This window comes from Mycobacterium shunyiense (assembly GCF_058270035.1).
This window is the reverse complement of record NZ_JBZDPT010000012.1, coordinates 1-87,350: the sequence shown is the minus strand read 5'-3', so window position 1 is coordinate 87,350 and position 87,350 is coordinate 1. Positions and strand designations below refer to the sequence as shown.

At 63.1% G+C, this 87,350-nt stretch carries 88 protein-coding genes and 3 pseudogenes; 61 read left to right on the top strand and 30 right to left on the bottom strand.

All coding sequences use genetic code 11. The features are described 5' to 3' along the window. Together AC4ELS_RS10470 and AC4ELS_RS10465 are read left to right on the top strand one after the other, a co-directional pair. Positions 1-578: pseudogene (locus tag AC4ELS_RS10470) on the top strand (integrase); the annotation flags it as partial. Beyond that, entirely contained in the window at positions 545-1,648 is a 1,104-nt protein-coding gene (locus tag AC4ELS_RS10465) for a TniB family NTP-binding protein (protein ID WP_499047220.1), read from the top strand. The pseudogene AC4ELS_RS10470 and the gene AC4ELS_RS10465, both read left to right, overlap by 34 nt. On the opposite strand, the gene AC4ELS_RS10460 is transcribed toward AC4ELS_RS10465, so the two are convergent. Both AC4ELS_RS10460 and AC4ELS_RS10455 read right to left on the bottom strand, forming a co-directional pair. After that, on the bottom strand, positions 1,643-3,331 hold the full coding sequence (locus AC4ELS_RS10460; RefSeq protein WP_499047218.1) for a TniQ family protein: 1,689 nt from the start codon (positions 3,329-3,331) through the stop codon (positions 1,643-1,645). The genes AC4ELS_RS10465 and AC4ELS_RS10460 overlap by 6 nt on opposite strands. 446 nt (positions 3,332-3,777) lie before the next feature. Next, positions 3,778-4,035 carry a helix-turn-helix domain-containing protein gene (locus AC4ELS_RS10455; RefSeq protein ID WP_499047217.1) on the bottom strand — a complete coding sequence of 86 codons (258 nt, stop codon included), beginning with the start codon at positions 4,033-4,035 and terminating at the stop codon, positions 3,778-3,780. A 437-nt stretch (positions 4,036-4,472) separates the two neighbouring features. Between AC4ELS_RS10455 and AC4ELS_RS10450 the strand changes: the two genes are divergently transcribed. Further along, a complete protein-coding gene (locus AC4ELS_RS10450; RefSeq protein ID WP_499047214.1) occupies positions 4,473-4,748 on the top strand; it encodes a type II toxin-antitoxin system Phd/YefM family antitoxin in 276 nt (91 codons plus the stop codon). 311 nt (positions 4,749-5,059) lie between these two features. Here AC4ELS_RS10450 and AC4ELS_RS10445 read toward each other — a convergent pair whose 3' ends face one another. The 3 genes from AC4ELS_RS10445 to AC4ELS_RS10435 form a co-directional block, all read right to left on the bottom strand. Further along, positions 5,060-5,641: a MarR family winged helix-turn-helix transcriptional regulator gene (locus tag AC4ELS_RS10445; RefSeq protein ID WP_499047211.1), complete on the bottom strand. Its 582-nt coding sequence runs from the start codon at positions 5,639-5,641 to the stop codon at positions 5,060-5,062. A 499-nt stretch (positions 5,642-6,140) separates the two neighbouring features. Next, positions 6,141-7,034: an acyl-CoA thioesterase gene (locus tag AC4ELS_RS10440; protein ID WP_499047209.1), complete on the bottom strand. Its 894-nt coding sequence runs from the start codon at positions 7,032-7,034 to the stop codon at positions 6,141-6,143. Then, positions 7,034-8,122 (bottom strand): Gfo/Idh/MocA family protein, encoded by a 1,089-nt coding sequence (locus AC4ELS_RS10435; protein ID WP_499047206.1) that lies wholly within the window; start codon positions 8,120-8,122, stop codon positions 7,034-7,036. Before AC4ELS_RS10435 ends, AC4ELS_RS10440 begins: the two co-directional genes overlap by 1 nt. 57 nt (positions 8,123-8,179) lie before the next feature. On the opposite strand from AC4ELS_RS10435, the gene AC4ELS_RS10430 reads away from it, so the two are divergent. Further along, the gene (locus AC4ELS_RS10430; RefSeq protein ID WP_499047203.1) at positions 8,180-8,728 is read left to right on the top strand and encodes a nuclear transport factor 2 family protein; all 549 of its coding nucleotides are present in this window, start codon (positions 8,180-8,182) and stop codon (positions 8,726-8,728) included. A gap of 42 nt (positions 8,729-8,770) precedes the next feature. Here AC4ELS_RS10430 and AC4ELS_RS10425 read toward each other — a convergent pair whose 3' ends face one another. The 4 genes from AC4ELS_RS10425 to AC4ELS_RS10410 form a co-directional block, all read right to left on the bottom strand. Further along, positions 8,771-9,643: a TIGR03619 family F420-dependent LLM class oxidoreductase gene (locus tag AC4ELS_RS10425; protein ID WP_499047201.1), complete on the bottom strand. Its 873-nt coding sequence runs from the start codon at positions 9,641-9,643 to the stop codon at positions 8,771-8,773. A gap of 82 nt (positions 9,644-9,725) precedes the next feature. Then, positions 9,726-10,574 carry an SDR family NAD(P)-dependent oxidoreductase gene (locus AC4ELS_RS10420; protein WP_499047200.1) on the bottom strand — a complete coding sequence of 283 codons (849 nt, stop codon included), beginning with the start codon at positions 10,572-10,574 and terminating at the stop codon, positions 9,726-9,728. Next, the gene (locus AC4ELS_RS10415) at positions 10,574-11,368 is read right to left on the bottom strand and encodes a tyrosine-protein phosphatase (RefSeq protein WP_499047197.1); all 795 of its coding nucleotides are present in this window, start codon (positions 11,366-11,368) and stop codon (positions 10,574-10,576) included. The genes AC4ELS_RS10420 and AC4ELS_RS10415 overlap by 1 nt, the downstream gene beginning before the upstream one ends. Positions 11,369-11,449: 81 nt before the next feature. Continuing rightward, on the bottom strand, positions 11,450-11,962 hold the full coding sequence (locus AC4ELS_RS10410) for a MarR family transcriptional regulator (protein WP_499047195.1): 513 nt from the start codon (positions 11,960-11,962) through the stop codon (positions 11,450-11,452). 197 nt (positions 11,963-12,159) lie between these two features. Here AC4ELS_RS10410 and AC4ELS_RS10405 point away from each other — a divergent pair, with 197 nt between their 5' ends. The 3 genes from AC4ELS_RS10405 to AC4ELS_RS10395 all read left to right on the top strand — a co-directional run bounded on the left by AC4ELS_RS10405 (position 12,160) and on the right by AC4ELS_RS10395 (position 15,607). Then, positions 12,160-13,137 carry a hypothetical protein gene (locus AC4ELS_RS10405; RefSeq protein ID WP_499047192.1) on the top strand — a complete coding sequence of 326 codons (978 nt, stop codon included), beginning with the start codon at positions 12,160-12,162 and terminating at the stop codon, positions 13,135-13,137. A gap of 84 nt (positions 13,138-13,221) precedes the next feature. Next, positions 13,222-14,853, top strand: a complete 1,632-nt coding sequence (locus tag AC4ELS_RS10400; RefSeq protein ID WP_499047230.1) for a PEP-utilizing enzyme — start codon at positions 13,222-13,224, stop codon at positions 14,851-14,853. Between the two features lie 19 nt (positions 14,854-14,872). Beyond that, the gene (locus AC4ELS_RS10395) at positions 14,873-15,607 is read left to right on the top strand and encodes a hypothetical protein (RefSeq protein WP_499047190.1); all 735 of its coding nucleotides are present in this window, start codon (positions 14,873-14,875) and stop codon (positions 15,605-15,607) included. A gap of 89 nt (positions 15,608-15,696) precedes the next feature. Here the strand turns inward: AC4ELS_RS10395 and AC4ELS_RS10390 are convergent, their stop codons facing one another. Genes AC4ELS_RS10390 through AC4ELS_RS10375 form a run of 4 tightly spaced genes read right to left on the bottom strand, consistent with a single transcriptional unit; the run spans position 15,697 to position 20,050 of the window. Next, on the bottom strand, positions 15,697-16,458 hold the full coding sequence (locus tag AC4ELS_RS10390) for an SDR family NAD(P)-dependent oxidoreductase (protein WP_499047187.1): 762 nt from the start codon (positions 16,456-16,458) through the stop codon (positions 15,697-15,699). Next, positions 16,458-17,999, bottom strand: a complete 1,542-nt coding sequence (locus tag AC4ELS_RS10385; RefSeq protein WP_499047184.1) for an AMP-binding protein — start codon at positions 17,997-17,999, stop codon at positions 16,458-16,460. Before AC4ELS_RS10385 ends, AC4ELS_RS10390 begins: the two co-directional genes overlap by 1 nt. Further along, positions 17,996-19,429: a pyruvate, phosphate dikinase gene (locus AC4ELS_RS10380; RefSeq protein ID WP_499047181.1), complete on the bottom strand. Its 1,434-nt coding sequence runs from the start codon at positions 19,427-19,429 to the stop codon at positions 17,996-17,998. The genes AC4ELS_RS10385 and AC4ELS_RS10380 overlap by 4 nt, the downstream gene beginning before the upstream one ends. Positions 19,430-19,441: 12 nt before the next feature. Then, positions 19,442-20,050 (bottom strand): MarR family transcriptional regulator, encoded by a 609-nt coding sequence (locus AC4ELS_RS10375; protein ID WP_499047178.1) that lies wholly within the window; start codon positions 20,048-20,050, stop codon positions 19,442-19,444. Positions 20,051-20,349: 299 nt separating this feature from the next. Between AC4ELS_RS10375 and AC4ELS_RS10370 the strand changes: the two genes are divergently transcribed. The 8 genes from AC4ELS_RS10370 (at position 20,350) to AC4ELS_RS10335 (ending at position 27,632) form a co-directional block, all read left to right on the top strand. Then, positions 20,350-21,795 (top strand): FAD-dependent oxidoreductase, encoded by a 1,446-nt coding sequence (locus AC4ELS_RS10370; protein WP_499047175.1) that lies wholly within the window; start codon positions 20,350-20,352, stop codon positions 21,793-21,795. Continuing rightward, a complete protein-coding gene (locus tag AC4ELS_RS10365) occupies positions 21,792-22,826 on the top strand; it encodes a thiamine pyrophosphate-dependent dehydrogenase E1 component subunit alpha (protein ID WP_499047173.1) in 1,035 nt (344 codons plus the stop codon). The genes AC4ELS_RS10370 and AC4ELS_RS10365 overlap by 4 nt, the downstream gene beginning before the upstream one ends. Continuing rightward, the gene (locus AC4ELS_RS10360; protein ID WP_499047171.1) at positions 22,819-23,829 is read left to right on the top strand and encodes an alpha-ketoacid dehydrogenase subunit beta; all 1,011 of its coding nucleotides are present in this window, start codon (positions 22,819-22,821) and stop codon (positions 23,827-23,829) included. Before AC4ELS_RS10365 ends, AC4ELS_RS10360 begins: the two co-directional genes overlap by 8 nt. Positions 23,830-23,869: 40 nt before the next feature. Beyond that, positions 23,870-25,219, top strand: a complete 1,350-nt coding sequence (locus AC4ELS_RS10355) for an aromatic ring-hydroxylating oxygenase subunit alpha (RefSeq protein ID WP_499047168.1) — start codon at positions 23,870-23,872, stop codon at positions 25,217-25,219. Further along, positions 25,216-25,431 carry a hypothetical protein gene (locus tag AC4ELS_RS10350; protein ID WP_499047165.1) on the top strand — a complete coding sequence of 72 codons (216 nt, stop codon included), beginning with the start codon at positions 25,216-25,218 and terminating at the stop codon, positions 25,429-25,431. The genes AC4ELS_RS10355 and AC4ELS_RS10350 overlap by 4 nt, the downstream gene beginning before the upstream one ends. Positions 25,432-25,655: 224 nt before the next feature. Beyond that, positions 25,656-25,982 carry an EthD domain-containing protein gene (locus tag AC4ELS_RS10345; protein WP_499047163.1) on the top strand — a complete coding sequence of 109 codons (327 nt, stop codon included), beginning with the start codon at positions 25,656-25,658 and terminating at the stop codon, positions 25,980-25,982. A gap of 8 nt (positions 25,983-25,990) precedes the next feature. Next, positions 25,991-26,590 carry a histidine phosphatase family protein gene (locus tag AC4ELS_RS10340; RefSeq protein ID WP_499047161.1) on the top strand — a complete coding sequence of 200 codons (600 nt, stop codon included), beginning with the start codon at positions 25,991-25,993 and terminating at the stop codon, positions 26,588-26,590. 70 nt (positions 26,591-26,660) lie between these two features. After that, the gene (locus AC4ELS_RS10335) at positions 26,661-27,632 is read left to right on the top strand and encodes an NAD(P)H-dependent flavin oxidoreductase (RefSeq protein ID WP_499047158.1); all 972 of its coding nucleotides are present in this window, start codon (positions 26,661-26,663) and stop codon (positions 27,630-27,632) included. A gap of 59 nt (positions 27,633-27,691) precedes the next feature. On the opposite strand, the gene AC4ELS_RS10330 is transcribed toward AC4ELS_RS10335, so the two are convergent. From AC4ELS_RS10330 to AC4ELS_RS10310, 5 genes are all read right to left on the bottom strand, one after another. After that, positions 27,692-27,904 (bottom strand): hypothetical protein, encoded by a 213-nt coding sequence (locus AC4ELS_RS10330; RefSeq protein ID WP_499047156.1) that lies wholly within the window; start codon positions 27,902-27,904, stop codon positions 27,692-27,694. 349 nt (positions 27,905-28,253) lie between these two features. Continuing rightward, entirely contained in the window at positions 28,254-28,592 is a 339-nt protein-coding gene (locus tag AC4ELS_RS10325; protein ID WP_499047226.1) for a DUF732 domain-containing protein, read from the bottom strand. Between the two features lie 144 nt (positions 28,593-28,736). Continuing rightward, complete coding sequence (locus AC4ELS_RS10320) at positions 28,737-29,132, bottom strand: nuclear transport factor 2 family protein (RefSeq protein WP_499047153.1); 396 nt, start codon at positions 29,130-29,132, stop codon at positions 28,737-28,739. Beyond that, positions 29,129-29,713, bottom strand: a complete 585-nt coding sequence (locus tag AC4ELS_RS10315; protein WP_499047151.1) for a nuclear transport factor 2 family protein — start codon at positions 29,711-29,713, stop codon at positions 29,129-29,131. The genes AC4ELS_RS10320 and AC4ELS_RS10315 overlap by 4 nt, the downstream gene beginning before the upstream one ends. A gap of 8 nt (positions 29,714-29,721) precedes the next feature. Then, on the bottom strand, positions 29,722-30,558 hold the full coding sequence (locus AC4ELS_RS10310; protein ID WP_499047149.1) for a MaoC/PaaZ C-terminal domain-containing protein: 837 nt from the start codon (positions 30,556-30,558) through the stop codon (positions 29,722-29,724). Positions 30,559-30,683: 125 nt separating this feature from the next. On the opposite strand from AC4ELS_RS10310, the gene AC4ELS_RS10305 reads away from it, so the two are divergent. The 16 genes from AC4ELS_RS10305 (at position 30,684) to AC4ELS_RS10230 (ending at position 47,276) form a co-directional block, all read left to right on the top strand. Further along, complete coding sequence (locus AC4ELS_RS10305) at positions 30,684-31,076, top strand: Zn-ribbon domain-containing OB-fold protein (RefSeq protein WP_499047146.1); 393 nt, start codon at positions 30,684-30,686, stop codon at positions 31,074-31,076. 1 nt (position 31,077) lies between these two features. Beyond that, positions 31,078-32,280 carry a thiolase family protein gene (locus tag AC4ELS_RS10300; protein WP_499047144.1) on the top strand — a complete coding sequence of 401 codons (1,203 nt, stop codon included), beginning with the start codon at positions 31,078-31,080 and terminating at the stop codon, positions 32,278-32,280. Continuing rightward, positions 32,244-33,428 (top strand): CaiB/BaiF CoA transferase family protein, encoded by a 1,185-nt coding sequence (locus tag AC4ELS_RS10295; protein WP_499047142.1) that lies wholly within the window; start codon positions 32,244-32,246, stop codon positions 33,426-33,428. Before AC4ELS_RS10300 ends, AC4ELS_RS10295 begins: the two co-directional genes overlap by 37 nt. Further along, positions 33,425-34,579 carry an acyl-CoA dehydrogenase family protein gene (locus AC4ELS_RS10290; protein ID WP_499047140.1) on the top strand — a complete coding sequence of 385 codons (1,155 nt, stop codon included), beginning with the start codon at positions 33,425-33,427 and terminating at the stop codon, positions 34,577-34,579. The genes AC4ELS_RS10295 and AC4ELS_RS10290 overlap by 4 nt, the downstream gene beginning before the upstream one ends. Positions 34,580-34,608: 29 nt before the next feature. Next, positions 34,609-35,565, top strand: a complete 957-nt coding sequence (locus tag AC4ELS_RS10285) for an acyl-CoA dehydrogenase family protein (protein ID WP_499047138.1) — start codon at positions 34,609-34,611, stop codon at positions 35,563-35,565. Positions 35,566-35,631: 66 nt separating this feature from the next. After that, positions 35,632-36,846 carry an acetyl-CoA C-acetyltransferase gene (locus tag AC4ELS_RS10280; protein ID WP_499047135.1) on the top strand — a complete coding sequence of 405 codons (1,215 nt, stop codon included), beginning with the start codon at positions 35,632-35,634 and terminating at the stop codon, positions 36,844-36,846. Between the two features lie 26 nt (positions 36,847-36,872). Next, on the top strand, positions 36,873-37,661 hold the full coding sequence (locus tag AC4ELS_RS10275) for an enoyl-CoA hydratase/isomerase family protein (protein WP_499047133.1): 789 nt from the start codon (positions 36,873-36,875) through the stop codon (positions 37,659-37,661). Further along, complete coding sequence (locus AC4ELS_RS10270; protein WP_499047131.1) at positions 37,646-39,250, top strand: class I adenylate-forming enzyme family protein; 1,605 nt, start codon at positions 37,646-37,648, stop codon at positions 39,248-39,250. Before AC4ELS_RS10275 ends, AC4ELS_RS10270 begins: the two co-directional genes overlap by 16 nt. Then, positions 39,247-40,383, top strand: a complete 1,137-nt coding sequence (locus tag AC4ELS_RS10265; protein WP_499047128.1) for an Rv3169 family protein — start codon at positions 39,247-39,249, stop codon at positions 40,381-40,383. The genes AC4ELS_RS10270 and AC4ELS_RS10265 overlap by 4 nt, the downstream gene beginning before the upstream one ends. Further along, a complete protein-coding gene (locus AC4ELS_RS10260; protein ID WP_499047126.1) occupies positions 40,380-41,393 on the top strand; it encodes a phosphotransferase family protein in 1,014 nt (337 codons plus the stop codon). The genes AC4ELS_RS10265 and AC4ELS_RS10260 overlap by 4 nt, the downstream gene beginning before the upstream one ends. Next, a complete protein-coding gene (locus AC4ELS_RS10255) occupies positions 41,390-41,776 on the top strand; it encodes a hypothetical protein (protein ID WP_499047124.1) in 387 nt (128 codons plus the stop codon). The genes AC4ELS_RS10260 and AC4ELS_RS10255 overlap by 4 nt, the downstream gene beginning before the upstream one ends. Before the next feature lie 207 nt (positions 41,777-41,983). Continuing rightward, positions 41,984-43,195, top strand: coding sequence for an acyl-CoA dehydrogenase family protein (locus AC4ELS_RS10250; protein ID WP_499047121.1), 1,212 nt, complete (start codon positions 41,984-41,986; stop codon positions 43,193-43,195). A gap of 44 nt (positions 43,196-43,239) precedes the next feature. Next, positions 43,240-44,160 (top strand): SDR family oxidoreductase, encoded by a 921-nt coding sequence (locus AC4ELS_RS10245; RefSeq protein WP_499047118.1) that lies wholly within the window; start codon positions 43,240-43,242, stop codon positions 44,158-44,160. Continuing rightward, positions 44,157-45,374: an FAS1-like dehydratase domain-containing protein gene (locus AC4ELS_RS10240; protein WP_499047116.1), complete on the top strand. Its 1,218-nt coding sequence runs from the start codon at positions 44,157-44,159 to the stop codon at positions 45,372-45,374. Before AC4ELS_RS10245 ends, AC4ELS_RS10240 begins: the two co-directional genes overlap by 4 nt. Before the next feature lie 14 nt (positions 45,375-45,388). Next, on the top strand, positions 45,389-46,516 hold the full coding sequence (locus AC4ELS_RS10235) for an acyl-CoA dehydrogenase family protein (protein WP_499047114.1): 1,128 nt from the start codon (positions 45,389-45,391) through the stop codon (positions 46,514-46,516). Continuing rightward, positions 46,509-47,276, top strand: coding sequence for an enoyl-CoA hydratase/isomerase family protein (locus AC4ELS_RS10230; RefSeq protein ID WP_499047111.1), 768 nt, complete (start codon positions 46,509-46,511; stop codon positions 47,274-47,276). The genes AC4ELS_RS10235 and AC4ELS_RS10230 overlap by 8 nt, the downstream gene beginning before the upstream one ends. 67 nt (positions 47,277-47,343) lie before the next feature. Here AC4ELS_RS10230 and sucB read toward each other — a convergent pair. Continuing rightward, positions 47,344-48,657, bottom strand: a pseudogene (gene sucB / locus AC4ELS_RS10225) (2-oxoglutarate dehydrogenase, E2 component, dihydrolipoamide succinyltransferase); the annotation flags it as partial. 90 nt (positions 48,658-48,747) lie between these two features. Beyond that, the gene (locus tag AC4ELS_RS10220) at positions 48,748-50,061 is read right to left on the bottom strand and encodes a cytochrome P450 (RefSeq protein ID WP_499047108.1); all 1,314 of its coding nucleotides are present in this window, start codon (positions 50,059-50,061) and stop codon (positions 48,748-48,750) included. A 93-nt stretch (positions 50,062-50,154) separates the two neighbouring features. Between AC4ELS_RS10220 and AC4ELS_RS10215 the strand changes: the two genes are divergently transcribed. Next, positions 50,155-51,324 (top strand): Rv3169 family protein, encoded by a 1,170-nt coding sequence (locus AC4ELS_RS10215; protein WP_499047105.1) that lies wholly within the window; start codon positions 50,155-50,157, stop codon positions 51,322-51,324. 13 nt (positions 51,325-51,337) lie between these two features. Here the strand turns inward: AC4ELS_RS10215 and AC4ELS_RS10210 are convergent, their stop codons facing one another. The 3 genes from AC4ELS_RS10210 to AC4ELS_RS10200 are packed head-to-tail and all read right to left on the bottom strand — an operon-like array spanning position 51,338 to position 53,672. Beyond that, positions 51,338-52,240, bottom strand: coding sequence for a PDR/VanB family oxidoreductase (locus AC4ELS_RS10210; protein WP_499047102.1), 903 nt, complete (start codon positions 52,238-52,240; stop codon positions 51,338-51,340). Positions 52,241-52,284: 44 nt separating this feature from the next. Next, entirely contained in the window at positions 52,285-53,205 is a 921-nt protein-coding gene (locus tag AC4ELS_RS10205) for a TIGR03619 family F420-dependent LLM class oxidoreductase (RefSeq protein WP_499047099.1), read from the bottom strand. Next, complete coding sequence (locus AC4ELS_RS10200) at positions 53,202-53,672, bottom strand: nuclear transport factor 2 family protein (protein ID WP_499047096.1); 471 nt, start codon at positions 53,670-53,672, stop codon at positions 53,202-53,204. The genes AC4ELS_RS10205 and AC4ELS_RS10200 overlap by 4 nt, the downstream gene beginning before the upstream one ends. A 304-nt stretch (positions 53,673-53,976) precedes the next feature. Here AC4ELS_RS10200 and AC4ELS_RS10195 point away from each other — a divergent pair, with 304 nt between their 5' ends. Continuing rightward, positions 53,977-55,485 carry an AMP-binding protein gene (locus AC4ELS_RS10195; RefSeq protein ID WP_499047095.1) on the top strand — a complete coding sequence of 503 codons (1,509 nt, stop codon included), beginning with the start codon at positions 53,977-53,979 and terminating at the stop codon, positions 55,483-55,485. 139 nt (positions 55,486-55,624) lie between these two features. Here the strand turns inward: AC4ELS_RS10195 and AC4ELS_RS10190 are convergent, their stop codons facing one another. Further along, positions 55,625-56,269: a TetR/AcrR family transcriptional regulator gene (locus AC4ELS_RS10190; protein ID WP_499047092.1), complete on the bottom strand. Its 645-nt coding sequence runs from the start codon at positions 56,267-56,269 to the stop codon at positions 55,625-55,627. 466 nt (positions 56,270-56,735) lie between these two features. Between AC4ELS_RS10190 and AC4ELS_RS10185 the strand changes: the two genes are divergently transcribed. The 16 genes from AC4ELS_RS10185 to AC4ELS_RS10110 all read left to right on the top strand — a co-directional run bounded on the left by AC4ELS_RS10185 (position 56,736) and on the right by AC4ELS_RS10110 (position 69,969). Then, entirely contained in the window at positions 56,736-57,551 is an 816-nt protein-coding gene (locus AC4ELS_RS10185; RefSeq protein WP_499047224.1) for an ABC transporter permease, read from the top strand. Positions 57,552-57,598: 47 nt separating this feature from the next. Then, entirely contained in the window at positions 57,599-58,399 is an 801-nt protein-coding gene (locus tag AC4ELS_RS10180) for an MlaE family ABC transporter permease (protein ID WP_499047090.1), read from the top strand. 11 nt (positions 58,400-58,410) lie between these two features. Then, positions 58,411-59,523 (top strand): MlaD family protein, encoded by a 1,113-nt coding sequence (locus tag AC4ELS_RS10175; protein WP_499047087.1) that lies wholly within the window; start codon positions 58,411-58,413, stop codon positions 59,521-59,523. After that, complete coding sequence (locus tag AC4ELS_RS10170; protein ID WP_499047084.1) at positions 59,520-60,524, top strand: MlaD family protein; 1,005 nt, start codon at positions 59,520-59,522, stop codon at positions 60,522-60,524. The genes AC4ELS_RS10175 and AC4ELS_RS10170 overlap by 4 nt, the downstream gene beginning before the upstream one ends. Next, positions 60,512-61,495, top strand: a complete 984-nt coding sequence (locus AC4ELS_RS10165; RefSeq protein WP_499047082.1) for an MlaD family protein — start codon at positions 60,512-60,514, stop codon at positions 61,493-61,495. Before AC4ELS_RS10170 ends, AC4ELS_RS10165 begins: the two co-directional genes overlap by 13 nt. Continuing rightward, positions 61,495-62,589 carry an MlaD family protein gene (locus AC4ELS_RS10160; RefSeq protein WP_499047079.1) on the top strand — a complete coding sequence of 365 codons (1,095 nt, stop codon included), beginning with the start codon at positions 61,495-61,497 and terminating at the stop codon, positions 62,587-62,589. The genes AC4ELS_RS10165 and AC4ELS_RS10160 overlap by 1 nt, the downstream gene beginning before the upstream one ends. Then, positions 62,586-63,590 carry an MlaD family protein gene (locus tag AC4ELS_RS10155; protein ID WP_499047077.1) on the top strand — a complete coding sequence of 335 codons (1,005 nt, stop codon included), beginning with the start codon at positions 62,586-62,588 and terminating at the stop codon, positions 63,588-63,590. The genes AC4ELS_RS10160 and AC4ELS_RS10155 overlap by 4 nt, the downstream gene beginning before the upstream one ends. After that, positions 63,587-64,540, top strand: coding sequence for an MlaD family protein (locus AC4ELS_RS10150; protein ID WP_499047074.1), 954 nt, complete (start codon positions 63,587-63,589; stop codon positions 64,538-64,540). The genes AC4ELS_RS10155 and AC4ELS_RS10150 overlap by 4 nt, the downstream gene beginning before the upstream one ends. A gap of 55 nt (positions 64,541-64,595) precedes the next feature. After that, entirely contained in the window at positions 64,596-65,276 is a 681-nt protein-coding gene (locus tag AC4ELS_RS10145) for a hypothetical protein (protein WP_499047072.1), read from the top strand. Between the two features lie 30 nt (positions 65,277-65,306). Further along, a complete protein-coding gene (locus AC4ELS_RS10140) occupies positions 65,307-65,999 on the top strand; it encodes a hypothetical protein (RefSeq protein WP_499047069.1) in 693 nt (230 codons plus the stop codon). A 125-nt stretch (positions 66,000-66,124) separates the two neighbouring features. Further along, entirely contained in the window at positions 66,125-66,499 is a 375-nt protein-coding gene (locus AC4ELS_RS10135; RefSeq protein ID WP_499047068.1) for a hypothetical protein, read from the top strand. Positions 66,500-66,557: 58 nt separating this feature from the next. Then, positions 66,558-66,995: a hypothetical protein gene (locus tag AC4ELS_RS10130; protein ID WP_499047065.1), complete on the top strand. Its 438-nt coding sequence runs from the start codon at positions 66,558-66,560 to the stop codon at positions 66,993-66,995. Then, positions 66,992-67,519 (top strand): hypothetical protein, encoded by a 528-nt coding sequence (locus AC4ELS_RS10125; RefSeq protein ID WP_499047063.1) that lies wholly within the window; start codon positions 66,992-66,994, stop codon positions 67,517-67,519. Before AC4ELS_RS10130 ends, AC4ELS_RS10125 begins: the two co-directional genes overlap by 4 nt. Before the next feature lie 43 nt (positions 67,520-67,562). Further along, on the top strand, positions 67,563-67,865 hold the full coding sequence (locus AC4ELS_RS10120) for a hypothetical protein (protein WP_499047061.1): 303 nt from the start codon (positions 67,563-67,565) through the stop codon (positions 67,863-67,865). A 30-nt stretch (positions 67,866-67,895) separates the two neighbouring features. Then, a complete protein-coding gene (locus AC4ELS_RS10115; protein ID WP_499047058.1) occupies positions 67,896-68,210 on the top strand; it encodes a DUF732 domain-containing protein in 315 nt (104 codons plus the stop codon). Between the two features lie 19 nt (positions 68,211-68,229). After that, positions 68,230-69,969, top strand: a complete 1,740-nt coding sequence (locus AC4ELS_RS10110; protein WP_499047055.1) for a PEP-utilizing enzyme — start codon at positions 68,230-68,232, stop codon at positions 69,967-69,969. Positions 69,970-70,152: 183 nt separating this feature from the next. Here AC4ELS_RS10110 and AC4ELS_RS10105 read toward each other — a convergent pair whose 3' ends face one another. Continuing rightward, positions 70,153-70,593: a limonene-1,2-epoxide hydrolase family protein gene (locus tag AC4ELS_RS10105; RefSeq protein WP_499047053.1), complete on the bottom strand. Its 441-nt coding sequence runs from the start codon at positions 70,591-70,593 to the stop codon at positions 70,153-70,155. A gap of 235 nt (positions 70,594-70,828) precedes the next feature. Here AC4ELS_RS10105 and AC4ELS_RS10100 point away from each other — a divergent pair, with 235 nt between their 5' ends. The 3 genes from AC4ELS_RS10100 to AC4ELS_RS10090 all read left to right on the top strand — a co-directional run bounded on the left by AC4ELS_RS10100 (position 70,829) and on the right by AC4ELS_RS10090 (position 72,457). Then, on the top strand, positions 70,829-71,896 hold the full coding sequence (locus AC4ELS_RS10100; RefSeq protein WP_499047050.1) for a hypothetical protein: 1,068 nt from the start codon (positions 70,829-70,831) through the stop codon (positions 71,894-71,896). Between the two features lie 97 nt (positions 71,897-71,993). Then, positions 71,994-72,251: a helix-turn-helix domain-containing protein gene (locus AC4ELS_RS10095; RefSeq protein ID WP_499047048.1), complete on the top strand. Its 258-nt coding sequence runs from the start codon at positions 71,994-71,996 to the stop codon at positions 72,249-72,251. After that, complete coding sequence (locus AC4ELS_RS10090) at positions 72,251-72,457, top strand: hypothetical protein (RefSeq protein WP_499047046.1); 207 nt, start codon at positions 72,251-72,253, stop codon at positions 72,455-72,457. The genes AC4ELS_RS10095 and AC4ELS_RS10090 overlap by 1 nt, the downstream gene beginning before the upstream one ends. A 158-nt stretch (positions 72,458-72,615) precedes the next feature. On the opposite strand, the gene AC4ELS_RS10085 is transcribed toward AC4ELS_RS10090, so the two are convergent. Beyond that, entirely contained in the window at positions 72,616-73,248 is a 633-nt protein-coding gene (locus tag AC4ELS_RS10085; protein WP_499047043.1) for a TetR/AcrR family transcriptional regulator, read from the bottom strand. Between the two features lie 214 nt (positions 73,249-73,462). On the opposite strand from AC4ELS_RS10085, the gene AC4ELS_RS10080 reads away from it, so the two are divergent. Genes AC4ELS_RS10080 through AC4ELS_RS10070 form a run of 3 tightly spaced genes read left to right on the top strand, consistent with a single transcriptional unit; the run spans position 73,463 to position 76,653 of the window. Further along, positions 73,463-74,674, top strand: a complete 1,212-nt coding sequence (locus AC4ELS_RS10080; RefSeq protein WP_499047042.1) for a sulfotransferase family protein — start codon at positions 73,463-73,465, stop codon at positions 74,672-74,674. Next, positions 74,674-75,882 (top strand): hypothetical protein, encoded by a 1,209-nt coding sequence (locus AC4ELS_RS10075; protein ID WP_499047040.1) that lies wholly within the window; start codon positions 74,674-74,676, stop codon positions 75,880-75,882. Before AC4ELS_RS10080 ends, AC4ELS_RS10075 begins: the two co-directional genes overlap by 1 nt. 6 nt (positions 75,883-75,888) lie before the next feature. Further along, a complete protein-coding gene (locus AC4ELS_RS10070) occupies positions 75,889-76,653 on the top strand; it encodes a hypothetical protein (protein WP_499047038.1) in 765 nt (254 codons plus the stop codon). Between the two features lie 113 nt (positions 76,654-76,766). Here the strand turns inward: AC4ELS_RS10070 and AC4ELS_RS10065 are convergent, their stop codons facing one another. Further along, on the bottom strand, positions 76,767-77,198 hold the full coding sequence (locus AC4ELS_RS10065; RefSeq protein ID WP_499047035.1) for a limonene-1,2-epoxide hydrolase family protein: 432 nt from the start codon (positions 77,196-77,198) through the stop codon (positions 76,767-76,769). Positions 77,199-77,302: 104 nt separating this feature from the next. Here AC4ELS_RS10065 and AC4ELS_RS10060 point away from each other — a divergent pair, with 104 nt between their 5' ends. The 4 genes from AC4ELS_RS10060 to AC4ELS_RS10045 all read left to right on the top strand — a co-directional run bounded on the left by AC4ELS_RS10060 (position 77,303) and on the right by AC4ELS_RS10045 (position 81,389). Further along, positions 77,303-78,661 carry an FAD-dependent oxidoreductase gene (locus AC4ELS_RS10060; RefSeq protein ID WP_499047032.1) on the top strand — a complete coding sequence of 453 codons (1,359 nt, stop codon included), beginning with the start codon at positions 77,303-77,305 and terminating at the stop codon, positions 78,659-78,661. Between the two features lie 69 nt (positions 78,662-78,730). Then, positions 78,731-79,810, top strand: coding sequence for an ABC transporter ATP-binding protein (locus AC4ELS_RS10055; RefSeq protein ID WP_499047030.1), 1,080 nt, complete (start codon positions 78,731-78,733; stop codon positions 79,808-79,810). 27 nt (positions 79,811-79,837) lie between these two features. Then, positions 79,838-80,191: a hypothetical protein gene (locus tag AC4ELS_RS10050; RefSeq protein WP_499047027.1), complete on the top strand. Its 354-nt coding sequence runs from the start codon at positions 79,838-79,840 to the stop codon at positions 80,189-80,191. 19 nt (positions 80,192-80,210) lie between these two features. Continuing rightward, positions 80,211-81,389 carry a thiolase family protein gene (locus AC4ELS_RS10045; protein WP_499047024.1) on the top strand — a complete coding sequence of 393 codons (1,179 nt, stop codon included), beginning with the start codon at positions 80,211-80,213 and terminating at the stop codon, positions 81,387-81,389. 78 nt (positions 81,390-81,467) lie between these two features. Here the strand turns inward: AC4ELS_RS10045 and AC4ELS_RS10040 are convergent, their stop codons facing one another. Both AC4ELS_RS10040 and AC4ELS_RS10035 read right to left on the bottom strand, forming a co-directional pair. Continuing rightward, complete coding sequence (locus AC4ELS_RS10040) at positions 81,468-82,364, bottom strand: DUF7064 domain-containing protein (protein WP_499047022.1); 897 nt, start codon at positions 82,362-82,364, stop codon at positions 81,468-81,470. After that, the gene (locus tag AC4ELS_RS10035; protein ID WP_499047019.1) at positions 82,364-84,979 is read right to left on the bottom strand and encodes a PEP/pyruvate-binding domain-containing protein; all 2,616 of its coding nucleotides are present in this window, start codon (positions 84,977-84,979) and stop codon (positions 82,364-82,366) included. The genes AC4ELS_RS10040 and AC4ELS_RS10035 overlap by 1 nt, the downstream gene beginning before the upstream one ends. A 96-nt stretch (positions 84,980-85,075) precedes the next feature. Here AC4ELS_RS10035 and AC4ELS_RS10030 point away from each other — a divergent pair, with 96 nt between their 5' ends. Both AC4ELS_RS10030 and AC4ELS_RS10025 read left to right on the top strand, forming a co-directional pair. Continuing rightward, the gene (locus AC4ELS_RS10030; RefSeq protein WP_499047016.1) at positions 85,076-85,744 is read left to right on the top strand and encodes a TetR/AcrR family transcriptional regulator; all 669 of its coding nucleotides are present in this window, start codon (positions 85,076-85,078) and stop codon (positions 85,742-85,744) included. Positions 85,745-85,957: 213 nt separating this feature from the next. Next, the gene (locus AC4ELS_RS10025) at positions 85,958-86,734 is read left to right on the top strand and encodes a hypothetical protein (RefSeq protein WP_499047015.1); all 777 of its coding nucleotides are present in this window, start codon (positions 85,958-85,960) and stop codon (positions 86,732-86,734) included. Positions 86,735-86,901: 167 nt separating this feature from the next. On the opposite strand, the pseudogene AC4ELS_RS10020 reads toward AC4ELS_RS10025, so the two are convergent. Further along, positions 86,902-87,350: pseudogene (locus tag AC4ELS_RS10020) on the bottom strand (hypothetical protein); the annotation flags it as partial.

Genomic DNA, 87,350 nt, shown 5'->3' with positions numbered 1-87,350 from the left:
GACACCAGCAGCATCGAGGGAGGCCCGCCCTTCTCGGCGGAGCCACACGGGTGGGGATTTTCAATGAGCGTCAGTGGGGAATTTCAGTGAGCGCGGTCACGGTGTTGGAGGACTATCGCGCCGTGCCGACGGGCTACTTCCGCCCAGGCGACAAAGCCGCACCGTTCTTCGTTGATCCACATGACCTCTCTCGTATCTGGTTCCCAGATCCGCAGACCAAGCGTGTTGAGCCGGTGGAGTGGCGCGGTGCTCAACGTACGTTGGCGCCGATGACCGACGTGATTGTTGGCGCCGTGCGTCGACGGATCATAGATCGCGGCGGCAATGCTGTATTGAAACGAGGCTCTGCCACAAGCCAAATCCTCAATGAACTCACCGAACTCACAACCGCACCCACTGATCGCAAACTGAAGGCCCAGCTCGCGGCCGCGGGTCGCCGCGTCGAACAATCCCGCATCGACCACGACGAAGCGCAACGAGCCCAAGACGTCGCACAGGCTCGGCAGCTGTCCGGCCCTGCACCTGCAGATTCGATGCGCCGGCGGTGGCCGAACCTGCTTGGAGACGAGGACACCTGACTATGGACGCACGGATGTGGCACAACTACTGCGTGCTGAAGCCTCCCGAGAAGCCGTCACCACTCACGCTGCGGGTGGCGAAGAGCATGTCAGACGCGGAGCGCGCGGTGTACATCGATCAACTCCAGCATTGGCTCGAGCACCTCTACCTGTTCACCCCCGAGCTCGAAGTGATTGGTGCGGCGATGACAAACCTTGTGCGGTCCAACGCTCGGAAACCCCCAGGCACGAAAGACGTCATCGTACTGACAGGACCCAATGTGGTCGGCAAGAGCACCCTGATGATGCGATGGGGTCGTGACCGCTACCTCGAATGGACACGTTCCGCCGCTCACGACAACTACGGGTACCCCATCATCCAATTGACCGAGGACAGCGAAGCTGACCTGTCCCCGCTTGCGTGGATGAATCTTCCGGCAGATGCCGTCAAGGGAGCCTTTGACCGTGAGTTTCTCGGGTGCTTCGGACTTTCGGGTGACGGCAGGGTTGACCAGCTAACCCAGCGAGCAGTCAGAGCCGCGGGGCGCCATCAGACCCGCGCGCTGATCGTCGACGACGCCCACCTGTTGAAGACGGACTGGAAAGGGGGCCGCGCAGTCCTTGACCACCTCAAGCACATCAACACTGAACTGGGGATGATCGGGGCCACACTCATTCTCGTGGGAGCCAACCTCGAAGGTGGCGACATCGTGTGCGATCCCCAAATCGCCGGCCGACTCAAGCTCTTCAAGTTTCCGTCCTACAGCAAAGACAACGTCGAGGAGATGCGTCGCTGGCAAGCTGTCGTCCGCCAGCTCGAAAAGCAGATTCTCCCATATCTGCCCGCTGGTAAGCCCGGCATGTTGTTCACCCAGCTCGTCGGCGAACTGTTGTACCGCACCGACGGTTACCTCGGAGATCTCACAGAGCTCGTCGCCGCCGCAACTCTCGCTGCGCTCCAGGACGGTACGAACCGGATTCTTTTGCGGCACCTCAACGCTGTGACGTTGTCTGAGCGTGCTGAGAACATCCGAAATACACCCCGCCCGAAGGCGGGAGCTGTAGCACAGTCGACGTCTCGTCGCTCATGAGTCGGCGAGCGCGAGTGCCCGCAGAGCGTGTAGTGCCGCAGGCGCGAGCGATTTCCGAAACGCATCATAGGAATCCCGATGCCGGGTGGTCATGGATTCTGTCCATCCAGGGCTGGTCTGGATCGGTGCTTGGACCACCTCACACCACATCCAGGTGATGGCGTACGGCAACGATGTGGGTCGTCGCGACGGCGACATGGACGTGCGCCAACATTCCCACCACGCATCAGGATCCCGTGCTAGCGCACGGACGCGAGATTCGCGGCGTCGAAAATCGCGACCAGGGAAGAGAAGATATGTCACTCGGATGACCGCAGCGGCGAATACCTCGGGAGACACACGCATACGTGTAGTTGCTGTACGAGCAGTGCGCACCCCGACATCGGGCTCCACGCCGATCACCGCAGCGGCCGCCGACCAACTCGTCACCGGCGCAATGGCTCTCACAATGCACAACGACGCATACATCCGCCCTGTTCGCTCATATCCGCCCAGCATTGGGGCGAAAACGTCACGAAAAATGCGGGCGTCCAGCATTTGCGGAATTGAAGATGGGGTGAGCGCTCGGCTGCCGCGGATTACCGTGAGCCGTCGTCCCACGTGATGCTTACTGGCAACTACAGCGCGGATGAGCCTTTCCATGGTCACCGTGCGAGTGCTCCTGTTCAACAGCCACGTGCCCGGCCCGTCGGGTAGATCCGCAATACAGTCAAGCCACGGAAGAAAGTATGTGACCGCATCATCGAGGGTGGTCTGTCTGAGAATGGCATGTGCTTCGGCCAGTGCGTGCCCCCGCACTACTGCGCTCTGCGGCGGGCTAAAGCCCCACCTCGGACCACCAATTGTGGCGCCACGTTGGGCCGCTTCGGTGTGGACACTCTCGGCCCACGCGGCGAAATGCAGTCCGCGGGGCTGGGCGAGTAGATGGATCAAAAGCGATGCGAGATGGCGAATCTCGGCCAAGTACGTACGAGGATCGGTGAGAGTGCCGAACATCGGTACCGATGGCCCTGAAAGCGCCGTGCCGATGACCTGTATCGAGTCAAACACGTGTGGCGGGCACACTTGGGGCTTGTGACAGAGCACCGAATGCTCACAACGACCCCCGAACTCAATTGGATTGCCGCAAGGCTGCTCTTGGCTCACGACGGGCCGCAGTGGAGTGCGCCGGTGCGTGCGGAATCGACCACCACACGCGATGCATTCGGTGACCATGAACACCTGATGTTCGCGACACACTGCGATGATCGGCAGCCGCCAGGACAGCTCCCAGACCCCACTAGCTTCAAGACACATCGGACATACCTGCGAGCCCAACCCAGGAAACCAACCCTGACTCACAACTTGGCGAAATGTATGCCGCTGTCGGGGGTCAAGTCTGTCCAACCAGTAGGGCAAGCCGGCGCCGAAACGCAGCAGAGACGCACGCCGAACCGGCTCTTCATCCACGCCGCTGAGCTCGGCGATCCTGCCCACGATGAGTGGGTCCGGTTTGACCATCAAAAAGGCTGCAGTCGGTGTGCCTGACTTGTCCGGCGCCGTGAGAAGCCGCAGGAGTTCCGTTGGGAGAAGGCCGTTGACGGTGGCCAGGCGTTCCAGAAAGCTGTCCAATGCTTCGCCATCCCTGAGCCATACCCGGGCGGGTAACCTGCGGGTCCCGCGCAGACAGTCGGGGGCTGTCACTATCGGTCCCGTACTTGTGGCGCCGCGAAGGTTGCGCGCCGAGGCATGTGCACGCCTTTTGCCCGCTGTGGATTGTGAGGCGGGAGTCGTGCGGTGAGCTGATTCCCGTCAGCTTGCGCCATGTCGGGAAGTTCAGAGGCATGGTGGAACCGTCCGCCCCCTAAGGAGGAAACACACTCCCTAATGTATCACTAGTGATACATTAGGGAGGCGGGTCCGGGAGTGGCTGATCTGAAGAGTTGGAGTGCGAGGTGAAATCCGGCCGCGCAAGACGCGCCTACGGGTGCTGCAGGACGCCCTCGAGTGCCCTCCCGGATCCGCCCCGAAAACTAGAGATTCGGGGCGGCGGTCGCGACTTTGTCGAACGGCAAACCCCGATCGCTGGCGAAGCATCCCGGCGATGGACGTCGATCGGGTCCCTGGCGTGCGAACCTTTTGCGCAACGGCTAGAGGTTCTCGAACAGCGCACTGACGGGCACGCCCAATGCATCGGCAATGTCGAAGAGTCGTTCGTAGAGAAGACCGCGCTGGCCGTTTTCAACCCACACCAGCATGGGCCGGCCAAGGTTGGCTGCATGCGCCAGCTCTTCTTGTGTCAGCCCCCGTTCTGTGCGCAATGCGCGGATTCGTGCGCCCACCGCCAGGCGCGTTGTTGCCCATGCTGCGGCGCGGTCCGGGTCGTCTTGGCTGGGACGTGTAGGCACGCACCCCAGTCACGCCGCGTCAGCTTAAAAAGTCTGTATCACTAGTAGTACATTGCCAATGTGTAGGCGACTTCACGTGTGTTCGGTCACCCCGATGGGGTCCCAGTTCCCGCGACCTCTGTATCGAGACCGACGACGGAAACGGCGGAAGCATCAGCGACTCCTGAGGTGAAACTACCGGCCCCAGCGCGAGGGAGGGTCGTGTCTACCGCGGACGTTTGTGCGAGCCGTTGGGTGTCCGTAACGGGTGCCGCTCGCGCTAGCGGGCTTCGTGGAGCACCGTTTCGATTTCGGATCCGCCATTGGATGGCAATAGTGGTCGGTCAGAGTGGTGGAAGCGGGCTACTCGAGTGCAGTGGCACGAGGCGTTCGGCCGGAGCCACGGCTATGACGTTAAGAACGTAGGCGTAGCACGTGGCCGTAGTACATTGCGTGGGGTGGGTGAAGTGTCGATTCGCGTTCGCAATCAGGAGACGTCGAACGTGCTAGCGCGGGTGAACCAGGGGGAGGAAATCACCCTGACCGACCGTGGCGTGGTTGTTGCGCGCATTGTTCCGGCGGAGCCTGGTCCACTGGATGGATTGATTAGCTCGGGCAGGGTGGTGTCGGCGCGATCGCGAGGGCCTGCGTCGCGTCCAGCGGTCTCGGTGCGTGATGGCGATGAAGAGGCTGGCGCGCTGCTGGCGCGGTTGCGGAGCGAGGAACGCCAATAGCAGTCGACGCCAGTTGTGAACTCTTCACCACTTCGCCCTCGACCGTCGTTGCCATGCGAGTCGAGATCTCAGGTATGAGCTTTGCGATCGTCGTTATAGTTGGCCACCCACAAATCCTGTGCTTCTTGAGCGGTTGCTGGATCGACGAAACTAGTTGTACTCCAGGGGAATTCATCCTGCATCCGCTTTTCGGGGCGTGCGATGTCTCGCATGTCTGCGGGACGTTGACAATGAATCAGGCGGTGATCGATTGGGTCGATGCGGGATTCACTGCACGGTAGTAAGAGCTCCTGAGGGCAACCGTGCCGGGGTCAGGCGGTGCCGTTCTTCGTCCGACTATGGGCGCGGTCCTGGTCTCCTGCGCCACGCCGAACGTGAGCGAGCATGTCGACCAGCGCCATCGCGTCAGCTGTGCTCAGGCCCGTGAGGCCGTAGTCGACCTCGGAAAGCGCTTTGGTTGCTTCGGCGACCAGTTTGCGACCTTCAGGGCTGATGGTCACCAACGTGGCCCGCCGGTCGCTCGGGTGCGCCTCGCGGGCGAGCAGGCCACGCTTTTCTAGTCGGTCCGTGATGATGGTGACGGTGGTGGCATGCACCAGCAGATTCCATGCCACCCGACTCAGCAGTCGGGTTCCGGTGTCGCTCAGCTCGAGAGTTTTGAGCATGAGGTAGTCGGTCAGGCCCAGCTTGAATGACTGCTTCAGCACTGATTCCATCGTGGACGTCATCAGCGCATGGAGTCGCAGGATTGAACTCATCGCCAGAAATCGGGACGGATCCTCAGTAGAGTTCTGCTCCCAGTAGAATTTCACCCATTCCATCGGATCCTGCTTCTGCAGGTCGGTGAGTTCCGCTTCTGCGGATGTCTTCTTCTTCCGCGTCTTCGGTGGCATATGGTGCTCCTTTGGGTGTTGCTCTGCCCGATCCCCGAGCACGCGATGTTCTGAGCGTCGACGATTCATTCTCAGACTAACTTGAGGCCACGTCACGCTACGGCAAGTTCGGGCGGCGTGGCGACCGCCTGCCCGCGAGGTTGGTCGTGAATCCAATAGTTGAGTATTCGACTAGCCGAGTCTAGTGTCGGTGTGGTGACAGACACACCGTGCCAGAGGTTGGACGTGGCGGTGTCATTCCTGAAAAGGAGGTGTTGCGATGACCGTTGATCAAGATGTACACACGGAATCAATGATTGGGCAAACCCGCCAGTGTCATTGCTCGCCGGTGTGGGGCTACCTCGAACAGGTGTTGGGCGTGTGTCTTGGATGTGGACAGACGCCGCGGACGGCGCAGCACGCGTTGCTGCCATCGATCGAAAGATAGTAAGGCGGCTGCTAGCTTGACGCTGCGGCGCTTCTTGGCGGGTCGCCTCGCCAACCAGAATGGTTCGGTCAGTCACCGCCCGCGGCCAAGGTAACCCCCTTGACTCACCAGACACAACAGCTTCCCCGATCGATCAAACATTGAGGCCCAAGCCAGGCCCCTGCCCGCGGCAGCGCTGGGTGAGGTTTGGTCATAGAGAATCCACTCGTTGAGATCTGTTGGACGTTGAAACCAGATCGCGTGATCGAGCGACGCAACAACTCCGGGACCTCTGCTTGTCCGGCCGACCGCTTTCATGACCGGATCCAGCAGCGTCATATCGCTGACGTAGGCGAGGAGGCAACTGTGCAACACCGGATCGTCCGGTATCACACCGTCTGCGCGCAACCACAGTCTGTTCACTCGATCATCACCTCGGCGCGGCTCGTCGAGCGCGATCCGCGGCGGCGTCGTGATGTAGCGGAAATCAAAGGGGCGGGGTCTGATCCACCAACCGTCATACTCGTCGGAATAGGGAGCCAACTGCTCCGCCAGGGGCGGCAGCGTTTCCGGCGGCGGCACGAGCGGCATCGGTCGCTGATACTCAGGACCTTCGATGTCCGCGCAAGACGACGTCAGGGCCTCCAAGATGATTTGGCCATTCTGGACTGCGCTCACTCGGCGTGTCGACAGCGCGCCGCCGTCACGCAAGATTGTCACGAGGTAGTCCACAGGAGTAGTCACGTCACCCGGCCGCAGAAAATACACGTGCAGATTGCTCGGCAGTCTCGTTTCGGGAATTGTTCGTGCAGCGGCCATCAACGCCTGAGCGGCGATCTGCCCGCCGAACATCCGGGGCCGTTCCTCGTCCGGTTGCCCGCCACGGAAGTGACCGTCCGCCACATGTTCTAGATTCAACAGGTCCAGCACGGTGGCCAGGGCATGGTTATCCGAGGAGTCGGCGGCCGGCCCGAACACGGCTGACATCAGTTACGTCCAGTCGCTTTAGCCGTGTCGGCGATATCGTGCAAGAAGCGGTGACGGTGAACGGCATGATCGAAAGTCGGTGTCTCCTGTGTACCGTTGCGCAGATCAGCAGCCAGCTGTACATAGGCGCATGCGACGTTGTAGGCGCGCGGATGAGATTCGGCAAACGAGGCATCAACAGAGTGGTACTGCGGAGGGGTGCTGAGTTCGGTGAGCTTGTCGCCGTGGCGTGACCCGCGGACCGTCAACGGTGCCATCTGGATGTGTCCGGAGGCCGCGGTGATGACGAGGTCACCGTCGGTGCCATTGATTTCCCACAGGAAATTCGTTCCCGGACTTACGCCCCCGCGGTAGTGCACCGAAGCGACGGTGCCGTCTCCTAGTGTTCCGGTCACGGCAATCTGATCTGCGGCAGTCATGGGGATCTTGCGGTCTGTGCCGATCTCGGAGACTTCGTCCCTGCGGGTGGCAAGTGTCGACCGGGTATCGGTGAACTCACCCAGCACCATCGTGATGGCATCGATGGCGTGCCCGAACGGAATGGTCAGCATCGTCGCGCCGGACTCGCGGTTCAAGGTGTAGGCGTTGCGGGGATCTACCCGGGCGCCCCAGTTGCCGCCGCTACCGATCACGCTGGTGGACAACACTTTTCCGACGTACCCGTCGTTGATGAGATCGCGCAGGTATCGCACTGTTGGCGTGGCCCGCGCCTGGAGTCCGACAAAGGCGGGACCGCTGGCCAATTCTGCCAATTCATAGGCTTGGGTGACATCGACCGCCAGGGGCCATTCGCACAGGACGACCTTTCCGGCACGCAAGGCCGGGAGCAGTGACGCGCGATGGTGGGGTACCTTCACGGTGACCGCGACGAGATCGATTTCTCCGCAGTCTGCCATCGCTTGTGCACCGTCGAAGACCAGGTCGACGCCGAACTTCTCGGCGGCCGCCTGAGCGGATGGCGGGCTGCTGGCGGCGACGCCGGCGAGGCGGAAATTCGGTAGGTGACGCAGAGCGGGTACGTGGGCGTCGGCGGCCCATCCGCCCGAGGCGCTGAGTCCGATGATGCCGACGTTGAGGGGGCGGTCCATACCGCCACAATAGTCGCTCTATTGATTATTTATACAGCGACTGTTGTACTGGTGGTCATGAGCGACGACACTGCGACCTGGATGCTGATCAAGGCCGAGCGCGAGATCGAGCGGGCTCTGGTGACCTATTGTCGCGGAATCGATCGCCGCGATCCGGAACTGGTCCGCTCCGTCTATCACGAGGACGCGATCGACGACCACGGCGGAGCGTTCATCGGGGGCCCCGACGACTACGTGGCCTGGGTGATACCGCACCTCGAGCACTTCACCGGCACTATGCACACGCTGCAGAACATCCTGATCGATGTCGACTTGGGAAACGATTCAGCCCGTGCCGAAAGCTATTGCGTGGCACACCATGTGCGTGCCGGTGACGACGGCGCCCCGATCATGGACGTCTTCGCATGCCGATATGTCGATCGGTTCGAACAGCGTCCGGGGCAAGGTTGGCGGATCGCGCATCGGATCGTGGTCAGAGAGTGGCGCCTGCGCCAGCCGATGTTGTCGGAGGCTGAGCAGCGTGGTGGGTTCGTCGCGGGTGCACGGGATCGATCTGACGTGAGCTATGCAGCGCAACTTCCCCGGCGGGAATCGGCTGACGCCTGACATCCGGCGGCGGCGAATAGCACCGTGGCCGGGATCCACCCGTCAAGCGGCGATGATGCGGCTTCCGTAGAAGCGCAGTACGTCAAGCCGGGCTTCGAAGGATGAACCAACCGGGTGGATCACCACCCAGGTCGCTCCCGCCTCCGCGAGCGTCCCCAGATGGTCCTGGTGTTGGTGGGCGTCAAACGCGGTGCCGCCCACCCTACTGAACGGACCCTTGACCTGAATGTCGATGTCGGCGGGGGACCGTCCGCACTCGGCAAGCCGTCGCTGTAGATCGGTGACGCCGCCGTGAAACAGGCTGAGCGAGCCCAAGTCCGCGGTGTCCAACTTGGTCGCGGTGGTGTTAGGAATCAGCAACGGGCTCCACCCTTGTCCCCAACGGGCGACGTTCTGCCTGGCTTGCGCGCTGTTTCCGCCAACCCACACCGGCGGCCCGCCATGCTGCCATGGTCGGGGTCGCTGCAGACCTGGCTGCGACTCCGACGACCACAGCTGGTGCAGGTGTGCCAAGCCTTCACGCATCAAGATGCCGCGGTCGCGGTAGCGCACACCCAGTGCGTCGAATTCCTCTTCGAGGTAGCCGGCCCCGGTACACACTGTGAGGCGGCCCCGGGACAATTGGTCCACCGTGGCGGCCGCCTTCGCCGTGAGTAGTGGATGGCGGTACGGCAGCACGCTGAGGTAGGGCATGAGCCGGATTCTGGTGGTGACGGCCGCGCAGTACCCCATCGCGGCGAACGGGTCCACGGTGGCGTGGCCGTGATCGCCGAACAGCCAGCTGGCCGGGGGAGAAGGATGTTCGGTGAAGCCGATGGCGTCGAAGCCCGTACTTTCGGCGGTTTGGGCGAACTCGGCCAACCGCTGTACCGAATCTTCGGTGGACTCGACGTCATCGAGGGGAAACTGCACCATGTAGCGCACGAGACCTTGTCCTCCAGGTCGGCATCGAGGCGCGCCGGCAACCACGTGCCAACGCGCCGTGGGGGTCTGGGTTTCAGGCGGGTGATTTTTCGGAGTCGAGGTCTGCGGGCGCGCGTTCCGGTCGTGCGGTTTGCCACGGCATGAGCGACCTGGCTTCCAGCCCGCCGTCGATGGGTAACACGACGCCGGTGACATACCGGCCGGCGTCGGAGGCCAGGAACAGCGCTCCGTGGGCGACATCGATGGCGTGTCCTGCGGCAGGCGGTTCGGCGCGACGCCACGCGTCCGGGGCGGTGTCGGCCGACGGTAGCAGGCGACGGTTCTGGTCACCGTGATCGACGGCGATGGTGCCGACGCGAATGGCGTTGCAGCGCACACCGAGATGTGCGTAGCCGATCGCCACGGACCGCGTGAGCGCTTCCAGTCCAGCCTTGCCCGCCGAGTAGGCATCGAAGCCCGGCATGGCCTGGGCGGCCGCAATCGACGAGATGTTGACCACCGTTCCGGATCCGCTTCGCACCAGCGCATCCAGCGCATAGTGGGTGATCAGGTAGGCACTGGTCAGTGTGCGATCGATCAGGGTCTGCCACGATGCGGGTCGGATCTCGCCGATCGGGCCGTCGACATCGCGTGAATGCAGCAGATCGGTCGGACCGGCGTTGTTCACCACGACGTCCAACGACCCGTGGTGCTGCACACAGGCGTCGATGAGGGAGCGGACGGCGTCCTCGTTTGTGACGTCGGCGCTGATGAAGCTGAAACCATGTGCAGTAGCGATCTTTTCGCCGGACTCGCGGCTGCGACCGCAGACGACCACACGGGCACCGCGGTTGGAGAACAGTTTGGCGATCTCCAAGCCGATACCCTTGGTTCCTCCGGTGACCAGTGCCACCTTGCCGTCGAGCCGGAATGCGTCTGTCATCAGTTGTCCTCCTGTGCGTTCACGACGAGCCGATCACGTAGCTGCGAGATGGTCGCCGGCGTGAGGCCGAGTCCCTGGGAGAGGTAACGGTCCATGTCGCCGTATTTCTTGGTGGCCTCATCGAAGGCGATCCTGAGGTAGGCGAGGTCGCTGCGGAACGCCGGTTCCAGTGCCGGGGCGCGGGTGCTTCCCGATACGGTCAGCACGGCATCGAGGGTGGCCTTGCGGCTTTCCACGGAGTATTCGTCGGTGAGCAGATAGTCGGCGTTGATGATGTCCGAATCGACGCCGGCGATGTGCTGCAGTAGCGCGGCGGCCCACCCGGTCCTGTCCTTACCCGCTGCGCAATGGAACAGCTGTGGCCCATCCGTTTCGGCGAGGCTGGTCAAGAAGCCGGCCAGGCCTGCGCGGCACTCGGGGTCACTGACGAACGTCCGATAGTTCTCCACCATCGCGGAGTACGTCTCTTCCGGCGTGCTGAGCGATGCGATGACGTCGACGGGAATCCCTGGCACGCAATGGTGCCGCCATTCGGCACCGTCGATGGCGACATCGGGATGGCGTTCGATCTCATGAGGTTCGCGGAGGTCGTGGATGGCCACCAAGCCGAGTGTGTTCAGGAACTCAACGTCGGGAGCTGTCGGTTCGATTCGGTTGGAACGGTAGGTCGTACGCAGTCGCATGCGTCCGTCTGTCACGGGGTATCCCCCGAACGTGCCCGCGAGATCGCGGAAGTTGTCGATCGACGAGAGTCGAGGGAGCGGCGGATCGGCGTATGACCGTTGGGGTTTCACGCTACTGAGCTTGGACCCAAGAGTGGGAAGATGCAAGAGGGATGAACTATTGAGAAATAGAGTACTTGTGGTCTGCTGCGCTCAGGTATCACCGGCGGCGCGTCGCATCGCGGTCAGGCACGCCCGCAGATTGGCGACATCGTCGAGCGAACCGGACATGCCGAAATCGATGGCGGTCAGCGCTCTGGTCGCCTTGTCGGCCGTGTCTCGGCCGAGGTCGGTGATCGATACGCAGGTGGCCCGCCGGTCGGTCGGATGTGGACTGCGCTGCAATAGTTCTCGCTGTTCGAGCCGATCGGTCGCCAGTGTCGCGGTAGTCGCGTGCACCATCAGGTTTCTGGCCAGGCTCGAAATCAGCCGCGTCCCGACCTCGGACAGTTGCAATGTCATCAGTAGCAGGTAGTCGGTCATGTTCAGGTTGTGCGCCTTGAGTTCGGCGTCAACGGCGTCGGTCACCACGCGCTGGTAGCGCAGAAGCGAGGTCAGGGCGAGGAAGCGCTGCTCGTCGCCATCGAGGCCCTGTTGCTCCCAGTAATGCTTGGCCCAGTCCACCGGGTCGGTGATGGTGTCGGGCGTTCTATTGGCGCTGGCCACGGACGGCCTCCTTGTGTTGGTCTGAAGAGCGATAGTCTACCGCGCAACTTTCATAGTTGTGAGTTTGCGAGCGTAGCGCGACACGCAACTACATGAACTATAAATAGTCGAACAATCAGCTACTTAGCTATTGACTTTTGATGCTCCAACTACTTGGCTATGGATGTGTCTCGGATCACTTCAGGGGAAGGGGCGTCATGACGGTCACGAAAGACGCGGTACAGGGCGAGGTTGCCTCGCGGGGAGGCAGGCCCAATTGGTTATGGGTCGGATTGGGTTCAGTGGCCTTCGTAGCGATTGCGCTGATCATCACCGCTTTGCGACCGGCGCCGCGATTCCCGTATGTGAAGGGCCCGACCGGAATGGCCGACAAGCCGACCCTCGAGACTGCCCCTTACCTGGTCGGCAATCACGTCGGAGCCACCATCGTGATGACCTTGATCGGCATCATTGGCGTGGTGATCGGCGTCCGGATGTCGCTGCGTGGACGAACGTGGCTGCCCCTGATGGTGGCGCTCAGCTCTGTGATGATCGTGTTCTCCGAGGTCTTCTTCGATGTGATGGGCGCCGTCTGGTTCCCATACAGTGACACCGAGTTGTTCGGTCACACGTTCACCATCCTCGGACGCACGATGCCGGTGTGGATCCTCGCCGGCTGGTTCGGTTACGGCGTCTTCTCCGTGGTCACTTTCGCGATGCTCAATGCCCGGCCGACGACCCGCAATCTTTGGTTTGCCTGGGGCGGGGCCCTCGCCGGTGACGTGGTCTTTGAGGAGATCCTGCTGCAGTTCGACGTCTATCACTACTACGGCAATCAGCCGCTGGTGATTCTGACCGAACTCCCGTGGTGGTGGATCCCGTGCAACTCGGTGGGCGTGATGCTCGCTGCGTCGCTGGCCTATCGCTTCCGGGGCAAGCTCAGCGGCTGGAAGTCTGTTGCCATGTTTGCCGTGACACCGATGTCGGTGGCAGCGGTCTACGGCTTCATCGCCCTGCCGTCCTGGGTAGCGACCAATGGCGACTTCCCCTGGCTGATTACCCAGCTCCTGGGATTCGCCACGCTCGTCCTCGGTGTCTTCGCATTCATGGGGGTGTTGAAGTTCGTGCTCAACCGGGATCCCTTCGACCTGGATTACCAGCCCCAAGAGGCAACCGAGTTCATCCGTGTGAACTGAAAGCCGAATAGCAGTGCCCAACCTGTTGAGTTTGTTTCCGCCCGGCTTTGGCCGGGCGGAAAGAAAGGTGTTTCCGTGCCCGCGATGGTGACCGACCCGATCCGGGGTTCCTCTGAGCCCGATCGCTTCTGGACCACGACCAATCTGGGTGAGGCATGCCCAGACGTCATGTCGCCTATGTGCTGGAGTGTGTGGGAGGAGCCCGCCGAACTGGGCTGGCTGTACTCCATGTACGCGCTCGGCGTAATTCCGAAGTCCGGCCTGCGGGTATCGCCGGACGTCAACGACCGTGGCCTGTCCTGCTTCTACGGTCGCCAGGCCCTCAATGTCGATGCCATCAAACAGATCATGGCGGGGCTGCCCGGCGTGGCCCCCGACGATTTCGAACGGGATCTTATGGGCAGCGTCAGGCCGGGTGCTCCGCAATACAAGGGCTCGCTCAAGCGGGTTCCGGCGATCCTCGTCAAGGCGCCACTGGCCCTGCTGAACACCCGTGGCCGCCTCACTGCGTTGTACGACGAGATGTACGGCAAGTGGCTCGCCACGGTGTTCGGCGACGGATCCACCTCCGGCGGTCGGAGTCCGGTCGACGTTCTGGTGGCGGCCCGCGAGGACTTCAAGCGCACGTTCGGCGTGCACTGCGTCTGGCGATTCATCTTCCAGGGCGGACAGAGCGCGGTGACCAGCGCTGCCGACAAAGCCGGGGATGCCGCGCTGGCGGTCGAACTGCTCTCGGGCGTCGGGGACGTCAACGAGACCCGAATGGCCGACGACCTGTGGCGCCTCGGCAAAGGCCAGATCTCCGAGGACGACTTCCTGCGGTCATGGGGCTACCACGGCCCCAACGAGGGCAACCCATACACCCAGGTGTGGCGCGAGAACCCGAGCCCGATTCGCTCCCTGGCGGCGGCCGCCGCCCAACGTGACGTCCGACCTGCCGAGCGTGCCGCGATTGCTCAGCAGCGCGGCGCCGCCGCCGAGCGGACGCTGCTGTCCCGCACACCGGCGGTCCGCCGGCCTGCCATGCGATGGCTGATCGGCAAGATGCGCGGCATCATCCGCACCCTGCAGGTCGGCAAGGCTGCCTACCTGATCGCCATCGACCTCACCCGTTGGGCAGCACGGGAATTCGGACGTGAACAGGTCACCGCCGGTCGGCTCCAAGAGGTCGACGACGTGTTCTTCCTGACCGTGGAGGAGTGCGTGGCGCTGGCCGACGGCGCTCTCCCGCATGTGCGGCACATCGTCGAGGTACGTCGCGAAACCCGCGTTCATTACAAGGCGATCTCACTTCCGCTCTCGTTCACCGGGATGCCGAAGCCGATCGAAACTGGCCACGACGGGCAGCACTCCGAGAAGACTGAACTCAACGGTGCGGCCAGTGGCGGCGGCGCTGTGGAAGGCCGGGCCCGGGTTGTGCTGGATCCCGCCGAGGACGTCGACTTGGAACCCGGTGACGTTCTGGTCTGCCGGTTCACCGATCCCAGCTGGGCGCCCTTGATGGCGATGTCCGAGGCGCTGGTCATCGATATCGGCGGATCGGCCAGCCATGGCGCGGTGGTGGCACGCGAGCTGGACGTCCCCTACGTGATTGGGGTCGAAAGCGGCACCCGCACCATCCGTACCGGCGATCGCATCCTCGTCGACGGTGCCAACAACGTCGTCCGGATCCTGGCGCGCGCCGAGGGACTGCCGGACAGCGCTGCGGCAGTCTGACGAGAAGGGGAGGGCTCAGGTGTACGACGCTTTCGATCTTCTGGCACGGATTGACCGGAATCCGGTCGCATTGGTCGGCGGACTGGCCGTCGCGATGACGTTCCAGACTGTGTGGCTCATTGCCGCGGTCCGGGTGGGTCGCCGGGACAGGACGTACTCGATTCCGGTGGCATGCACGTATATCTGGTTCGCGCACGACCTCGGCTTCGTGGTCCGATTCCAACACTGGCGATCCACGTATGACCACTGGTTCATGGATTTGTTTTGGATCGGCCTGTTCAGCGCGACCATCCTGGAGTTCGTCTTCTTCGCCCAGATCATCCGGTACGGACGTGATGAACTGGCGCCGGGCCTTTCGCGGCGCTGGTTCGCCGTGATCGTCGGCGCGGGAGCGGTTGGGACGATTGCCATCTGGGAGTACCTGCGGTCCATCGTTGACGACCCGCTATACATGGCGAGTTCGGCGATGACCTTGGCGTCCTACGGTCTGCTCGGCCCGGCGCTCTATCTGCGCCGGGGCGGGCTGCGTGGCCAGAGTCTGGTCATGTGGGTCAGCTTCACGGCGATGACCGCGACGTGGTGGCTGACTACCACTCTGTGGTTCCCGCCGGCATTCCAAACTCCGCAATACCTCGGCATGGGCGCCGTCACCTTCATCGCGGGTGCGGTGATGTGCGCGGTGATCGTGGCGGGCCGGCGATCTCGCCACGGCGCTGAATCGCCGTCGGTGAACCCAGTGGTCGGGGTGCGCTGAGCGCCTCGACCAACCGCGAGAGGGCGGGTCCGGCATAAACGCGGACCCGCCCTCTACGTGTTTCTGGGGAGTGTGAAGACCGGTGTGGCTCAATGGCCGCGCTGGGCTGCCTGCAGGTATGGGATGGTGGCCTCGCTCAGGCCGCCGTCGACGTAGAGCACCTGGCCGGTCACGTATCGGGAATCCGAGTTGAGAAAGAACGGCACGGCGTCAGCGATGTCCTCTGGCAGGGCGCGGCGCCCGGCCGGGACGAGGGCGTTGAATCGGGCCTCGCGCTCGGGATCGGCCGAAACCCCGGCGGTTCCTTCGGTACGCACCCCACCCGGCGCGATGGCGTTGACCCGGATGCCGCGGTTGGCGAGCTCCACGGCGCACAGTTTGGTGAGGGATACCACCGCGGCCTTTGACGGCGAGTAGGCCGCCGTCCCCGGCGTTACCAGCTTGGCGGCGATCGAGGCGATGTTGACCACGGCCGCGTTCGCTGCCGCGGTCAGCTGGGGAAGAAATGCCTGGATCATGTTCAGCGGACCGAGCACATTGACGTCCATGACCGTGCGGAACTGTTGCAGGCTGACTTCGGCGATCGGTGCCGGCGGAAAGATTCCGGCGTTGTTCACCACTGCATCGACCCGCGGCAGAGACTCCGCCAGGGCTTTGGCGGCACCCTCGTCGGTCACGTCGAGCTGCGCCGGCGTACCCCCAACCTGTTCAGCGACCTTCTGGGCCGCATCGCCGTCCAAGTCGGCTGCCACGACGTGAAAGCCCTCGGCGGCAAGCCGTTTGGAGATCGCCGCACCAATGCCCCGGCCGGCACCGGTAACCACGGCCAGGGGGCGTGCAGTCTCTGTCATCAAGGGGCTCCTGTTTCATCGGTCAAAGTGACGAGGGCCGGCGAAGATCTGGCCAGCTGACGCCGAAGCGCTTGCTTGTCGACCTTGCCGATCGCGGTATGCGGTAGTGCATCGGTCAGATAGATCCCTCTCGGGATCTTGTATCCGGCCAGCTGAGTTCGGGCGAATTCGGTTATCTCACTGCGGGTGGGGGGACGACCACTGTCTGCGGGCACGATGACGGCGACGATCATCTCGCCCATCTCGTCGTGTGGAACACCCACGCACGCGATGTCGGCCACGGCCGGGTGGCGGGTCAAGGATTGCTCGACCTCGGCAGGGTAGATGTTGACCCCACCCGAAACCACCATGTCCGAAAGTCGATCGGTGATCCAGACGTAGCCCTGCTCGTCCATTCGCCCGATCTCGCCCAGCGTGAAGTCCGGACCACTTCGCGCACCGGTGAGGTACTCGATGCCGTTGCCAGAGGTATCACGAAACCACAAGGCCCCCTCTGTGTTCGGCGGCACCTCAACACCTGATTCGTCCCGGACGAACGCTTGGAACGGTGCGACGGCGCGGCCCACCGAGCCCGGACGCTGCAGCCATTCGTCGGAGCTGATCATGCAGGTTGTCCCGACCTCACTGGCGCCGTAGCTCTCCCATACGATCGGGCCCAGCCAGTCGATCATCGCGTGCTTGACGGCGACGGGACATTTGGCCCCTACCTGGAGCACGTACCGCAGTGACGACGTGTCGGCACTGCGTCGCTGCTCCTCGGGTAACGCAAGAAGCCGCTGAAAGTGTGTGGGCACCATGATGGTTGAGCCGATCGCGTCACGTTCGATCGCGGTCAGTAATTCTTCTGCGTCGAACTTCTGGAGCAGAGTTATGGGAACGCCGGCAGCGAACAACCGAGTGCCGGTCAGCGGTCCGGAGTGGTACATGGGACCGACCACCAGGTGACGACCGAAACCGACCATCCGGTTTTTGGTGAGGCGCTCCAGGTGATCGTTGATGTCGGTACCTCCGACCCATGAGGTCAGTGGCAGCTCAACACCTTTGGGTTTACCCGTGGTGCCGGAGGTATATACCAGCGTTCGGCGCGGGACGACATCAGTGCAGGGCTCATCGGCTGAAGCGGCCCACTCGGCCCATCGTTGAACACCGGGAGGGAGTTCTCCCTCACCCCAGGCGACGACCGCAGGCACGCCGGCCAGACTTGCAGCTTCGGCGGCCACTGCCGCCGTTGCGGTGTCGCAGAGCACCAGCGCAGCGTGTGAATCGGCCAAGATGTGTGCTGTCTCGCCTGCTGTCAGATGAGAGTTGACTGCGACCGCGGATGCTCCGGCAAGCGTGCAGGACACATAGGCGAGCAAAGTGTTGACCGCGTTAGGCGCCAGCACCGCAACTCGGCGTGAGTCGCCGAGATGCGAGCGTTGCAGTGCTGTCGTGGTACGGCGCAGCCACTCGTCTACTTCTGTCCACTTCAGTGCCTGGCTGCGATCGCGGATGGCAATTTCGTCGGGTCGAGCGGCGGCGACGGTCGCGGCGAAGGTCACTGTGACACCGATACCGTCGATGCCTCCGCCCAGCGTCGTAGTATCTCGGCCGCTTCCTGTTCGGGGCCGTGTGCGGAGGCCAGAGGAACTTCACCGTCGAGAATTTCGCCGTTCGTGCCGTCGACCGTCACCACACGACCGATCAGCGAGGACAGGGTTCCCTGGCCGCAACCGACGACGCACGGCTTGCCCAGTTCGCGGCTGACGACCGCCGCATGGCTGGTCGAGCCGCCGATCTCGGTGATGATTCCCGCAGAGACGACCATGCCGCTGACATCGTCGGGATCTGTTGTCGGCCTGGCGAGAACGACGTCGACACCGTCGTCGACCAGATCCTCGGCAGCCTCGCATTCGCCGACGACCTGACCGGTGGCCACACCCGGGCAGGCGGGCAGTCCGGAGGCCAGCAGCGTGGCGGATTGGCGGGCGACGGGGTCCACATGAGGTGCGGTGGCCGCGGCGATCTGGGACGTGCTGACCATCGCCACGGCCTCTTCGCGGGTCACGATATCCGCCTCTGCCAGGCATACGGCGATGCGCACGGCAGCCTGGGGTGAGCGTTTGGCGGCCCGGGTCTGCAGCAGCCACAGTCGCCCGGCTTCCACGGTGAATTCGATGTCCTGGGCGTTGCGGCCGTGTTGTTCGAGTACTGCGGCGGCAGTGAGGAGCTCGTCGTGAATGGCCGGCTGTTGCTGCTTGAGTTCCTCGAGGTGTAACGCGTCGAAGCGCCCGGAAACGACGTCCTCACCCTGGCCCCGGGGCAGCCACTCGCCGTAGGGCGCGGCGTCACCGGTCAGCGGATTACGGGTGAACAGCACACCCGTGCCGCTCTTGTCATCGAAGTTGCCGAACACCATCGCTTGCACGGTGACGGCGGTTCCGCCGGCGTCACTGATGCCGTGATGTTTGCGATAAGTCTTGGCGCGCGGGGAGTTCCACGAGGCGAAAACCGCTTCGGCGGCGAGCACCAGGTCCTGCCACGGGTCTCCGGTGGTCGGGGTGCCCACCACTTTTTCGAACTGTTCGACGAAGCGCCGGTGGGTGTCTGCGGCGAATGCCGCGTCACCGGTGATTTCGGTGAGCCGTGTTTGCAAGGCCGGGGTCATGCCCAGATTCAAGACGGTGTCCATCATTCCCGGCATGCTGACCGCTCCACCCGAACGCACCGATACCAGCAGTGGGGTTTCGGGATCACCGAGCTTGCGTCCGACCGCGGCCTCCAGTTGGGCCAGACCGGTGCGCAGCGCGGTACTGATGGTCTCGGTGAGACGACCGCTATTTTCACTGACCACGGTGCAGAAATCGGTGGAGAGCACGAAGGCGGGAGGCACCGGCATCCCCAACGCCAGCATCTTGTTGATGCTGCGGGCCTTACCGCCCACCCGCGCGGGGTCCAAGTCCGGGGTGTCGCCAAGCCAGATCAGTGTCATCGAAATGCTCCTCTACACGGCGCGGCCGGCGGCCGCTTCCTGCTCGCGGCTCAGTCCGAGCAGCCCGATGAGTTCCTCATGGAATTCGAACCACACGGTGTGGTAGCTGTCGACGATCGGCCGCGCGACGAACCCGGTGTCGCCTGCCTGAATCAGCTTGAGGGCGTTGCCGAAACGATCAGCGTAGATCCCCAGTCGGGGTGCCACTGCCGCGATCCTCGCCACCAATGGCTGGAACTCTTCGTCTGTCGAGATCAGGCGATCGATCACAGCGCGGTCGTACTGCGCATCGCTGTGGTCGTTGGGTTCACCGTCCCGAAGTTGCCAATCGCTGATCACCTGCTTGAGGACGGTGTTGTGGTGATCGAACTCGTCGTAGAGGGCTTTCAGGGAGTCCGCATCGATATCTGCGCGCTCCGCTTGCACCAGCTCGGCAAGACGGGTCCGACCCTCGGGTGTCAGGCGCACCGAGGGATCACCTTTGACCAGGCCGGCGTCGCGCAGGCTTGCCAGGAGCGGCAGCGCGCTGTCTGCGTCGACGCCGCACGACGATGCGGCGAGTTCTGCGGTAAGCCGGCCTTTGAGGCGAGCAGCTTGGAGGACTGCGAGTTCGTGAGTCACGACATTCCTTCGGTGGTCTCGGCGGTCGTTCAGCCGCGCCATTTGATCTAGTCGTAGATGATTCAGTTGTAGACTAACGTACTGTACTTGAGCGGGCGATCACACGTCTAGCGTGGATATGGGCCAGTGCACTCGTCCCTGATTCGCCAGATTGACCCACTCGGCAGATATCGACAAATAAATAGTTTATTACTAGATTACTTACGAGGGCGTGCATCGTGCCGGCGAAGGTCCGGCGATAAACCCGGCGTTGGCAAGCGACAGCGCTTCACGTCCGATGTGGAGGGAGTGCCACTGATATGACCGATTTCGACGTCATAGTCATCGGGTCCGGTGCGGCAGGCCTGTGTGCCGCTGTCACCGCGTCGGAGTCCGGCGCCGATCGCGTGCTGATCGTGGATTCAGAGGCGACGGTCGGAGGCTCGAGCCGCTTGTCCGGCGGGGTGATCATGGGAAGCGGCAGCCAACTGCAGCGTGCCGCGGGTATCGAAGACGATCCCAACGACCTCGTGCACGAGTACTTGGCACTCAACGGCTGGGATGTCGTCAGAGAGCCCGTGCGGCGATGGGCTCTGCGCACCGGAAAGACGATCGACTGGCTGGCGGCGCACGATGTGCCGTTCTTCGAGCGTCTCATCTTCGGCGGCGACGAGCGACAGGCACGTTCGCACTGCGTCGACGGCGGTGGCGATGCTCTCATCAGGGCTCTCAATTCAGCGGCGGTGAACCGCGGAGTCGAATTCGCCATGGGTCAGCGTGTGACTCAGCTCGTCCAGGACGGTCATGGTCGCGTTATCGGTGTCGAGGCGGGCGGCGAAAGCGTCACCGCGCCGGCGGTGGTCGTGGCGACCGGGGGATTCGGGGCCAACGAAGATCTCCTGGCGCAGTACTTCCCGTCCGCGTGGGTGCCGGATTGGAGCTGGTACATCGGTGCCCCGTCGTCGCGGGGTGACCACTTTCAGTTCGCCGAGTCGGTGGGTGCGCAAATCACCGGACATGACCGCGGGCTGCGCACCCTCGACCCGGGGCTGGCCCGACTCAACGAGGCATTTCTGCCGGGATGGGCGGTGTTGGTGGACGTCGCCGGCCGGCGCTTCATCGACGAGACCGCCCCTTACGGCTTGATGGACCAAATTTTGCGGGCGCACGGCAATCGCGCCTATGTCGTGTTCGACGACGCCGCGCTACGCCCTCCAGCCGACCTTGTCGAACGCTATCGCAATGCCTACAAACAGGTTTGGCCCAATCATCCGCCCTTTCGGACGAAAAACTACAACGCTGACATCATCGACCAACACCTGTCCTCAGGCGGCTGCAAGGTGCATCGTGCCGACACCGTCGCCGAACTCGAGGCGTCTGTGGGCATCCCCGAAGGAAATTTGGTCGGGGAGCTCGAACGGTACAACCGGTTTGCCTTCGATCGTTCGGATTACGACCATGGCAAGTCGGCCGCTTTCGTTCTGGAGTTGGCCACACCGCCGTTCTACGCGGTCGAGGTCCGCGGCCTTACTGTGAACCTGACGGCGTGCGGCCTGCGCATCGACGGTCAGGCGCGGGTCGTCGGAGAGAACGGGCAGCCCATCCTGGGATTGTTTGCTGCCGGTGAATGCACCGGTGGGATTATCAAGACCTACATCGGTAGCGGTAATTCGCTGGCCAACGCCTGCGGGTTCGGGCGGATTGCCGGTGAGGAAGCAGCCCGGGTCGCGATCGTTACCCCCCACACGCAGGAGACACACGCATGACGGCTAAACCGAAAGCGAAGGTTGAGCGGCAGGATCGGCTGGAGCTCGATATCGCCGCACTCACTCGGATGTACACGTTGATGCTCACCACCGCGATGGCTGATCAGAAGTCGGTCGCCGAATCGAAGGCCGGACGTTTGCAGGCGGCGTTCTACCCGGTGCGAGGCATGGAGGCGGTGTGCGCGGCCTTGGGTGAGGTGCTCACCCCGCAGGACCGGCTGGTGTCCACGTACCGCAATCTGGGAGACGCCCTGGCCAAAGGCGCGTCGTTGCGCTCGATCATGGCCGAGCTGTACGGACGGCGGTCCGGCCTGTCGCGCGGTAAGGGGGGACCGATGCACCTGCAGGATCCGGCCATCGGTTTCGCCGCGACGACGGGCATTGTCGGTTCGGGACTGCCGATTGCGGTCGGGTTGGCGATGGCCGCCCAACTCGACGACGCCGGCTCTGCCACCGTGGTCACCTTCGGTGACGGGGCCACCTCCATCGGCGCATTCCACGAAGCAATGAATTTTGCCGGATTGTGGCAACTGCCGCTCGTGTTTGTATGCCAGAACAACCAATGGGGCGAGCACACACCCATCGCCCGCTACGCCGCCAATACCGATCTTGCGAGCCGGGCACAGGCGTACTCCATCACCGCTCAGACTGTGGATGGGTTTGACCCCATGGCTTCGCTCGACGCACTGGCCGCCGCGGTGGCAAAGGCGCGCGCGGGGGATGGGCCGACGTTCCTGGAGTTCCGCCACTACCGCCTCACTGGGCACACCGGAACCGCCGACTTCAGCTATGTCCCTGAAGACGAACTGAAGGCGGCGATGCTGCGCGATCCGGCGCCCAGCTTCCGTGCCTGGCTGCTAGGCGAAGGGTATCTCGACGAGCAGCAACTCGTCGCGATCGAAGACCGTGCGCAGCAGGTGGTCGATGACGCGTTCACGTATGCGGCCGGCTGCGAAATGCCCGCTGCCTCAGACGTGTACACCGATGTTTTCGCCGATGACGCATGGGTGAGGAGCCTGCAGAATGACTGAGACCGTAAAGGACCCCGACGGTCAGCGCCCGCTCGTCGAGACCATGACCATGGCGGTTGCACTGAACTCCGGCTTTCACGCCGCGATGGAGAACAACGACAAGATCGTGGTGCTGGGCGAAGACGTCGCCGATCCGATCGGCGGGGTGTTCAAGACCAGCAAAGGTCTGTCGACGAAGTTCGGCGAGCAGCGGGTCCGGGCCACACCGATTTCCGAGCAGGCAATCGCGGGTGCGGCGGTTGGGTTGGCGCTCGGCGGGTATCGGCCGGTCGCCGAGATCATGTTCTTCGACTTCATCACCCTGGCCATGGACCAGGTGCTCAACCACGCGGCCAAGCTGCGTTACATGACCGGTGGAACCACCACGGCGCCGATCCTGGTCACCACGACGATCGGCAGTAGCCACTTCGGCGCGCAACATGCGCAGTCGCTGGAAGCGTGGTTCATGCACACTCCGGGCATCAACGTGCTCTACCCCTCCAGTCCCTCCGACGCCAAGGGACTGCTCACCGCCGCGTTGGAGTCGCCGGACCCGAGCTTGCTTATCCAGCATTCCGGGCTGCTCTACAGCGGAAAGGAAGAGGTGCCGACAGACCGACACGTGGTCCCGCTCGGCACGGCCCGGACACTTCGCGACGGCGCCGACGTCACCCTGATCACCTATGGCACTCAGGTCAGTGTGTGTCTGGAGGCCGCTGAGAATCTCGCTGCAGACGGTATCGAGGCGGAAGTCATCGACCTGCGGACCCTGGTTCCGCTCGATCTGCCAAGCATCGAGGCATCGGTCGAGCGCACCCGGCGCGCTGTGGTCGTGCACGAGGCGACAGAGTTCGTCGGGCCCGGTGCCGAGATTGCCGCCCGTCTCAACGAACGGTTGTTCAACGAACTCCTGGCACCGGTGCTGCGGGTGGGGGCCGCCTATACACCGGTGCCGTTCTCGAAGGGCCTGTCGGGCTATCCGACCGTCGAGAAGGTGGTGGCCAAGGTGAAATCGACGCTGTGACGGCACACCCGGAGACCTTGATGCGACAGGAGAGCAGGACTTGGGCGAGAGATTAGACGTCGGCGATAGGCGGATCACGTATCAGGACATCCTGGCGCGGGACACGCGGGAGGCTCCTGCACATCTTCGGCAGCCGTCGCCCGGCGTATTCGACTTCGTGGAGTCCTCCATCGACCGATACGTCGATCGGACCTGGCATGAGGCAGAGAAATCCGGGCTCTGGAGCAGGGTGTGGCAGTTCGCCTGCCGCGAAGAGCACATCCCTGAGGTCGGCGACCACATCGTGTACGAGATCGCCGGTGCGTCGTATCTGGTCATCAGATCCGCACCCGACACCATCCGCGCCTACCCGAATGCGTGTCTGCACCGAGGCCGAACACTCAAGGACTATCCCGGGCGTTGCGCAGAGATCAGATGTCCTTTTCACGGCATCTCCTGGACACTCGACGGTGACCTCAAACGGATCCCCGCGCCGTGGGAGTTCGAGCACGTCGACCCGAAGGGTTTCAAACTCCCGCAGTGCCAGGTGGGGGTGTGGGCCGGTTTCGTCTTCATCAACCCCGATCCTGAGGCCGAACCGCTGGAGAGTTTCCTCGGCGGGCTGACCGAGCAGTTCGCGACCTGGTACGGACACGACCGCTACGTGGAAGCGCATGTCTCCAAGATCATCCGGGCCAACTGGAAGGTCGCCCAAGAGGCATTCATGGAGTGCTGGCACGCCCCGACAACTCATCCGCAGACCGTTCCGTATGCGGCATTCGGTGCCTGCCAGGTTGACGTCTACGACAACTTCGCCAGGTTCATCACCCCGTCGGAAGTGGTCGGCCCGATGATGCCGTGGGACCCGACCACCGACGAGATGTTGCGTGCCACCATGGATGTCCGCGTCGACGAGACGCTGCCGGTCAGTCCAGAACCCGGCGAGACAGCACGATCGTTCATCGTGCGTACCACCCGCGAAAAATGGCGGGGGCTCATCGGCGACGATGTCGAGCAATGGTCGGACGCCGACCTCGTCGACAACTTCACCTACACGGTGTTTCCCAACATGATGCCTTGGGGCGGGGTGCACAAGATCGTCTACCGCTTCCGTCCGAACGGGGATGATCACCGCACCTGCCTCATGGAGGTCTTCCTCGTCGCGCCGGTGGTCGGTGAACGCCCACCGCCGGCCGCGGAGGTGGTGCTGGATGCCGACACCCCGTTCAGCAGTTCGCCGTTGGGCATTCTCGGCAATGTCCTCGATCAGGATTGTGGCAACATGGAGCGAGTCCAGCTGGGGCTGGAGAGCGCACGTAAACGCACGGTCACGTTGGCTTCTTATCAAGAGGACAACCTGAAGTGGATGCACCGGCTCGTCGACGAGTACGTGGGTGAGGTCGGGTCGTGAACGGCATCGTGCATCCCTACAGCAAGGACCTCTACGAGCGTGACGACGATACCGGCCGGGTGCGGGTGACTCGAACGGATGGGTCCATCGGCTTTTTCGCGGCCGATGGACGCTGGCTGGCTGGGGAGAAATTCGAAGCAGATCTGCATCTGTGTGGCTGGATCACGTCGCCGCGCAACGTCCATCGCCTGGCGGCGAAGCCTGCGCAATGACACGTCCGCGGTGGGGCGCACGCTCAGACGACGAGTTGTTTGGCGAGTAGTCGGCTCCCGTCTGACGAGTCGGCGCAGGCTACAGCCGGCGCCGTACGTGCCCTCCGGCCTGGACTTCCACCTGACCGCCGTGTACGTCATCGCGACTGTCCGGGTCTCATCGACCACTGACCCAACATCCTCGGAAAGGAAAAGGCATTATGGCCAAAGGTGTTCTCCTCGTTATGAGTAGCCCACTCGAAACCGCCAGTGAAGCGGAGTTCAACGAGTGGTATGACCGCGTCCACGCACCCGAGATCGTCGATCGCGGTGCCGCGGTGTCGTTCCGGCGGTTCAAGTCCACCGGTATTCCCCTGAAAGCCGGTATCCCCGAGCCGGGTCCACAGTACGCCTGCATCTACGAGATCGAGGCTGAGACGGTCGCTGACGTGGAGGCCATCTCGAAGCTACTGGAACAGACCAAGGACCAGTCTAGGGGGGTGAGCCCGGCGATGGATCTGACCTCGGTGCGGGCCACCTTCATGGTCCCGGTAGCAAGTTCGGCAGGTTAGGAACACCGTTGCAGATCATCCTGATTCGGCATGGTGAACCCGGCTCGGACCCGCTTCGGCCAAATGATCCACCGCTCACCGAACTCGGACGCACCCAGGCCGCCATGTTGGGTGACTATCTCTCGAATGAGGGGATAGACGGTCTGTACACCTCGCCGCTGCGGCGCGCTGCACAAACCGCGGAGGCAGTCGGGGCGGCACTCGGCCTGACCCCGGTTCTTCGTGAAGACTTGGCGGAGTTCGACCGTGACGCAGCGGAGTATCTGGATTTCGCAAAGCTCGCCGCCGATCGGGACCCGAGGTATGTCGCATACACCGAGGGCGATCTGTCGCCGTGGGGCACTGACCTGGCATCGTTTCGAGCGCGCGTCGTCGGAGAGTTGGACAGGATCATCGCGGCTCACCGCGGACACAACATCGCCGTCGTATCCCACGGCGGTGTGGCGAACTGCTACCTCGGTGTCGTGCTGGGGGCAGCTCGGCTGTCGATTTACAAGCCTGCCCACACCGGGTTCGCCCGGTTCAAGGCCAATTCGGCGGGCCTACGAGAGATGGTCAGCGTCAACGAAACACCGCACCTACGTCAGATGATGTTACGTGTGAAGTGAAAGCCTGCACGATGTCTCGACCAACCGGCATAGGCAACAACGTGATGCTCCGACATGAAGAAGAAACAGAATGAGAACGAGATTCACTGAAACTTTCGGCATAGCCCATCCGATCGTGTGCGGCGGTATGACGGCCGTGGGAAAAGCCGAACTCATTGCGGCAGTGGCGAACGCAGGCGCTCTCGGCTTCCTCACCGCGCTCACACAGCCGACTCCTGAAGCGCTGCGCGACGAGATCGCTCGGACCCGCGAACTGACCGATCAACCGTTCGGTGTCAACCTGACTATCCTGCCCACAGTCAATCCGGTGCCGTATGACGCTTACCGCGACGCGATCATCGACGGCGGCGTGAAAATCGTCGAGACTGCCGGCGCGAACCCACAGCCGCACCTGCCGGCATTCAAAGCGGCCGGCGTCAAAGTGATTCACAAGGCAGTCGCCGTGCGGCACGCGCTCAAAGCCGAGGCGCTGGGTGTCGACGCCGTCAGCATCGATGGATTCGAATGTGCTGGCCACCCCGGAGACGACGACATCTCCGGACTGATCCTCATCAACGCCGCGGCCCGGAAGGTCGGCATCCCGTTGATTGCTTCGGGCGGCTTCGCCAACGGTGCGGGACTTGTTGCGGCCCTGGCATTGGGGGCCGATGCCATCAACATGGGCACCCGCTTCGTGGCGACAACTGAGGCGCCTGTTCATGACAACGTCAAGAAGCAGATCGTCGCCAACGACGAGCGCGGCACCAAGATCATTTTTCGGGAATTCCGCAACACCGCGCGGGTCGCGCGCAATGCGGTATCGGAAGAGATCGCGCAGATATCGCGCCGGGAAGGGGCCACGTTCGATGATGTCGCTCACCTGGCTTCCGGTGAACGCGGCCGCCAACGCGTGTTGGCGGACGGTGATATCGACGGGGGACTCTGGTGGGCAGGACAGTCACAGGGCCTCATCGACGAGGTGATGTCCTGTTCCGACCTCATCGATACGATCATGGCGGATGCCGAAAGTCTCATATCTCGGGAATTGCCGGCGCTTGTCTAAAGCCGTTGAAGTCGAAGGGATCCCCACCGATATCAACAGAATCCTCGGGTCCAGCATCCTCAAGTCGCCTTTCGTCGACGGGATGTGGACCGCCCCGCACACGCAGTGTCTGCGCGCCCTTTCAGTCCGTGCACGAGTAACGTGGTCATTTCCTGCACCACGGCGTCTCGCGCCGGACGCGGCTCGTCCGGACTGTCGAACAACTCGTCGAGGACAGCCATGCCCATGGCCACGGCGAGAACAGCCCGGGCCTCGTGAGCGCGCTCTGCCATGATTGCCATGATGAGTTAACGATGCGTGCGGAGCAGGTCGTACGACCGCCGAGGTAACCCTTGGTCGACTCGTCCTCAAGGTATTGCGTGAATGGCTCTACGGCCGCATGCTCGAAGGAGTTACCTTGCTGTCGAAGGGACGAAAAGAGCAAGGTTCCTGAAAAGTCTACGAGCAGCCACTTATACGCCCGGGTCTCGGAGCGGCTACGGCGACCTGTCGGACCGGTGATAATCCAGCCCGGTTGGGCTACGAATGTGCTTGGTCCCGGCCCGTGCCATGCCGCGGCCAGTTCAACGTTACGCATAATAGGAGTGCTTCCGTAGGCGAAGGCCACGCCGGCGGGCTTGATCAGAACGACCCTCTGTGGGGGCAGATATCCTGAACTGCTCGACTGGAGAAACTCAAGGCGTGCGCGGTTTTCCAGTCCGGATGCAGTGACTTGAGGTGCTGAGCGGCATCCCAGAGCGATGCCGTGTTGGGGGGCCGCATGAGCGTGCACACGGCGATCCCTTCCTTGATCGCTTGCTGTTCGTCTATGACGATTCCGTCTCTGGCGATCGACTTTAGGAAGACGGAGTAGTTGGCGCGGGGATCGATGACGTCGGCGGGGTCCGTAGGGTCTGCGTGGGCAGACATTGTGGGCACTGACATCAGGAGCAAAGAGAAGAGGGCAATCGCCGCAAGCATTTTCGCCACGGATTTGATCCTAGAGCCGTCGACTCCGACATCGGTGGGAATCGGCGAGGCAGTTGGCGCGAGTCCGCATTGTCCAATTCGTATCATTGTTCGAAATCCCTCTCGGACTTGATGGTTCCGCATCACGACACAGATTTAGGGCTCGATCGCCGCGCTCTTGCGGGTGCGCCAGGTACCGAGGTCGGCGTAATCCCGTACTGCCGCTATGGCGTTGCCGCGCATCTCGAAGACGCCGGTGCATTCGATGGCCGCTTCCCTGCCGTTGAACCAGAATCGGTCGATGCGTTCGACGAAGGCGAGATCGTCGTCGCCACTCCAACTGCGAATCTCCCACAACACCCGGTCGGCCTCGGTGATCGAAGCGGTGAGTGCGTCGACCACCGCCTGCTTGCCGATCAGCGGGGGGTAGGGGACCAACAACTGGTAGGAGACGTCGTCGATGAAGATGTCGGCCAGCTGTGCGGTGTCCCGCGCATTGATTGCGGTGAAGAAACGATCCAGCACCTCTGGTATTCCAGCGATTCCGGTCATTGCGACCTCCCGGTTCCCGAGACGCCCGATCGGGTGGCCCGTTGTTGACGTTCGATGGGGCCGAGGTGCAGTTGCTCCTCGTCTCCGAGGCACCGGATCACCCGGTGCCGCTCACCGGCATACAGATCCTCGCCTTCGATCAATCCGTCGGCGCTGATCGGCCACAGCACCGTAGTCCGGTGAGTGACGAGGTAGAAACTGTCGGCCTCGACCAATTCGCCGGATTCCGCTGTGGCAACTCCGAGTTCGCGGCCGGCGATGGCGTACTGGAAGTCACCTTCGGTGACCACGCAGTGCTCGTCGGCGACCACCCGATGGATGACGTAGTCGAGTCTGTTGCGGCCCGCTGCTTGCAAACGGTGATACCAGTCGACGACGGCGGCATGTCCGGACGGCCCGGTGCTGTCGGAGGCGCCCCACACCGTGTACTGCGGTTCGGGCACCAGTGTCGCCATCAACGCGGGCGTATTGCCCGCCACTTCCTCGACCACGTGCCGGGCCACGATCTCCAAGTTCGCCTTGGTGGTCGGATTCTGCTCTTCGGCTATCCGGTCGAGAAGCGGTTGCCAACCGGGAATCATGGGCTCGGTTACTTTCCGAAGGTTGCCGAGCCGCCGGTGAGCACTTCGCGGTCGTCGCGACCACGCACGCTGAAGTGCACCGTAGATTCGTCGGGCTGCGCGAGATCGATGTTCAGGGTGTCCCCGGGCCAAACCGGACCGGCGAACCGCGCCGACATCGAGGTGAGGGTGCGGTCGGTGCCTGCCATCTCCAGGATCGCGCGGCCGGCGAAGCCGAACGTGCACAGACCATGCAGGATCGGGCGGTCCATGCCTGCGCGCGCAGCGAATGCCGGATCCGAGTGCAGGGGGTTGTAGTCGCCTGAAAGGCGATATAGCAGGGCCTGATCTGGACGTGTCTGATATGTCACGGTCTTCGTCGGTGCGTGCTCGGTCGTGGTTTCGGTGGCGGGACCGCGCTCACCGCCCCACCCGCCGACTCCGCGGACGAAGAGTCCGGCGGCGCTGCGCCACAATGGTTCTCCGTCGATGGAGCCGGTGGTCTGTGCGACGATCAGGGCTGCTTTGCCCTTGTCCCACATCTCGATGATCTCGGTGACCGCTTCGGCCTCGCCTTTGATGGGGATCTCGCCGAGGATCTCGACCCGCTGTTCGGCGTGCAGCAGCTTTGCCCAGTCGAACTCTCCGGCGGCGTTGAGCACCCTGAAATCGACCCCGAGGGTGACCGGCATGGTCGGGACCATCCGCTGCTCGACGCCTTTGGTGTTGTTGGTGGTGAACGCCAGGTCGTCGGTGCCTGCGCCCACTCCGAGTGCATACAGCATGCAGTCGCGGGACGACCATTTCACCCGCTTCGGTTCGGATTGGGTACCGATGGCAGACGGATCAAATGGTTTGTCGGACATGTGACCTCCTCGGCGGCACGTCAGGCTGGCGTCGACCTCGCAATTGTCGAGATGTCGATAGTCTAGTACTCTATCATTTAATCGACGACTGACGGCCGTGTTGCCGAGAAAGCGTAGGGGGCAGGATGACGCAGAGCATTCCCGCTGTGGACTACCTGGTGCTGGGAGACTCCCCGCACCTCGTCGCCCAGGAATGTCGCAACTGTTCGGCATTGTATTTCGACCGGCGGAATGCCTGCGCGAAGTGTTCTGGGACCGAGTTCGGCACCCGCCGCCTGGCCAACGAGGGCGTTGTGCGCGCGTACACGATCGTTCAGCGTGGCGCGAAGTCCGGCCCGTTCACCTCTGCCGTGATCGAGTTGACCGGCGGGGGCGTCGTCAAGGCCAACCTGATCGGGGTTGCCGACCCGCAATCCATTCAGCCCGAGATGAAGGTGCGTTTGGTGACCTTCGAGGCGGGCGTCGACGACGACGGCACCGTGGCTGTCGCCTTCGGATACGAGCCGATTGGAGCCTGACGTGAGTGATGCAGTGTGGATCATCGGAACTTCGATGACGAAGTTCGGCCGCTTTCCGGAAATGGATCTGCTGGACCTGGCGGCATCGGCGAGCCTGGACGCGATCGCCGACTCGGGGCAGGCACTGACCGATATGGGACTTCTGGCCCTCGGCAATGTGTATGAAGCCAACTCCCACAACGGTCAGCGCCTGCAGAAGCAGATCGGTCAGACCGGAATTCCGGTCTACAACGTGGTGAACGCCTGCGCGACCGGCGCCACGGCCGTACGCGTTGCGATGATGGCGATCAAGGCCGGCGAATGCGATATGGCGCTGGCGGTGGGCGTGGAAAAAATGGGCAAGATGGGCATGCTCGGTGGGGCGGCCAAGAAAGCCGATCAGAAGAAGGTGTTCACCCCCAAGGGGCGTTACGGTGCCGTCGTCAAGACCGAGGGGCTATTGGGCACCGGCCTGATGCCGGGCGTGTTCGCGCAAGCGGGCACGGAATACGCCCTGGCCCATGGCGTTACCGCCGAACAGTTCGCCAAGGTCGCGGTGAAGAATCATCAGCATTCGACGCTCAACCCGCTGGCGCAGTATCAGAAGGCCTTCTCCCTCGAGGAGGTGCTCGGCGCAGAGGTCATCAGTTATCCGAACACCCTGCCGATGTGTTGCCCCACCGGCGACGGAGCGGCCGCGGTGGTGCTGGTTTCGGACGCCAAGCTGAAGACCCTTGATCCAGACGTACGGCGTCGTGCGATCAAGGTGTCGGCATCGGTGATGACCTCCGATCCCTGGACCGCGGGTGGCCAGGTGCAACCCGATGTCAATACGCTGACCCGGCTGGCCGTCGACCAGGCTTACGAACAGGCCGGTCTCGGCCCCGAGGATCTCGACTTGGTCGAACTGCACGACTGCTTCGCCACCGCCGAGTTGATCCACTACGACAACCTGCGACTGTGCGCGCCCGGCGGGGCCGGTGAGTTCATCGACTCCGGGGCGCCCACCCGGGACGGAAAGATTCCGGTCAACGTGTCCGGCGGGCTGCTCTCCAAGGGACATCCGATCGGCGCGACCGGTATCGCCAATCTCTACGAGGTGGCGACGCATCTGCGCGGCGAGGCCGGTGATCGCCAGATCGACGGAGCCAAGGTGGGATTGACTCACGTCATCGGTCTGGCGTCGGCATGCGCCGTGCACGTGCTGGAAGCGCCTGCGAAGTGACCGGCGGTCCGCTCCAAGGGGTGCGCGTGCTGGAGATCGCCAGTGCGGCGCCAGCGCCCTTCGCGTGCATGATGCTTGCCGATTTCGGTGCCGACGTCGTGACGATCGACCGTCCGACCAAGCCCGGCCGCAAGGCCCGGCGCCCCGTGGATCCGCTCAAACGGGGAAGGCGTTCGGTGGCCGTCGATTTAAAGACGTCAGCCGGTGTGTCGACGGTCAAGCGGCTGGCGTTGGCGGCTGACGTACTGGTCGAAGGCTTCCGCCCGGGCGTGATGGAGCGGCTGGGATTGGGGCCCGACGTGATGCTAGAGGCGCATCCCGGGCTGGTGTATGCCCGGATGACCGGATATGGCCAGGACGGGCCCTTGGCCCAGCGGGCCGGGCATGACATCAACTACATTGCGGTTGCCGGTGCTCTCGACCCGATCGGCCGCAAAGACGAACGTCCTTTGGCCCCACTGAATCTCGTCGGCGACTTCGGCGGCGGCGGCATGCTGCTGACCGTCGGAATCCTGGCTGCGCTGCTGGAACGGGGGCGCTCCGGGCACGGTCAGGTGGTTGACGCCGCGATGGTAGACGGGGCGGCGTTGCTCACCGCGTTCATCCACGGAGTGCGCGCCGAGGGGCACTGGTCGGACGTTCGTGGTACGAACCTGCTTGATGGCGGTGCGCCCTTCTACGACACGTATGCCACCTCCGACGGTGGGCACATGGCGGTGGGTGCCCTGGAACGGCGGTTCTACCAGCAGCTGCTCGTCGGTCTCGAACTCGACCAGGATGCCGATCTGCCCGAGCAGATGGATCGCGCGCGCTGGGACGAGCTGCGGGCCCGGTTCGCCGAGACCTTTTCCTCTCGCACGCGCGATGACTGGTCCGCGGTCTTCGCCGAATTGGACGCCTGCGTGGCGCCGGTGCTGGCCGGCCCGGAAGTCGCCGATGCCGCGCACACCCGGGCCCGGGCCGGCTTCGTGGAGGTCGACGGTGTCATGCAGCCGGCGCCGGCGCCGCGCTTCAGTCGCACACCGGCAGCCGATCCCACTGGCCCGCGGTTACCCGGAGAGGATGCCAACGACGTGTACGCGGATTGGGGCCTGAGTATGGCCGATACCGCCAACCATCTCGGTGGAGTTCAGGCGGCAGGCCTGTGACCACCGCATCGACCCTGACGACCCTGCCGTCCAGTGTGGCCGAGGCCCGGATGTCTTTTCGTAGCTGGCTGGACGAAAACCGCACCGGTCTTGAGCAGTTCCGCGCAACCGGTGGCGAGGTCGCCGAGGTTTTCGAACGGCTTCGCCTGTTGCAGCGCCTGCTGTTCGATTCCGGCTGGATCCGGCTCGGCTGGGCGGAATCCGTCGGCGGGCTCGGCGGTGCACCGATCTTGCGCAGCATCATCAGTGAGGAACTCGCTGCGGCCGGCTACCCACCGCCCTTCTCGTTCGCGACGCAGGAAGTGCTCGGACCGGCAGTGGCTGAATTCGCCACCCCCGAGGTAGCTGCCCTCGTGCTGCCGCGCCTGCTCAGTGGCGAAGAGACGTGGTGCCAAGGTTTCTCCGAACCTGGCGCAGGCAGTGATCTGGCATCGTTGCGGGTCAAGGCCGTTGCCGCCGACGGTGGCTGGCGGGTGACAGGTGAAAAGACCTGGACCAGCTGGGCGCAGTTCGCCGACCGCTGCGTGCTCCTCGCGCGTACCGGCGCCCCGGATTCCGCGCATCGGGGGATCAGCGCCTTCCTTCTGGACATGAATACTCCGGGCATCGAGATCAGCTCGCTGCGCAGTATGAACGGTGACGACGAATTCTGTTCGCTGTTCTTCGACGACGCGTTCATCCCGGCCGATCGGCTGTTGGGCCGGGTGGACGGCGGTTGGTCAGTGGCGATGCACGTCCTTGCCGGCGAACGTGGGGCGGCAGCATGGCAACGTCAGATCTGGCTGCGTACCCGGCTGGCGGATCTTGCGGCCGCACGCTCGGGCGCGGTCGGCGATGCAGTCGTCGGAGAAGCGCTTGAACTGCTCATCGGACTGCGGGTGCTCTCCCGCCGGACGGTGCGGGCGTTGTCCGATGGCAGCCCGGTCGGCGCGACCACTTCGCTGGACAAGCTCGCGATGTCGACCGCCGAGAAGTTTCTGTTCGACGCGGCCCTGACCAACTTGGGCGCAGACATCGTCTACGGCGGTGATGAGACTGCGCTGGAGTGGCGTAACGACTATTTGTACAGCCGGGCGTCCTCGATCTACGGCGGTGCCGCCGAAATCCAGCGGAACATCATCGCCGAACGACTACTCGGCCTGCCCCGCTGATCATCACCCGAGCTGCAGAGGAAGAAGTCATGGACGCCGAAGATGTCGCTCAGATCTCTGAGAGCCTGCGTCAGGCGCTCAGTGGAGCGCCTGAGCGAGCAGCTGAGTTGCTCACCGAATTCGGTTGGCACGAACTCCTCGACGACGAGCCGAGAATCGCGGTATCGATCCTGTTCACCCTGGCCGGGGAACTTCGGTTATCCGGATCGCGGCTCGACACGGTGATGCTCCGTGCGGGCGCGTTGGGCTCCGGGAACGAGGAACTGCGCGTGGTGTTGCCCGCACCGGGCACTCATGCTCCGACAAGCAAAATCAGTGCTGATGGTACCGTATCGGTCGATGGGGTGGTGCAGCCGGGCATCTGTCCGCTGCTCATACCGGTCACCGACGACGACGGTCAGATCTCTTTCGTGCGATCGGGCGCGGTGGAGGCGCTTTCCGGGGAGCCGTTGGACGGGACCGCCGGCTGGACCCGGATCTCTGTCACCAGCTCGGACGTCAGCCGGATCTCCGTCGACAACCCCGGCGAGGTCTGGACCGCCATGGTGGCAGCCGGCCGACGGGCCCTCGCGTACGAACTCATCGGTACCGGCGCTCAGATGCTCTCGACCACAGTCGAGCACGTGAGCAGCCGGGTCCAATTCGGTCAGCCGTTGGGCGCCTTCCAATCGGTCAAACACCAACTCGCCGATGTACATCTCTGGCACGAAGTGGCGACTCTGACGGCCGACGCCGCTTGGGAAGATGCCGCAGCCCCCAGCGCCGCGCTGGCCAAGGCCACAGCCTTTCGCTTCAGCAGAACGGCGCGCACGGTGTGCCAGCAGTTGCTCGGTGGCATGGGGTTCACCTGGGAGCACGACTTCCATCGTTGGCTGCGACGCGCCCTGACCGTCGAGCCGCTGCTCGGGACCGCTCAGGGGCTGCACACCGAATTGGGTCAGGCGTTGCGTGCAGGCGCCATCAGCGACTCTCTGATCGCGTTGTGAGTCAGATTGGCTGAGTGAGATTGACTGTGGCACAAAGACTTTTGCATCACAACACTAGGAGGCTCGATGGCTGAGGCATGGATCATCGATGGGGTACGGACACCGCGCGGGAAAGGTAAAACGACGGGCGCACTGCACAATGTGCACCCCCAGGAGCTCTTGGCGACGGTTCTCAACGCTCTGGTGGCCCGCGGGCTGGACGCGTCGAGCGTCGACGACGTCATCATGGGTAACGGTGAGCATGCGGGTGATCACGCCAACGACATCGCGCGTTCGGCAGTATTGACTGCCGGATGGCCGGTCACTGTGCCCGGTTTGACGCTCAACCGGTTCTGTGGTGGTGGCCAGCAGGCCGTGATGGCCGCGGCCACCGGCGTCATCGCCGGCTGGCAGGACATCGTGGTCGCAGGCGGCGTGGATTCGATGTCGCGCTACAGCTACGGCCAACCGCTCGATGCGGGCAATGCCAAGCTGCGGGAGCGCTATTCGCTGGTTCCGCAGGGCATCGCGGCCGACCTGATCGCTACCTTGGAAGGTTTTGACCGCACAGCAGTCGATGCCTTCGCAGTGACCAGCCAGGAGCGTGCCGCCGTGGCGATCAAGGAGGACCGCTTCGGGCGCAGCCTGGCGCCGGTGCTCGACGACAACGGTGAGGTGCTGCTCGATCACGACGAGCACGTGCGACCCGGCACGACGGTCGAGTCACTGGCCGGGCTGCCTGCCTCGTTCGAACGCTCAGGGGCCAAAGTCCGCGACGGTGGCCGCAGCTATGACGACATGTGTCGTGAGACCTACCCGGAGGCCGGCACCATCCAGCACGTCCACCACGCCGGCAACTCATCCGGGGTGGTCGACGGCGCAGCGGCAGTGGTCGTGGCGTCCAGCACATATGCCGCGGCGCACGGTCTGAGCCCACGTGCCAAGATCGTCACCGGTGCGGTTCGCGGTGCCGAACCGGTGATCATGCTGACCGCTCCCGGGCCGGCGGCCCAATTGTGTCTCGACAAAGCTGGCATGGCTGCCTCGGACATCGATTTGTGGGAGATCAACGAGGCGTTCGCGGCAGTCCCGATGAAGGTGATTCGTGATCTGAGCCTGGATCCGGAGAAAGTGAATGTCAACGGTGGCGCCATTGCGCTGGGCCATCCGATCGGCGCCACCGGAGCGGTTCTGTTTCAAACGATCATCGACGAACTCGAACGCCGCGATCTGTCCACCGGGTTGGTGACGATGTGTACCGGCGGCGGTATGGCAACAGCGACAATCGTGGAACGGATTTAATCGCGCCGTCGGAGCGAAGGAGATTCATGAGCCTCACAGCAGTCGAGGTCCACCCCCGCGGACACGTCGCCGAACTGCGGCTGAGCCGCCCGGACACGCTGAATGCATTCGACGACGTTCTGGTCAACGAGCTGCCGGGGGTGCTGGTCGAGTTGGCTCGGGACACCGATGTCCGGTCGGTGGTGTGGACGTCGACCGGCAAACATTTCTCCGCGGGCGGAGATATGCAGACGATTCTCGACGGCCACGCCGACCTCAACGTCCTCATCCGCAACGTCGACGACGGCCGCCGTCTCTTCCGTGCGTTCGCAGACTTCCCGAAGCCACTGGTGGCCGCCGTGCACGGGAGCAGTTTCGGCGTCGCCACCAGCCTGATCTTCACCGCAGACGCCGTCGTGACGACCCCGACCACCAAGTTGAGTGATCCGCATGTCCACATGGGGCTCGTAGCGGGCGACGGCGGTTGCGTGGCGTGGCCGTCGAGCGCGGGATTGTTGCGGGCGAAACGGCGCCTGTTGTGGGGCGAGGCACTGACCGGGCAGGAAGCCTATGAGCTGGGTCTGGTGACAGATCTGGCGGACAATCCCGAGGCTGTCACCGAGACGGCTTTGGAGCTGGCAGATCGGGTGGCCGGGCTGCCTCCGGTCGCCACCCAGTTCACCAAGCGAGCGTTGAACAAGGTGTTGGCCGAAGCGACTGACCAGGTTTTGGACACAGGCTTCTACCTCGAGGCGCTGTCGAACCGCAGCGCCGATGCCGTGGAGGCGGTCAGCGCCTTCAAAGAGAAACGAGAAGGACGATGGACCGGAATGTGACGGCAGTGCAGACCGCTTGGGGCGACCAGGTCGTCGAGGGGCATTACGCCGGGCACCCGGGACTGCTCTATGACACCTCTCCCGCTGGGCTACGTGAGTTGCTGGACGGGGCAACGGGCCAGTACTGGGGTGACCGCGATTACCTGGTGCAGGGCGAACGGCGGATCACCCACGACGCCTTCCACGCAGCGGTACCCGCCGCAGCGGCTGTGCTTGTCCACGCTGGGGTGCAACGGGGCGACCGCGTCATGCTCCACACCTACAACCGCCTCGAATTCGTGCTGGCCACCTGGGCGACGTGGTGGATCGGCGCCGTGCCGGTGTACGCCAACCGCTGGTGGAGCAGTTCGGAAATCGAGCACGGGCTGCGGGTGAGCACTCCGGCGCTGGTGCTGAGTGATTCGCCAGAACTCATCGACGCCGAGTGCCCGGTGGTGCCGCTGACCACATTGGAAAGTTGTTGGGTCGGAGCATCATCCGGTCCCGCCGCGGCCGACGACGTGGCCTTGGACGAGCCCGGACTCATCTTGTTCACCTCGGGCAGCTCCGGCGCCCCGAAAGCCGTCGAACTGTCGGTGCGATCCCTGATCGTCAATCAGCAGAACCTGCTGGTGCGTTCGCGCCGGCTGCCGCACACATTGGACAGCGCTGCGCCGCAATCGGTTTCACTGCTGTGCACACCGCTGTTCCACATCGGTGGCGTCTCGAACCTGCTGACCAATCTCATCACGGGCGGCCGACTCGTCTTGACTGCGGGACGTTTTGACGCTGGTGAAATCCTGCGGTTGATCGAAACCGAGCGGGTGCAGACCTGGGGTGGGGTGCCGACCATGGCGATCCGGATCCTGGAACACCCCGACTTCGAATCCTTCGACTTGACCAGTTTGCGCAGCTTCCCGTTGGGCGGAGCGCCCCTACCGGCTGCGCTGCTGGAACGGATGACGACCAAGCTGCCGCAGCTGAAGAAGCGTGGACTGGCCAACACATGGGGTATGACCGAGACCGGCGGGTTCATGACGGTCGCCGGCAACGCGGATCTGCAGGCTCGGCCGGGTACGGTCGGCAAACCGTACCCGGTGGTGGAGGTGCGCATCGCCGATCCCGACGAGCGCGGGTCCGGTGAGGTGCTCGTGCGGGCACCAACCGTCATGCTCGGCTACGTGGGCATCGACGATGGCACGGTGGACCGCGGGGGGTGGCTACACACCGGCGATCTCGGCCACCTCGACGTCGACGGGTACCTGTACCTGGATGGGCGAAGCAAGGACATCGTCATCAGAGGCGGTGAGAACATCGCCTGCGTCCATGTCGAGCAGCACCTGCTGAAACATCCGTCGGTGATCGAAGCTGCGGTGTTCGGGATTCCGCACGATGATCTCGGCGAGGAACTCGTCGCGGCCGTCACTTGCCGGGTCGGCGAACTGGTGGACGTCGAGGCATTGCGTGAGCACTGTGTGGGCCGGCTGGCCTATTTCGAGATTCCGTCGCTATGGCGGATCACCGACGCGCCATTGCCGACTCTGGCGGGGGAGAAGCTCAACAAAAAAGCCATCAAGGCGGAATTCCTCGACTCCATGAACGAGAGGTGACGGCGTTGTTCCTCGGCGCAGCAGACGAATACTTCACTCACCAGACTGCACTGCCGCACGCGATGGTCGCCACCAGTGACCCGTCGTGGCGGGAACGCTACTGGGTATCGTTCCAAGACACGGTGAGTGGCGAGACGGTCCTGTCTCTCGGCATCGGGCGATACCCCAATCAGGATGTCATGGAGGCCTTCGCCTGCTTGTCTGACGGCGAACGCCAGACCAACGTGCGGTTGTCCCGCAGTCTGCTACCCGATTCGCACGGCATACAGGTGGGACCGATGTCGTGCGAGATCGTCGAACCGCTGCAGCAGCTGCGTTTTGCGCTGGGGGACAATGATTCCGGGCTCAGTTTCGAATTGACCTTCGATGCGACCTTCGAGCCGATCCTGGAAGGAAAATTCTTCCAGGTCAGTCGTGCTCGCACCACCTACGACGCCATCCGCTATGTCCAGCACGGGCGGGCGTCGGGTGTGATCTGCACTCCCGACGGTGAACGGATCGAGGTAACCCCCGATCGTTGGTGGGCTGAGCGTGATCATTCCTGGGGTACGCGCCCGCTGCCTCGCGCCGACGGCCAGCCGCCGGGTGAGCGGCCGGAATGGCGGTTCCTGTTGTTCGCACCGCTGCAGCTGCCGGACTTCGGCCTGCACGTCTATCTGCAGGAATCAGAGCCCGGAAAACCCGTCCACCTGTCTGCCGGGCTGACGGGATCACCCGGCGTCGGCGGGACAGATCCGGTAATCGTCGGTGTCGAGCATGATCTGGAGTGGGAAACCGGCGCCGCGGCACCGACGCTGGTGGGGGGCAACCTCTCGCTACTGCTGCTGGGTGGGGACCGCATTGATTTGACCCTGGCGGCTCGCCCCGGACGTGCGCATCTGCGCGGCGGCGGCTACGAGGGGTGGAATGGTTGGAAGCAAGGGCACTGGCGCGGTGATCTCACCGCCGAGCACGACCAGTGGGACCTTTCTGATCGAGCGAACTTCTACCGTTATGCCAAAGCCGGATCCGACCATCTCGTGGATGTTCGCCACGGCGACCAAATCGGCCACGGCATCATCGAGTACATGGTGCTGCCCGGTTACGGGGGGTACCAGGCAGCGCTTCCTCCTCCTCGCTCGAGCACGTCATGAGTGAGCTTCGGGACGCCCTTCTGCGATTGTTGTCGGGTACCGACATCCGCGACATCTCGGAACCTCAGCGGCTGGGTGGGGGGAGTTCGCAGGAGAACTGGTCGTTCGATGCGCTCGTCTCGGCGGCGCCACAAGCGGATTGGAAGCCGTTGCTGCTGCGCCGCGAACCCGCGCGCGGGGTGGTCGACACCGATCGACGGGTCGAGTTCGAGTTGCTGCAAGCGCTCGGGCGCACGGATTTACCGGTCGCCGGTGTCCATGCCTACGACAACGGGGAGCTGCTGGGGCGGCCGGCCATGGTCGTCGACCGGCTGCGTGGGCGTGCGCACCGGGGCGCATTGAAGGACTCGGATCCGCTGGGCCTGGGCGAGCACGCACGGCTTCAGATCGCCCGCGTGCTGCCCGTCCTGCTCGCCGGTATTCACAAGGTGGACGTGCAGGGCCTTGGTATCGACGGCATCCTGCCGGGTGTCGCGGAGGATCCGGCTCGTCGCGAACTCGACCACTGGGTCGAACAGCTGGACGCCGTCGCGCTGGAACCCCAGCCCGCGCTGCGGGCAGTGATCGGATGGCTTACCCGCCATCTGCCCGGACCGGTTGAGCGAGTCAGCCTGGTACATGGTGATTTTCGTCCCGCCAACGTGTTACTCGACGGAGATCAACTGTCGGCGATCCTGGACTGGGAGCTTGCCCATCTCGGCGATTCCCACGACGATCTCGGCTGGTACACCTGCTCCCTGTACCGGGGAGAACACTTCCTCGAAGGGCGCTGGAACGTCGACCAGTTCCTGCACGTATGGTCGGCTGCCACCGGCTTGACCGTCGATCCGGCTCGGTTGCACTTCTGGCAGGTGATGTCGGTATTCAGGCTGGCTGTCATCGCACTGACTGGAATCCGGGCGTTCTGCGAGGGCGAGACCGACCGGCCCGCGGCGCCCGCAGACCGGGTCATCAAAGCTGCGCTGCGTGAGACGCGGCTACTGCACTCGCTGTCAGGGGAATTGGTATGAGGCCACGTCCGTCGGAGATCATCGCCGGGATCAGATCGACCTTGGCAGAGGTTATCGCACCCGAGCTGACAAGTGATCATGCTCTTTCCCGGTTGGCGGAGATCAGGGCCGTCCTGGCTCAGATCGACTGGGATGATTCATCTTTCACTCTTAAGAGGCGGACCTTGGAACTCGCGGATCGTCTGCATGAGGCTCGAGACTGGATCGACGATACGTTCCCGGAACGGCCCCGCGAAGAGAGCCTCAGTTCATACGAGGAATTCTCGAAACAGATCGCGGACATCGCCATCGGCGCAATCGAGCGGCTGGCAGCGCATCTGGAGACGGAACCCGACGATGAGGCTGCCCGCAGGATCTACGCGCGCCTGCTCGAATCTGTTTAACTGCAACGTACTCGAGGCCTCGCTCGAATGTCTGTGCCATTTGATTGAGGGCGTCTTTGGGCTGCGCGCTGGACAAGGGGCTTGTCAACAGGCCAGCCGTCCGGCGACTCACTTCTGAGGATTTTGCCGGCCACTTCATCATTTCGTGTTGATAAAGAGATAGCCCACTGCTATAAAGTCTATAACTAGACTATTGAGGAGACGATAGTGACAGCAGCGACTGAGGTGACGCTGGAAAACTTCCTCAGTGCGGCACGTGCGTTCCTGGAGAGCATCTGTGGCCAGCGCGAACCGGCGCGCGAGGGCGGCACGAAATCGCGTTACGCCCTTTTCTCGGGTTCGACCGCTGACGAGATCGAGGACGCGGTCGACTATCAGCGGGCAGCGTTCGACGCCGGGTACGGCTGGATCGCCGGCCCTGTCGAGTACGGCGGAGCAGGACTTCCGGCCCGCTTCGAGCGCGCATTCGCTGCGTTGGAACGTGACTACACGATTCCCTCCAAGGGTCCGCTGTCGGTGAGTCTCGGTATGGTGGCGCCGACTCTGGCGCAGTTCGGCAGCGATGAAGCCAAGCGCCGGTGGCTGCAGGGCCTTCGCCGCGCGGACGTGATCGGTTGCCAGTTGTTCAGCGAGCCGGCCGCTGGGTCGGATCTCGCAGCCGTCCGATCACGGGCGCACCGCGCCGAAGACAACGTCTGGACGATCAGTGGTCAGAAGGTGTGGACGTCTGGGGCGCACTACTCCGATGTCGGTATTGCACTGACCAAGACAGCCGACGGTCCGCGTCATCGCAACCTCACGGCGTTCGTCATCGACATGACCGCGCCTGGTGTCGAGGTGCGGCCGCTCCGCCAGATCACCGGTGCGGCGGACTTCAACGAAGTGTTCCTCACCGATGTCCAGGTGGACGACGCCTACCGGCTCGGAGAAGTCGGACAGGGTTGGTCCGTCGCAATTGCCATGCTCATGCATGAACGGAACGCGATCGGCGGGTCGTCCAGTGGAGGCAGCGGGCTATTCCGGATGAACGACCTCGCCAGTTGGATCGTCGACCGTGGCCGCGAGGACGATCCGGCAGTCATAGAAGCGTATGCGCGCGTGTATTCCGGTGTGACGGCTGCGAAGTCGATGCGATCACGTGCGGACCGCAACCTCAAGGCGAACGGTGTGCCAGGACCGGAAATGTCGCTGGGCAAACTGGCGCTGACCGCGAATCTGCAGGCGCTCAGCGACCTTGTCACCGTCGTTCTCGGACCGAACTTGGTGGCTGACACCGGCGACCCACAGTCCTACGCCTGGTCGGAATTCGTCCTCAGTGTTCCGGGCATGCGCATCGGCGGTGGCACAGACGAGATCCATCGCAACACCGTCGCCGAGCGCTCGCTGGGATTGCCGAAAGACAAACCGGCTCCCGCCTGACCTGCGGCCACCCGCAGTTCACTTCACAACAGTTAGGAAACACAATGGGACATCTCGACGGAAGAACCGTCATCGTCACCGGCGCCGGGCGCGGGATCGGTCGCGAGCACGCACTGTTGTTCGCCCAGGAAGGCGCCAATGTCGTCGTCAACGACCTGGGCGGTGCGCAGGACGGTAGCGGCGCGGCCGCGGGTCCGGCCCAGGATGTGGTCGACGAGATCATCGCGGCGGGCGGCAAGGCCGTCGCCAACGGCAGCGATGTCGCCGACGCCGACGGCGCCAAGGCAATCGTCAGCGCCGCGCTGGACGCGTTCGGCCGGGTCGACGGACTGGTCAACAATGCGGGCATTCTGCGTGACCGGGTTTTGGTCAACATCGAAGACGACGATTGGGACCTCGTCGTGCGGGTCAATCTGCGCGGCACCTTCCTGATGACCCGGGAGGTCGGACGGTACTGGCGTGAGCAGAGCAAGGCCGGCGCCGAGGTCACCGGATCAGTGGTCAGCACGAGCAGCGAGTCGGGCGTCTTCGGAAACCCGGGCCAAGCCAACTACGCCGCGGCCAAGGCCGCGGTCGCGTCGCTGACCCAGGTCGCGAGCAAGGAGCTGCAGCGATATGGCGTTCGCGTGAACGCGATCCTGCCGCAGGCCCGCACCCGGCTGACCGAGAGCGCCTTCGGAGATTCCTTGGCGGCCAAGGAAGGCGAGTTCGATCGTATGGACCCGGCCAACGTCTCACCCTTCGTCGGCTACCTGTTGTCACCGACGTGCCCGCTGACCGGTGAGGTCTTCCTCGTCGGTGGTTCGCGCGTCCAGCGGATCGCGCCGTGGACCAAGGACCCCGACTGGAAGCTCATGGCCGAGGGCCGGTGGACGATCTCCGATCTGGAGAAGGCGGTGGCGGACGCGGGTGTGCCCGCCGGCGGGAACACCTGGACCGCAAATCCCGGCAAGGCCTCGAAGTGACCACCGCCGAGGACGCCGTGGTCGACAAGACCACCGAGGCGCGGATGCCCGAGGCAGTCATCGACGACGCGATGATCGAGTCGATGCGCGCCCGCGCGGGCGTCAACCTCCGGATCGATCACTCGATCAACAACGAAGAAGCCACCCGCATCGCCGTGATCAAGTTCGCCGGCGGGATCGGTGACGTCAACACTTTGTGGACGGATGCCGAGCAGGCCACCGCGTCTGACTACCGGGCGCCGGTCGCACCGCCCTCGTTCGTGATCGGCTGTTTCTCCGGGATCCAGTTCGGCTGGCCCGGACTCGGCGCGTTCCACAACGCCAGCCAGGCCCGTTTCCTCAAGCCCGTCTACTGGGGGGACAAGATCACTGCCACCTGTCGTTACGACGGGTTCACCGGCCCGCGCCCGAGCAAGTTCGCCGGGCAGATGGTCACCGATCACTTCGTCAACAGCTATCGCAACCAACGCGATGAGCTGGTTGCCGAAATTGACTGGCAGGTAGTCAATTTCGAACGTGGGTCGGCCAAGTCTCGATCCAAGAAGGCAGCAGACGATGCCTCCAAGCCCGAGTTGGTGCTCCCTCACCCGTGGAGCGAGGACGAGATCTCCGAAGTCGAGCAGCAGGTCCTGGCCGAGCAGCCGCGCGGGCGTGAACCTCGATTCTGGGAGGACGTCGCCGTCGGCGAGCCGATCCAAACCTTGACCAAGGGGCCGATCGGGCTCACCGATGAGGTGGCGTTCATCGCCGGTGGTGGTACGCCCATCCCGCGGTTGAAGGCCCATGCCGCGGCATTGGCCGACTACCAACTCCATCCGGCCTGGTCGTTTCGCGACCCGGTGATGGGTTCCAGCGAGCCGATCTACGCCGTGCATTACAACAAGGCCGCAGCGAACGCCATGGGCGTGGCGTTCCAGTACGACGTTGGATTCCAGCGACAGTGTTGGCAGGTGCAACTGTTGACGCACTGGATGGGAGACAGCGGTTGGGTACGCGAGTGCAGCTCGCAATACCGCGGGTTTGTCTATCTGTCCGACGTCGTGACTCTGGGCGGCGAGGTGACCGGAAAATCGGTCACAGAGGACGGCGAGCACGTCGTCGAGCTGTCCACATTTGCGCGTAACCAGCGGGGTGCTGATGTCATGCCCGGATCGGCCACCATTGCGCTGCCGACCCGCGAAGATGCGTCACCCGTGGCCCGCCGCGCCCGGTAGAAAGGCTGTCATCAGTGGCGATCGACGCCGAAGAACGTAACGCACTCGCTGAGGCGGTTGCCGAAGCCGCAATTGCGGGTGCCCGCGACTTCCTCTCGGAAGACGGTGTGCCGCAACGCGACAATCAATTGTGGACCACCCTGGTCGGCCAGATGGGATTGGCTGGTCTGCTGATCCCGGAAGAGTGCGCAGGTGCAGGCGCCGGCGTCGCCGAGGCGGCGCTGGTGCTCGAAGTGCTGGCGCGGCGGCTGGCCGTGGTGCCGGCATTGTCGTCAGTTGGTATCGCAACCGCGTTGCTGCGCACCGTCTACGGTGTCTCCGCCGGGCCGCTGCTCAAAGAGCTCGCCTCGGGCAGTATGACGGCAACTGTGGCGTGGCCGGCACCTGATGGTGCCGGTACCACGCCGAAACTTCTGGCACACGGGGACTCTTCGGTAGGTGCGAAGGTGGTCGTCAGCGGCCGTACGCTGTTCGTGCTCGACGGGTTGGATGCCGATGTCGTCCTGACGGCTGCGAACTGTGGCGGTTCCGCGGTGATCGTCGCGATCGACGCCGACGACTCCTGGGTGTCGAAAACGGCGATGGAAACACTGGATCTGACTCGCAGCCTGGCGAGCATGGAGTTCGTCGAGGCGCCTGCGACGGTACTGGCGGTCGATGTGGATCTCGACCCCGCATTCGATATCGCACTCGTCTTGATCGCCGCCGAACAAGTCGGTATTGCTCGGCAATGCCACGAGTCCGCAGTCGCGTGGGCCAAAGAGCGCGTTCAGTTCGATCGCCCGATCGGACAGTTCCAGGCGATCAAACATCAACTGGTGGACTTGCTGATGTCGGTCGAGTTGGCCCAGTCTGCCCTCGACGGGGCCGTCGAGGCAGCGGATGCTTACCTCGACAACCCGACGCCCGCGGCGGCCCGCGCACTGTCGGTGGCGGCCAGCGCCGCCAAGGACCGTTGCGGTTCGGCAGCCACACTCCTCGCGGACGAATCCCTGCACATCTTCGGCGGTATCGGCTTCACCTGGGAGCACGACAGCCACCTGTACCTGCGGCGTGCCAAAACACTAGAGGTCTTGCTGGGCAGTCCGGCATCCCATCGGCAGCGCTTCGCGCGCCTGCTCCTGGAGGACGCGCATGCCTGACGTGCTGATCGATCTCGACGAGCGCGGCATCGCCACGTTGACGCTGAATCGAGAGAAGCGAAAGAACGGCATCACCGCGAACCTGGTCGAGGAGATGATCACTGCTCTGGATCAGCTCTCAGCGGATTCGCAGTGCCGGGTGGTGGTCGTGACGGGAGCAGGTAGCGCATTCTGTTCGGGTATGGATTTGGGCGAGCCGATCGTGCCCGACGAAGTCACATTCATGAATCGCGTCGGGCGCCTCTGTCAGTCGGTTCATGAATTCCCGATGCCGGTCATCGCGAAAGTGCGGGGTGCGGCAATGGGATTCGGCGCCAATCTGGCCTTGTGCGCAGACCTGATCCTAGCCGACGACACCGCGGTGTTCGGTGAGATTTTCACCGAGCGTGGACTTTCCATCGACGGCGGTGGATCCTGGACGCTGCCGCGGTCGGTCGGCCTGCATCGGGCCAAGGAAATCATGCTGATGGCCGCGCGACTCTCCGGTCCGGAGGCGGCTGACATCGGCTTGATCAACCGATGTGTGGGTGCCGATGCACTCGACGGGATCGTGGCGGATTGGGCTAGTCGGTTGTCCGACGGTCCGCGGCGCGCTCTCTCGGTGGTGAAGAAGCAGATCAACGCCGGCTACGGCCGATCCTTCGGTGATGTCGTCGACGCGGAGGCGGCAGCGCAGGCACTGGCTTTCCGATCCAGAGAAGCGCGCGAGGGAGCCAAGGCGTTCTTCGAGAAGCGTCAGCCGGACTTCCGCTCCTGCTGAACCGCGACACACTTCACCGAGATGGTCCCCGGGCTCTGCCGAGTCCGGGGACCATCTCGTATCTGATTCAGAGCCCCAGGGCGTCCTCGAACGCACCTTCCTCGAGGCGACGTTTGATGGTGGTGAGGAACCGGCCCGCATCGGCACCGTCGACGAGTCGATGATCGTAGGTCAGCGGCAGGTAGGCCACCGATCGCACCCCGATCGTGTGGTTTCCGTCCTTGTCGACCAGGACGCGGGGGCGTTTCACGATCGCGCCGGTGCCCAGCATCGCCGCTTGTGGCGGCACCAGGATCGGGGTGTCGAACAGCGCGCCCTGGCTGCCGATATTGGTGATGGTGAAGGTGCCACCGGACAATTCGTCGGCATTGAGGTCGCCGGATCGGGCCCGCGCGGCAAGGTCGGCGATCGTCCGGGCCAGACCGGCCAGTGACAGGTCGCCCGCGTTGTGCACGACGGGGGACAGCAGGCCTTGTTCGGTGTCCACGGCGATGCCGAGGTGTTCGGCATCGTGGTAGGTGATCTCCTTGGTGTCCTCGCGGTAGCTGGCGTTGATGTTCGGGTGCGCCTTGAGCGCCTCGACGACGGCGACGGCGAAGAAGGGCAGGAATGTCAGGTTCACCCCGTCGCGCTCGGCGAAACTCTGCTTGGCCTTCGCACGTAGCGTGACGATCCTGGTCAGGTCGACTTCGTGAGTCTGGGTGAGCTGCGCCGTACTCTGCAGGCTTTCGCGCGTCTTGCTGGCCGTGAGCTGGCGAATCCGGGTGGCCTTCTGTGTAGTGCCGCGTAGATGCGCTGTTGGCCGCCGAGCGGGCGTGGGTGCCTGCGGGCCGGCGGGTGTCTGCGGGACAGCGGGTGCCGGTGGGCCGGCGGGGGCAACCAGGTTCGCCGTCTGGCCTGTGGCGGCGTTGAGTACGTCGACTTTGCGGATCCGTCCGTGTAACCCGGTGCCGGTCACCTCGGCCAGGTCTATGCGGTGGGCTGCGGCCAGTCTCCGCACCAGCGGCGCCGCGTAACGGCCGGTATTCGTCGTCGCGGGGGCAGGCGCCGCCGGCGAGCTGGAGGTGCAGACGGTCTGTGGCGCCGATTCGGACGGAGTTGCATTGGAAGCCGGTTCCGTTGTGCGGAGGGCGGATTCGGGAACCGATGCGTCCTGGGCATCGCCAATCAGTGCGAGGTCACCGCCGACCGCCACCACATCGTCCTCAGCGGCAATGATCTTGGACAGCACCCCCGAAGCAGGGGACGAGATTTCAGTGTCGACCTTGTCGGTGGATACTTCCAGTAACGGTTCGTCGACCTCGACGGTCTCACCTACGTTCTTGAGCCATCGCGTGACGGTGCCCTCCGTAACGCTCTCACCGAGAGCGGGCATCTGGACTGGTACGACCATGGGGTGGACTCCTTGAACTGACGTCGAACTGATGGCGTGGTGCGGACGTCCTCAGGGACGGCTCGGTCCCCGGCTTCGTCAGCTGCGCTCGTGGCGGGTGAGAGTGACCGGAAGCGACCCGATGCCGTGCAGGACGAAGCTGCGATGGAACTTCGCCACGAAGTCCGGATCGGCAATCGCGATGTCGTCGCAGCGCTGCAACAAGATGGTCAAAGCGATCTTGGCTTCCAGCTTCGCCAGATTCATTCCGAGGCAGACGTGTTCACCGCGGCCGAAGGTGAGGTGGCGGGAACGGGCTTCTTCGACGTTGAACACCGATGGATCGTCGAATGCGTCGGGATCCCGATTCGCCGAACCGGTGATCAGGTAGAGCAGGCTGTCGGCGGGAATGGTCACGCCGCCGATCTCGACATCCACGAGGGTCTCGCGCCAGACACCCTGCACCGGCGCCTCCATGCGCAGCACTTCTTCCACGAAGTTCGGGATGAGCTCCGGCTCGGTGCGCAACCGGCGCTGAAGATCGGGTTCGGATGCGAGCTTCCAGACTGCGGAGGTGAGCAGGTTGGTGGTCGTCTCGTTGCCTGCGACGAGGAACTGAACGAGCATCTGCAGGATCTCGTCCAGCGTCAGCGGCTCCTCGCCGTCCAACCGGGCGGCCAGTAGATCGCTGAGCAGGTCGTCGACGGGATGCTCGCGGCGTTTGTCGAGTTCCTCGGTGAAGTAGTCGTAGAAGGCGTTCACGTTGTCGAAGATGCCGATCACGGCATCGTCGTCGAGGCTGAGGGCGCCCACGCCCTGTGTGAAGGCATTCGACCAGTCCTTGAAGGTCCCCATCAGCTCAGGTGGAACACCCAGCAGAGTCGCAATGATGGTCATGGGGATCGGGGTGGTGAAACTGGGGACGATGTCCACGGTGTCGACGATGGGCAGGTCGTCGATCAATTTGTGGGCGAGTTCCTCGACGGAGTCGTCGAGTTGGGCCACACGCCGCGGGGTGAAGCCGGCGTTGACCAGGGAGCGCTGACGCTTGTGCAGCGGCGGGTCGGAGAACAGCAGGACCCGTGATTTGCTCAACTCGATCCGGCGTTCGGCAGCCTTGCGGGTGCGTTCGGGCAGATTGGCGTTCTCGAGCACCTGCTGGGCCAGTCCCGAGACCGAACTGGGGCCGCTGGCAAGGCGGTTGGTGAACCGTTCGACGTCGCGCAGTACCGCCAGCACATCGTCGTGTCGGGTGATGATCCAACCGCCGAGGCGCTCGTTGAACACGACGGGTTCGGTCTCGCGAGCCGCCTCGTACGCCGCGTACGGGCACGCCACCACGTCAGGGCGTAACGCGAGTAGATCGTCCATCGTGGCGACCGGGCAGTTCTGGGACGTAGCCGTCTGTGTCACCTGGGCTCCTCAACTACATGATAAATCGAATGTCTATCAGTAGAGTATTTGAAGGTCGTGCCGATGTCCACCAAATGCTGTTGAGGAGACGAGATGCTCAGTCCATATGACGAACTGCCGGTGCACCAGACCTCGCGCCCGCTGTCCGTGGTCGCCGACACCAACCTGGCCTTCGATGACGGCTACTACTTCGGTGCCTTCTCCGCAGTCGATCAGACGTTCTGCTTCCAAGGGCTGAGGCTGTCCCCCAACACGGACCTGATCGGCGGATATGTCGGAGTTCAGCGCAACGGGAGGCAGCGCACCGTCCGCTTCAGCCGGACCTGGCGCGGAAACCATGATCTTGCGATCGGCCCATACCGGGTGACCATCGTCGAACCCTATCGTCACATCCGACTGGAGTTGGCGCCGAACGAGAGCGGGATCTCTTGCGAGCTGGACTGGTTCGGTGCGTCCCCGGCCTATGTCGAAGCGCATCATCTGGCAACCAATCGGGGCAGGCCCACCACCGACCAGACCCGGTACTCGCAGGCGGGGCGGACCGAGGGCTGGATCGAACTCGACGGTGAACGGATCGACGTCGGACCACCACATTGGTACGGTAGCCGCGATCACGCCTGGGGGGTCTATTTCGAGCGCCCCCCGTTGGCTCCGGATTCCTCGTTGCTGCCCCCACCGCAGCCGGAAGGGGTACCGCGCTCACTACGCTTCTGGACGCTGTTCGCCGCCGAGGAACTCTCCGGCTTCTATGCGATCCACGAAGACGCCAGAGGACGTCAGATCCCCATGAACGACACCTTCGGCACCCCGTTCGAGGGCTGTCTGTCGACCGGCTGGGACGACGAGACGTACGTGCTGGAGGCGGGGCGGTGCCAGGTCGAGCTCGTCCCGGGAACCCGGTTGCTGAAGTCCGCTCGAGTGGAGCTCACAGACGGGGCCGGGGGACTGTGGGTCCAGGAAGTCGAGCCGGCCTGTCTGCCGTGGGTCACGTCCTCGATCGGTTACCAGGCGGGTTCGTGGAGCGACGGGGGCTCGATGCGTACCTATCATGGACCCGGCGTGAGCGTGGACTTCGATGAGATCGACATCAGTAGGCAGCCCTTCGACCACACCCGTCACGACGGGATCGTGCAACCGAACCTGATCGGCAAGGAATATCTGGTGCATACCCGCACCACCGCGCCGGACGGGCGACAATGGGTGGGAGCCGGCCAAACCGAGCTGTTCCTCGACGGGCCTTATGAGCCACTGGGCCTGTCGTAGGCACCGAGGAGGATCAGAGGTCGAGCACGAGCCGGCGGCCCTTGCAGCGGCTCACGCAGATCATCATCACGTCGCCGGCTTGCTGCTCATCCTCGGTGAGGTAATCGTCGCGGTGGTCGGGAATGCCGTCGATCACGCGTGTTTCGCACTCACCGCAATAGCCTTCTTCGCAGGAGAACGGGTGGCTGGGCACACGAGTCTTCACCTCGGCCAGAATGGGCTGACCCTCCGCAACGGTGAATATCTCACCGCTGCGGCGCAATTCGACCTCAAATGAATCGCCGCTGACGTCGATCGCCCCACCGGCGGTGAACCGTTCGACATGTAGCCCGGCCAGATGCGGATGGTGGCCGAACTCGGTGCGGATGGCATCGAGCATGCCGCTCGGTCCGCATGCGTACACCAAGGTCCCAGCTGGTGCTGCGCCGAGGATTGTCGCGAAGTCGGGATATCCGCGTTCGGATTCCACCCACACGTCAACTCGATCGCTGGCGTGGCTCAGCCGCTCCACGTAGGCCATCGACGTCGCCGTCCGGCCGCCGTAGACCAGTGACCATGGCCGCGTTTCCTGCTCGACCGCACCGATCATCGGCAACAGCGGGGTGATGCCGATGCCGCCACCGATGAACAGATAGGACTCCGCCGCTTCCAGCGGAAAGTTGTTCTTCGGCGGATTTGCACCAAACTGTATTCCGACAGCCGCGATCTCGTGTACCTCAACGGAACCTCCGCGACCGTTGACCTCACGAAGCACGGCAATGGTGTAGGACGACGTGTCGGCCGGATCCCCGCACAACGAGTACTGCCGAGACAACCCCGAGGGCAATAGCAGTTCGACATGGGCACCTGGCCGCCATGTCGGGAGTGGACTCCGGTCGGCGGCGCACAACGTCAACTCGAGGACATCGTCGGCCACGCGCTGAACCGCTGTCACCTCAAGGGCGAGTGAATACGTTTGCGTCACTGTCGGTCGCCCCTCGTCGGGTCGCTGTGGGCGGCATCGACCAGTGGTTTCAACGCCGACAGGATGTCGAGCCACACCGCTGGTTCGGTGATCTCGGAGCAGAAGTTCGTCTCGACGATCACCCCCGCGAGCCCCGCTGCGACACATTCCTCGACACGCTTGGCCATGTCGTCGATGCCAAGCCGCACACCGGCGGTCGATTGTTGGGCCAGCCGGTAGACCGCACCCACCGGCCGCCTGCCAGGATCCCGTTGCTCGTTGATCTTTGCCAACATGCCCACTACTGCGTCGATCGGCATGGAGCCGGGGTTCCACAGATCGAAATCTTTCGCGGTTCTTGCCAATCCACGTTCCGAGTACATGCCCGACATCAGCCTCGGAGTGGTCACCGGTTTGGGCTGCATCACGGCCGGACCGATGTCGAAAAATGGACCGTGGTGCTCGACCGGGTCTGCGCCCCAACATGCGCGCAGTGCCGGCACGAAATCGTCCATGCGTCGGCCCCTGGTCTTGGCATCCACCCCGACCGCGCGGTGTTCCTCGACAGACCAGCCCACGCTGAGTCCGACCACCGATAGGCGTCCATTGCTGAGTTGATCGACGGTGGCCAAGCGATTGGCGAGTTGAGCGGGCCAGTGGTTGCCGCCGACGAGGATACTGGTCCCCAGATTGAGCCGGTCGGTCCACGTGGCGACCGCGGCGAGCAATTCGGTCGGTGCCCACACCGAGCGATAGACGTCGGGCTGGGCGTCGGCGCTACCGCCGTAATCGCCGGACTGACGAAGCGCGTACAGGAAGTGATCCTGTACCCAGAGGTCATCGAAACCCATGTCCTCGGCCTGTTGCACGAAGTCCCGCAACAGAGTCGTCGACACGACAGTTCCCAACTGCGGCAAGGTCAAACCAATCGATGTCATACCGCCGGCTGCTCCTCTTCCTTGGGAAGGACGTTGCGGCGGATCCGGGACAGCTTGCTTCGGCTGATCCGCCATTGGCCGTCATCGCACCGTCGGTAGGTTTCCGAGTAGTGACCCCAGCCCTCGTGGGATACGTAACCGCTGTCGGCCGGGGATTCCACCCGGTCGTACATGGGCCACAAGGCTGTTGCCGTGTTGTCATCGATGATGTCGATCTCGGAGAGGTGGCCGTGGTGGACCGAGAACCCGGTGACGAAGTGACTTGCGACACTGGCGATGAACTCGTTCTTGCCCTTGGGCTTGCTGGTCGATTCGGCGAAGTCGACCTCGAGGTCGTCGGTGAACAGGTCGGCGAACTCGTCCCAGAGGCGGAAATCGACGCACCGAAAGTAGCGGGCCTTCACCCGACGGATCGACTCGATGTCTTCCAGTCGCCGGACTCGTTGTTCGAGATCGTGATCGCTCATCTGATCGTCCCTTCGTTTGTGTGAGTGCTGATGCCGTCAGAATCGGTCTCAGGCAGGGGCTGCGTCCTACTCGGTATGCGAGCAAGCCCGTCACCGCCGAGACGACTCGCATCGGGTGCTCCTGGCGGTGTGTTCCACATCCCAAGAATAGTCGCATGGCAAACTATTGAGCGTCAATGTAAGTTTGTCTGCAGCATCCAATGGAGGAGTGCGACAGTGAATGCCCAAGTCAGCAATGCGCGTGCGACGCAGCGGCTGGTTCGACGCTGCAGTTCGGTGCGTTCGGCTGAGAAGCGCTGACATCATGGGATTTCCGGCTGATTTCGCGTTGACGCACCCCGAGAAGGCTGCCATGGTAATGGCCTCGACGGGCATCGAGATCAGCTATGCCGAGCTTGATCGCCGGTCGCGGGCACTCGCAGCCTCGCTACGCCGAGCAGGTCTCGATCACGGCGACACTGTGGCCGTGGTCTGTGAGAATCGCCTGGAGTGGGCCGAGATCATCTGGGCCGCTGCTCGAGCAGGCCTCGACATCGCACCCATCAACTTCCACCTGGGTGACCACGAGCTGGCTGCGATGCTCATTGCCTGCGAAGCTCGTCTGCTCATCACCTCTCGCGCGTGCCGTGACGACGCTGACGCTGCGGTCGCGTCCCTGCCGAATGGCATCGTGGTCTGGGACATCGACGACTGCGAAAGCTACGACCGATTGATCGCGGGCACGGATGGCGAGGTTTACCTCATCGACGAAATCCTTGGTGGCAGGGTGATGTTCAGCTCGGGCACAACGGGTAGTCCGAAAGCTGTGCGCCATCGCCCGGATCGTGTTGTGCACCCGCGGCACGCCGCGCCGCATCTCGGCGAATACACCGAGTTGTTCTCCCTTGGCCCGGACACCATCTACCTGTCGCCGGCTCCGATCTATCACACGGCGCCTTTTCGGTTCGTGTTCGCGGTCATGCAGCTGGGCGGAACGGTCGTCTGCATGGAAAGGTTCGACGCCGCAGAGGCTCTGACGGCGCTGTCGCGATACCGGATCAGCCACGCGCAGTTCGTACCGACGATGCTGCTGCGGATGATGAAGCTGTGCGATGACATTGAACGCACGGCCGACGATGTGTCGGCCTTACGCGTGGCGATCACAGGCGCGGCCCCGTGTCCGCCGGCGCTCAAAGATCGCGTCCACGGACAGTGGGGGCCGGTACTGCACGAGCTCTACGGCGCGTCGGAAGGCTACGGCAACACCCACATCGGCCCGATGGAAGCTGTTCAGCGTCGGGGATCGGTCGGACGTGCGATCCGTGGACGAATCCACATCACCGACGCCGACGGAAACCGATTACCACCAGATGAGGACGGCGTCGTGTGGTTCGAAGGCGGTGGTCAGGATTCTGCGTTGGGGTTGCTGCGCACCGTCGGCGATGTCGGCCATGTTGATCGGGACGGATATCTGTACCTCACCGGCCGCGCTAACCAGATCATCGTGAGCGGTGGAGTAAACATTCACCCCCAGGAGGTTGAGCAGTTGCTCGCGCTCCATCCCGCTGTTGATGACGTTGCCGTATTGGGTACGCCGGATCCCGAGTATGGAGAAGTCGTCACAGCCTATGTCGTGCTCAATCCGGCCATGGTGCACGCCGACACCATCGACGATGTACTGATCGACTATTGCCGCCTACGACTGGCGCACTACAAGTGTCCACGACAGGTTGTCGTTGTGGCAGCACTGCCCCGCGGAGACAACGGCAAGATGTACAAGGCGCTGATCGGCCGGGGTGACCTCGATCAAAGGACTAAAGCTGCTCACCCGTAGAGCCAGCAGGCCGACCCCTCGCGCCTTGAAGACGGCAATCACAAGATGATGATTCCCACGGTCTCTCCGAAATCGGGCAGCCCGTGGCCGGGTCAAGGGGCGGTGTTGTATTGCCGGCTGCCGGTCATGGTCAAGCGACTCAACATCGGATACCAGCCAGCACCGTGTCCACCAACCGATCAATGAAGATGCTCGCGGAGGTGCGGGGCAGCGGTTGGTGTGGATCGGTGAAGAAGAGTACGTGGATCATCACTGCGCCGAACATCTGAGCCAGCAGTGCCGTTGGATCATGATCGGCTTTGAGATCGCCGCGTTCGATGCCACGGGTCACGATGCAAGTGGCGCTGCCGACATACGATTCGACGAAGGCGTCGAAGTACGGCTTCATCTGTGGTGATCCGCGTCCATCGAGCATGATGCGGGTGACGACCCGACCGTACGGGCCGGACATCAGATCGCACAATAGTAGGCCGAGTTGCCGCAGATCGGTTCGCAGGGAACCGTGATCCTCGATGTCAGGTACCGGAGCGATTGTTGCCAAAGCGTCGACGAGCAACTCCTCGACGCTGGACCACCGCTTGTACAGTGCGGCCTTGCCGACCGATGCCTGGCGCGCCACCTGCTCGAAGCTCAGTCGAGCCAGGCCGTAGTCCCGATACAGGGTGAGGGCCGCCTGGGTGGCGCGTGCTTCGACAGTGGGGTCCCGGCGTCGTCCCGAAGGCTTTCGCGTAGCTTCGTCGGTTCGCTTGTCAGTCGCGATAGCTCCTCCTTGGGTCGTGCCCACCTGTGGTCGTGTGGTCGAGTCGGTGGTTACCGGACGGAGTTCGTCTGATGGCGTGAACGCAGATCGGAACCGTACCAGGCATTTCCATGTAAGGCGTCAATTTTGGCGCCTTGACGGACGTGAAGCGTCTGTTTCTGGCGCATCCGACCAGGTAGCGCCAGGTATATAGTCGATCGTATTAATGTCCAGTGCAAAATTGTTTATTACTCAGCCATTTATTGTTAGAGTGCTGCGTGATGAAGACATGTGAGGCGCATCTCGCATCGCCACGGAGCGTGAGGTTTGACACAGCGGAGCCTGGTGTGTCATCAGGCAACCGTGTCCGCGTTGCTGAAAACGCACTTTATGGAACCGGACGCGTGCTGAAGTCCGACATGGGCTTGGTGATCAAGTCGTTTGTGAGGCAGAAGGATTCGGTGTGGTGATCTCGACGGGCGCGCATGCGCAATCGCGGAGACCGGCATTCCTGGACACGGTTTGGCGCAGGATGGCGGAGTTGGGGTCGCGGCCGGTGCAGGCTGCGGCGACGACGGGGCGTGGCGTTGATCTGGTGCTATCGGTGATTCGCTATGCGATTGTCGACACTGTCAGGTTGCGCCTACCGGTGGGTGAGTTCCTTTGGCAGGCTTGGGCTTTGTTGAAAGTGACTGCGACGCCGGCGGTTCTGATGGCAATCCCGATCGGTGGCATCGTCACGGTGGTGACATCGGGGTTGGTCCACGAGGTTGGTGCGACCGCGCTCCTCGGGGCGGCGAGTGGGGTGGGTGTATTGCGGCAGGGTGCGCCGGTGACTGCGGGGTTGTTGATGGGTGGCGCGGCGGCTTCGGCGATTGCGTCGGATTTCGGGGCGCGCGCCATCCGTGAGGAACTCGATGCGATGCGGGTGCTGGGGGTGGATCCCGTTCGGCGTCTGGTGGTGCCGAGGTTCTTGGCGCTGCTGATGATCGCTCCCATCCTCACGTTAGTCATCATCGCGTCGGGTACCGCGTCGTCGTTCCTGTTGTCGGTGACCGTAAGTGGGGTGTCGCCGGGAAGTTTCTGGAGCTCGTTCGGGACGTTCGCCAAGATGATCGACGTGTACTTCGCGATCGCGAAAGGCCTTGTGTTCGCGGCGATTGTGGCTGTGATCTCCTCGATGCGGGGGATAGAGGCAAAGGGTGGCCCCCGCGGTGTGGCTGACGCGGTGAACGCCGCCGTGGTCATCAATGTTGTGCTGATTCTGTTCGCGAATCTGGTGATCACCCAGATCCAGACGATGTTCTTCCCGACGGCGGTGGCGTGATGTCGGCTCCGGCTACCTTGAGTCGAGCTCGTTCGACTGCCACGGGCATGGTCCGCAAACCGCTGGAGGGTTTCGGGCAGTGGACGTTGTTCATCGGAAACGTGCTGTGGTACCTACCGCTGACGGTGCGGCGGTATTTCCGCCAGACCCTGGCGGCGACTCTGGACATGGCGTGGGGCAGAGGATCGTTGATCGTCGACGGCGGCACGATCAGCGTTCTGCTGATTCTGGGTATCGCCACCGGTGCCTCGTTGGCCATCGAGGCTCTCGCGATCTTGGACATCCTCGGGTTTGGATCGTTGGCCGGCATCATCGGTGGTATCGGCGCGGTCCGCATCCTCGGTCCGATCGTGGCCGGGATCGCCTTCATGTCGCAGGCGGGCACCCGGATGACGGCCGAGATCGGGGCGATGCGCATCTCGGAAGAGATCGATGCTGTCGACTCGATGGGCCTGCGGCCGATTCCGTTCGTGGTGGGTACCCGGTTGATCGGCGCATTGACGTGTGTCGTACCCGGCTACTTGTTGACCTTGCTTGGGGTTTTCTACACGTTGGAGACGGTGGCCGTGGTGTTCAACGGGCAACCCGGCGGAACCTACACCCATTACTTTGTGCAGTTCCTGAACCCGACTGATCTGTTCTACTCGACACTCAAGTTGAGTATCTATTGCATCGCGGTGACGCTGATCCATTGTTACTACGGCTATTTCGCGTCGGGAGGGCCGGTCGGCGTTGGGCAGGCTTCTGGACGTGCCGTGCGTGCGAGTCTGGTCACGATCGTGGTTTTGGATTTCTTGACGACCGTCTTGCTGTGGGGTCTGCAGCCTGTGTTCGTCTTCAAGGGATAGGGAGCGGGATCTTGTTACGTGGATCGCAAAAGCGTCAGGATCGCGTGCTGTTGACCATTGGCTCCGCGGTGGTGCTGTGTATCGCACTTGTGGTGACTCTGGTGGTTGTCCGCCCGTTCGGAGGGCGGGGCAAGGACCAGTTGCTGGTCGCGATCAATGCACCGTTCGTAGGGCAAGGCGTGGAGGCCGGTACACCGGTTGTTCTGCACGGTGTCAAGGTTGGCCAGGTCACCGGGGTCTCGACCAGTGCCGGCGGTGGCGTGCGCCTGGATACCGAACTTCAGGCGGGGCCGACGAGTGGCCTCACCGACACCATGAACGTTGATTTTCGGCCCATCAACTACTTTGGTGTGCCCGGTATCAATCTGGTTCCGAACGCGGGTGGTCAGGCGCTGCGCGACGGGAGTGACATCAGCTTGATGCCGACCGGCAATTTCACGCTGTCGGAATTGCTGAAGCAGCTGGGCGATGTGTCTGAAAGTTCTTTGACGCCTCAGCTTGTCGCAGTGGTCGATCGGGTTACCCGCTATACCGATGGGCTCAACCCGTTGTTCGAGACCGCGGTGACGGTGACCAGGGCTGTCGATGCAGTGCAGACCGTGCCCAGCGAGCAGTTGTTGAACAATCTGACCACGTCGGTGGCGGCGTTCCCGCCGTTCAGTGATGCGGCGATCGAGGCTGGCACTCGATTCGTGAAGTACGACTATTACCCGGGTCAGATCAGGAATCCGGCGAACTCCAGCGCTTCCCGGCTGGAATTCCCGTACCTCGTGGACACTGATGTGCCGGATATTGCGGTGTACACCCCTGAGGAGTTCCAGAACACCGTGATCGCGACGATGGATACGATCGAGAAAGGTGTGTTTGCGGCTGTGGGTAAACTCCTTTCCAGCCACGTGGATGACTTGTTTCCGTTGATTCTCGGGATCAAGTCGGTCACGGATATGGGCCCGGTGATGTTCCGGCCAGAGGACATCGCCCAAAAACTGGCGGAATTGCGTGACAGGTTCTTCCGGCTGTACAACGGCGACGGCAATCAGCGGGCGGTTTCGGTTCGAATTCTGTTGGACAGTTTGCCCGGTGTGGCGGCCCCGTTGGGTATCGCTCCGGAGGCCACGCCGTGAAACCCGTAGCTGCGCTGTGGCGCCTGGCGGTAGCCGTGGCCGTGTCAGTTGTCTTGTTCATCGTGCTGGCGAACGCGCTCATTCATCCGGTGGCGGTCAGTACCCGGGTATACGTGGCCCAGTTCACCGATGCCTCAGGGCTGCACCCCGATGGTGATGTGCGGGTGCGTGGGGTTCGCGTCGGCAAGGTCGATTCGGTCGATCTGGTGCGTGACCAGGGGCGCAATGTTGCGCAGGTCAAGCTCACGTTGGACCGCAAGTACGGGGTGGTCGGAGTGAGCAGGTTGGCCATCAAGTTTCAGGCATTGACCGGGGTGCGCTACATCGATGTCACGAACCCGGCCGAGGGCTACCGCGACGCTGATCTGGTCACGGAGATACCCACGTCGATGACGCAGCCCTCGTTCGACGTGACGGCCCTGTTCAACGGGTTGCAACCGGTGCTGGCCACGTTGAGTCCGGAAGAGATCAATACGTTCACTGCCAATGCCGCATCGTTTCTCACCGGTGATGGCAGCGGGTTGGAACCGCTGTTGAAGAGCATACGGAGATTAACGGAGTTTGTGTCCGACCGGCAGCTGGTGGTTTCTACGTTGATGAACAATCTGTCGGATATCGCCAGGGGGATCGGTGGTACGTCGGAGCAATTCATTCATCTCGTTGATTTGGCGAATCAGCCCGTCGACGGTGCGCTCACCGTGCTCGATGAGTTTCGTAAGGAAATGTTGTACAGCAAAGATTTTTTCGATCCGGTGGCGCACCTGCTCAACAGTGCTGGATTTAGGAATGGAATCAGTGTCGATGAGGCGATGGATCGCGCTTTCAGCAACCTTGACAACTTCTTCGATACGTTCAAGTTGGTTCCGGTGATCAATGAGAACATTCCCCCTCCTGGCGAGGACGGCGGCGCGGTGGAGCCCTGCTCGCGAGGCGATTTTCAGCTTCCCGAGACGATGGATGTTTTGTTGAACGGTCAGCGGGTGGTCCTGTGCAATCCGTGAAATCTGTGGCGAAACTGTGGAAGAACCCGGTCGCCAAGGGCGTCGGCGCGATGGTGATCGCGACGGTCGTGGCGCTGGTGTTGACCTACCTGTATTACAACGAGCCCGGTCGCGGCCAGGCCGTCACCTTCTACACCGATGACGCCGCGTCGCTGCGTACCGGTGACGACGTTCGGGTGGCCGGCATCAAGGTGGGGACGGTGACCAAACTGGAGTTGGAGACCAATCAAGTGCGGGTGACTACGCAGGTGGACGACAAGGTTTTCGTCGGTGATCAGTCGCAGGTGGATGTGCGGATGCTAACCGTGGTCGGCGGCTATTACGTGAATCTGGCGTCGGCGGGCAACGTCCCGTTGGGGGACAACGTGATCCCGGTGTCGCGAGTGACGATGCCCTACAGCCTCATGACCGCGCTCACCGACACCACGAAGGTCACCGACAACGTCAACACGACACCGGTCAACGAGTCGCTCAACCAGATTGCCCAGGGTTTGACGGGGCCGAACGTCGACGTCGTCGCGACGGCCATCGACGCGGGCAATGCGTTGAGCGCCACGATCGAGCGCCAGCGCGGTCAGGTGACCGAAATCCTCAATCTGTCCGATGAGTACATCAGGGCGCTGGCCAAGTATCGCGACAAGTTTGACCAACTCGTGCGAAAGGTGTCGATCTTGACCCAGACATTGGTGATCTACAACAGAGGGTTCTCCGACACCCTCATTGGTTTGGGTGATGTGTCGTTGGCGCTGAAACCTCTTGGCGACGCCTATAACGCGCACCGCGTCGAGTTCACCGAGAAGGTTCGCAATTATCTGGAGAAAGGTCGGCTGTTCGTCGAGCGCAATGGCCTGACGATTCGTGCACTCAAGCGGGTGCAGAACCTGTTCGATCGTATTCTCGATGCACAGAATGCCGCACCCGCGCTGTTGGCGACCGACCTGTGTGTGCCGATCCCGGGGAACCCGTGCTGATGTCTGCGCAGCGTGGTGAGGTGTTGCGGCGGGTTGGGCTCGCGTTCGTCGCGGTGGTGGTGGCATTGGGCTGTGGTGGGTGTTCGTCATCGACCGAGACGAAGTCCGATGGCTACTGCGCGCTGATGCCCGACAGTGTCGGCCTTTACGTGGGGAACCCGGTGACACATCTTGGTTATCGGATCGGCAAGGTCGACGCGATCACTCCGGGCCCGAGGTCGGTCCGGATCGATTTCACCGTTGACGGGGGCCGCACTGTTCCCCATGACGTCCAAGCGGTGACCAGATCGACCTCGATTCTCGCCGACCGGTCCCTGGAGCTTGTCGGAGACTATGCCTCCGGTGTGCACCTGTCGGCGGGGGACTGCATCCCTCTGGACCGGTCGTTGACTCCGAAGAGTTTGTCCGAGGTGATCGGATCGTCGACCGATTTCATCAACTCGATCAACCCCGCGGAATCCGACAACGTGGGTGAGGTGGTCAGCGGAATTGACCAGGCCCTGCGCGGCCAGGGAGTGGCGGCCAACAAGCTGCTGAAAACCACGTCGTCGTTGCTGGACTCGCCCGAACAAGCCATCGGCGACATGAGCTCGATCACGGCGAACCTCACCTTGCTCACGAACACGCTGACCGAGTTGGAGCCAACCATGAAGAGCGTCTTCGAAGATGCCTCGAACTACGCGTTGCCTGACCTGGACGATGCGATCACCGGAGTGTCCTCGGCATTCGAGGGGCTGTTGCCGGTGTTCGATGCTGCGGGAGGACTGGAGAAGGAACTCGGTCCGCAGATTCAGCAGTTGCTCGACGCGGTTTCGGTGGCGATACGCAAGGGCGCACCCCGTGCCCCGTACTACGCGAGTCTGATGAACGTCGCCCCGCGGTTGATCAACGGATTCGTCAATGTCGCCAACAACCACGAATTCACGCTGCATTATCGTCCGCCGACGTATCGGCTGCGGGCACCCGAAGGGGTCGCTGCGTGCAACATCATGAATGCGTCGATGCCGGGGAGTTGCGCGAACGTGAAGGGCACGCCCTATGCCGTCGACGTGGCACTGTTGCAGTACGTGCTCACCCAGGCGGCGAACCGATGATCCGGCGGTTGCGGCCGGCGGCCGCCGCGGTGGCCGCCGCGTGCGTGGTGACGCTGTCGGCGTGTGCCACCGTTGACGTCAACTCAATACCGCCACCGGGCAAGTCGTACGACGACGGGTACGACCTGGTCATGCAGTTCGAGAGCGTCCTCAACCTGCCCGACCGCGCGAAGGTTGTACTCGATGGTGTGAACGTCGGTGTCGTGTCCGAGGTGGCGCTGAGCGATCGTGACGTCGAGGTCACCGCACGCGTCGCCCGCGGTGTCTCCGTCCCCGCCGACATCCATGCGGTGTTGCAGCAGGCGACGGTGCTCGGCGACATCTACATTGCGCTCGAGCGGCCCCAAGGCCAAGCGCCGGCGCGGGCGTCGGCACTGCCCGCGGGTGCGGTTATCCCGGTTTCCCAGACGACTTCACCGCCGCAGTTGGAAGACACCATCGCCACCATGGCGAACTTCGTGTCCAGCGGGACCATCCAACGCGCGCAGAACACCGTCATCCGGCTGAACCGGGTGGTTCCGGCCAGCGACGAGGTGCGCACGCTGACCGCGCGGGTCGAGACCGACCTGACTGCGCTGTCGGACAACCTCGATCAGGTCGATGAACTGCTCGACAGTGCGGCCAAGACAGCCGAGGTTGTGCACGGCCACATTCCGCAGCTGCAGTACTGGTTCTCGCCAACGGGACAACGAGGTTTCGAGCATCTCATCGCGCTGGCGAACTACACCTCGACGGTTCTTCCCGGCATCGGAAGCATCACCCTCGGTGGGTACTGGTTGGTTCCGTTCCTGCAATCGCTGGCCGATGCCACCGTGTCTCTACAGCAGTCGAAGGTGGCCACCGAATCCGAGATACCGCTGTATCGGCGGTTGTTCACCGACTTCTTCCTTCCAGCGGACAAGTACCCGGCCATCAACATCACCTCGATCGTCGGGCCGGACGGCCGGGAGTTGTCCGGCAACGTCCAGGAAGTGCTGAGGATCCTGGGGGCAATGCCATGAACGCTGTGAAATTGCGCGACGTCATTTCGTACCTGACCTTCGGCGTCATCATCGCGGTGGTCATGGCGTATTTCGCGTCGCTCGGCCTACGGATCAGCCCGCCGTCGCACCGCATCAACCTGTCCATGGACGTCCCCGATGTCAATGGTCTGGTGGTCGACTCCAACGTGCTTTTGCGCGGTGCGCCCGTCGGCAAGGTGATGGGCACCAGCACCTCAGCCGAATCGGCGACCGTCAACTTCTACATCGACGGTCATCATCAGGTGCCCGCCGATACCGAGGTGCGGCTGGAGAACCTGTCCGCGCTGGGCGAGTCCTATATTGAATTGCTGCCGCGCAGCGAAGGCGGCCCCGTGCTGCAGGACAATCAACACATCTCCACCGAATCGGTGGTCCAGCCGCCGTCGATTTCGGAACTGGCGACCAGCGTGGTGCGGGTACTGCACCAACTCGATCCGGACGCTCTGTCCCGCATCATTGGCGAGTCAGATGCCGCCCTGCCTGATCCGAACGTCACGCTGCCCAACTTGTCGCGCACCAGCGTCTTGTTGAACAACGCGGTCAACAACATGAACGGCCAAGGGCGACAACTGCTGAGCAACTTCCAGACCTTGCTGCGCAACGCCGAATGGGTGAACCCTAACTTGACGCGCCTGACCCCTCGGCTGCAGCACTTCGGGATCGCGTGGCAGGACTTCTTCAAGCACCTGCCGATTCTGTTCAGCCGCGACAACCCGGAGGCGATCTCCAATATGAACAATCTCGTCGCGCGCGTCCAGACCCTGCTCGACGAGCGCGGCGATGACCTCAAGGTCCTCGGTGAGGCATTCCAGCCGAAACTGAACGCCATCGCCGCATCTCTGATGAATTTCGATACCGGTCAGATTCTGGACAACTTCCTGAACCAGGTGCCGGCCGAAGGCGCCATCACGCTGCGGGTCCGGCCATGAGATTCGGTGAGCGTGAGTGTGCACGTCAGAAAATCAACTCGAGAAAGGCAATGCTGTGAGTGCCAATGACACCAAGGTGCGCCCGACGCGCGAAGCTGACGATGCCGCCGCTGAGGTGGAGTCGGAATCTGTCGAGCCAAAATCGACCGAGCCAAAATCGACCGAGCCAAAATCGACCGAGCCCGAAGACAGGGCTGCGCCCATCGATCGATCCCGTTCGATATCGCTGAGCGTGCGCACTTTGATCCTCGGCGCGGTGATCGTCCTGTTGGTGGCTGCAGTGGCAGTCTTCGGCTGGCTGTACTTCGGTGCGCGCCATCAACTGAGCACCCAGACCGCGCAAGCTGACGCCGCCTCGCATGCCGAGAAGGTCGCCCTCGACTACGCGGTGAACGCCGCCACGATGGACTTCAAGGATCTGCAGGCCTGGCACGTCAAACTGGTGGCGGGGACAAGTCCCGAACTGTCCAAAAAGCTTTCCGACGCAGGGACTTCCATGGAGCAGGTCCTGGTTCCGCTGCAATGGAGTTCCACTGCCGAACCTTTGGTGGCCAAGGTGAGATCCGTCAACAACGGCGTCTACATGGTCGACAGCTTTGTCAGCGTGCATACCAAGACTGTGCAATCGCCCGAAGCGCTGCAATCGACCGCGACCTATTCCACGACGATCGACAGCAACAAGGACTGGCAGATCACCGACGTCGGTGGAATCGGTGCGGCGCTGGGACCCAAGTAGCGGACTTGCGCGGGTGAAAGGACAGACACGGTGAGCAAGAACAAGAGAATCCGGCGCCGCGCCGGCGGCCTCGGATGGGCGGCGATTCTGATGGCGGTGGCGGTGCTCATGAGCGCGCCCTCGGGTGCCGACCCGGCTGACCCTGCGGATCAGCCGGGGCTGCCGAATCTGCCCTCTGACAGCGACCTGATCCGCCCGATGCCGGTGATCGTGCCGACGGCGTCGGCCTGGGCGCCCAAGTTTCCCTTTCCTTACGATCAAACCAAGGACAAGGTCACCGACGCCGACATCACGGCGATGCGAGAAATGTGTCAGTGGTACAACGCTCAGTACGCCACCCTTCGAGCCCAGATCGACAGGCTGCAATTCAACAGGATCGACAAGACGCCGGCAACAGATCCGTTTGGTCCTAACGGCAAGGACTTCGACTACACCCGGGACAATGTCCAGCAGCAGGTCGACATCGTGACCACAAATATCGGGCAGGCCGTGGACTTCCTGGCCCCGCGGGCTCAGTCGCTCACCCAGGCCCAGAACCCGTTCGGAGACCATTATTTCGCGGTCTACGAAGGTGAAGCGTTCTTCAAACTGTGGGAGCAGCTGTCCAACGTCAACAACGGGATCCTGGCTCATCAACCCAACTGGTTCACCGGGCCGTCGGTGCAGAAGGCGAAACGTTGGGGAAGCGACATCCACCGCTCACACGTCTGCGAAGGGGCATGAGGGTGCACAGTGCGAACCCGGCGACAAGACCCGTTTTCGGTCCGCCTACTCGGCGCGTTCGACGCGAGATATCCTTAATTTCAATTGTTTTCGCGGCAACAGCCCTCGTCGCCGCACCTACCGCGATGGCCGACACCACCGAAAACCTGAGGGCCGCGGTGGCCGAAGCACGTGGAGCGGCGTGCGGTCCGCTGCGATCGAACCCGGTGATCGATCAGGCTGCCGCCGCGATCAACAAAACTACCGACCAATGGATCAACAACGAGGCGCGAGCCGTGCCGGAGACCGATGCGTTGCCGCTGTTGAAGGACCTCGGCTACGACGGAAGCCACGCAGCGATATTGTCCGGCGCCGCACGTCCGGACGCCCAGGCGATCAAGGCGGTTCTGCTGCAGGGCTATGCCAAGATCCCAGACTGCTCGTACTCCGCATACGGAGTGAGTGCGATGTACAACGCGAAGAAGCGGTTGACGCTCACCACGGTGGTACTCGCCGGATAGCCTCCCAGAATCGATTGCTTCGCAAAGTATTTCACTCACCCGTCAAAGGAGTCGCGTGATGCGCTTTCTCCCACCGCTCGTCACGGTGCTCGCCGCCGGTGCAGCCATGCTGGCCCCACCGGTGGCGTACGCCGACGACACCGTCACCTACGACGTCTTCTCGGATTCGGTCGGGGTGCTGACCGGCCTCGAATACCGCGACACCTCGGGAAAGCATCTCCTACAGAACGTCCCGCTTCCGTGGCGCTTCACTGTGCCGGTCGCCGACGCGACCAGCCCGACGGCCGATGGTGCCGAAGTGCGCGCCGACTGGCGGCCGAACTTTCGCACCGCGGCGACCGTCGGCCGCGTGCTGCAAGGCCATTTCGTGACAGTCCGTATCTGGAGGGGCGACGAATTGCTCTGTGAAAGCATCCTCGACGTTGGCAACGTCACCTGCTACGGGAGTGTGCCGCACCGATCCGAGAACGAATCGTCGCCGGGGAACCTGCCATGAACCGCCGCTGGGACAGCAACATCCGACGCATCCACCGCTGGCTGACTGCCCTTGGCAACCTCGGTGCGGTCATGCTCGTTGCCGCACCCGCGGTGCAAGCCGATCCGGCCGCCGGTCCGCCAGATCCCTTCCCGGACTACAAACACATCGTCCGGTACTACCACGAAGTGAAGTACGACGACTACTTCACCGGCAGCAGCGGGGGAGTCTGGTTCTCGACACCGCTGGGACTCAATTGCGGGATCTGGGACCGGGGCAGTTTCGGATGCACCGGCGACATTCGCGGAGCGCCCCCTGGCACGACCAACATCGGTTGGGTCAACGGCAACATCGTCACCCGCTACGACTGGCTGCTGGGGGTCCAGTTTCCGCCGGGCAGGGCAGAACGCGATCTGCCCCCGTCGAGCTACATCAACTACAACGGGACGGTGTGCGCCACGATGGCCGACACCAGTACCTATTGCCGTCGCGGTCCCTATAAGTTTCTGGTCACCCAGACCCGGTCCTGGTTGGCCCCGCCGTGACCCACCCGAATCGTCAAATCGCCCGCCGCCCGAGGGGAGCAATATGAAGACCGCCATATCGCTACTGGCCGGCGTCATGTGCGCAATGACCATCAACATGGCCATCGCACCTCACGCGTCGGCCGAACCACTGACTCCGCCGGCGCCTGGCGAGGAACAGTACCTCCAGCAGTTGCGCAAGGTCTTCGCCGCCAGTCACGACCCGACGTCATTCCGCAGCGACGGCGAACTGCTGTCTTTGGGGCGCTTTGCCTGTAATAGACGCGACGCGGGTTTCGTCGGGCAAGAAGCGACCTTGTTGACCCCGGCCGTCACCCAGTTGGCGTTCATCTACCTCTGCCCATAGCGGACCGAGTGTCGCCAGAAAGGACACTGAATGCGAAGACATACTGCAGTCCTCGGTTTAGTCGTGCCGGCACTGCTGCTCGCGCTGTCGACGTCACCGTCGGCGCATGCCGACAACGCCAGCTTCGTCAGCACCGCCAAATCCATGGGGTTCGTGCAAAGCTCACCCAGCCTCGTCAGCACCGCAAAATCCGCCTGTTACTTCCTATGGCTCAACAGACACCCCGCACAAGTCGAACAACGCATCCTGCGATACACCCGGGTGCAACCCGAACAAGCGCACGACTTCTTTGTCCTGGCGGTCAACGAATACTGCCCGCAATACCGCGGACTCATCGGTCCCTGATCGGATGGAAGGGAATCTCATGGATCTCACGAAGCCGTGGGTCGTCGACAACGAGCTGAGCACGCGGTGGCCGGTATACACCCGTGCGAACGTCGGTGAAGTCTCGTCCACGGTGGCCACGCCGCTGTTCTGGACGATGATCGGTGGGCCGCCCAACGAAATACAGTGGAAGCAGGCGCTTGTCGAGTTCGGTGCGTTCGACCTCGACGAGTTCCGCGCCGATACCCTAGACATTCAGGGCCTGGTGTACGGGTACGTGTACTTGAATCTTTCGCAGTCGCGTACGTTCGGCGCACGGATGCCCGGAGCCACACCGGATCTGATGGACCGGACCTACCTCGGCGACCTGCGGGCCCCGGCTTACGTTGCGCATCCCGATGACGACCGTCCGGAGTTCACCGAGCGGATTCTCGCGACGATCGGGCGGGTCATGTCGGAGACGAGCCGCCCCGACATCGAGGAGCACCGCCTGATGGCGGAGCGATTGCGGGCCCAGCGACCGGATTTCGCGCAGCTGACCGATCGGGAACTCCTGGACCGCCAGCGGACGGTGCTACGCGAGCACTTCGCACCGATCGTGCTGCGGACGCACTTGCGGATGGTGTACGAAGGCTCCGTCGTCGCCGGGGCCCTGGAGCAGGCGCTGCTGCCTGTCGGTGATCCGAGTCTGGCGGTCACGCTGACCAGCGGGCTGGGGAACATCGCGTCGGCTGCGCCGAACGAGGCGATGTGGGCGCTGGGTCGGGCCGTCCGGGAATCGCCAGAGCTGTCGGCCGAGTTCGACGGTGGTATCGCGGGTCTCGATGACCGTCTGCGGATGTCGGATTCGGATGCAGCTCGACGGTTCCGGGCCGGGTTTGACGATCTGATCTACCGTTTCGGTTCGCGCTCCACGCAGGAGTGGGAGGCGAACGCGCGGACATGGGAGTCGTTCCCCTCGATACCGCTGGGAATGATCGACCGCATGCGGTTGCAACCGGACGACAAGGACCCTGCCGAACAGGGACGCCGCTTGCGTGCCGAGCGCGAGGCGGCACTCGAACGGGTGCGGACGCAACTTGCCGGCCGGCCTGACGAACTCGCCGCGGTCGACGCGGCCCTGCGTTCGGTGGCGCTGTACTCGACAGCGCGCGAGCAGAGTAAGACCAACACCATCCGGGTGTTGCACGAGGGACGGCTGCCCATGCTGGAACTCGGACGACGGTACGCGTCGGCCGGTCACTTCGCCCGACCTGAGGACATCACGATGCTCAGGGAAGACGAACTCGACACATTGGTGGAGAACCCCGACGTCTACCGGGACGTCATCGCCGAACGATGGGCCTGGTTCGAGGAACTGTCGAAGTTCGAGCCGCCGTTCATCATCGAAGCCGGCAAGGTCCCACCGGTGACCGAGTGGCCCCGACGAGAGGATCCCGCTGCCGACGTGGCCGAGGCCGGCGAGGTGCTGACCGGTACACCTGCCTGTGCGGGCACGGCCACCGGGATCGCGCGGATCATCAACGATCCGGAGGACGCGGTCGATCTCGAACCCGGCGAGGTGCTGGTGGCTCCGTTTACCGATCCCGGTTGGACGCCGTTGTTCACCTCCGCAGAGGCGGTCGTGGTCAACGTCGGGTCACCGATGAGTCACGCGGCGATCGTGAGTCGTGAGCTGGGGATCCCGTGCGTGCTGGGGGTCAAGAACGCCACCAAGCGGATCACCGATGGGATGCGGATCACGGTCGACGGCGGTGCCGGCACGGTGATGGTGCACTGAATCCTGTTGAGTCAGGCTACTTCACGCAGTCGCTCCATCGGCGAAATCCTGGGCTGCCTGCACGAGTGTCGGGACTATGCGCCCCATCGTCACCGCGCTGACGATCACGACACCCTCGGCGCGTTCGACACGTGACCGAATCACGGAGCGGCGGCACACGGTGGCCGCCGCCACGGTGTGCCGTTACCCGCCTACGGGTGCATGCCCCAACTCGCTGGCGAGTGATTGCAGTTGTGTTGCGGTGCCGAGGCTGTCGAGGTAATCGGTGTAGCGGTGAATCTTTCCGTCTTTTACTTCGAGCACGCCGGCCACCCGGAAATCCATGATCGTGGAGCCGTCGGACTTGCGCATGGTGTCCACCCGCTCGGTGAAGACGAGATCGGCCGATGATCCGATGCTGATGACATTGATGTCGCAGTACGCCATCCCGGTCTGCTCAGCGAGCGTGTCGAGGTACTTCAGTGAATCCTCCAAGTTGGGATGATGATCGAACCCGACACTCTCCCATTCCACGTCGTCGGCCAAGAACTCCCGATACGTCTGCTTGAACCCTTCGAGGTCGGGGCCCATACGCGCGAAAAAGTCCAGCACGAACTGCTCGTTGGGGGTGTTTGCCTGCACCATGACGAACCTTCATTGGTCGAGTTATGAAATAGTGAGTACTCGACGATCATGGCGGCGCGAGCGGTGCGGCGCAAGGCCCGCCGGCAAGCTGCCCAGATCTGCAATTTATCTAGATATCGACTAATTAACGATAAATAATCGAGTGGTCAGATATGGTGCGCTGAACAGCCACAGGGCCACGGAAGTGTCTGGCCAGACGGGTTGAGGCATAAAGCTGCGACTCTGGCTGTGGTTGATGACCGTCACCGGTGGTGATCGTTTGGAACGGGCTAGGAGAGGTGAAGGCAAGGCGATGTCAGTCATGAATGATGAGCTCGACGGGCGGATGTTGGGTGACACCCGTCGGCCGCAATACTGGAAGGCGTGGCTTGCGGTAGCGGTGTTTGTGGTCGTGTCCCTTCTTCTCACGAGATTTAAGTCGAACCGGCTGTCCGAGTCGAGTACCGACGAGCACTTCGGCCTTCCGATGAAGCCGACCTACGAGCCGTACCTGGTGACCAACAATGTGATTGCCACCGTCGCCATGACGATCATCGGTTTGGCAGGGCTCGCGATGGGCATCGCATACTTCCGGAAGACGCGCGATCCGGGGGCGATGATGCTGGCCCTGAGTGCACCTCTCGTCGTTATTACAGAGGTATTCCTCGACATCATGGGCGCCGTCTACTTCCCTTGGAGCTCCACGGAGTTCCTGGGGCACGCATTCACGCTGATGGGGCGAGAAATGCCGTGGTGGATCGTCGCCGGGTGGTTTGGCTATGCCGCGCTCGGAGCATTCGAGTACGTGACGATCGCCAAGCGTCCGACAACCAAACATCTCTGGAAGTCGTTGGGTGCCTTGGTCCTCCTTGCTATCCTCTTCGAAGAAGCGCTGCTTGCCATCGGCGTTTATCACTACTACGGCAATCACCCGTTGGTGTTGCTGTGGGAGCTTCCCTGGTGGTGGGAGGCATGTAACCCGCTCGGAGTGACCCTTGCGGCAGCGATCGCGTATCGGTTCCGCTCGTACTTCCGTGGGATTAGAGCGCTCCTGCTGTTGCCGATGATGCCGGTGGCGATGGCCACAGCGTATGGCGCCGCAGCCCTGCCGGGTTGGGTCGCGCTCAACGGCGACTACCCATGGCTGATTACCCAGATACTCGGCTTCGCCTCGATGGCTCTCGGGTTCGCGCTCTTCTGCCTGATTCTTCGGATGATCCTCAACAGGCGGCCGTTTGAGATGGACTATGCCCCGGCTGACGAGGAGAGCGAGTTTCGCATCGACGCCTCGGCCAGACAAGAGGAGGAAAGCTCCCAACGGTAGGTCCTGACTGTGGCGGCAATGGCCGGCCGGTGCACGAGGCCTACCATGGCAACGGGTATTCCGCGCAAAGATCTGCGAGATCTGCCATTGCCGCCACGTGTCTGCCCCGGTATTCGAAGTGACCTTCCCTCGGCAGGATCGGAGTGCGCAGCGTGAGCTGAGCTGTGGGCGGATAACCGCAGCGCGAGAGTTGTTCTCGCGCCGGGGTTATCGAGCAACGACGACGCGCGAGATCACCCAACACGCCGGGCTGTCGGAAATGACGTTCTTCCGGCACTTCGACTCGAAGTTGTCGCTTTTCGAGACCGTGGTGCTCGTGCGATCGACGAATTCCTGCATAGGCAGGTATTCCTGATGCCGTTTCTCTCAGCCGAAGCGGTGGCCGAAACAATGCGACTACGCAACGAGTGCGCCGACCGTATTGGGCGAGACCCCAACGAGGTCAAGATCATCCACGAGATGCCGAGGGCGCCGTATCTTGATGAACAGCAGATCTCGGAGGCGGACTACGCCCGCGCGTTGACCTACATCCAGATCGCGCGTCGACTTCCGAAAGTGTGAATCGAACCGAACGCCGAGATCGGAACTCCGAACGAATGCCCGTCCCGACTCGTCGAGTTCATGGACCTCGGAGTCGACGAGATATGCCTGCACGGGGCGTCGCCGTCGCAATTGGTGCTCGTCATCGATGCGTACCGGACCAGGCGCACAGCTTCGTCCTAGCAGCTCCGGAGATCTACGCGTAGCCCGTCGACGATGAGCGCGAGGCCGGATTCGAAACTGGGACCACTAAATCGAGCGTCGAACTCGGGAGCAACGCGAGCAAGCGAAGGGAATCGCTCCGGCGGCAGCGAGGCGATGCGCGCCGACTCTGCCGCGTCGGGAACGTTGTTGTGGCCGGCGACGATCGCAAAGCCGACAGCGTAGGTGAACAGCGTATGTAGATACGCGACGGCTCGGGCGGCATCGAATCCGGCGTCGAGCAGGATGCCCAGAAGTTCGTCTCGAACGGGATCGAGTGCGGGGCCGGGGATGAACCCGCCCGCAAGCGCCTGAGTGGCTCCGGGGTGCTCGCGCAACGCCGCATACAGACGTCCGATCGCCGAGGCCAGGCGGACGTCCCAATCTCCGTCGTCTGGCCTCGAAAGCGGCTGCAATGCGAGGTGAACAACGCCCTCGATCAGGTCGTCCTTGGTTGCGACGTACCGGTAGAGGGACATCACGCCGACCCCGAGATCCGCCGCCAGCCGCCGCATGGTCAGGCTCGGCAGGCCCTCGCTGTCACAGATCTTCAGCGCCACTTCGAGGATTCGCGTTCGGCTGAGCCTGCGGTCCGTTTCGCCGCTAACCATGTCGTGCAGATTACTACCGTCGATACATTAGTCGCCTAATGGATAGTCGAGTATTGACTTTGAGTACTTAGTACGCAACTCTTGACGAGTGATGTGACCTGGAGCATGCGAGCCCGTCATGCGGGCGTCGTGTCGAACGGAAGGATTCGCTTTGCCCGTATTAGATGGCGGCCTGCGCCGAGCCCGGTGGACACCGCCCGAGAGGCCAGAATGGTTGAAGGCGGTCAACACCGAGGCTGAGCACTTCGACCTGCCGAGTGTCGTGCCGCTCGACGCGCGATCGCTCATCGAGGCGGCAACCGCCCGGACCGGTCTGGACGACTTCGGCGATGACGACTGGCGCGAACCCTTCGAGGTGCTCGTACGGTCTCTGGACACCGAAGCCAACCTGCACCTGATGGGTCGGCTCATGACCCGGTCGGATCTGTTGATCACGTTGGAGGCCCGGTTACGGATCGAAGCGATGTACACGCGCCACCCCGAGATCGACGAGCAGGTGATCACGAAGCCGCTCGTCATCATCGGCCAGGGGCGTAGTGGTACGTCCATGCTGCTCAACGCGCTGGTTGAGGACCCGGACATGGGCACCGTGCGGAACTGGGAGGCGCTGTTCCCCTGTCCGCCACCCGAATCCGCGACATACACGACCGACGATCGAATCGCCCGCGCCGACGGCCTCACGACGCAGTGGAATCGCGTCGCTCCGACGATCGAATCCATGCACGAGTTCAGCGGTTCGGTTCCCACCGAGAGCATTCACGTGCACTGCACGAGCTTCCGCTCTCCTGCGTGGTTCGATCTCATGGGGCAGGTTCCCTCCTACGCGCAGTACATGGCGGATCAGGACCCCGCCGACGCGTATCACTACGAGAAGCGGGTGCTGAAGCTTCTGCAGTGGCGCAACCCGCGACGCACCTGGGTGATGAAATCGCCCTATACGCTCACACACCTGCCCTCGGTGCTGGACGCCTATCCCGACGCCGGCTTCATCTGGACCCACCGCGATCCGGTGAAGGCGCTCGCCTCCGTTGTCAGCCTGATCGGCACACTGCACTGGATGCGCAGCGACGTTCCGTTCCAAGGGGATTCGCTCGCGCAGTTCACGAACTCGGATCTCGCCGCGGCGATGATGAGCCAGCCTATTCGTTGGCTCCAGGAGGGAAAGCTCTCCGCCAGCCAACTGTGCAACGTGCAGTACCAGGATCTGGTGAAGGATCCGATGGCTGCGATCGAGAATATCTACGAATTCTTCGGGCTGCCGTTTTCTCTGGAAGGGCGTCAGGCCATCTCGAATCACTTGCAGAACAACGCGCGCTCGAACCGGCCCGCGCATACCTACGACATCGGCTCGGACGAGGAGATCCTCATGGAACGAGAAGCATTCAAGCCCTATCAGGAGTTCTTCAACGTGGCGAGCGAGATCTGATGGCGGACATCCGGCAAGCCTGGGAGCGGTTCCACGCCGGCGTCGACGACGCTCGACGGGCGGTGGAGAACACGCAGCGCTTCAGCGAGTACCCCGAGCTGCGTGCCCAGATATACCCGGCCATCCTCGAGGCGCAGGCGATGGCCTACCACGCGGCGGTCGTTCCACGCAGACACCGTCAGTCCCCGCGGGTGCACTGGAACGCACTGTTCTACGAGGACGCCACCTGCCTCGGCACTCCTATTCAGGACTTCCGGTACGGCACTCTATATCTCGACGGTCGCAGGACGTATCGCCTGAGCGGCCGGATCGCCGACGCCAAGCTCCTCCTCATGCAAGTGCACAGTCATCTGCTCGGCGACCCAGCATCAGAGGAGATCGGCAACTACGATTTCCACGACTTCGAACTCGGCGAGAACGGGACTTTCGAGATCACCGCCAGCGCCGAGGAGCACAAGGGGAATTGGATCCGACTGTCCCCGGATTCGTCGTACAACTTCCTTCTGGTGCGGGCGATCATGGGTGACTGGTCCGACGAGCTGTCCACTCTGACAATCGAAGCGGTCGACCCCGCACCGTCGGTTGATGATCCGGACGAAGAGGTGGCCCAAGGACTTGCCGCGGCGGCGGCGTTCTTCCGGTACCTGGTCGACGTCTACATCATCGGGCTCTACGACATCTACATCGGGCGGGCCGGCGGACAGAAGAACCAGTGGGTGACGATGCCCGGTGCGGAAGTCGCCACCTCACTCGTCGGCAGCCAGTCCACCACGTACGTTCCCGGGGTCTACGAGATCAGCCCCGACGAGGCGCTGATCATCGAGTGGCAGCCGCCGGATTCGGATTACTGGTCGGTCGAACTCGGCGACATATGGTCGCGACCCTCGGATTTCATGCACCGGCAGACCGATGTCAACATGACCCGGGCGCGGATCGACCCGGACGGAATCTTCCGAGCCGTCATCTCACCCGAGGACCACGGATTCGCCAACTGGCTGGATCCCAACGGAAATCTGGTAGGCGTCGTCGTGATGCGCAACTACCGCAGTCGCAGCGCGACAGTGGCTCCGTCCCTCACGAGGGTCAAGGCCGCCGAGCTGGCCGACCACCTGCCGAGCGACACCGCCCGCGTGTCGGCTGCGCAACGGCGGAAGGACCTCGCCTACAGGCGCAGGGCCACGGAGAAGTTCTTCAATCCGGCGAATTGAGTATCGATGCCCTCTTGGTACGACGCGCTCATCGACGCGTTCACGCTCGACAACACCCCACTGCTGATATCCGCGGCGGTCACCTTTGTGATCGGATACCTGGAGTACCTGTACTCGTTCGCCCTGATCCGACGCGAGGGACGAGCGCCATATCCGGTGTGGATGCACACCTTCTATCTGGCTCACGACAGCAGCTGGGCGGTCATCCTGCTGCTCGCCGCGTCCCGCCACGACTGGAACTGGTTCCTAACCGCGTGCGGTATCGCCCTGATCGTGTGGAACTTCTTCGAGGTCTACAACATCTACAAGGTCCTCACCATCGAACGTCAGGAAGTCTTCGGCGACGTCGTCAAGGGCGCCGTGACGCTGCGGCAGGCCGCATTGTTCGTCGGAATCCAGATCGCCGCGATGTACGGCCTGGTGAACGTCCTGATCGTGTTCATGGGGCCGGGCAGTGTCATGCAGTGGTTCCTGTTCACCAACATGCTCATCGCCTCCGCTCCCGGCCTCCTGTGGATGAAGCGCGGTGCGCAGGAGAACTCGCGCAGGGGCGCCAGTATCGGCCTGGCGATCGTCATCCTGGTCGGCACGGTCAACACGTTCCTCCCTGGAGCGAATATGTGGGTGCTGGCCATGCCCGACGTCTTCAGCAACCCGGTCTTCTACGCGACCGGTGTGGTCTTCGTCGCGATCGCGGCGTTCAACCTGTACAGCCTCGCGAAGCTGCCGCCGAAGACGCCGACAGCGGAAGTTCCGAAACCGGTCTGGTGAGCGGTGGGCGCACAGCCGCGGTTGCCGGACGCACATCTCATGACGAGAACGCCCCGGGTTGGACGCAACCCGGGGCGGTCCGGCGGTGAGTCGGGGCGAGCGTGTCCGCGTGCTCAATGCTCGTGGCGCGGAAAACGGTTCTTGATGGGGGAGTCGGCGTTGTAGTCCGCGTAGCGGGCGATCTTGCCGTTCTCGACGGTGAAGCTTCCCATGATGGGAATTTCGATGGCGACGGTGCCATCGGCAAGGTGAACGCGGTCGATGCGTTCGGTGAGGACGATATTGCCGCGCGAGGAGATGTTCCGGAGCTCAGCTGTGCAGTAATCCATCTCGAGTGTGTCGTTGAGCTTCGTCAGGAACTCCATGGCAGCCTGCTTGCCCTTGGTGGGGGGCGAGCCGGTGTTTTCCCATGACACATCATCGGTCATCCATTGGTCGTAGCAGTCCCGCATGTGCGGCCAGGCGCCCGGGCCCCAGCCGTCGAGGAAAGCGACGACGACTTTCTCGGCATCGGTTTGGGGTTCGGCTCCGGGGTGGATGTGCACGTGACCTCCTCGAAAAAATGCTTGTCCGATAGATAATTGCATATTAGAGTTTTGAGCGTCAATGTGTGCGCTGGTGCTGCAGACACGTCCGCGAAGGGGAACTCATGGCGCTGAAGACGATCGTCATTGCAGGTGGAGGGATGAGCGGGCTTCTGGTCGCCGCCGCAGTCAGTCCTTACGCCGAGCGCATCACGATTATCGAGAAGGATGCCCTGCCGGATACGCCTGCGCCTCGACGCGGAGTACCGCAGGGCCGGCAGGTCCATGCACTGCTGGGCGCCGGTCAGGACGCCATGGCCGCGTTGCTTCCCGGGATTGTCGAAGATTTTGAGGGCGCCGGCGCCAAAATGGTCGATTCGCCGGCTGATCTCGCGGTGTATGGCAGGCACGGGTGGGCCGGTCGGGTCCGCAGCGGCACCCGCACCGTGATGATGCGACGTCCGTGGATCGAGCACGTGGTCCGCATTCGGGTCAAGGCGTTACCGAATGTGGAAATTGTCAGCGGTGCAGTCACGGGTCTGGTCGGATCGGACGACAACGGTCGGGTGGTCGGCGTGCGGTTGCGCGATGACGAGGTGCTGCAGGGCGATCTGATCGTCGATGCGACGGGGCGTGCCTCGCGTTCCCCGGACTGGCTTCGGGAACTCGGTTACGCGGAGCCCGAGGAAAAGGAAATGCGCTCCCAGATCGGCTATGCCACCGTCGAGGTGAAGTTGCCCGAAGGTTGCTTCGAGGACGGCGTCGAAGGCGTACTGACGCACCCGCATCCGGGAAATTGCCGGGGCGCTGCAATCGTGCCCGTCGACAACGGAATCTACCTCATTGCTGGGTTGGGAATGATGGACAACGATCCGCCCCGTGAGATGGACGGCTTCCTGGCTCATCTCGACGCGGCGCCGAGCCCGATTGTCGGTGAGATTGCGCGTAAGGCAGAGTTTCTCGGTCCTGTGGTGCCCTATCGGATCCGTGGCAGCCGACGACGCATGTGGGAAGAGCTGGCGCAGTTCCCCGACGGTTACCTGGCGGTGGGTGATGCCGTGATGGCGTTCAATCCGCTTTATGGCCAAGGTATGTCGGTGGCCGCTTGTCAGGCTGTCGCCATCTCGGAGGTGCTGGCGGCGGACTCGTCCACACAGGGTTTGGGGCGCCGTGCCCAGCTCGCGATGAAGGCGGTCATCGACACGGTCTTCGCCATGGCCGTGTCCACCGACGGTGCCTATCCAGATGCTGAACTCATCGGTGTCGACGGGCCATCGGAGGCGGACAAAGAGGCTTCCGCTCTGCTGTCTCAAGTCGCGACCGATGATCCGGATGTTGCGTTGGCGGCCAAGCGCTATGCGCACTTCTTCGACCACAGCGCGCTCGCCGACCCGGTGGTCGGCCAGAAGATTGCGGCCTGGCGCGAGCAGGGCCGCACAGTTACTCGTGACAATCCGGCCATCATCCCGGGGCTGCTCAGCTGAGAACGTATTGGTAATCAGCGGCACGGCAACATTCTTGGTACGAACAACGAATTCAGAAAAGGGCTTTTGATGGGTGTTCAGATTGACGTATCCGATCTGACGAAATCGTTTGGTTCGTCGAAGATTTGGGAAGACGTCACGATGTCGATTCCTGCTGGCGAGGTCAGCGTGTTGCTGGGCCCGTCGGGTACCGGTAAGTCGGTGTTCCTGAAGTCGCTGATCGGTCTGCTGCGTCCCGAGCACGGTTCGATCGTGATCGATGGCACCAACATCTTGGAGTGCTCGGCCAAGGAGCTCTACGAGATCCGCACCCTGTTCGGTGTGCTGTTCCAGGACGGCGCGCTGTTCGGCTCGATGAACATCTACGACAACACCGCCTTCCCGTTGCGTGAGCACACGAAGAAGAGCGAGAGCGAAATCCGCAACATCGTCATGGAGAAGCTCGACCTGGTCGGTATGCCCAATGACGGCCACAAGTTCCCCGGCGAGATCTCCGGCGGTATGCGCAAGCGTGCCGGCCTGGCTCGCGCCCTGGTGCTCGACCCGCAGATCATCCTGTGCGACGAGCCGGACTCCGGTCTGGACCCGGTGCGTACCGCCTACCTGTCCCAGTTGCTGATCGACATCAACGCGCAGATCGACGCCACGGTGCTGATCGTGACGCACAACATCAACATCGCCCGGACCGTGCCCGACAACATCGGCATGCTGTTCCGCAAGCAGCTGGTCATGTTCGGTCCCCGCGAGGTGCTGCTGACCAGCGAGGAGCCCGTGGTCAAGCAGTTCCTCAACGGTCGCCGTATCGGGCCGATCGGTATGTCCGAGGAGAAGGACGAGGCGACCGCGGCCGCTGAGCAGGCCATGTTGGATGCCGGTCAGCACGATGGTGGTGTCGAGGAGATCGAGGGTGTCCCGCCGCAGCTGACCGCGACGCCGGGTATGCCCGAGCGTCAGGGTGTCTTGCGGCGTCAGGCCCGTGTGCGCGAGATCCTGCACACCCTGCCGCCCGCCGCGCAGGCCGCGATCCTCGACGACCTGGATCGGGCCCATACCTACCCAGAACAATACATCGTGCATGAGTTCGGCGACGAGCCCACCGCGCGCCACTACCGCCCGGATGACGCCCCGACCGGAGCTGTCATCCCATGATTACTCCGATCACTGAGACAAGGATGGGTGGGGCTGGCGATGAATCGAGCTGAAGAGTCCGCGTTCGCCTGGGCGCTGCTGGATTCGGCGGAGGCGTTCCTCACCAAACGTGTTCGTGCGTGGCTGTGTGTGCGGATCGGGGCGGGCGAGTTGGACACCGCAGTCGAGGAGCTTCTACAGCGATTTGTGGCAAGCAATACGGCGATGCCTGCGGCTCTCGTGCCGTCACTTTGGGCTTGGGTGGATGGGTTTGCCGGCAGCGATGGCGAGGCAGGACTTCGGGAGCTGGCAATGCGAATCCGGTTGTTCAGCAGCAGCCATGCTGAGGGCAACGAACACCCGATGTCGGTGACCCCGCCCTCCCTTGTCGCATCGAGATGAAGACGGAAGAGACACACACATGGCTTCAGAACGGATTGTCCTCATCGACGGAGCGCGTACTCCCGTCGGTAGCTTCGGTGGAGCATTCAAGGATGTACCTGCCCACGAGTTGGGAGCGATTGCGCTACGAGCCGCACTGTCCCGCGCTGACGTAGCCGGGACCGACGTCGAAGAAGTCGTGATGGGCTGTATCGGGCAGGTCGGTCCGGACGCCTACAACGCTCGCCGGGTCGCTCTCGCCGCTGGACTGGCGGACAGCACACCCGCATACACCGTCAATCGGCTGTGTGGCTCAGGGCTGCAAGCTATCTGGTCGGCGGCCATGCAAATACGCTGGGGTGCAGCCACCGTCGCGATCGCCGGCGGAAATGAGAGTATGTCCCGGTTGCCGTTCTACGACTTCGGCGCGAGAGCAGGCTTCAGGCTCGGCGACCGCAAGCTTGTCGACGGCACCGTCGCCATGCTCACCGATCCTTTCAGCGGTATGCATATGGGCCGAACTGCTGAGGCTGTCGCGCGAACATACGGCGTGAGTCGCCGGCAGCAAGATGAGTTCGCCGTCCAGTCGCAGCAGCGCGCTTCCTCGGCCGCGGCGAAAGCTGCCTTCGATGATGAGATTACGGAAGTGCGATTGACCGGGCGAAATCCGAGGACCGTTGACGCCGACGAACACCCCAAGCCTGGTACCACGCTGGAGGCGTTGGCCGGCCTGCCAGCGGCGTTCGAAGATGGCGGCTCCGTGACCGCGGGCAACTCGTCCGGGATCAATGACGGGGCAGCGGCTGTCGTGCTGAGCACCGAGAGTTTCGCGACGGAACACGGTTTGACTCCCCTGGCCGTCGTCGACACTGTCACCACTGCGGCACTGGAGCCCGGCCTGATGGGGTATGCACCGGTGCCGGCGTTGCGAAAGTTGTTCGAGCAGACGGGTACCGCCCCGTCCGACATCGACATCGTCGAAGTCAACGAAGCTTTCGCGTCCCAAGCAGCTGCGGTCATCCGCGACGCGAATCTCAACCCCGAAACCACGAATCCTTATGGCGGTGCGATTGCGCTCGGCCATCCCGTCGGCGCGACCGGAACGATTCTCACGTTGCGCGTGGCCAAGCATCTGGTGCGCACGGACAGTGAGCTGGGGATCGTCACGATGTGCATAGGGGGAGGGCAAGCGCTGGCCGCGCTCCTACGTCGCCTCTGAGGCAAAAGCCCTCCACACACCGAGCCGGGCATCGGCATCGGCTCGGTGTTGGTTGGGATATCCGAACTTGCCGGTGCGTCAGAACAGCTGACGCACCACACCATGTTCGGCCATTCCGAACGCTTGGCCACCACCGTCGTTCGAATTTAGACCGATGAACTCGTCGTAAGCACTCATTGCGGGGCCACTTTTGGTCCAGCCCATGGGCACCCAGAAACCGCCATACCGCCCGGTCGACGTGTACTTGACTTCCCCGGACTCGCCAGAAACGACAACGGAGTGCAGCAACCCGGCCGCATCCCGGGTGATTCTCATTCCGGTGAGTCGCCGTAGCGGGAGACCGCCGTCGGGCAGGATGAATCCCTCGGTACGGTCCAGACCATCGGTCCCGGTGAACCTCATGACGGTAAGTGCATGGTCGTCGAAGACGACGAGGATCGCGAGGTATTCAACCAGATTGGTGGACTCTTCGCGGTAGCCCCAAGTGCGGTCACGCATCGCCCGACCGGTGAATCGCAAAGGCGTGCCGTCGAGCTCCAGGTCGCCAGTGACATGGGCCGCCTGTTGATGATGCTGCAGAGGCTCGTCCGGGACTAGGGGAGGGATCACCTGTCCTATCGAGTAATCGGCCGGCACGAACAGCGGTGTCGAGATCACCGTTCCCTGTAGCGTCGGATGGTCGACCCGCAAGGTGCCGTCGAGCCCGAATTCGAGTGAATCACTTGCGAAGGTGCCCGGTTCAAGGTCCTCGATGATCTCCAGCGGGTGGCCATCGACGCTGATGCTCAACCGGGCCCGGCGGCCGGGGGCATTGGGTGAGGTCGAAAAGTGAGCTACCCCAAGCACACTGCGATCATCCGACCAGAACACCAAGTAGGCGTTATCTTTGTATGCGGGCCGCCCGTCGGGTACGGGTCCGTGTAGCGGCTCGGCGAGCGCACCCCAAGCTGTGACGACATCGGCAGCGGTGCTCATCAGGAAATCCTTTCTGTGCAAAGTTCGATGGGTTCGAGGATGGTGACGACACCGCTGGTGCCGTCGACGCGGACCAGGTCGCCGGTGCTGATTCGTTTGGTGCCGGTGCGGGTGTTCACGACGCAGGGTTGCCCCATTTCTCGGGCTACCACTGCGGCATGGCTGAGCGCGCCGCCGATGTCGACGACGAGCCCGCCGGCAATGAACATGATCGACGACCAGCTCGGGTCGGTGGCTGGAGCTATCAAGATTTCTCCGGGTTCGACAGCCGAAAAGTCAGGCGTGGACAGCACCCGGGCACGCCCCTCGACCACCCCAGCGCTGACCCCGATACCGGTGAGATCGCCGTCGTCGATCTGCGCGGGACTGGAGAGGTCTTCGTATCTGACGGCGGGCGCGCCCCGCCACGCTGGCGGCAGCTCGATCTCGCTATACGCCGCATGTCGGGCTCGGCGGCGGGCCACCAGCTCTCGTGCATCACCGGGCAGATTGGTGCGGAGTTCCTCGAAGGTCAGGAAGAACACATCGTCGGGTCGTTCCAACAGCCCCTCGGCGCAATAGAGATCACCGAGCCGTCGGGCCGCCCCGCGGGCCACGTCGAAGGCCTGCAAGAAGGATCGTTTGGCCACACCGCGTAACGGCAGACGGGTACGGATCAGCCTCAGTGCCAGGCGCAGCGCCGGCCGTGCCGCCCGCGGAGCGGCCTCGAGCACGGCGCGTTCGGCGGCGGCGTACCGACGTCGCCGCTCGGCGTCGAGGCGGTGCGGGTTTTGGCTCTCGTCCTGCGCGCGGTAGGCCTCGACCATGGCGTGCACCGGTTTCGGGTCTTCCCGCCAGATCCGGCTGCTGAGCTCACCCTCGGCGGGGCCGTGGAAACCGTGTCGCAGCAGGAACTCATCGAGGCCGAGTCGGTTGCGTGACATCGCCCAGATATCAGCCACCACAGCCATTTCGGCGCCGCCGGGTGGCCCCGTCAACACGGTGGCATCGCCACCGAATCGCCGCGCGATGGCGCTGGCCACCTCGTAGAGCGGCTGCATTACGCCCATGATCCCGCAGGTCTGAACCCTCAGCGCCTCGACATGACGGTCCCACGCCTCGCTGAGCAAATGGGTCGCGGCCTCGGTGTCGAGTGTGCCGATCCGAGGAATCTGTGCGCGATACCAGGCATCCTGTTGCGCGGCGAAGCGCCGGATGTCGCCGGTCGCACGCAGAAACAGGGCCGGCATCCGGACCGCGACAATCGGATAGCGGTGACGGCGATGGGTGTAGTCGATCGAATCGGGTGCCCGGCCCAACAGACTTTGCACGGTTGCCTGTCCCGTGGTGCCGGGCATGTGATTGCCGACCCTGGCGAGGAATTCGGCGTTGAACGCAGGACGACCGTAGAACACCCGCAGACAGCGGCGGGCCGGGTCAGCCGGTGCGTGTCGTTCGCTGCGGTCCAGCGCGCCGGTCTGGTAGGCCGCCTCGCGAGGCGATTGCTCCACACCATGCGCCCAAACTGTCCACGACAGCGGGGTCTGAATGCCCGGCATGGCTTCACCCATATTCGAGGTGGCCCAGTGTAAGTCGGGTTCGGATTGCGTGTGCAGCGGATCCCAGTCGTCGTATCGATCGAGCGCGTCTTCAACTTGCTCCCGGGTGAGACGCCGGCTCCACACCGTTTCGGGCCGGGCCTGAAGCAACCGAATCCTGCGGTCGGCGTCGATTGCCCATTCGATGTCCATCGGTCGGCTGAATTGGTTCTCGATGGCGATGCCGAGGGCGGACAATTCGGTGATCTCGTTGTCCGACAGGGTTTGTCCGGGCCCCTCCGGTCCGCACTCGACCCGTTCGACGGTGCCGGAGGCGGGCACGAATCTGTATGCGAAAGCCTGGTGACCGATGGTCCGCTCGATGATGTCCAGATCTTTTTTGGTGATCATGAAACGGTCGGCGTCGACCTCGCCGCGGACCACAGCTTCCCCGAGTCCGAATGCGGATTCGAGGTAGACGACATTCCGGTCGCCGGTGACCGGGTGAAGGCTCATCATCACGCCGGCCGCGGCGGCATCGACCATCTGCTGTACCACGACGGCCATCTCGACCTGCTCGGTGGGCACGCCGACCATATGGCGGTAGGCGATCGCCTGAGCGGTGAACAGGCTGGCCCAGCATCGAACCACGTGTTCGACCACGGCGTCGGCCCCGCGCACCCACAGATAGGTGTCCTGCTGGCCGGCGAACGAGGCGTCCTCGGTGTCCTCAGCGGTGGCGCTGGAGCGTACTGCGACCGGGATGTCGTCGCCGAGGGCGTGGTAGGCAGCGACGATGTCGGCGCGTACCTCCGCGGCGGGTCCGCTCTGCAGGAACAAATCGGCAATCAGGGCCGATACCGCACGGTTGTCGGTGCTCTTGTCGAGTCCGGCGGTGAGCTCCTCCAGGCGATCGGCGAATCCGCCACGCGCGGTGCTGGCGCGGTAACCGTCGGTGGTGATGACGAATCCCGGGGGCACGGGATGGCCTGCGGCGATGAGAGCCCCGAGGCCGGCACCCTTCCCACCTACCCGAGCCGTCCGGTCCCCGGTGCAATCCCGCAGATCGAGCACATACGCCAGCGACGTATCTGACACCGCTACCTCCTTTATGGCGCCCATCACCCATGACTATATACGGTGTATATGGTTACGGACGGATACGGTGTCTTGTCAAGACCAGGAGGTGCAGGCATGCCGTCGTCCTCGCCGGAGGCGAAACGCTCGACCCCAGGCCCGAGCCGGTTGCTCACCGACGAGCAGATTCTTCGAACGGCCCTGGACGTCCTGCGCCGTGACGGCGTGGAGGGGCTGTCCCAGCGCCGCCTCGCCGGTGAGTTGGGGGTGACCCCCATGACGCTCTATCGGTACTACCCGTCCAAGGATGCGCTGCTGGATGCCATTGCCGACCAGGCACTGGTGGTTCCTGAGGCCGCCGACCCGGGCGTGCCGTGGTACGAGCAGCTGCGGCAGGTGTTGACGGCCGTGCACGACAGCTTCCAACGCTCTCCCGGCGTGGCAGAGCTGATGGCGGTGCGCTCGATGACCGGCCCGGGCGTGGACGACCTCCGCGAACGCATCCTGAGTCTGATGGTTGGTGCCGGCGTCAACGGTGACGAAGCACTGCAAGTGCTCGGTGTGATCAACCGGTACCTGCTGGGCTGCGCAATGGTCGAGGGCCGCACGCGGCGAACGGATGACTCTGCTGAGGCAAACCGCCTCAACGGGCTGGACCCGGACAAGTATCCCACGCTAACCGGGCTCGCGCGTCGCTACACAGCGCACGATTCCACCGAAGCCGGGTTGGCAGGGCTCGATCTGGTGATTGCGGAGGCACGGCGCCGCGCCGAACGCAACAACTGAGGGCCGTGCTATCGGACCGGCATGTCGACGGCCGGTCACAATCGGCCGGACTGCCCCTTCGGCTGACGGAATCGGGTGTTATCGGCGGCGGTTCAGGGACCGAACCGTTCAGCGCCCGGTCGAACCGTACAAGTATCGCGGCGCATACCCCGGCCGACCTCATCGCTTCGGTAGACGCTTGGCTTTAGAAGTTGTGCTCCGTAGTGTCGCGCTATGACGCTTGTGCTTGCCTATGCCAACCAGGATTTCGTAACCATTGCTGTTGATCGGCGAATCGCGAGTGTCAGAGATGGCAAACCTGTAGACGACAACTTCACGAAGTCGGCGGTTGTCTTCAACCAGTTCCTAGTGAGCTTCACGGGCTTAGCGCAGATTGGTCCGGATCAACACACTATGGAGTGGTTCGTGAAAGTAGCTGCTCGTAACCTTTCCGGGTTTGCAATGGGTGAGATCGCAGACGAGGCGACACGGGTGGTAAAGCCCATCCGTGCGAAACGCTGCGAGAAGCGGCTCGCGTTTGTAGCTGTGGGCTACGACGACAAGGGGCTCATCACCTACGGCCTCATCAGCAACATGCATACCGACGATGGTGCAGTCCTCGCGGAGTGTCGCGATGACTTCATCTGTAAGATCGACCACCCCTTGCAGAAAGCTACCCTTCGACGCATTGGCCAAGATGTTCCGGCCAATGCTGCCAAGGATCTAGAGGATCGGCTTTGGGCCACGCACGGCGAGAGCCTCCCGGACATCGATACTGTTGAGCAGATACTTGCCGGCGCAATCGAGGCTTCGGCCAGCAAGTCGGTAAGCGATACCGCATTGGTCACAACCCTTTTCAAGGGCAATGGAAGGGCGAGATTTGATGTGTATCCACCAAATGCGAAGCGCAACCAGATTATTAATGTTGCATCCCCGTACGTGCTCTTCAAGGACGGTTCGATAGTTGTGATGCCGAACCAGAGACTTAGGCGGGCCAACCGCAGCAGCTAGCGCGACTAGTTCGGCGACTGACGTAGAAAACTACCAATGTTGTGTTCGGACGTGGTGCAATACAGCCGATTACGCCGAGCAGCAGCCGTGCTTCGGCACGCCTAAAGCAGGCATCTGTGGATAGCCATGAGCTAGTCGTGCCGTTCTAGTAGACGGCGACGCAGCGCCTATCCCATCTTCTCGGTGTGCTGACTGAGTACGACCTTATCGACGGCGCCAGCAGGGGCGGAGGCGCGGATACGCAGGGCTGGCACGTATCGAGGCCGACCGGCATCGTCTCTGCCGTGATCGCTATCGTCCCACTCGTAGGCGACGATTCGTAGTGTGTTGGTTAGCCTTCCGAGCAAAACGGCGATGGGGAACGGGCAGCGCAGCAACAGATGCACGTCGGCGTTCGCGTGATCGTTGGCCACGGTGCGGATGCGTGCGGCTGCTTCTGCTGCGACTGCGCCCGCAACCGAGTTGTCGAGTAGTTCACCGCCAGTACTTCGAAGGTGTTGCCAGGCGCTGAGGTGCTGAGGTGAGCCCGTTGTAGTGGTCCAGTCGTTATGGGACTCTGTTGCCCGAGTGCTCGGGCAGGAAGAATCACCAACGACATGGCAACGAATAAGCGCCG

Excerpts from the sequence above, each read along its gene's own strand:
- AC4ELS_RS10445 (WP_499047211.1), bottom strand. The coding sequence starts at position 5,641 with ATGCCACCGAAGACGCGGAAGAAGAAGACATCCGCAGAAGCGGAACTC.
- AC4ELS_RS10440 (WP_499047209.1), bottom strand. The coding sequence starts at position 7,034 with ATGTCAGCCGTGTTCGGGCCGGCCGCCGACTCCTCGGATAACCATGCC.
- AC4ELS_RS10435 (WP_499047206.1), bottom strand. The coding sequence starts at position 8,122 with ATGGACCGCCCCCTCAACGTCGGCATCATCGGACTCAGCGCCTCGGGC.
- AC4ELS_RS10430 (WP_499047203.1), top strand. The coding sequence starts at position 8,180 with ATGAGCGACGACACTGCGACCTGGATGCTGATCAAGGCCGAGCGCGAG.
- AC4ELS_RS10425 (WP_499047201.1), bottom strand. The coding sequence starts at position 9,643 with ATGGTGCAGTTTCCCCTCGATGACGTCGAGTCCACCGAAGATTCGGTA.
- AC4ELS_RS10420 (WP_499047200.1), bottom strand. The coding sequence starts at position 10,574 with ATGACAGACGCATTCCGGCTCGACGGCAAGGTGGCACTGGTCACCGGA.
- AC4ELS_RS10405 (WP_499047192.1), top strand. The coding sequence starts at position 12,160 with ATGACGGTCACGAAAGACGCGGTACAGGGCGAGGTTGCCTCGCGGGGA.
- AC4ELS_RS10400 (WP_499047230.1), top strand. The coding sequence starts at position 13,222 with ATGGTGACCGACCCGATCCGGGGTTCCTCTGAGCCCGATCGCTTCTGG.
- AC4ELS_RS10390 (WP_499047187.1), bottom strand. The coding sequence starts at position 16,458 with ATGACAGAGACTGCACGCCCCCTGGCCGTGGTTACCGGTGCCGGCCGG.
- AC4ELS_RS10380 (WP_499047181.1), bottom strand. The coding sequence starts at position 19,429 with ATGACACTGATCTGGCTTGGCGACACCCCGGACTTGGACCCCGCGCGG.
- AC4ELS_RS10370 (WP_499047175.1), top strand. The coding sequence starts at position 20,350 with ATGACCGATTTCGACGTCATAGTCATCGGGTCCGGTGCGGCAGGCCTG.
- AC4ELS_RS10365 (WP_499047173.1), top strand. The coding sequence starts at position 21,792 with ATGACGGCTAAACCGAAAGCGAAGGTTGAGCGGCAGGATCGGCTGGAG.
- AC4ELS_RS10360 (WP_499047171.1), top strand. The coding sequence starts at position 22,819 with ATGACTGAGACCGTAAAGGACCCCGACGGTCAGCGCCCGCTCGTCGAG.
- AC4ELS_RS10345 (WP_499047163.1), top strand. The coding sequence starts at position 25,656 with ATGAGTAGCCCACTCGAAACCGCCAGTGAAGCGGAGTTCAACGAGTGG.
- AC4ELS_RS10335 (WP_499047158.1), top strand. The coding sequence starts at position 26,661 with ATGAGAACGAGATTCACTGAAACTTTCGGCATAGCCCATCCGATCGTG.
- AC4ELS_RS10330 (WP_499047156.1), bottom strand. The coding sequence starts at position 27,904 with ATGGCAGAGCGCGCTCACGAGGCCCGGGCTGTTCTCGCCGTGGCCATG.
- AC4ELS_RS10325 (WP_499047226.1), bottom strand. The coding sequence starts at position 28,592 with ATGCTTGCGGCGATTGCCCTCTTCTCTTTGCTCCTGATGTCAGTGCCC.
- AC4ELS_RS10320 (WP_499047153.1), bottom strand. The coding sequence starts at position 29,132 with ATGACCGGAATCGCTGGAATACCAGAGGTGCTGGATCGTTTCTTCACC.
- AC4ELS_RS10315 (WP_499047151.1), bottom strand. The coding sequence starts at position 29,713 with ATGATTCCCGGTTGGCAACCGCTTCTCGACCGGATAGCCGAAGAGCAG.
- AC4ELS_RS10310 (WP_499047149.1), bottom strand. The coding sequence starts at position 30,558 with ATGTCCGACAAACCATTTGATCCGTCTGCCATCGGTACCCAATCCGAA.
- AC4ELS_RS10305 (WP_499047146.1), top strand. The coding sequence starts at position 30,684 with ATGACGCAGAGCATTCCCGCTGTGGACTACCTGGTGCTGGGAGACTCC.
- AC4ELS_RS10295 (WP_499047142.1), top strand. The coding sequence starts at position 32,244 with ATGCGCCGTGCACGTGCTGGAAGCGCCTGCGAAGTGACCGGCGGTCCG.
- AC4ELS_RS10285 (WP_499047138.1), top strand. The coding sequence starts at position 34,609 with ATGGACGCCGAAGATGTCGCTCAGATCTCTGAGAGCCTGCGTCAGGCG.
- AC4ELS_RS10280 (WP_499047135.1), top strand. The coding sequence starts at position 35,632 with ATGGCTGAGGCATGGATCATCGATGGGGTACGGACACCGCGCGGGAAA.
- AC4ELS_RS10275 (WP_499047133.1), top strand. The coding sequence starts at position 36,873 with ATGAGCCTCACAGCAGTCGAGGTCCACCCCCGCGGACACGTCGCCGAA.
- AC4ELS_RS10270 (WP_499047131.1), top strand. The coding sequence starts at position 37,646 with ATGGACCGGAATGTGACGGCAGTGCAGACCGCTTGGGGCGACCAGGTC.
- AC4ELS_RS10260 (WP_499047126.1), top strand. The coding sequence starts at position 40,380 with ATGAGTGAGCTTCGGGACGCCCTTCTGCGATTGTTGTCGGGTACCGAC.
- AC4ELS_RS10255 (WP_499047124.1), top strand. The coding sequence starts at position 41,390 with ATGAGGCCACGTCCGTCGGAGATCATCGCCGGGATCAGATCGACCTTG.
- AC4ELS_RS10245 (WP_499047118.1), top strand. The coding sequence starts at position 43,240 with ATGGGACATCTCGACGGAAGAACCGTCATCGTCACCGGCGCCGGGCGC.
- AC4ELS_RS10230 (WP_499047111.1), top strand. The coding sequence starts at position 46,509 with ATGCCTGACGTGCTGATCGATCTCGACGAGCGCGGCATCGCCACGTTG.
- AC4ELS_RS10215 (WP_499047105.1), top strand. The coding sequence starts at position 50,155 with ATGCTCAGTCCATATGACGAACTGCCGGTGCACCAGACCTCGCGCCCG.
- AC4ELS_RS10205 (WP_499047099.1), bottom strand. The coding sequence starts at position 53,205 with ATGACATCGATTGGTTTGACCTTGCCGCAGTTGGGAACTGTCGTGTCG.
- AC4ELS_RS10200 (WP_499047096.1), bottom strand. The coding sequence starts at position 53,672 with ATGAGCGATCACGATCTCGAACAACGAGTCCGGCGACTGGAAGACATC.
- AC4ELS_RS10195 (WP_499047095.1), top strand. The coding sequence starts at position 53,977 with ATGGGATTTCCGGCTGATTTCGCGTTGACGCACCCCGAGAAGGCTGCC.
- AC4ELS_RS10180 (WP_499047090.1), top strand. The coding sequence starts at position 57,599 with ATGGTCCGCAAACCGCTGGAGGGTTTCGGGCAGTGGACGTTGTTCATC.
- AC4ELS_RS10160 (WP_499047079.1), top strand. The coding sequence starts at position 61,495 with ATGTCTGCGCAGCGTGGTGAGGTGTTGCGGCGGGTTGGGCTCGCGTTC.
- AC4ELS_RS10155 (WP_499047077.1), top strand. The coding sequence starts at position 62,586 with ATGATCCGGCGGTTGCGGCCGGCGGCCGCCGCGGTGGCCGCCGCGTGC.
- AC4ELS_RS10150 (WP_499047074.1), top strand. The coding sequence starts at position 63,587 with ATGAACGCTGTGAAATTGCGCGACGTCATTTCGTACCTGACCTTCGGC.
- AC4ELS_RS10135 (WP_499047068.1), top strand. The coding sequence starts at position 66,125 with ATGGCCGACACCACCGAAAACCTGAGGGCCGCGGTGGCCGAAGCACGT.
- AC4ELS_RS10130 (WP_499047065.1), top strand. The coding sequence starts at position 66,558 with ATGCGCTTTCTCCCACCGCTCGTCACGGTGCTCGCCGCCGGTGCAGCC.
- AC4ELS_RS10125 (WP_499047063.1), top strand. The coding sequence starts at position 66,992 with ATGAACCGCCGCTGGGACAGCAACATCCGACGCATCCACCGCTGGCTG.
- AC4ELS_RS10120 (WP_499047061.1), top strand. The coding sequence starts at position 67,563 with ATGAAGACCGCCATATCGCTACTGGCCGGCGTCATGTGCGCAATGACC.
- AC4ELS_RS10115 (WP_499047058.1), top strand. The coding sequence starts at position 67,896 with ATGCGAAGACATACTGCAGTCCTCGGTTTAGTCGTGCCGGCACTGCTG.
- AC4ELS_RS10110 (WP_499047055.1), top strand. The coding sequence starts at position 68,230 with ATGGATCTCACGAAGCCGTGGGTCGTCGACAACGAGCTGAGCACGCGG.
- AC4ELS_RS10105 (WP_499047053.1), bottom strand. The coding sequence starts at position 70,593 with ATGGTGCAGGCAAACACCCCCAACGAGCAGTTCGTGCTGGACTTTTTC.
- AC4ELS_RS10100 (WP_499047050.1), top strand. The coding sequence starts at position 70,829 with ATGACCGTCACCGGTGGTGATCGTTTGGAACGGGCTAGGAGAGGTGAA.
- AC4ELS_RS10090 (WP_499047046.1), top strand. The coding sequence starts at position 72,251 with ATGCCGTTTCTCTCAGCCGAAGCGGTGGCCGAAACAATGCGACTACGC.
- AC4ELS_RS10085 (WP_499047043.1), bottom strand. The coding sequence starts at position 73,248 with ATGGTTAGCGGCGAAACGGACCGCAGGCTCAGCCGAACGCGAATCCTC.
- AC4ELS_RS10075 (WP_499047040.1), top strand. The coding sequence starts at position 74,674 with ATGGCGGACATCCGGCAAGCCTGGGAGCGGTTCCACGCCGGCGTCGAC.
- AC4ELS_RS10070 (WP_499047038.1), top strand. The coding sequence starts at position 75,889 with ATGCCCTCTTGGTACGACGCGCTCATCGACGCGTTCACGCTCGACAAC.
- AC4ELS_RS10060 (WP_499047032.1), top strand. The coding sequence starts at position 77,303 with ATGGCGCTGAAGACGATCGTCATTGCAGGTGGAGGGATGAGCGGGCTT.
- AC4ELS_RS10055 (WP_499047030.1), top strand. The coding sequence starts at position 78,731 with ATGGGTGTTCAGATTGACGTATCCGATCTGACGAAATCGTTTGGTTCG.
- AC4ELS_RS10045 (WP_499047024.1), top strand. The coding sequence starts at position 80,211 with ATGGCTTCAGAACGGATTGTCCTCATCGACGGAGCGCGTACTCCCGTC.
- AC4ELS_RS10040 (WP_499047022.1), bottom strand. The coding sequence starts at position 82,364 with ATGAGCACCGCTGCCGATGTCGTCACAGCTTGGGGTGCGCTCGCCGAG.
- AC4ELS_RS10030 (WP_499047016.1), top strand. The coding sequence starts at position 85,076 with ATGCCGTCGTCCTCGCCGGAGGCGAAACGCTCGACCCCAGGCCCGAGC.
- AC4ELS_RS10025 (WP_499047015.1), top strand. The coding sequence starts at position 85,958 with ATGACGCTTGTGCTTGCCTATGCCAACCAGGATTTCGTAACCATTGCT.